At 51.8% G+C, this 113,706-nt stretch carries 113 protein-coding genes and 12 pseudogenes (1 of these 125 cut by a window edge); 47 read left to right on the forward strand and 78 right to left on the reverse strand.

All coding sequences use genetic code 11. The annotated features are described in order from the left end of the window. A protein-coding gene (locus JCM12308_RS15005; RefSeq protein ID WP_054784378.1) for a leucyl aminopeptidase family protein crosses the window boundary here: on the reverse strand, positions 1–262 show its start. The gene continues 1,121 nt to the left of window position 1, outside the view; only the first 262 of its 1,383 coding nucleotides appear in the window; it begins with the start codon at positions 260–262; the stop codon falls past the left edge of the window. A 212-nt stretch (positions 263–474) separates the two neighbouring features. Here JCM12308_RS15005 and JCM12308_RS15010 point away from each other — a divergent pair, with 212 nt between their 5' ends. Next, complete coding sequence (locus tag JCM12308_RS15010) at positions 475–1,257, forward strand: tetratricopeptide repeat protein (RefSeq protein ID WP_008552484.1); 783 nt, start codon at positions 475–477, stop codon at positions 1,255–1,257. 1 nt (position 1,258) lies between these two features. On the opposite strand, the gene JCM12308_RS15015 is transcribed toward JCM12308_RS15010, so the two are convergent. The 13 genes and pseudogenes from JCM12308_RS15015 to JCM12308_RS15075 form a co-directional block, all read right to left on the reverse strand. Continuing rightward, the gene (locus JCM12308_RS15015) at positions 1,259–2,233 is read right to left on the reverse strand and encodes a type II secretion system F family protein (protein ID WP_054784306.1); all 975 of its coding nucleotides are present in this window, start codon (positions 2,231–2,233) and stop codon (positions 1,259–1,261) included. An 11-nt stretch (positions 2,234–2,244) separates the two neighbouring features. Beyond that, positions 2,245–3,264, reverse strand: coding sequence for a type II secretion system F family protein (locus JCM12308_RS15020; RefSeq protein ID WP_167369216.1), 1,020 nt, complete (start codon positions 3,262–3,264; stop codon positions 2,245–2,247). After that, a complete protein-coding gene (locus JCM12308_RS15025; protein ID WP_054784307.1) occupies positions 3,257–4,738 on the reverse strand; it encodes a TadA family conjugal transfer-associated ATPase in 1,482 nt (493 codons plus the stop codon). The genes JCM12308_RS15020 and JCM12308_RS15025 overlap by 8 nt, the downstream gene beginning before the upstream one ends. Positions 4,739–4,838: 100 nt before the next feature. Further along, positions 4,839–6,047, reverse strand: coding sequence for a CpaE/TadZ family protein (locus JCM12308_RS15030; RefSeq protein ID WP_208978608.1), 1,209 nt, complete (start codon positions 6,045–6,047; stop codon positions 4,839–4,841). Between the two features lie 11 nt (positions 6,048–6,058). Next, positions 6,059–6,832, reverse strand: a complete 774-nt coding sequence (locus JCM12308_RS15035) for a CpaD family pilus assembly protein (RefSeq protein ID WP_164845320.1) — start codon at positions 6,830–6,832, stop codon at positions 6,059–6,061. Next, complete coding sequence (locus JCM12308_RS15040) at positions 6,804–8,174, reverse strand: type II and III secretion system protein family protein (RefSeq protein WP_054784308.1); 1,371 nt, start codon at positions 8,172–8,174, stop codon at positions 6,804–6,806. Before JCM12308_RS15040 ends, JCM12308_RS15035 begins: the two co-directional genes overlap by 29 nt. A 91-nt stretch (positions 8,175–8,265) precedes the next feature. Then, positions 8,266–9,045, reverse strand: coding sequence for a Flp pilus assembly protein CpaB (gene cpaB / locus JCM12308_RS15045; protein WP_008552322.1), 780 nt, complete (start codon positions 9,043–9,045; stop codon positions 8,266–8,268). Between the two features lie 230 nt (positions 9,046–9,275). Further along, complete coding sequence (locus JCM12308_RS15050; protein ID WP_008552307.1) at positions 9,276–9,788, reverse strand: A24 family peptidase; 513 nt, start codon at positions 9,786–9,788, stop codon at positions 9,276–9,278. A 108-nt stretch (positions 9,789–9,896) separates the two neighbouring features. Beyond that, positions 9,897–10,112, reverse strand: coding sequence for a Flp family type IVb pilin (locus JCM12308_RS15055; protein ID WP_054784309.1), 216 nt, complete (start codon positions 10,110–10,112; stop codon positions 9,897–9,899). Positions 10,113–10,243: 131 nt separating this feature from the next. Further along, positions 10,244–11,188 (reverse strand): 2-hydroxyacid dehydrogenase, encoded by a 945-nt coding sequence (locus tag JCM12308_RS15060; protein WP_208609122.1) that lies wholly within the window; start codon positions 11,186–11,188, stop codon positions 10,244–10,246. A gap of 92 nt (positions 11,189–11,280) precedes the next feature. Continuing rightward, a complete protein-coding gene (locus JCM12308_RS15065) occupies positions 11,281–12,276 on the reverse strand; it encodes a carbon-nitrogen hydrolase family protein (protein WP_054784311.1) in 996 nt (331 codons plus the stop codon). Between the two features lie 223 nt (positions 12,277–12,499). Beyond that, entirely contained in the window at positions 12,500–13,498 is a 999-nt protein-coding gene (locus tag JCM12308_RS15070) for a carbon-nitrogen hydrolase family protein (protein ID WP_054784312.1), read from the reverse strand. A 10-nt stretch (positions 13,499–13,508) separates the two neighbouring features. Further along, a pseudogene (locus JCM12308_RS15075) lies at positions 13,509–13,963 on the reverse strand (VOC family protein). Positions 13,964–14,103: 140 nt separating this feature from the next. On the opposite strand from JCM12308_RS15075, the gene JCM12308_RS15080 reads away from it, so the two are divergent. Continuing rightward, complete coding sequence (locus JCM12308_RS15080; protein WP_054784313.1) at positions 14,104–15,021, forward strand: LysR substrate-binding domain-containing protein; 918 nt, start codon at positions 14,104–14,106, stop codon at positions 15,019–15,021. A 3-nt stretch (positions 15,022–15,024) separates the two neighbouring features. Here the strand turns inward: JCM12308_RS15080 and JCM12308_RS15085 are convergent, their stop codons facing one another. After that, a complete protein-coding gene (locus JCM12308_RS15085) occupies positions 15,025–16,248 on the reverse strand; it encodes a DNA recombination protein RmuC (RefSeq protein ID WP_208609123.1) in 1,224 nt (407 codons plus the stop codon). 231 nt (positions 16,249–16,479) lie between these two features. Here JCM12308_RS15085 and def point away from each other — a divergent pair, with 231 nt between their 5' ends. From def to truA, 4 genes are all read left to right on the forward strand, one after another. Further along, a complete protein-coding gene (gene def, locus JCM12308_RS15090) occupies positions 16,480–17,007 on the forward strand; it encodes a peptide deformylase (protein WP_008552325.1) in 528 nt (175 codons plus the stop codon). A 182-nt stretch (positions 17,008–17,189) separates the two neighbouring features. After that, positions 17,190–18,128, forward strand: a complete 939-nt coding sequence (gene fmt, locus JCM12308_RS15095; RefSeq protein ID WP_054784382.1) for a methionyl-tRNA formyltransferase — start codon at positions 17,190–17,192, stop codon at positions 18,126–18,128. A 55-nt stretch (positions 18,129–18,183) separates the two neighbouring features. Then, positions 18,184–18,690 carry a GNAT family N-acetyltransferase gene (locus JCM12308_RS15100; protein ID WP_208978609.1) on the forward strand — a complete coding sequence of 169 codons (507 nt, stop codon included), beginning with the start codon at positions 18,184–18,186 and terminating at the stop codon, positions 18,688–18,690. A 181-nt stretch (positions 18,691–18,871) separates the two neighbouring features. Next, complete coding sequence (gene truA, locus JCM12308_RS15105; protein ID WP_054784315.1) at positions 18,872–19,702, forward strand: tRNA pseudouridine(38-40) synthase TruA; 831 nt, start codon at positions 18,872–18,874, stop codon at positions 19,700–19,702. A 59-nt stretch (positions 19,703–19,761) separates the two neighbouring features. Here the strand turns inward: truA and JCM12308_RS30060 are convergent, their stop codons facing one another. The 23 genes and pseudogenes from JCM12308_RS30060 to JCM12308_RS15215 form a co-directional block, all read right to left on the reverse strand. Next, positions 19,762–20,202 carry a DUF2189 domain-containing protein gene (locus tag JCM12308_RS30060; RefSeq protein WP_208978610.1) on the reverse strand — a complete coding sequence of 147 codons (441 nt, stop codon included), beginning with the start codon at positions 20,200–20,202 and terminating at the stop codon, positions 19,762–19,764. Next, positions 20,187–20,582 carry a DUF2189 domain-containing protein gene (locus JCM12308_RS32355; RefSeq protein WP_208978611.1) on the reverse strand — a complete coding sequence of 132 codons (396 nt, stop codon included), beginning with the start codon at positions 20,580–20,582 and terminating at the stop codon, positions 20,187–20,189. The genes JCM12308_RS30060 and JCM12308_RS32355 overlap by 16 nt, the downstream gene beginning before the upstream one ends. 94 nt (positions 20,583–20,676) lie before the next feature. After that, the gene (locus tag JCM12308_RS15115; RefSeq protein ID WP_014283880.1) at positions 20,677–21,285 is read right to left on the reverse strand and encodes a hypothetical protein; all 609 of its coding nucleotides are present in this window, start codon (positions 21,283–21,285) and stop codon (positions 20,677–20,679) included. Between the two features lie 24 nt (positions 21,286–21,309). Beyond that, on the reverse strand, positions 21,310–22,479 hold the full coding sequence (dapE, locus tag JCM12308_RS15120; RefSeq protein ID WP_054784316.1) for a succinyl-diaminopimelate desuccinylase: 1,170 nt from the start codon (positions 22,477–22,479) through the stop codon (positions 21,310–21,312). Positions 22,480–22,581: 102 nt separating this feature from the next. Further along, positions 22,582–23,019 carry a DUF805 domain-containing protein gene (locus JCM12308_RS15125; RefSeq protein ID WP_008552419.1) on the reverse strand — a complete coding sequence of 146 codons (438 nt, stop codon included), beginning with the start codon at positions 23,017–23,019 and terminating at the stop codon, positions 22,582–22,584. A gap of 250 nt (positions 23,020–23,269) precedes the next feature. Further along, positions 23,270–24,317: pseudogene (locus JCM12308_RS15130) on the reverse strand (histone deacetylase family protein). 46 nt (positions 24,318–24,363) lie between these two features. Then, a pseudogene (locus JCM12308_RS15135) lies at positions 24,364–25,406 on the reverse strand (aldose epimerase family protein). 92 nt (positions 25,407–25,498) lie between these two features. Next, the gene (locus JCM12308_RS15140) at positions 25,499–26,008 is read right to left on the reverse strand and encodes a retropepsin-like aspartic protease family protein (protein WP_208609125.1); all 510 of its coding nucleotides are present in this window, start codon (positions 26,006–26,008) and stop codon (positions 25,499–25,501) included. Between the two features lie 164 nt (positions 26,009–26,172). Continuing rightward, positions 26,173–26,835, reverse strand: coding sequence for a phosphoribosylanthranilate isomerase (locus tag JCM12308_RS15145; RefSeq protein WP_054784317.1), 663 nt, complete (start codon positions 26,833–26,835; stop codon positions 26,173–26,175). A 169-nt stretch (positions 26,836–27,004) separates the two neighbouring features. After that, on the reverse strand, positions 27,005–27,634 hold the full coding sequence (upp, locus tag JCM12308_RS15150; RefSeq protein WP_008552496.1) for a uracil phosphoribosyltransferase: 630 nt from the start codon (positions 27,632–27,634) through the stop codon (positions 27,005–27,007). 126 nt (positions 27,635–27,760) lie between these two features. Next, the gene (locus tag JCM12308_RS15155; protein ID WP_128647420.1) at positions 27,761–29,023 is read right to left on the reverse strand and encodes a DUF1688 family protein; all 1,263 of its coding nucleotides are present in this window, start codon (positions 29,021–29,023) and stop codon (positions 27,761–27,763) included. Between the two features lie 213 nt (positions 29,024–29,236). Further along, a complete protein-coding gene (locus JCM12308_RS15160; RefSeq protein WP_008552500.1) occupies positions 29,237–30,238 on the reverse strand; it encodes an adenosine deaminase in 1,002 nt (333 codons plus the stop codon). 3 nt (positions 30,239–30,241) lie between these two features. Next, the gene (locus JCM12308_RS15165; RefSeq protein ID WP_014283873.1) at positions 30,242–31,117 is read right to left on the reverse strand and encodes a phytanoyl-CoA dioxygenase family protein; all 876 of its coding nucleotides are present in this window, start codon (positions 31,115–31,117) and stop codon (positions 30,242–30,244) included. Between the two features lie 148 nt (positions 31,118–31,265). Continuing rightward, a pseudogene (locus JCM12308_RS15170) lies at positions 31,266–32,485 on the reverse strand (phosphopentomutase). Positions 32,486–32,584: 99 nt separating this feature from the next. Continuing rightward, complete coding sequence (gene deoA, locus JCM12308_RS31575) at positions 32,585–33,901, reverse strand: thymidine phosphorylase (RefSeq protein WP_008552418.1); 1,317 nt, start codon at positions 33,899–33,901, stop codon at positions 32,585–32,587. A 156-nt stretch (positions 33,902–34,057) separates the two neighbouring features. Further along, positions 34,058–34,681, reverse strand: a pseudogene (gene deoC / locus JCM12308_RS31580) (deoxyribose-phosphate aldolase); the annotation flags it as partial. Between the two features lie 14 nt (positions 34,682–34,695). Beyond that, positions 34,696–35,502 (reverse strand): purine-nucleoside phosphorylase, encoded by an 807-nt coding sequence (locus JCM12308_RS15180; RefSeq protein WP_014283870.1) that lies wholly within the window; start codon positions 35,500–35,502, stop codon positions 34,696–34,698. Between the two features lie 2 nt (positions 35,503–35,504). Next, positions 35,505–35,909: a cytidine deaminase gene (gene cdd, locus JCM12308_RS15185; protein WP_008552457.1), complete on the reverse strand. Its 405-nt coding sequence runs from the start codon at positions 35,907–35,909 to the stop codon at positions 35,505–35,507. 11 nt (positions 35,910–35,920) lie between these two features. Beyond that, complete coding sequence (locus JCM12308_RS15190) at positions 35,921–36,889, reverse strand: ABC transporter permease (RefSeq protein ID WP_008552286.1); 969 nt, start codon at positions 36,887–36,889, stop codon at positions 35,921–35,923. Positions 36,890–36,899: 10 nt separating this feature from the next. After that, a pseudogene (locus tag JCM12308_RS15195) lies at positions 36,900–38,000 on the reverse strand (ABC transporter permease). A gap of 61 nt (positions 38,001–38,061) precedes the next feature. Continuing rightward, positions 38,062–39,576 carry an ABC transporter ATP-binding protein gene (locus JCM12308_RS15200; protein ID WP_054784319.1) on the reverse strand — a complete coding sequence of 505 codons (1,515 nt, stop codon included), beginning with the start codon at positions 39,574–39,576 and terminating at the stop codon, positions 38,062–38,064. A 329-nt stretch (positions 39,577–39,905) separates the two neighbouring features. Continuing rightward, a complete protein-coding gene (locus tag JCM12308_RS15210) occupies positions 39,906–40,904 on the reverse strand; it encodes a BMP family lipoprotein (protein ID WP_008552342.1) in 999 nt (332 codons plus the stop codon). A 69-nt stretch (positions 40,905–40,973) separates the two neighbouring features. Then, positions 40,974–41,906 (reverse strand): sugar-binding transcriptional regulator, encoded by a 933-nt coding sequence (locus JCM12308_RS15215; protein WP_014283869.1) that lies wholly within the window; start codon positions 41,904–41,906, stop codon positions 40,974–40,976. Between the two features lie 726 nt (positions 41,907–42,632). Here JCM12308_RS15215 and JCM12308_RS15220 point away from each other — a divergent pair. The 4 genes and pseudogenes from JCM12308_RS15220 to hrpB all read left to right on the forward strand — a co-directional run bounded on the left by JCM12308_RS15220 (position 42,633) and on the right by hrpB (position 47,782). Beyond that, entirely contained in the window at positions 42,633–43,457 is an 825-nt protein-coding gene (locus tag JCM12308_RS15220) for a DUF1194 domain-containing protein (RefSeq protein WP_208609126.1), read from the forward strand. A gap of 261 nt (positions 43,458–43,718) precedes the next feature. Continuing rightward, positions 43,719–44,144, forward strand: coding sequence for a methylglyoxal synthase (locus tag JCM12308_RS15225; RefSeq protein ID WP_008552320.1), 426 nt, complete (start codon positions 43,719–43,721; stop codon positions 44,142–44,144). A gap of 17 nt (positions 44,145–44,161) precedes the next feature. After that, positions 44,162–45,205, forward strand: coding sequence for a glucokinase (gene glk, locus JCM12308_RS15230; RefSeq protein WP_054784321.1), 1,044 nt, complete (start codon positions 44,162–44,164; stop codon positions 45,203–45,205). A gap of 126 nt (positions 45,206–45,331) precedes the next feature. Then, positions 45,332–47,782: pseudogene (hrpB, locus tag JCM12308_RS15235) on the forward strand (ATP-dependent helicase HrpB). A 112-nt stretch (positions 47,783–47,894) separates the two neighbouring features. On the opposite strand, the gene bfr reads toward hrpB, so the two are convergent. Both bfr and JCM12308_RS27890 read right to left on the reverse strand, forming a co-directional pair. Further along, entirely contained in the window at positions 47,895–48,380 is a 486-nt protein-coding gene (gene bfr, locus JCM12308_RS15240; protein WP_054784322.1) for a bacterioferritin, read from the reverse strand. A gap of 54 nt (positions 48,381–48,434) precedes the next feature. Continuing rightward, positions 48,435–48,644: a (2Fe-2S)-binding protein gene (locus JCM12308_RS27890; RefSeq protein ID WP_063286750.1), complete on the reverse strand. Its 210-nt coding sequence runs from the start codon at positions 48,642–48,644 to the stop codon at positions 48,435–48,437. A 117-nt stretch (positions 48,645–48,761) separates the two neighbouring features. Here JCM12308_RS27890 and JCM12308_RS15245 point away from each other — a divergent pair, with 117 nt between their 5' ends. Together JCM12308_RS15245 and JCM12308_RS15250 are read left to right on the forward strand one after the other, a co-directional pair. Continuing rightward, positions 48,762–49,523 (forward strand): SDR family NAD(P)-dependent oxidoreductase, encoded by a 762-nt coding sequence (locus JCM12308_RS15245; RefSeq protein ID WP_054784323.1) that lies wholly within the window; start codon positions 48,762–48,764, stop codon positions 49,521–49,523. 165 nt (positions 49,524–49,688) lie between these two features. Further along, positions 49,689–50,414 (forward strand): DUF8692 domain-containing protein, encoded by a 726-nt coding sequence (locus JCM12308_RS15250; protein WP_208609127.1) that lies wholly within the window; start codon positions 49,689–49,691, stop codon positions 50,412–50,414. A 33-nt stretch (positions 50,415–50,447) separates the two neighbouring features. On the opposite strand, the pseudogene JCM12308_RS15255 reads toward JCM12308_RS15250, so the two are convergent. The 5 genes and pseudogenes from JCM12308_RS15255 to JCM12308_RS15275 all read right to left on the reverse strand — a co-directional run bounded on the left by JCM12308_RS15255 (position 50,448) and on the right by JCM12308_RS15275 (position 55,641). Next, a pseudogene (locus JCM12308_RS15255) lies at positions 50,448–51,247 on the reverse strand (FAD binding domain-containing protein). 41 nt (positions 51,248–51,288) lie between these two features. Continuing rightward, positions 51,289–51,786, reverse strand: a complete 498-nt coding sequence (locus JCM12308_RS15260) for a hypothetical protein (protein WP_054784324.1) — start codon at positions 51,784–51,786, stop codon at positions 51,289–51,291. Positions 51,787–51,790: 4 nt separating this feature from the next. Beyond that, positions 51,791–54,153 (reverse strand): annotated as a pseudogene (locus tag JCM12308_RS15265) (xanthine dehydrogenase family protein molybdopterin-binding subunit). A 105-nt stretch (positions 54,154–54,258) separates the two neighbouring features. Next, positions 54,259–54,747 (reverse strand): (2Fe-2S)-binding protein, encoded by a 489-nt coding sequence (locus tag JCM12308_RS15270; protein ID WP_008552435.1) that lies wholly within the window; start codon positions 54,745–54,747, stop codon positions 54,259–54,261. A 186-nt stretch (positions 54,748–54,933) separates the two neighbouring features. Continuing rightward, a complete protein-coding gene (locus tag JCM12308_RS15275) occupies positions 54,934–55,641 on the reverse strand; it encodes an SRPBCC family protein (RefSeq protein ID WP_008552452.1) in 708 nt (235 codons plus the stop codon). 355 nt (positions 55,642–55,996) lie between these two features. On the opposite strand from JCM12308_RS15275, the gene JCM12308_RS15280 reads away from it, so the two are divergent. Genes JCM12308_RS15280 through JCM12308_RS15290 form a run of 3 tightly spaced genes read left to right on the forward strand, consistent with a single transcriptional unit; the run spans position 55,997 to position 58,918 of the window. Then, positions 55,997–57,193, forward strand: a complete 1,197-nt coding sequence (locus tag JCM12308_RS15280; RefSeq protein ID WP_164845321.1) for a class I SAM-dependent rRNA methyltransferase — start codon at positions 55,997–55,999, stop codon at positions 57,191–57,193. Positions 57,194–57,196: 3 nt separating this feature from the next. After that, positions 57,197–58,033, forward strand: coding sequence for a TrmH family RNA methyltransferase (locus tag JCM12308_RS15285; protein WP_054784325.1), 837 nt, complete (start codon positions 57,197–57,199; stop codon positions 58,031–58,033). A gap of 21 nt (positions 58,034–58,054) precedes the next feature. Next, on the forward strand, positions 58,055–58,918 hold the full coding sequence (locus JCM12308_RS15290; protein ID WP_054784326.1) for an SDR family oxidoreductase: 864 nt from the start codon (positions 58,055–58,057) through the stop codon (positions 58,916–58,918). A gap of 51 nt (positions 58,919–58,969) precedes the next feature. Here the strand turns inward: JCM12308_RS15290 and JCM12308_RS15295 are convergent, their stop codons facing one another. Together JCM12308_RS15295 and JCM12308_RS15300 are read right to left on the reverse strand one after the other, a co-directional pair. Beyond that, the gene (locus JCM12308_RS15295) at positions 58,970–59,383 is read right to left on the reverse strand and encodes a GFA family protein (RefSeq protein WP_054784327.1); all 414 of its coding nucleotides are present in this window, start codon (positions 59,381–59,383) and stop codon (positions 58,970–58,972) included. 148 nt (positions 59,384–59,531) lie between these two features. Continuing rightward, on the reverse strand, positions 59,532–59,861 hold the full coding sequence (locus tag JCM12308_RS15300; protein WP_208978613.1) for a GFA family protein: 330 nt from the start codon (positions 59,859–59,861) through the stop codon (positions 59,532–59,534). A 205-nt stretch (positions 59,862–60,066) separates the two neighbouring features. Here JCM12308_RS15300 and JCM12308_RS15305 point away from each other — a divergent pair, with 205 nt between their 5' ends. From JCM12308_RS15305 to JCM12308_RS15320, 4 genes are all read left to right on the forward strand, one after another. Then, positions 60,067–60,699, forward strand: coding sequence for a DUF2799 domain-containing protein (locus JCM12308_RS15305; RefSeq protein WP_054784385.1), 633 nt, complete (start codon positions 60,067–60,069; stop codon positions 60,697–60,699). A gap of 41 nt (positions 60,700–60,740) precedes the next feature. Beyond that, positions 60,741–61,193: a YtoQ family protein gene (locus JCM12308_RS15310; protein WP_054784328.1), complete on the forward strand. Its 453-nt coding sequence runs from the start codon at positions 60,741–60,743 to the stop codon at positions 61,191–61,193. A gap of 240 nt (positions 61,194–61,433) precedes the next feature. Continuing rightward, positions 61,434–62,444 (forward strand): glycosyltransferase family 2 protein, encoded by a 1,011-nt coding sequence (locus JCM12308_RS15315; RefSeq protein WP_208978614.1) that lies wholly within the window; start codon positions 61,434–61,436, stop codon positions 62,442–62,444. Positions 62,445–62,477: 33 nt separating this feature from the next. Further along, positions 62,478–63,245, forward strand: coding sequence for an FkbM family methyltransferase (locus tag JCM12308_RS15320; protein WP_054784329.1), 768 nt, complete (start codon positions 62,478–62,480; stop codon positions 63,243–63,245). Between the two features lie 70 nt (positions 63,246–63,315). Here JCM12308_RS15320 and JCM12308_RS15325 read toward each other — a convergent pair. Next, positions 63,316–64,368, reverse strand: a pseudogene (locus JCM12308_RS15325) (methyl-accepting chemotaxis protein); the annotation flags it as partial. 585 nt (positions 64,369–64,953) lie between these two features. Here JCM12308_RS15325 and JCM12308_RS15330 point away from each other — a divergent pair. Next, entirely contained in the window at positions 64,954–65,367 is a 414-nt protein-coding gene (locus JCM12308_RS15330; protein ID WP_083417156.1) for a GNAT family acetyltransferase, read from the forward strand. A 437-nt stretch (positions 65,368–65,804) separates the two neighbouring features. Then, positions 65,805–67,658, forward strand: coding sequence for a PhoX family protein (locus JCM12308_RS15335; RefSeq protein WP_128647421.1), 1,854 nt, complete (start codon positions 65,805–65,807; stop codon positions 67,656–67,658). Positions 67,659–67,749: 91 nt separating this feature from the next. Here JCM12308_RS15335 and JCM12308_RS15340 read toward each other — a convergent pair whose 3' ends face one another. The 10 genes from JCM12308_RS15340 to JCM12308_RS32785 all read right to left on the reverse strand — a co-directional run bounded on the left by JCM12308_RS15340 (position 67,750) and on the right by JCM12308_RS32785 (position 73,763). Next, positions 67,750–68,298 (reverse strand): YbhB/YbcL family Raf kinase inhibitor-like protein, encoded by a 549-nt coding sequence (locus JCM12308_RS15340; RefSeq protein ID WP_054784330.1) that lies wholly within the window; start codon positions 68,296–68,298, stop codon positions 67,750–67,752. 98 nt (positions 68,299–68,396) lie between these two features. Beyond that, positions 68,397–69,188, reverse strand: coding sequence for a helix-turn-helix transcriptional regulator (locus tag JCM12308_RS15345; RefSeq protein WP_054784331.1), 792 nt, complete (start codon positions 69,186–69,188; stop codon positions 68,397–68,399). A 109-nt stretch (positions 69,189–69,297) separates the two neighbouring features. Next, positions 69,298–69,681: a GFA family protein gene (locus JCM12308_RS15350; RefSeq protein ID WP_054784332.1), complete on the reverse strand. Its 384-nt coding sequence runs from the start codon at positions 69,679–69,681 to the stop codon at positions 69,298–69,300. A 122-nt stretch (positions 69,682–69,803) separates the two neighbouring features. Beyond that, a complete protein-coding gene (gene rplT / locus JCM12308_RS15355) occupies positions 69,804–70,160 on the reverse strand; it encodes a 50S ribosomal protein L20 (protein WP_008553032.1) in 357 nt (118 codons plus the stop codon). 28 nt (positions 70,161–70,188) lie between these two features. Next, entirely contained in the window at positions 70,189–70,386 is a 198-nt protein-coding gene (rpmI, locus tag JCM12308_RS15360; protein WP_008553139.1) for a 50S ribosomal protein L35, read from the reverse strand. A gap of 282 nt (positions 70,387–70,668) precedes the next feature. Then, complete coding sequence (locus JCM12308_RS15365) at positions 70,669–71,178, reverse strand: nucleoside deaminase (protein ID WP_054784333.1); 510 nt, start codon at positions 71,176–71,178, stop codon at positions 70,669–70,671. Between the two features lie 40 nt (positions 71,179–71,218). Next, positions 71,219–71,770 carry a nucleoside deaminase gene (locus JCM12308_RS15370; RefSeq protein WP_083417158.1) on the reverse strand — a complete coding sequence of 184 codons (552 nt, stop codon included), beginning with the start codon at positions 71,768–71,770 and terminating at the stop codon, positions 71,219–71,221. 86 nt (positions 71,771–71,856) lie between these two features. Next, positions 71,857–72,399 carry a translation initiation factor IF-3 gene (gene infC, locus JCM12308_RS15375; RefSeq protein ID WP_083417159.1) on the reverse strand — a complete coding sequence of 181 codons (543 nt, stop codon included), beginning with the start codon at positions 72,397–72,399 and terminating at the stop codon, positions 71,857–71,859. A 190-nt stretch (positions 72,400–72,589) separates the two neighbouring features. Then, positions 72,590–73,168, reverse strand: coding sequence for a glycosyltransferase family 4 protein (locus JCM12308_RS32780; protein ID WP_306303348.1), 579 nt, complete (start codon positions 73,166–73,168; stop codon positions 72,590–72,592). Positions 73,169–73,184: 16 nt separating this feature from the next. Continuing rightward, on the reverse strand, positions 73,185–73,763 hold the full coding sequence (locus JCM12308_RS32785) for a glycosyltransferase (RefSeq protein ID WP_306303349.1): 579 nt from the start codon (positions 73,761–73,763) through the stop codon (positions 73,185–73,187). Between the two features lie 131 nt (positions 73,764–73,894). Between JCM12308_RS32785 and JCM12308_RS15385 the strand changes: the two genes are divergently transcribed. Next, positions 73,895–74,683 carry an alpha/beta hydrolase gene (locus JCM12308_RS15385; protein WP_054784334.1) on the forward strand — a complete coding sequence of 263 codons (789 nt, stop codon included), beginning with the start codon at positions 73,895–73,897 and terminating at the stop codon, positions 74,681–74,683. A 34-nt stretch (positions 74,684–74,717) separates the two neighbouring features. Here JCM12308_RS15385 and JCM12308_RS15390 read toward each other — a convergent pair whose 3' ends face one another. After that, complete coding sequence (locus JCM12308_RS15390; RefSeq protein ID WP_208609128.1) at positions 74,718–75,614, reverse strand: LysR family transcriptional regulator; 897 nt, start codon at positions 75,612–75,614, stop codon at positions 74,718–74,720. A 130-nt stretch (positions 75,615–75,744) separates the two neighbouring features. Between JCM12308_RS15390 and JCM12308_RS15395 the strand changes: the two genes are divergently transcribed. The 3 genes from JCM12308_RS15395 (at position 75,745) to JCM12308_RS15405 (ending at position 77,402) form a co-directional block, all read left to right on the forward strand. Continuing rightward, positions 75,745–76,254 (forward strand): lactoylglutathione lyase family protein, encoded by a 510-nt coding sequence (locus JCM12308_RS15395; protein WP_054784336.1) that lies wholly within the window; start codon positions 75,745–75,747, stop codon positions 76,252–76,254. A gap of 130 nt (positions 76,255–76,384) precedes the next feature. Further along, positions 76,385–77,020, forward strand: coding sequence for a flavodoxin family protein (locus JCM12308_RS15400; RefSeq protein WP_244271913.1), 636 nt, complete (start codon positions 76,385–76,387; stop codon positions 77,018–77,020). A gap of 61 nt (positions 77,021–77,081) precedes the next feature. Beyond that, on the forward strand, positions 77,082–77,402 hold the full coding sequence (locus JCM12308_RS15405) for a DMT family transporter (protein WP_054784337.1): 321 nt from the start codon (positions 77,082–77,084) through the stop codon (positions 77,400–77,402). Positions 77,403–77,465: 63 nt separating this feature from the next. Here JCM12308_RS15405 and JCM12308_RS15410 read toward each other — a convergent pair whose 3' ends face one another. Further along, on the reverse strand, positions 77,466–78,284 hold the full coding sequence (locus JCM12308_RS15410; protein ID WP_054784338.1) for a nucleoside-diphosphate kinase: 819 nt from the start codon (positions 78,282–78,284) through the stop codon (positions 77,466–77,468). 13 nt (positions 78,285–78,297) lie between these two features. After that, positions 78,298–79,020, reverse strand: coding sequence for an SDR family NAD(P)-dependent oxidoreductase (locus tag JCM12308_RS15415; protein ID WP_054784339.1), 723 nt, complete (start codon positions 79,018–79,020; stop codon positions 78,298–78,300). A gap of 220 nt (positions 79,021–79,240) precedes the next feature. Here JCM12308_RS15415 and JCM12308_RS15420 point away from each other — a divergent pair, with 220 nt between their 5' ends. Together JCM12308_RS15420 and JCM12308_RS15425 are read left to right on the forward strand one after the other, a co-directional pair. Beyond that, positions 79,241–80,170 (forward strand): helix-turn-helix domain-containing protein, encoded by a 930-nt coding sequence (locus JCM12308_RS15420; RefSeq protein ID WP_054784340.1) that lies wholly within the window; start codon positions 79,241–79,243, stop codon positions 80,168–80,170. A 418-nt stretch (positions 80,171–80,588) separates the two neighbouring features. Next, a complete protein-coding gene (locus JCM12308_RS15425; protein ID WP_164845323.1) occupies positions 80,589–82,505 on the forward strand; it encodes a hypothetical protein in 1,917 nt (638 codons plus the stop codon). A gap of 26 nt (positions 82,506–82,531) precedes the next feature. On the opposite strand, the gene JCM12308_RS15430 is transcribed toward JCM12308_RS15425, so the two are convergent. Continuing rightward, entirely contained in the window at positions 82,532–83,455 is a 924-nt protein-coding gene (locus JCM12308_RS15430) for a LysR family transcriptional regulator (protein ID WP_054784342.1), read from the reverse strand. Positions 83,456–83,543: 88 nt separating this feature from the next. On the opposite strand from JCM12308_RS15430, the gene JCM12308_RS15435 reads away from it, so the two are divergent. The 5 genes from JCM12308_RS15435 (at position 83,544) to JCM12308_RS15455 (ending at position 88,345) form a co-directional block, all read left to right on the forward strand. Continuing rightward, positions 83,544–84,125: a flavodoxin family protein gene (locus JCM12308_RS15435; protein WP_054784343.1), complete on the forward strand. Its 582-nt coding sequence runs from the start codon at positions 83,544–83,546 to the stop codon at positions 84,123–84,125. A gap of 132 nt (positions 84,126–84,257) precedes the next feature. Then, complete coding sequence (locus JCM12308_RS15440) at positions 84,258–85,301, forward strand: patatin-like phospholipase family protein (protein ID WP_054784344.1); 1,044 nt, start codon at positions 84,258–84,260, stop codon at positions 85,299–85,301. An 88-nt stretch (positions 85,302–85,389) separates the two neighbouring features. Further along, on the forward strand, positions 85,390–86,382 hold the full coding sequence (mepA, locus tag JCM12308_RS15445) for a penicillin-insensitive murein endopeptidase (RefSeq protein WP_054784345.1): 993 nt from the start codon (positions 85,390–85,392) through the stop codon (positions 86,380–86,382). A 194-nt stretch (positions 86,383–86,576) separates the two neighbouring features. Next, positions 86,577–87,287, forward strand: a complete 711-nt coding sequence (locus tag JCM12308_RS15450) for an outer membrane protein (RefSeq protein WP_164845324.1) — start codon at positions 86,577–86,579, stop codon at positions 87,285–87,287. A 335-nt stretch (positions 87,288–87,622) separates the two neighbouring features. Then, positions 87,623–88,345: a hypothetical protein gene (locus JCM12308_RS15455; protein WP_014283832.1), complete on the forward strand. Its 723-nt coding sequence runs from the start codon at positions 87,623–87,625 to the stop codon at positions 88,343–88,345. A 66-nt stretch (positions 88,346–88,411) separates the two neighbouring features. On the opposite strand, the gene JCM12308_RS15460 is transcribed toward JCM12308_RS15455, so the two are convergent. After that, complete coding sequence (locus JCM12308_RS15460; protein ID WP_054784347.1) at positions 88,412–88,939, reverse strand: GNAT family N-acetyltransferase; 528 nt, start codon at positions 88,937–88,939, stop codon at positions 88,412–88,414. A gap of 448 nt (positions 88,940–89,387) precedes the next feature. On the opposite strand from JCM12308_RS15460, the gene JCM12308_RS15465 reads away from it, so the two are divergent. From JCM12308_RS15465 to JCM12308_RS30080, 6 genes and pseudogenes are all read left to right on the forward strand, one after another. Then, positions 89,388–89,738: a hypothetical protein gene (locus JCM12308_RS15465; protein WP_054784348.1), complete on the forward strand. Its 351-nt coding sequence runs from the start codon at positions 89,388–89,390 to the stop codon at positions 89,736–89,738. A gap of 17 nt (positions 89,739–89,755) precedes the next feature. Next, positions 89,756–90,082 carry an outer membrane protein gene (locus JCM12308_RS15470; RefSeq protein ID WP_128647422.1) on the forward strand — a complete coding sequence of 109 codons (327 nt, stop codon included), beginning with the start codon at positions 89,756–89,758 and terminating at the stop codon, positions 90,080–90,082. A gap of 239 nt (positions 90,083–90,321) precedes the next feature. After that, positions 90,322–91,065 (forward strand): hypothetical protein, encoded by a 744-nt coding sequence (locus tag JCM12308_RS15475; protein ID WP_054784350.1) that lies wholly within the window; start codon positions 90,322–90,324, stop codon positions 91,063–91,065. A 129-nt stretch (positions 91,066–91,194) separates the two neighbouring features. Beyond that, a pseudogene (lepA, locus tag JCM12308_RS15480) lies at positions 91,195–92,998 on the forward strand (translation elongation factor 4). Positions 92,999–93,176: 178 nt separating this feature from the next. After that, the gene (locus tag JCM12308_RS15485) at positions 93,177–93,611 is read left to right on the forward strand and encodes a hypothetical protein (RefSeq protein WP_208978626.1); all 435 of its coding nucleotides are present in this window, start codon (positions 93,177–93,179) and stop codon (positions 93,609–93,611) included. Further along, entirely contained in the window at positions 93,569–93,754 is a 186-nt protein-coding gene (locus JCM12308_RS30080) for an alkylphosphonate utilization protein (protein WP_244271914.1), read from the forward strand. Before JCM12308_RS15485 ends, JCM12308_RS30080 begins: the two co-directional genes overlap by 43 nt. 75 nt (positions 93,755–93,829) lie before the next feature. Here JCM12308_RS30080 and JCM12308_RS15490 read toward each other — a convergent pair whose 3' ends face one another. The 7 genes from JCM12308_RS15490 to JCM12308_RS15515 all read right to left on the reverse strand — a co-directional run bounded on the left by JCM12308_RS15490 (position 93,830) and on the right by JCM12308_RS15515 (position 98,744). After that, on the reverse strand, positions 93,830–94,489 hold the full coding sequence (locus JCM12308_RS15490) for an outer membrane protein (RefSeq protein ID WP_054784351.1): 660 nt from the start codon (positions 94,487–94,489) through the stop codon (positions 93,830–93,832). Positions 94,490–94,678: 189 nt separating this feature from the next. Beyond that, positions 94,679–94,963: a hypothetical protein gene (locus JCM12308_RS15495; protein ID WP_054784352.1), complete on the reverse strand. Its 285-nt coding sequence runs from the start codon at positions 94,961–94,963 to the stop codon at positions 94,679–94,681. Between the two features lie 58 nt (positions 94,964–95,021). Beyond that, entirely contained in the window at positions 95,022–95,189 is a 168-nt protein-coding gene (locus JCM12308_RS28340; protein WP_164845325.1) for a hypothetical protein, read from the reverse strand. 93 nt (positions 95,190–95,282) lie between these two features. Then, entirely contained in the window at positions 95,283–95,942 is a 660-nt protein-coding gene (locus tag JCM12308_RS15500; protein ID WP_054784353.1) for a hypothetical protein, read from the reverse strand. 139 nt (positions 95,943–96,081) lie between these two features. Next, positions 96,082–96,519 carry a DUF2165 family protein gene (locus JCM12308_RS15505; RefSeq protein WP_208978616.1) on the reverse strand — a complete coding sequence of 146 codons (438 nt, stop codon included), beginning with the start codon at positions 96,517–96,519 and terminating at the stop codon, positions 96,082–96,084. A 166-nt stretch (positions 96,520–96,685) separates the two neighbouring features. Continuing rightward, positions 96,686–97,576 carry an alpha/beta hydrolase family protein gene (locus tag JCM12308_RS15510; RefSeq protein ID WP_208978617.1) on the reverse strand — a complete coding sequence of 297 codons (891 nt, stop codon included), beginning with the start codon at positions 97,574–97,576 and terminating at the stop codon, positions 96,686–96,688. A gap of 253 nt (positions 97,577–97,829) precedes the next feature. Beyond that, positions 97,830–98,744: a LysR family transcriptional regulator gene (locus JCM12308_RS15515; protein WP_054784355.1), complete on the reverse strand. Its 915-nt coding sequence runs from the start codon at positions 98,742–98,744 to the stop codon at positions 97,830–97,832. A gap of 122 nt (positions 98,745–98,866) precedes the next feature. Here JCM12308_RS15515 and JCM12308_RS15520 point away from each other — a divergent pair, with 122 nt between their 5' ends. Beyond that, complete coding sequence (locus JCM12308_RS15520) at positions 98,867–99,793, forward strand: SDR family NAD(P)-dependent oxidoreductase (protein WP_054784356.1); 927 nt, start codon at positions 98,867–98,869, stop codon at positions 99,791–99,793. A 101-nt stretch (positions 99,794–99,894) separates the two neighbouring features. Further along, on the forward strand, positions 99,895–100,266 hold the full coding sequence (locus JCM12308_RS15525; RefSeq protein ID WP_054784357.1) for a DUF4345 family protein: 372 nt from the start codon (positions 99,895–99,897) through the stop codon (positions 100,264–100,266). A 134-nt stretch (positions 100,267–100,400) separates the two neighbouring features. Here the strand turns inward: JCM12308_RS15525 and JCM12308_RS28345 are convergent, their stop codons facing one another. Then, the gene (locus JCM12308_RS28345) at positions 100,401–100,538 is read right to left on the reverse strand and encodes a hypothetical protein (protein WP_008553042.1); all 138 of its coding nucleotides are present in this window, start codon (positions 100,536–100,538) and stop codon (positions 100,401–100,403) included. Between the two features lie 345 nt (positions 100,539–100,883). Here JCM12308_RS28345 and JCM12308_RS15530 point away from each other — a divergent pair, with 345 nt between their 5' ends. Further along, a complete protein-coding gene (locus tag JCM12308_RS15530) occupies positions 100,884–101,381 on the forward strand; it encodes a DUF2267 domain-containing protein (protein WP_208978618.1) in 498 nt (165 codons plus the stop codon). Here JCM12308_RS15530 and JCM12308_RS30085 read toward each other — a convergent pair. Both JCM12308_RS30085 and JCM12308_RS30090 read right to left on the reverse strand, forming a co-directional pair. Beyond that, a complete protein-coding gene (locus JCM12308_RS30085; protein ID WP_208978619.1) occupies positions 101,326–101,724 on the reverse strand; it encodes a helix-turn-helix domain-containing protein in 399 nt (132 codons plus the stop codon). The two genes, JCM12308_RS15530 and JCM12308_RS30085, sit on opposite strands and share 56 nt — an antisense overlap. A gap of 50 nt (positions 101,725–101,774) precedes the next feature. After that, entirely contained in the window at positions 101,775–102,113 is a 339-nt protein-coding gene (locus JCM12308_RS30090; protein WP_208978620.1) for an AraC family transcriptional regulator, read from the reverse strand. Between the two features lie 307 nt (positions 102,114–102,420). On the opposite strand from JCM12308_RS30090, the gene JCM12308_RS15540 reads away from it, so the two are divergent. The 3 genes from JCM12308_RS15540 to JCM12308_RS15550 all read left to right on the forward strand — a co-directional run bounded on the left by JCM12308_RS15540 (position 102,421) and on the right by JCM12308_RS15550 (position 105,812). Beyond that, entirely contained in the window at positions 102,421–103,035 is a 615-nt protein-coding gene (locus JCM12308_RS15540; protein WP_054784358.1) for an NAD(P)H-dependent oxidoreductase, read from the forward strand. Between the two features lie 324 nt (positions 103,036–103,359). Further along, positions 103,360–105,192, forward strand: a complete 1,833-nt coding sequence (locus JCM12308_RS15545; RefSeq protein WP_054784388.1) for a cation:proton antiporter domain-containing protein — start codon at positions 103,360–103,362, stop codon at positions 105,190–105,192. 209 nt (positions 105,193–105,401) lie between these two features. Next, a complete protein-coding gene (locus JCM12308_RS15550) occupies positions 105,402–105,812 on the forward strand; it encodes a hypothetical protein (protein ID WP_244271915.1) in 411 nt (136 codons plus the stop codon). 27 nt (positions 105,813–105,839) lie between these two features. On the opposite strand, the gene JCM12308_RS15555 is transcribed toward JCM12308_RS15550, so the two are convergent. From JCM12308_RS15555 to JCM12308_RS15560, 3 genes are all read right to left on the reverse strand, one after another. Further along, entirely contained in the window at positions 105,840–106,628 is a 789-nt protein-coding gene (locus JCM12308_RS15555) for a hypothetical protein (RefSeq protein ID WP_054784360.1), read from the reverse strand. A gap of 12 nt (positions 106,629–106,640) precedes the next feature. Next, a complete protein-coding gene (locus JCM12308_RS32360; RefSeq protein ID WP_280138386.1) occupies positions 106,641–106,763 on the reverse strand; it encodes a hypothetical protein in 123 nt (40 codons plus the stop codon). Positions 106,764–107,167: 404 nt separating this feature from the next. Continuing rightward, a complete protein-coding gene (locus JCM12308_RS15560) occupies positions 107,168–108,121 on the reverse strand; it encodes a haloalkane dehalogenase (protein WP_054784361.1) in 954 nt (317 codons plus the stop codon). A gap of 130 nt (positions 108,122–108,251) precedes the next feature. On the opposite strand from JCM12308_RS15560, the pseudogene JCM12308_RS33035 reads away from it, so the two are divergent. The 3 genes and pseudogenes from JCM12308_RS33035 to JCM12308_RS15570 form a co-directional block, all read left to right on the forward strand. Continuing rightward, a pseudogene (locus tag JCM12308_RS33035) lies at positions 108,252–108,707 on the forward strand (LysR family transcriptional regulator); the annotation flags it as partial. Positions 108,708–108,891: 184 nt separating this feature from the next. Beyond that, on the forward strand, positions 108,892–109,131 hold the full coding sequence (locus JCM12308_RS33040; RefSeq protein WP_373282372.1) for a LysR substrate-binding domain-containing protein: 240 nt from the start codon (positions 108,892–108,894) through the stop codon (positions 109,129–109,131). Between the two features lie 272 nt (positions 109,132–109,403). Then, a complete protein-coding gene (locus JCM12308_RS15570; protein WP_054784363.1) occupies positions 109,404–109,847 on the forward strand; it encodes an AprI/Inh family metalloprotease inhibitor in 444 nt (147 codons plus the stop codon). A 384-nt stretch (positions 109,848–110,231) separates the two neighbouring features. Here the strand turns inward: JCM12308_RS15570 and JCM12308_RS15575 are convergent, their stop codons facing one another. Together JCM12308_RS15575 and JCM12308_RS15580 are read right to left on the reverse strand one after the other, a co-directional pair. Further along, a complete protein-coding gene (locus tag JCM12308_RS15575) occupies positions 110,232–111,515 on the reverse strand; it encodes an amino acid permease (RefSeq protein ID WP_054784364.1) in 1,284 nt (427 codons plus the stop codon). A 212-nt stretch (positions 111,516–111,727) separates the two neighbouring features. Then, positions 111,728–113,104, reverse strand: coding sequence for a tyrosine phenol-lyase (locus JCM12308_RS15580; RefSeq protein ID WP_054784365.1), 1,377 nt, complete (start codon positions 113,102–113,104; stop codon positions 111,728–111,730). Between the last annotated feature and the right edge of the window lie 602 nt (positions 113,105–113,706).

Here is a 113,706-nt window from a genome sequence, read left to right on the forward strand (position 1 = left end):
GCAACTTCTTGTTCAGCGTTGCGCCAGTTTCCAAAGCGTCCTTTTGACCGCTGCCATAGCCAAACAGAACGGTTGCAATTTCACCAGCTTCATTCGGCATAACAAGCGTATCACCAAATGCAGCCTCGAACTCCTGCGCTTTTGCCCACGCCTGCGCCACTGGACCTGCAGCTTCGAGGTGCGCTTCCAACTCGCTGGTCGAGAGTGCGACCACTGGAATTGGATTGACTGTTTCTTCTGCAGAAATTAACGGACCGTGCACCGGGAGCTCCATTTTTAAGATGTGAGAAATCTATGATCTGTCCTGAATGGGCAGCGTTGAGGCAACCTAACCACGTTAACGGTTCTGTGCAAGACAGAGAGCAGCTCCCTCCCCTGCCTTACAGGGAGCGCGCACCACGAGAGTTAACCAGAAATTAGGGTTAATATTTCATTTTCAAACAATATTTGAATTGCTTCGTTGCTGAGGGTTCCATGGCCGTATTTGACCGCACACACAAAACCAAGATGTCTACTGGCATTTTCAAAAGTGCGACAGCTGTCTCACTGCTGCTGGCTTGCGGGATTGCACTTTCAGGCTGTGCAACGAACAAACCTCGGGCACAGGCTTCTGTTTCTCAAAGTCAGCAGTTAAAGCCAGGCTCACAAGAAATGCAGAAAGCGCTCGCTTATTGGGGCGGAGCTTATTCCAAGGATCAGAAGAACCCACGCACGATCCTGAACTATGCAGCGGCCCTTAGAATTGATGGCCAAGGTCAGCAAGCAGAAGCAATCTTGCGCCGGGGTGTTATCGCCAATGCTGAGAACAAAACCATTGCCGCCAGCTACGGCAAGGTGCTTGCAGAAAACGGCAAACTACAGGAAGCGCTGAACGTCATCGACAACGCTTTTGACCCTGCACAGCCAAACTGGAAAATGCTCTCTGCCAAAGCTGCCATTCTGGATCAGCTGGGAGAAACTAAGCAGGCGCGCGCCACCTATCAGCAAGCACTCAAGATCTCCCCGAACGAGCCATCTGTGCTGAACAATCTGGGAATGTCTTATCTTCTGGCCGGAGACCTGCGCAATGCCGAAACCGCCCTGCGCTCCGCTTTAGATACAGGCCGCGCCGGCAGTCAGGTCCGCCAAAACCTCGCCCTCACCCTCGGCCTCCAAGGCCGCTTCGATGAAGCCGTCCGCGTCGCACAATCCGACATCGACCCCCGCCAGGCCGCCGAAAACGTGGCGTACCTGAAGACAATGCTTGGGAAGGCGTGAGTTAGAAGGTTTGCATAACCTGAATTGCTGCAGGCGCAATAATCACCACAAACAATGCTGGCATAAAAAACATCATCATGGGCACAGTAAGTCTTGGCGGCAATGCGGCTGCTTTACGCTCAGCTTCCTGCATTCTTGCTTGACGGTTTTCGTCGGACAACACTCGCAAAGCTGAGCCAATTGGCGTGCCGTATTTTTCGGCCTGCATTAGAGCAACTACCACATCCTTAACGCCATCAAGGCCTGTCCGATCTGCCAGATTTTGATATGCTTTTCTTCGTTCATCCAAAAACGACAACTCGGCAGTTGCTAAAATAAGCTCTTCTGCCAATGCAGTTGACTGTGTCCCAACTTCCTCAGCGACCTTCTTAAACGCTGCTTCAATCGACATGCCAGATTCAACACAGATCAGCATTAGATCCATCGCATCGGGCCAAGCTAATCTAATTGAGTCTTGCCGTCTCGCGACTTGGTTCTGAACATAAATGCTCGGTGCATAAAACCCCACCACAGCAGCGAGTAGCGACAATAGAAAGACGCCCCCAACTGAAGCATCAACCTTTAACACAATCTGAAGATAGAAAAATGTGAGCGCAAAAAAGGAAACTGGAAGTACAATCTGCAAAAACAGATAGGTGTATAGCGGAGAAGCTCCCCGATACCCTGCCATTTTAAGTTTGTTAATAACGTTATCATTCGAAAGTATCTTCTTCAGATCGTATTTATCAACGAACTCACGTACACTCTCTTTGGGACTGCTGCGCAGAGCGACACGTTCATTTTCTTTCTGATTAGCCAGCCGATTTCTCTCGCGTGCACGAATTTCCTCGCGTTCTAAAGCAACTGACTTCATTCGAGTCTTCAAATTATCTCGTTCAAACAGAGGCATAAGCAATGCGTAGAAAGTCCCCGAAACGGCTAAAAGCGTCAAGACCACAACAAACACATTGCTATTTTCAAATTCGGATAGCCCCATAGCTGTGCTCCTTAGATCCTAAAATCAATCATTTTCCGCATAACTAAGATACCTATGGTCATCCAAACCAAAGCAAATCCAACCAGAATTAAGCCAATCTCGGTATCAATAAGATAACGAATGTAATCAGGTGCTACCACCGAAAGCATCAAAGTGACGAGAAATGGAAGCGAGCCGATGATTGCTGCTGATGTTTTCGCTTCCTGACTAACAGCCCTGATTTTCCCTTTCATTTCTTTACGTTGGCGTAATGTCTTTGATAGATTGCCAAGGGCTTCCGACAGGCTACCACCTGCCTGCGCTTGAATCGTGACAACGATAGCTAGAAAGTTAGTTTCCTGAAGAGGTACTCTTTTAGGAATGTAATGAATAGCTTCAGACAAAGGCATACCCATATGCATCTTGTCTAGTACGTGTGAGAACTCAGCACCGACGGGGTCTTTGGATTCTGTAGCTGCGATTTGTAAACAATCACCAAGAGGCATGCCTGATTTCACGCCACGAACGATAATATCTACCGCGTTTGGAAACTCATCGAGGAATTTGTCAAAACGCTTCTTGCGCCTCTTGGAAATGTACAAACGAGGCAATCCAAACGTTCCAACAAAAAGCAAAGCAAGCGCGATCCAGATTGGTTGTCCTAAGAACAAGCTGGAAAAAAAGATAATCAGTCCGCATAACACTGAAATAATATAGTACTTGGGTTTCGACCAAGATAAGCCCGCCTGTGCAATCCAGTCCGCAAATATCGGCTTATCAGCATTTTTCTTTTTGGCAGCTTGAGCTGCCTCCATTGCCTTTAGCTGATCTTGGACAGTTTTACGACGAGCAGAAACGTCTATCTTTTGAGAACGGCCTCTGACTTGAGAGCTGCTCTTCTGAACCAGGCCTTCCTTTCGCTTGCCCAATTTATCCTTCGAAAACAGCGGTGCCAGCAAGGTGAAGGTAACGCCGACGACGCTGATCATTATAAGTGCTGTAATCAGATAATCGGCCAGAGGAGACGCAAGGAAGCTATCGAGGTTAGCCATGCAGTCCTCCTGAGATATCTGAGGCGTCGAGGGCGCGGGCCAGGCGTTCTTCTTCGTTGAAGTATCTTGCTCTATCCCAGAAGAGAGGGCGGCCGATGCCGGTTGAGCGGTGCTGACCTACGATCTTGCCGTTCGCATCTTCACCAGTGATATCATAGGTGAAGAGATCCTGTGTGGTGATGACATCACCTTCCATACCAACAACTTCGGTGATGTGTGTGATGCGGCGCGAACCGTCTCTGAGGCGGGCAGCCTGCACGATCACATCAATGGAGCCAACGATAATCTCGCGTACCGTCTTGGATGGGAGCGAGAAGCCACCCAATGCGATCATGGATTCAATACGCTTCAGGCATTCGCGTGGGGAGTTGGAGTGGATTGTGCCCATAGAACCATCGTGACCGGTGTTCATGGCCTGAAGCAAATCGAACACTTCCGGGCCACGTACCTCACCCACGATAATACGTTCAGGACGCATACGCAGACAGTTCTTGACGAGATCACGCATGGTAATCTCCCCCTCACCTTCCAGATTTGGGGGTCTGGTTTCTAGGCGCACCACATGAGGCTGCTGAAGCTGAAGTTCCGCACTATCTTCGCAGGTAATGATGCGTTCAGTGCTGTCGATGTAGCGTGTCAAACAGTTCAGGAGTGTGGTTTTACCAGAGCCCGTACCGCCAGAAATAACAGTGTTACAGCGGACGCGTCCAATAATCTCCAGAATTTCAGCACCTTCTGGCGAGATGGAGCCAAAATTCACCAGCTGGTCCAGCGTAAGCTTGTCTTTCTTAAACTTACGAATTGTGAGGGCTGGCCCATCCAAGGACAGCGGTGGTGCAATCACGTTTACACGAGATCCATCAGGCAAACGGGCGTCACAGATTGGGCTGGACTCATCAACACGGCGCCCAACCTGCGACACGATGCGCTGGCAGATATTCATCAGCTGGCGATTGTCACGGAACTGGATGCCAGTCTGCTCCACCATGCCATCTGTTTCGATGTAAACGGTGTTTGCGCCGTTCACCATGATATCCGCAATATCATCACGAGCTAGCAACGGTTCCAGCGGGCCATATCCCAGAACGTCGTTACAGATATCCTCGAGCAGATCTTCCTGCTCGGCGATGGACATAACGAGGTTCTTAAGAGCGATGATGTCATTGACGACATCGCGGATCTCATCGCGCGCATCGTCCTGTTCCAGACGACTCAACTGTGAGAGATCGATCGCTTCTACCAGTGCATTGAAGATGGAGGCCTTGGTCGCATAATACTCCTGAGTTCGTTTGTTCTCAGGGGCACTTTCCTTCGGCTTTTCAGGCTGCTTCTCAATAACCGGTTGGGTTGGCTTAATCTTGTTCGGCGTTTCCTGAACAACAGGCTTTGTTGCCTGCGCCTGTATCGCTGGGTTTACAGGAGCAGACTTTGGTTTTTTGTTTCCAAATTCACCGTTGCCACGTCTACCAAACATATTCTAACGCCTTTAAATCAGCCCAAGGACTATTTACGGACTTTTTTCATTAGGGATGCGAAGAGTGATTTGCTCTTCTGGTTCATCTCAGCCTTGCCAGTCACTTTCGCTGCAATCTCTTCAAACAGACCAGCACTGCATGCCGACTATCAAACTCAGCAATCATCTGACCATTGTTGGAAGCTGTGCCAAACAGCGCTGGCTCAAATGGCATGGATGCCAAAGAGACAACATCCAGCGCGCTGCTGAACTCATCCGGCTTGATTTCAGGTCGTTTTGGGATGCCGACTTTGTTCAAGACCAGATAAGGCTTTGCATCGTTCGGGCGCAGCTGACCAATGCTGTCAACGAGGTTCTTAGCGTTGCGCAGGTTCGCCAGATCAGGCTCCGCAACAATCAGAACTTCATCGACATGCGCAAGGATATGACGAACCCAACCGTTCCACGTATGAGGCAAATCGAGCACAACCGTTGGCGTACCCTTCTGCATCACTTCAATGACCTGATCGAACTTGTCAGTTTCAAAATCATAAGTCTGATCAAGCGTTGCAGGGGCTGCGAGCAAGCTCAGGCGATCATTGCACTTTGAGAGCAGACGATCGAGCAGTGTGTCATCCAGACGCTCTGGAGAAGCAACAGCTTCCATCACGCCTTGCAGAGGGTCCTGATTGAAGTCCAGACCGGCGGTTCCAAAAGGCAAATCCAGATCTGCAATCGCAACATCATTGTCCAATGTTTTGGCGATGGACCAGGAGAGGTTGTGCGCAACAGAAGAGGCACCACACCCGCCTTTTGCACCGATCACAGCGATCGTACGGCCAAACGGTTCGGCTTCGGTATCTGAATAAAACTGACCAATCGTATTGATGATCTGCGCGATATCGACGGGCCCAACAATGTACTCACCAACACCACGCTGAATAAGCGCGCGATAGAGGTTCACATCATTCACACGGCCGATAACCAGCACATTGGTCCCAGCATCACAAACTTCAGCAAGCTGATCCAGCTCTTCAACCATCTCTTGAGGACTGGAGAGAGATTCAACGATTAATAAGTTAGGTGTCGCAGCACTTTGGAAGGTTTCAACAGCTGCAAGAATGCCTCCCTGATGCACCATCGTATGTGTTTTAGACATTCGACGATCAATGCTTGAGTTCTGAATAGTTTCTGCTGTTCTGGAATCTACGCAGAAAGCTTGAACAGAAATACGAGGGATGCTGACAAACTTAAACTCAGAAGTTGAAAGTTGACCAGCAGCTCCATCGTCAAACGTTGTACCTATATCGGACTGTGCAAAATCGCTCATAGTTTATCTCGTTAATTCTGCGCAACGGATGATACATTTGTTCCAACACCGGCTCCATACTGCCCTGCAGTCAGGTCTCCAGTACGATTGTTAGCCAAAATTTCGTTGGTTCTTGCTGGGTCGTTTGGCCCCAATGGTCTAGGACGTAATAGATCATTGGGATTATCAACCATAGCTGCAAGGTTTGCCTGTGACGCACATCCAAAGTTGTGATAGTCCCGATTCTGACTGTCGCCGCTCATTGCATCGGGCCAATCACCACAGTTACGAACAACACCTTTTATTCTCATAAATGAGAGGCGCACAGGAGCGGACGCAGCCATATCGGAAACAGTATAACTTCTCATAATTATGCGATCGTGGCTCACACCACCGTTCTTAAGAGCTTCTCGAATTTGAGGAGAAACAGTTCGAACTGCCGTTTCATTTGCAGATCCGGATGGAACCAGAACTTCAACAATTCCATTTCCATCAACTTTCGCTTCTTGGCCAAATGCAGCAACAGCAGTTTTCGTTGCTGCATTCAAGTTACGAAGTTCACCAGATACCGGAATATCAAAATTCTCAGGAGCTTCGGTCACAATTATGGGATGTCTTTTTCTATAATCGAAGTCAGCAATAGAATGCTGCTCAACATAAGAAGGCTGAGATTTGCATGCAGCAACCCATAAGCCCAAGCCCAAAACCCAAAGAGTTTTCTTGAAAGCAACGCTACAATTCGTGGTAGCAGACGTTTGTACATTCATCGAACTCGCCTCACTCGTAAATGTAGCCAATTTTGCCATGATAATTCCCTTTGACAGGAGCATCTGTTCCCCTGTAAATCCGGCTCAACTGGTTTAGGAATACTGTTGACTGATCACTTGGAGCTGCAAAATTGTCATCAGGGCGCGCCACTTTTGAACGCGCAATTGGTCTTACAACATAAGGAGTTACAAAGATTACGAGTTCGGTTTGACGATTGATGTAATCTCGGCTCTTAAACATTGTGCCCAGAATTGGAATGTTCTTTAGCCCGGGTATACCATCAATTTCCTGGCCATAGTTATGCTTCAGAAGCCCTGCCATCACGAGCGTTCCGCCAGATGGCAGCTCTAAGGTAGATTCTGCTCTGCGAACCTTAAGTGCAGAGACAGAAATAGCACCTGCAATGTTTACCGCACCTTCCGAACTAAGCTCACTTACTTCAGTTTTAACCCGAAGTTTGATGCGTCCTTCAGACAGAACTACCGGAGTAAAGTCTAGACCAACACCGAATGGCTTAAACTCCAAGCTAACTTTGTTGTCTTCGTAAGCGACAGGAATCGGAAATTCACCCCCTGCTAAGAAGCTGGCATTTTCACCTGAAACGGCCACCAAGGTTGGCTCTGCAAGGGTGCGCATAACTCCATCACGCTCCAACGCTTTTACAGTTGGCGTAATTGTGTTGCCACCAAACGCGTACTTGGCAGTTAATGAGCCAGCATTTACAACAGAAGGGTTGATGTTATAGCCAGGGGATGTATTAAAATTAAGATCCAATGCACCAATAGCAATTGATCCCTGAAGACTGACGCCTAACTGTTTAATAGTTGTCCGATCGACTTCTGCTACTGTCACTTTCAGCTGGACTTGGTCTTTTTCAGCAACAGCAATCGTGTTGACAATTTTCGACTCCTGACCATCTACAAACTTCAATGCAATATCATAAGCCTGCTGTGCTTCTAGCGGAGACACGGCTGTCCCTGACAGAACTATGCTCTTATTAACAATGTCCGCATGAATTGATGAGTTAGGTAGCAAGCGCGCAAGCATTTCAACAAGATCAGATGGATCAGGTTGAACATTCAGATTAAACGATGCCAGCTGTTTACCGCCGTTCCCAAACAGAACAAGAGAAGCTTGTCCGGCTAAGTTCCCAAAGACAAAGACACGATTTCTTGTTCGAACAACTGCATCTGCAATCTTTGGGTTCGATACCAACACATCACGAACTTCTTCGTTTGTGTTCAGGACAATAGATCTTCCCTCCCCCACATTCAGCTGGCGGACTTTGCCGCTGTGTTGGGAGGTGACTTCTACTGTGGCTTCGAAGTTGGTTTGGGCTGTGGCGAGTTGTGGAGCGGCTACTGCCAGTGTCAGCGCCATGAACAGATTTAGGAGAGCTCCGCTGAAACGGGATTTCTGCGGTAAACTTCTCGCCGGACGCATGTGTCGATGAAAAACCATAGTTTACCTACTAATTTCCGTTAACAGACTGGGAGGCAATCCCGTACTTCACAAACTTCACACCACCTTTCACGCGTGGTGGTTGCTTCACACCATCTTTTGAGTCCGCTGCGCTGCGCAGTGACAGCGAGAGCGTTCCCATTTGAGTGGCGCGTGCGATCGTCTCGGCTTCGTGAGGGAAGAGTTCCAGCGTGGCAGTCTGATCCGGTGACATGGCCTTTTCGCTGTTCTCTGACGCTGTCGTGGTGTCGATGGCGAGCACCTTGATGTTCTCGAGAAGCGTTTCACTGATGAAGCCTTCATCGCGTTTCTTGGCCTGCATGCTGATCAGCACGTCAACCTTATCGCCAGGAAGAATGAAACCACCCGCCGTGGAGACCGCGTCCACCGGCACAGCAACTGCGCGTTTTCCTTTTGGGAGGATCGCAGCAAGGAAGCCTTTGTCGGTGTTGATCAGACGTTCTGCGCGGATTGGTTCGCCGCTGAACATTGCAGCTTTGATGATTTGGCCAAGGAACTCTTCGTCCGCCTGAGGACTGGAGCTTCGCAGGATCACGCCGTCAGATACAGATTCTTCCGGCCATTTGGCCCAGCTCAGATCACCCTCAGTGAGAGCGGTACCAACTTTGAGATCCTGTGCGGCGACAAGAATTTCCAGAGAAGGTATTTCCTGTTCCTGCACAACGATAGTTTGTGCCGGCTCCCGGGAACCAGAAGACAGGTTTAGCCAAGCGGCCAATCCACCGGCGCTTAAAGCGATAATTAAAACTAATAATCTGGAGGCCTTCATGTGGCACCCACCCTCTAAGAGATTTGGCTAAGCAGCATTCGTTAACCCTAATTTGAGCAAAAATTGTCAAGACATAGTTAATATTCCGTAACAACACTACATTTGTAATTTTTACTTATGTGCATAGAGTCAATTTGGGAATATCTATGAAGAGCAACAGGTTAGCCCTAGTGAAAACACACTAGTTCCAAACATTAATACTTTGTTTAGATTAATTGCGCGCGATATGCTCACAAAGTTGGAATCTGCGAGAACCAGAGGGTGTTCGGATACACCTGAATTCCTGCTATCGCGATGGCTATTCCATAGGGAACACCGGACTTTTTATCGTGCAACTTCAGCAACCACGCCTGCCCGTGCATGAATTGCGGGAAGTACGGCACCTTGCGCAATGCCAGGATGACCAGCGTCAATGCCCCACCGTAGATGCTGGTGAGCAGGATGAAGTCCAACATGTTCATGGAAAGGCCCAGCCAGAGTGAGATTGCAGCCAGAAACTTGACATCACCGCCGCCCATCACTCCCAGAGCAAACAACCCAAAGCCGATTACCATCACGCCGAAGCCTAATGCGAAGCTCATACCCACTTGTTGGAGAGGCAGTTGCAGCAGGAAGGCCATGGCGACAAATGCCACGACAAGAAGCAAGTTGAGTTTGTTCGGGATTGTCATGGTGAAGAGATCAAAGAAAGCAGCAACTGCAAGCAGCAATGGAAATATGATCAATAGTCCATTTGCAATCATGTCGTGATCTCCCCCACAAATACCGTACTATGGTTTTGCAAGGGCAAATCCAAACAGGAGCTTAACGACTGATATTTTTATCTCCTGAAACCTCATTTATTTACAAATTTAATTGTTTGGTTTCACGAGCTCCCACAGCTGCAGATCACGCTCCGCTTCGCCGATCTGTGCCTTGTTACTGGCTGGAATAAAGGCAGAATTGGTGAGTGTGGGAGCGGACACCATGGCGAGGATGGCCAGAGCGATGAGGCCAGAGATAAGCCCGAACTCAATTGTCGCACTGCCCAGTTCTCGCTGGAACAAACCACGCAGGATGGAGAGCATCAGATCACAACTTTATTGTTATAGTTGTGTGTGATGCTACTCCCTGCAGCTAAACCTTAGATTGATTGAGGCGCTCAACTTGTTTGGGTTTTCGGGCTTTCCCGCTAAGGTTTCATCAAGAAATGACCGGCTTAGTAGCCGACTTCCAGATCCACGAGGTTCTCCAAGGCCTCCCCACTCTCAAAGCCTTTGATTTGCTTTACCACGTACTCTGAAAGCGCCTGCGGATCACTTTCGGCGGCAACATGTGGGGTGATGATGCAGTTTTTCTGTTTCCAGAGCGGGCTCTCTTCCGGCAGAGGTTCAATCGCAAACACATCAAGACTTGCGCCTTTGAGTGCTCCAGACGTCAAAGCTGCGTCAATCGCGACTTCATCCTGCGTCGCACCGCGACCTGCGTTGATGTAGACGGGGCCACCAAGCGCTCCACTTTGCGATAACATGGCAAGTCGGTCTGCATTGATCAGTTTATGTGTTGCTGGCGTAGATGGCAGCAGGTTGACCAGAATATCCGTGCGGTTCAGGAATGCTTTCAGCTGGTCTTCACCGGCAAAGCTTTCAATGCCTTCGACCGTTTTCGACGTGCGGGACCAACCTGCGACGTTGAAACCGAGTGATTTGAGCGCTTTGGCGGAATCCAATCCCAGCTCACCAAGCCCGAGAATGCCGACACGAACATCTATTGCAGCCCATTGCCTGTGGCCGTGCCAAACACCTGCTTCTTGTTGAGCTGCGTACGTCAGGTGTTGGCGATGGTGGAGTAATGTTTGGAAGACGACCCACTCGGTCATGCGGTTGGTCAGGTCCGGATCAACGATGCGCACGAGGGGGAGTTTAGGCAACTCTGGCAGGGATGTGAGATGGTCAACACCTGCTCCCAATGAGAAGATCACCTTCAGGTTTGGCAGAGCAGCAAAAACAGCTGGGTCTGGCTTCCATGCAAGCAAATACTCTGCTTTTTCCGGTTCAGAAACACCACCATTCCAGCCTTCGATCTTTCGGTTGGGCAGGAGTGCTTGTAGCCGGTCGATCCACTCAGCTTCGTTGAAGTTTTTGAGAGATAAGACCAGGTTCATAAGGCACTCCATTTCCAAGTGTGTTTTGTCCGAGGATCAGCGAGTAATCTTCGGCACTGCGCGGTCATATATCAATTGCGCAGTTCGTTTTATTAAGAGTCGACAAAATCAGCAAGCTGCTGACGTTTTCGGTCGACGACCAAGCGGGTTACATCCGGTCGGCTGTAGTGACCGGTTGGGTCAAAGAGCTGGCGCTCGGCACGGACCATGGCGTGATCCAACTCTGCGGTGATCAGGAGCTCCCTGCCCACTTGCGGCTCCACAATCCATGAGCCATCCGGCGCTGCGATGCAGGAACCGCCATCAGCGAGGAACTCACTGCTGCCTTCAAGGATTTCAGTGAGTTCCGGCGTATCCTCCGGAAAATCTGAAGCCCGCATGAGGCCCGAGACAGAGAGTGTGTAGCTTCTGCTTTCCTTTGCCACGAAGCGGGTTGGGTCTTCCGTGTTTCGCAAACCACCCGGCCAGACAGCTACATGCAAATCTTCGCCTTGCGCATACAAGGCAACACGGGAAAGCGGCATCCAGTTTTCTGCGCAGTTGAGACCACCTACTGTGAACCGACCTAGGGGATGCACACGTAAGCCGTTGCCATCACCCGGTGCCCATGCAAGGCGTTCCGCATAGCTTGGCTGCAGCTTGCGATGGACTGATCCGATCTCTCCGTTTTGATCAATGTAGACCAGCGTGCAGTAGAGGCTGTGGCCGCTTCTGTTCGCAGCCCGTTCCATCACACCGAGGTAGACGGATATGCTGTGTTTCTTCGCCATGGCACAGACTGCATTGAGGTGGCCTTCCTCAATGACGACGCCCTGATCCAGAAATCGCGCATACATGGCTTTTTGCTTTGGGTCGTTGAACCGCGCGCCATCTGTTCGCTCGATCCAGAAGGGGTACCCCGGCACAAGTGTTTCGCCAAAGGCCACGAGTTGGCAGCCCTGTTTGCCCGCCAACTCCACCGCATCGAGTACCTTTTGCAAGGTTGCTTCTCGCTTCAGCCAGACCGGTGCGATCTGCGCGAGGGCCACTTTGATTTTGTCTGATGCGGATGGGTTTTGCGATGTATGCGTAACTTCCAAAATTTCCATGGCTTAATACTCAGTATGCAAGGTGAAGATCACAGAGAGGCACGGCAGGGCCGCAAAAACAAATGTCATTTGAATGACGAGGTTTTGCCGTTCCAATTCTTAATCTTACTATGAGGCAGGTTGATCTGTAGCGGGTCGCATCTCTCAACTTCACTGAATTTTTTGAGAGAAAAACTGTGCTACTTCACGTCCTGCCTCACTCTTTATTCCTGAGTACTTAGTTTCATTCAGCGTCGATGAAATCAGCCAGTTGCTGGCGTTTGCGATCGACGACCAAACGAGTCACGTCCGGGCGGCTATAGTGGCCGGTTGGATCGAAGTTCTGGCGCTCACCACGCACGACTGCATGATCCAGCTCAGCGGTGATCAGCACTTCTTTGCCGACCTGAGGTTCAACGACCCAGGAGCCATCCGGTGCGGAGATGCAGGAGCCACCGTTAGCGAGGAAATCATTGCTGTTTTCCAGAATTTCGGCGAGTTCCAGCGTGTCTTGCGGGAAGTCTGATGGACGCATGAGGCCGGATACTGAAATCACATAGCTTCTGCTTTCCTTCGCGACGAAGCGGGTTGTGTCCTCTGTGTTGTGAAGTCCGCCCGGCCAGACAGCAACGTGGAGGTCTTCACCTTGTGCATACAGAGCAGCGCGGGACAGAGGCATCCAGTTTTCGAAGCAGTTGAGGCCACCAACAGTGAAGCGGCCCAGCGGATGCACGCGCAGGCCGTTGCCATCACCCGGAGCCCAAGCAAGACGCTCCTCGTAGGTTGGTTGCAGCTTGCGGTGAGAGGAGCCAATTTCACCGTTCTGATCGATGTAAACCAGTGTGCAGTAAAGGCTGTGGCCGCTTCTGTTGGCAGCACGTTCCATCACACCAAGATAAACAGCGATGCTGTACTTCTTCGCGATTGCGCAGATGCCATCGAGATGGCCATCTTCGATCACAACGCCTTGCTCAAGGTACTCGGCGTAAATTGCCTTTTGCTTGGGGTCGTTGAAGCGGGCACCGTCGGTGCGCTCAATCCAGAACGGGTAACCCGGCACCAGAGCTTCGCCAAAGGTGACGAGCTGGCAGCCTTGTTTGCCTGCGAGCTCTACCGCATCTGCCACTTTTTGCAGTGTTGCTTCGCGCTTCAGCCAGACCGGAGCGATCTGGGCGAGAGCGACTTTGATTTTATCAGATGCAGCAGGGCTTTGTGTTGTATGTGTTGCTTCTAAAATTTCCATGGGGTTCTACTCAGGTTGCGAAAATGTCAGAATCACTGGCGAAAGCTTGAATTCAAGAGCATTGCCCGAGGGATCTTTGATAAAGAAAGTTCCCTGCTCTCCCGGCTGGCCCTGAAACCTGATCTTAGGTTCGAGCAGCCATTCAATGCCTTCATGCGCTTTCAGGCGTTCTGCCAAAGCCAACCATTCATCCATTGGCAAAACAACGCCAAAGTGAGGAACGGGGACAGCATCGCCATCAACTACGCCAGTGACTCCGATTGAGATTTGCGATTTATCGCGAAGGTGGGCGGACATCTGGTGGCCGAACAGGTCAAAATCAACCCATTTGCCTTCCAGCTCACGGCCTTGTTTGCACCCCAGCACGCCCATGTAGAACGCTTTGGTCTGCTCCAGATCATCAATTGGAAATGCCAGATGGAATGGATGTGCCATGATCAGCCTCACCTTACTATCAAACTTCATTACGCATTCAGATGAGAGAACCGAAAGCACTATCTGAAGTACGTTCTATACCTAAAACTCATGTTGGAGTTGTTTTAAACTGCCAAAAATCTCATGGATAGGCCAATGACAGTCACATAGACATGAGTTAAACTCATAATATGAGCCGACATAACCTTTCGATCACCTCACAAATCCTATCTGTGCTGCCTGTTTTTGATGCTGCTGCACGTCACGGCAGCTTTACGCGGGCGGCCAGAGAACTGGGCATTACTCAGGGGGCTGTTTCGCGGCGCATTCAGAGTTTGGAGGAGCAGCTTGGGCTTGTTCTGTTTTCCCGGCAGGGGAAGACACTGTCGCTGACGCAGGATGGATTGCTGCTTAGCCAGAAAGCGAAGAATGCGCTGAAGCTGGTTGAGGATCTGGAGCATGAGCTGAAGGGCTCGGTCTCTGGTCAGCTGCGCATTGGCACTTTGCCGTCTCTGGCCAACTTGTGGCTTATGCAGAGGATCAAAGGTTTCACGAAGACCTACCCTGCAATCAGCATTGATCTTGTCACGATCCCAGCGGATTTTTCTGCTGGGCACAAAGACCCCGTCAACTGGGATCCTTCCAGCGTGGATGTGGCGCTAACTGTTGGGCGGGGCAGCTGGGCTGCGTTGGAGAGCCATCATATCTGCGATGAAGAGATGGTTTTGGTGTGCAGCCAAAACCTTCTGGGTGATGCGCAACCGGAGAGCCTGCAAGATGTTCTCGGGTTGCCGCGGCTCATCCATTCCACGCGTCTTGGCAGTTGGGAGTATTGGGCGGAGGCGCATAAGCTTTCCAGCTATCTGCCGGGAGATACATCCCTCTCCTTTGAGCACTTTTTCATGGTGTTGGAAGCGGCGCGTCAGGGGCTTGGGCTTGCGCTGCTCCCCTCTCTCCTGATTGAGAAAGATCTGGCAGACGGCACTTTGATAGAGCCAGTATCCGCTCGTCATGTGACGGGGAACGCCTATTACATGGTAGGGAGCTCAGCAGCGTGGCGGCGTCCGGCAGTGGCAGCACTGCGGGACCACCTCGCGCAGGTTTCCTAGAGCCTATCTGCGGTCAAACTGAAAGGGCGATGGCAGTTCATCATCAGCCAGATGGGTTGTTTGTGGTGCTTGCGATGCAGAGGAGGTAACCGGCTCACTCGCTTTACCGCCCAGTTGCATCTCGTCGATCTTGCGGGCGCGGTTGCTGATCTTATCGCCAGAGATCATGATCTGATCCAGATCCTTGTTGGTTTGGGCGAAGTGGTTTTGCAGTTTGGAGACGCGCTCTGTCAGCCGACCAACGTCCAGCAGCAGCTTGCCGACTTCTGCTTGAATGAGATGGGCTTGTTCGCGCATGCGTGCATCTCGCAGTACAGACTGGATCACCTGCACGGCCAGAACCAGCAGAGATGGAGAGACAATCACCACTCGCAGACGGTGAGCTTTCTGCGTCAGATCCGGAAAGCCCTCGTGGATTTCGGCGAAGAGGCTTTCAGAGGGCACGAACATGAGCGCAGTGTCCTGCGTTTCGCCCGGCAGCAGATACTTGCCCGCGATATCTTCAAGGTGTTTTGAGATATCCTTTCGGAAGCGGTTAGCAGCTTCTTTCAGCTCTGGCTTGGTCTCTGCATCCTTGATGGCTGCAAACGCCTCTAACGGGAATTTGGCATCAACCACCAGAGGCGGCGCACCTGTTGGCATATGGATCAGGCAGTCGGGGCGAGACCGGTTGGAGAGTGTGCCCTGAAACGTGAAGCTGGTTGGTGGCAGAGCATCGTCAATGATGGCTTCCATACGGCCTTGTCCAAACGCTCCGCGAGACTGCTTATCATTCAGCACCATTTGCAGGTCTGTCACCTGCCCGGCCAGTTCACCCATGGTTTTGTTAGCTTTGTCGAGCAGAGCCATCCGCTCCTGCAGTCCCGTCAGGCTGGCATGGGTTTGGCGGTGAGTTTCCAGAACAGACGCGCCCAGCGTTTTGCCGAGGCCATCCAGACGGTCATTCACCACACGCATCAGGTCTGACTGGCGGGAGCCAAACACCTCTGCCATGGTTTGCATGCGGCCGGTCATCTCACCTTGAGAGCGCACCAGTTCTGCCAAAGCTGCTTCCGTATCCGCAGCCTGTTTTTGCTCCAGCGCCGATGTCACGCGCACCCTGTTCAATTTTGCGCGTAAACCCATGATCCAGATGAGCAGCAGCAAGAACAAAAGACCGCCACCAATGATGGCTGCCTGAATGTATGAGAGGGTGAATGCACCGTATGTGAAGACTGTCTGTTCCATGAAACAAACATAGAACACTTTGCAAGCCCGCGATACCTCTCAGCTTTCTTGGATGCACTGCAACCCACATCCTTCAATTGATGGGGAGCCCTCTTAAAAACCTCTAGCCAAAAGCCTATAGTCAACGACTTGGCAAAGTTCCTATAAGAGGATATGAAGCCAGAACATCAATGTCAGCCGGCCTCATGTTGAGCGGACAGCTTTGCAACGAGAACAACTTCAAAAGTAATTATGACGATTCGCGAGATTAAATTTGTCCCGGAAGCCTGCCTTCGTGAGAAGTGCGCTCCGATTGAAGACATCAACGACGAAATCAGAACACTTGCCGACGACATGCTACAGACCATGTATGACGCGCCGGGTATTGGCCTTGCTGCGAGCCAGATTGGTGTGATGAAGCGCATGTTCGTTCTGGATGTTGCAGAGCGCGAAAGCGAAGAAGACGACAGCGTCGAAAAAGAGCCGATGGTTTTCATCAATCCTGAGATCACCTGGTCTTCTGAAGAGAAGAACACTTATCAGGAAGGCTGTCTTTCCATTCCTGGCATTTATGAGGATGTTGAGCGCCCAGCCGAGGTTCGCGTCTCCTTCCTCAACATCGAAGGTGAGAAGCAGGAAATTGAAGCTGGCGGCCTGCTGGCAACCTGCATACAGCACGAGCTGGACCACCTGAACGGTGTATTGTTCATTGACTACCTGTCTCGCCTGAAGCGTGACCGGATCGTTAAGAAGATGATCAAGCAGCAGAAGCAAGCCTGATCCATCTGGCAATGCATTCAGATTAAGCGGCCTTCAGCGGAGGCCGCTTTTTTATTGCTTTCTTTCTGACGACAGACGGGTCTGTTTCCCACGCATCTTTGCGGGAAAACCGGTTTCCACTTGCCGGAGATAGGCTATAAAGCAGCAACACAAAAATTACAGCAGGCAGGTCAGCTATGTCATTGCGCGTCATCTTCATGGGTACTCCCGATTTTTCCGTCCCAACTCTGATTGAGATCGTTGGGCAAGGTTGGGATGTGGTTGCCTGTTACTCGCAGCCACCACGCAAAGCCGGACGCGGCATGGAGCTGAAGAAGACACCGGTGCACGAAGCTGCTGAAAGCCTCGGCATTCCTGTCTTCACGCCTACCTCTTTGAAAAGCGAAGAAGAACAGGAACGGTTCCGTTCTTTTGAAGCGGATGTGGCTGTTGTGGTGGCCTATGGTCTTCTGCTGCCGAAAGCCATTCTGGAAGGTACCGAGTACGGCTGTCTGAATGGTCACGCATCATTGCTGCCACGCTGGCGCGGTGCTGCGCCGATCAACCGTGCGATTATGGCGGGTGATAAAGCCTCTGGCATTCAGGTGATGCAAATGGAAGAAGGGCTGGATACAGGCCCTGTATGCATGTCCGAAACCGTTGCGATCACTGAGGATATGACCGCTGGTGAACTGCATGATCGCCTTTCTGGCCTTGGCGGAGACCTGATGCTGCGTGCGCTTTCTGCATTGTCTCGTGGTGGTTTGAGTTCTACGCCTCAGTCTGAGGATGGTGTGACCTATGCCAAGAAGATCCAGAAGAGCGAAACCCGTATCGACTGGTCCCTGTCAGCAGAGCAGGTGCACAACCATATTCGCGGTCTTTCTCCTTTCCCAGGTGCGTGGTGTGAGATGGAGCTCGGCGGCAAAAACGCTGAGCGTGTGAAGATCCTGCGCAGCAGCCTTGCTGAAGGATCAGGTGCCGCTGGTGAGGTTCTGGTTGCAGAAGAAAGCACGCTGACCATTGCGTGCGGTTCTGGTGCGATCAAGCTGGTTCAGGTTCAGCGGGCAGGCAAAAAGGCCATGTCTACCGATGAATTTTTACGCGGCTCTAAGCTTAGTGCTGGAGACAAGGTTTCCTGACCCTACTTAATCAGATAGGCTTTTCTTAAGAGACACAAGAACACACGGAGGCGACATGGTTGAAGTCCAACAGTTTGGAGTGGATCAGGTTGATCTCCGTGGGCCTGAAAAGAAAGATGAGCCTGCTATCCTGTCACTGCTGGTTCGGGCATTTGGGCAAAGCAATGAGGGCCGCTTGGTTGAGCGGCTTCGTGGTTGCCGCGCTTTGGTTCTGGAACGCATTGCGACGGATAATGATGGCAATCTTCTAGGACACCTTGCATTCTCACGGGTGACTGGCACTGGTGAAGGTCACCGGCTGAAGATCAGTTGTCTTGCACCGGTTTGTGTTGAACCCGCTGCCAAGAACAAAGGTGTTGGCACCAAGCTTATCCAAGCAGCACTGGATGAGTTGCAGGGGCTGGGTGAAGATCTTGTCCTCGTGCTTGGTGCACCGGACTACTTCAACCGTTTTGGCTTTGACAGTGAGCTGGCAAAGAAGGTCCAAGGGCCGTATGCCGGACCTATCTTCATGCGCTGCCATTTACTCAGGCGGGGCGTGAGGAGCTTCCTGTTGAAGTGACCTATGCCACGCCGTTTCAGGAGTTTGAGTAGGTTCGGTTCCAGCCTTGTCACGAGGTCTGGTCTTGGTCATTCAAATCTGATAGTACAGCGCGAAATTTCCGATGCATCCTGCGGGCGATTGCCTGTGCCACTCTGCACGGGCTATACAGCCTGCCGCTTAACTTTTGCAAAGAATAAGAATGCCGCGCTACAAAATTACCATTGATTATGACGGACGCCCTTTCGTTGGCTGGCAGCGTCAGGACAACGGCCCAACAGTTCAGGGTGTGATTGAGCGCGCGATCAAGTCTTTCACGGGTGAGACAGTGACCATTGGTGGCGCTGGCCGTACTGACTCTGGTGTTCATGCAACGGGTCAGGTGGCACATCTGGATCTTTCCAAAGACTGGCCAGCAGAAACCGTGAAAAATGCGCTGAACTTTCATGCTCAGCCGGACCCTGTCGCTATCTTGGACTGTGAGAAGGCTGGGCTTGGCTTTGATGCGCGTTTTTCTGCCATCCGCCGTCATTACCGCTACAAGATTGCCAACCGCCTTGAGCCTCTGACGCATGACCGTGGTCTAGCCTGGTACGTGAAGCCGGAGCTGGATGCGGAAGCTATGAATGAAGCGGCGCAGGTGCTGCTGGGGCATCATGATTTCACGACGTTCCGCCATACGCGGTGTCAGGCGAAGAGCCCGTGGAAGACCATGGAGCGCATTTGCGTTTATCGCCAAGGCTATCACGTATTTCTGGAATGCAGTTCCCGCTCGTTCCTGCACAATCAGGTTCGTTCTATGGTGGGTAGTCTGCGTCTTGTAGGCGAAGGCCGCTGGACCAAGGATGATCTGAAAACTGCGTTGGAAGCATGCGATCGCAAGGCGTGTGGGCCTGTTGCCGTTCCTGAAGGGCTTTACCTCACTCAGGTGGACTATCGCACTCCAGAAGAGGATGAAGCCTCTTTCCTCGCCTATCAGGATAGCCTGAAGAACGTTGGTGCTGATGAAGCGCCAGCGGATGAAGAAGATTAAGTTCTCCATCTCTGAAGCCTAAAAGGAAACCGGAGGCCGTCCTCCTCCGGTTTGCCGATTTATTTTGCGTCTTCGAAGGTCACCACACGCTTGTAAAGGTGCCATGTGGTGTGGCCTAGCACTGGCAGTGTGACCAGCAGACCGATGAACGCGGGGATCATGGAGACCATCAGGATTGCCGTGATGAGCAGTCCCCATCCAACCATGACCACCGGGCTTCCAGTTACGACCTTTACGCTCGTGATCATCGCGGTGACAAAGTCCAGTTCCGTATCCAACAGGATTGGAAAAGAGACCACGCTGACGGCAAACAGCAGGACCGCAAAGAACGCCCCCACAAGATGGCCTGCCGCAAGGAACAGGAGGCCGTCTGAGGTTTCGAAGATCGTCTGCGCGAACTGCACAAATGTGCCGTAGCCCTGCATCCCCAAGAAGAGCGCCAGCAGCAGGTGGACTTTAAACATCCATAGGAACTGGATGAAAATCACCACAAAGGCCATCCAGCAATCTCACCGCGGCGTTGCTCCCACATCAGGGTGAACAGGCCACTCATACGTGGAGTTTCCCCCGCTTGAAGCCGTCTGGAGGCTTCATAGAGCCCAAGCGCTGCAAATGGCCCAAGCAGCAGGAAGCCGCAGGCCAGCGGGTAGCTGATGTAGCTCATGTCCACCCAGAACGAGAGCAATGTAACCAGTATTCCGCCGATCATAAAGAACGCGCCGAAGGTTAAGCCAATAACCGGCGTTTTCACAAAGTCCAGAATTCCAAGCTTTAGGGAGCTTGTTATATCCTCCAAAGTAACCTGACGAACTATAGGTTTCGCCAGCTTGTTCTGCGGGTTTTGTGCACCCGCAGGTACAGTCAGATGATTGTCTGACATCCGTCCCTCCCAATTTTCCTCCACGTCAAGTGTGCGCGGAAACTCAGGTGAGCGCTACTGAAAATTTAAAGGGGCAGGCGAAAAACTGGTTTGATCAGGCAAACAGCCGGTCAAACGAAGCGCTGATCAGGATGGAAAGCACCAGATCCAGCACAACAAGACCGATGGAAATGGAGAATGTGCATCCACCAACAATACGGGCGATCTGGAATCGGTACCACAGCACCCAGCCGACAATCGGGAATGTCAGCATGATCAGCAGAGCAGACGGGATCAGCCCCGCCAAATAGAACAGATTGAGGAACGTCTGCGGCAGCAGAATGAGCAGTGTGCTCCAGTTTCTGACGATGATGTAAGGACCGTAGTTGCGTCCCAGCCCCAGTGATCCAGCCAGAAGACCGACGACGATCGGAAAGGCAATCCAATCCACGAACAGCGAGATGGTTTTGCCGGTGTAGAACTGAGCACCAGTTGCAACAACTTCCGTCGCATCAGGCCCCATAGCGGCCTGATGCTCAAGCATCAAAGCCTGCTCGGAGATCAGAGACAGGAAGTAAAAGGGCAGCAACAGGAAGATGACCAGAAAGGAGCGCCAGAAGCCGTCTGCAGACAGATCAAACTGCTGCACCGCTTCTGCCTCTCCCTTCATGATCCTCCAGGATGCAATGCAGGACTGGCGAATTTCCTGAATGCCAAGAGCCATCACACCATCCTGTTCCTAATCAACTCAAGCCTGAAAGTAATCTTGCAGGAAGCGAAAGTAGATGTCGGCGAGTTGCTCGATATCTGCCACTGCGACGTGCTCATCGACCTTGTGCATGGTCTGACCAACGAGGCCGAACTCAACTACAGCACAGTAGTTCTTGATGAAGCGTGCATCTGAGGTGCCACCACCGGTAGATAGCTCAGGCGTGCGGCCTGTAACTGTCTTGATGGAGTTGGAGAGGGTCTGGATCAGCGCTTCGTCATGGGTCAGGAAGCTGTCGGTTGCTTCCTTGGCGTATTCAATGCTCCAATCAAGACCTTCTGGCGCTGCATCGCTCAGAAGCTTGGTGACGTGCTCGCTCAGAGATTTGACAGACCACTGATCGTTAAAGCGAATGTTGAACTTCGCCATTACATGCGCTGGAATAACGTTGGTTGCTGTGTTGCCAACGTCGACGGTGGTGATTTCCAGATTGGATGGCTGGAAGCGCTCGTTACCTTTGTCCAGTTCCACCTCAGAAACTGCACTCAGCAGTTTGAGCATACCCGGTACAGGGTTGTCTGCCAGATGCTGATAGGCCACATGGCCCTGTGTGCCGTTGACCTTGATTGTGCCGGTCAGGGAGCCGCGGCGGCCCACTTTGATGGCATCGCCCAGAGCATCCGGGTTGGTTGGCTCGCCCACGATACAGGCATCAAACTCGTGCCCTTGCTCTTTGGCCCACTCCAGCAGTTTCACAGTACCGTTGATTGCTGGGCCTTCTTCGTCACCGGTGATGAGGAAGGAGATCTGGCCCGGAATTCCGTCTGGATGCGCCTTCACATAGTCCAGAGCTGCTGCTGCAAACGCTGCAACGCCGCCTTTCATATCTGCCGTTCCACGTCCGTGCAGCATGCCATCAGCGATGGTGCCGTCGAACGGGCCATGGGTCCATGCGGCTTCGTCGCCTACTGGCACAACATCGGTATGCCCTGCAAACACGAAATGCGGTTTGCCTGTGCCGATGGTGGCAAACAGGTTCTCGACGTCCGGTGTATCTTCATCGGTGAAGGTGACACGGGAAACATCAAAACCAGCGCCTGCAAGCAGGTTTTCGAGCGTGGAAAGAGCACCGCCTTCAGCCGGGGTGACACTTGGACAGCGGATAAGGTCGCGGCAGATCTGTACCGCAGGAGAAAGCGTATCAGTCATGCTCCGAGATTTAGCTGTGCTGTGCCAGATGGTCAATCACGAGTTGCCAGCACTTCGTGAATTTCACTGGCCTATAACACCGCAAAATCTCAACAGAGACGCTTACTTTTTGGGTTTGATCGGGCGGCTGTTGGACGTTGGGCCGTATCTGTTCGGGCCTTCCTCGCTTTTCAGGAAGCCAACAACGATTGGCACAAGCAGATTGAGGAAAGGCAGGAACAAGGTCAGCGCCACAAATCCCGTGATTCCACGATCCTGCAGACGCTTGATCACAAGCATAAACATCATAAAGTTTGTGAGGAGGATCAGCGGAAACAACAGCGGGTTTGTTGCCAACATATCGTTGTAAACCTGCGCCAGTGTGAGATCTACTGCATCACTTTCGTTGTAAGTCAGCGAGCCAGCAGTCACGCTTATAGCAATGTACATCACACAGAAGATCAGCGCGATTGCGAGCCAGTATACGCCTTTGGAGATTCGTCCAAACGGGTTGAAAAACAACCAAAACAGGTTTGTTTTCGGGCTATTTTGCTCTGGCATTATCTGATCACTTAAAGCAGCTGCCTGATGGTTAAGCGGCTGGGCTGCTTTAATCCCTCATGTTCTTGCGTGTTGTTATCCGAAAACCGTTCCCCACCTTACGGGAATACGCTTTAAGAAATTTCAGTTCGCAAGGATGTACGCATAATGTGAGCTGCTTTCAAGAGGGAGGCAGCCGCAAGACACAAGTGGCGGGGAAGATAATCTCCCGCCACGATACAAAATGCATGTTTCAGAGCGTGTTAGCCTGTCAGGAACCGATAGTCACAGTATCGAGATATCCGCTGAGTGCCTTGGTGCAGTTGATGCCCAAATCTCCGACGGCATAACCGCCTTCCATCACGAACAGTGTTGGCTTGCTCAGTCTGGCAATACGGGCGCCTATTCTGGAGAAGTCATCTGTTTTCAGTTTGAACTTGGAGATCGGGTCTTTCTCATAGGGATCCATGCCAAGTGAGACAATGATTACGTCCGGTGCAAACTTCTCAATGCTTCGGCAGGCATCTTCCATGGCTTCAGCCCACTCGACCCAGGAGGTTCCATGGGGAAGTGGGTAGTTGTGATTGTACCCTGCCCCTTCTTTCAGGCCGCGTTCATTGGCATGGCCCAGATAGTAAGGAAACTCCACTTTCGGGTCCGCATGGATAGACAGGAACTGGACGTCGGCCCGGTCATAAAAGATCGCCTGGGTTCCATTGCCGTGGTGATAGTCCACGTCAAAAATCGTGACCTTGCCCACGCCCTGATCGCGCAGATGCTGGGCTGCGATTGCGGCATTGTTCAGGAAGCAGTAGCGCCATAGAGCGGCGGTGAGCGTGGTGCCCCGGAGGGCGGCAGAGCGCGAATGCGGAGTTGTCACCGGAGAGGAGCAGATCCGCCCCGGTCAAAGCAGTTTCCGCACTCTTGCGCGCTGCAGTCCATGTGTGAGCCCCCATGGGGGTGCCAGCATCAAACGAATAGAAGCCGAGCTTACCATCAATCTGATCGGGGACGATATCGTGTCTGAGGCCATGGACTGGCCAGACAAACGGGAAGACTTCCTCTTCAGTGCGCCCTTCTGCCAGCCAGAGCTGCCAGAAATCCAGCAGGAACGTGACATAGTCCGCGTCATGCACTTTGAGGATCGGGTCCAGAGAAAAATCGTTGGGAGCAAGAACCTCTCCGAACTGCGCTTTCTTGATGTGCTCAAGAACGATTTCGGCGCGAGAGGGTATCTCGTTGGCAGGTACCAGTTTCCCATCCGAGATTTCTTTGGTCGGGGCATGCAACAGCTGATCAGGCGAAAAGATAGTCTTCACTGTTATCGTCCTTTACAACGCCTGATGTGCTACTCTCCTCAGCACATCAGATGAAACGGTATTCTGTTATTTGCAGGTAGTGCTCAGTTGGTTGAAGCGTGGAACACGCAAACTCCTCGTGGTTTGGGCTATCAGGCCAGCATTGAGGCTCAAGGCACAGGCCAGCACGTGGACCATAGTTTTTGCCGTTAAAGCCCGGAACAGGTGTATTCAGCGAGCTGCCATCGTAAAACTGAATGCCCGGCTCGGTTGACCAGACTTCCATCTTAATTTGAGTTTCAGGCTCAAACACGACAGCAGATAGCTCTGGCTTTTCCAGACGGAACTGGCGAAGGCAGAAGTTGTTGTCAAAACGACTGTCCTGCTCATCCTGCACCTGACGCATTTCTCGGAAATCATAGGCTGTGCCAGCCACATCGACGATTTCGCCGGTTGGGATCAACTCATCGGAAACTGGCAGATAAGAGCGGGCCGGGATCATGATCTGGTGTTTTGTCACGTCTTCATGATCACCCAGATTGAAATAGCTGTGATGCGCAGGGTTCAGCAGGGTCGGCTTGTCTGTGGAACCGGAAAACTCAATGCGCAGCGTGTTGTCTTTGGTGAGGGTATAGCGGCATGTGATCTGGACAGTGCCCGGATAGCCTTCTTCCCCATCCGGAGATACCAAAGAGAGCAGAACGCTGTCTTCGCTGGCTTCTTCGATGGTCCAGATGCGGTGCGCAAACCCTGTATGGCCGCCGTGGAGATGGTGACGTCCGCTTCATTGACGGAGAGTTGGAACTCGTCATTGCCGATTGAGAAGCAGCCGTTTGCAATGCGGTTGGCGCAGCGGCCTGCGGTGGCGCCCATGTGTGGTGAGTGAAGTTCGTAGTCGCGCAGATTGTCGAAGCCGAGCGTTAGGTCGCGGTCTCCCAGCTGCAGTCTGCGTACTGTGGCTCCGTAAGTGAGGATGCTTGCGGTCAGATCTCCGCCATGCAGTGTCACTTCCTTCACAGTTTCCCGGTTTTCCAGCTCACCGAAATCACGAATAGCCACTGCTTTCCCTTTCAATTGCAGACCTGCCTCCCCCTCAGGTCGCCGTTTCACTACCAACCTCCTATGAAACGAGAATTAGTACAAGCAAGACAAAAGGATACCGCCCTTTGCAGGGCTGCACGCAGCAGGATTTATTTTTTTGCTTATCTTGGTGTAATCACAAGCTCTTTGTTGCCGAGCGTGATTTTGCCAAGCCTGTTCAACGCAGACATCCCTAAAAGCACCTGCGAGAGCGCTTCATCTTTAAGGATAAGACTTTTAACGTTGCGTATATGAATTGAGCCCAAATAGAGATTTGAAATTGAGGCTGTTGCACCAGAGGTGATGCCGTTGGCGGTGCGCACTTCGACAGTGAAGTCTTCATTGCGGACTCGGATGCCAGCTTTACGGGCGATACTGTAAGGAATAGCGAGCAGACTTGCGCCAGTGTCGATCAGGGCCTCGGTCTTATGACCGTTGATCTTGATGGAAGCCATGAAGTGGCCATTGGCAGCTTTTCTGATCCGGGTCGTGCGTTTGGTTGTCTTGGTCGGCTGGGCGTCAGGCTTAGGTTCGTGAACCTCAACAACACCCAGCAAACGCTCTTCCAGCACCTTTGGTACGATCAGTGCGGCGCAAACAACAACAACCATGACCCAGATATATCGTTGCACGTGCTCCCCCGCTCCCTTTGGGCAGCATAGCATCCCGGTCTTTCGCCGTGTTCAGAGATCGCTCAGCGTTTTGCCCATTACTTTTCATAGGTATACAGCCGAGCCGAAGAGAAAGGCAAGAATTCTAATTAAAAACCGAAGAATTCCGGAGATCTACCTAGTCATCAGGTACAGGCAATTGCAGCAGCAAATTCTGTCAGGCGAGTTCGGTTGAGGCGACCATTGACGCGGACCCCGCTGCAGACATCGACACCGTATGGCTTCACAGTTTCAATCGCTTCGATGATGTTTTGCGGCGTGAGACCTCCGGCGAGGAAGACTGGTACATCCAGCTTTTCAACGATATGGCGGCTCAGGTCCCAGTTGTGGGTTCGGCCTGTTCCGCCCAGTTCATTTTCCAAGGGGCGACCAGAATCGAGCAGGACCGCATCAGCAACACGGCCATATTCCTGTGCAATTTCAAAGGAGTATTCGTCTTCTACATGAACAACCTGAACGATGCGCGTGCTTGCAGGGAGATCAAGACGTAGCTCCTGATATTCGCCGGGGTCGATTGGGCTGACGATCTGGACTGTGTTGGTTCCACAGGTCAGCACATGTTCGACGATTTCCCGTGCAGTTGTACGGGATGTGAGGAGCCAGGTGGCAACGGCAGGTGGGATTTGCCGGGCGATGTTGAGAATGAGATCATCCTCGATCACGCCGGGGCCGGAGGGCATGTGCGCGACTAGGCCGACAGCATCGGCACCACAAGCAACGGCTGTGGCTGCTTCGCCGGATGTTGAAATACAGCACACTTTCAGACGGGTACGAGCATTGTTTGGCATTCCATCATCCCCTTCCGCTTATCGCCTTTAAACGGCATGCACCTCATAAGGGACGAATACACAGTTTTGCGGTGCGTATCGTCTCCGGTATTTCTGTCTGTATTTCTTGAGTGTCCCTACAAGAAAAAAGCGCCAGACCTGAGGTCTGACGCTTATAAACCAAGAAAGTTTATTTTGTACCGTACATCCGGTCACCGGCGTCGCCCAGACCCGGTACGATGTAGCCCTTCTCGTTGAGCTTTTCATCGATGGATGCGGTGTAGATCGGCACGTCCGGGTGCGCTTCGTTGAAGCGCGCAACACCTTCAGGAGCTGCCAGCAGACATACGAACACCATGTTCTTCGCGCCGCGCTTTTTCAGGCGCTCAACAGCGGAGATCGCGGAGTTTGCAGTTGCGAGCATTGGGTCAACAACAATCACCAGACGCTCGTCCAGTTCCTGTGGTGCCTTGAAGTAGTATTCAACTGCTTCCAGAGTCTTAGGATCACGGTAGAGACCGATGTGCGCAACACGAGCGGACGGGATCAGTTCCAGCATGCCTTCCAGCAGGCCGTTACCAGCGCGCAGGATGGATGCAAAGCAGAGCTTTTTACCAGCCAGAACAGGTGCTTCCATTTCAGCGACAGGCGTGTCGATGGTCTGGGTGGTCATCTTCAGGTCGCGTGTTACTTCGTAGCACAGCAACAGAGAGATTTCGCGCAGCAAGCGGCGGAAGTCCTGCGTCGGAGTTGTTTTTCTCCGCATGTGGGTCAGCTTATGCTGGACAAGCGGGTGTGCGATTACGGTTGCGCCGGACATCGTGTTCCTCTTTTTCAACTGTCGGGTCTTTTATGTGCACCTGCCGTTTGTCAGCATGTACATGGCAGTGCGTGTCTTATGTTCGGCACCCGATATGGACGGGTGCAATTGACTTCAGGTTATAGATCAAAAAACCGTTCCATCACTGATAATCATCAGGGGTGGAGATCCATCACCTCGTTTTTCAAGGGCAATCTGTCGTCCTGCTGCCCAGGAGCCACCTTCCAACACACATGCCAGAGGAAGCTGGTCCCGAGAGACAGACAAATCTGCCCGAATCCAATCGGCGAGCTTATCGAGGAGAGCGATCGTCAGGGCTCTCCATTCAACAACCAGCTCGCTACTTACTTCGTGCTTGTTCAAGGACTGTTGTGGGTCTTTCAGGCGTAGTACGCCTGTGTCCAGAAACAGTCCGCCGTTGCGATACTCAGCAAGGCCGGTCAAACCATCAATGTTTGCCATCTCAATACCAGCCCACGAGAGAGGTTCAACTAAAGAATAGGCAATCCATTGAGAAAGTTTGTGAAGAGGCACCAGATTGTCAGTTTTATCCTGAGCTGTGACCTTTGAATGGCGCCAGGTGTCGCCCAGGATCACACCATCGATCTGCTCACGGTTGGGCCAGATCGGCCCCAGACCATCCAGAACCACTTCCAGAATGCGTTCAGCATCCAAAGGACCGCTCTGCCCTTCTTCATAGAGGACATCGAACAGCCCGCCCGGACGTGGCTCATCTTCCTTGCCAAACAGATCGTCACGGAGAGAGACGGCCTCCCCTAAGCGGTTCAATAATGACAAGCGACCATCCAGCCCAATGAGCTGGTTTTTGTCTGTGACCTGAAGACCCTCTGCGAGTTCGTCTTTGTCCAGGCGGAACAATGTGACGGCATCTGCCCGAAGTGGGTCCAGCGGCTCATCGGAGAAGAAACCAGCAGAGAACATGGCCAGTGAGCCGATAGCCAGACCTTCAGAATGCTTGAACGTCTCGCCGGTGATGGCTTCGCGGTACTTCCAGTTTTCGCCTGCAGCGGCATCAAGCAGGGCTGAGACAATCGCTAGGTCAAAGGCAGCACGGCCCATGCCTTGCACGTCTGAAAAGCGGCGCGCCCCAGCCAGCATGGCCCAACGGTCGATGCCACCGGTTTCAAAATGGCGCCAACGCGCATGAAACGGGATCTGCCTGTCAGGATAGCTGTTGTCGGTCGCTGCCAGCGTTCTGCGGGCTGCTTCTGCAAGGTGCGAGAGATCAACGGCAAAGTGCTCAAGTTCGCCCTGCAATCCCAGCTCCAAAAGCATGTGTGAGCGTTCACGTACAGCTTTTGCGTTGAGCAAGGACAAAGCCTGCGATGCTTGCATCTCCATCTTCGTCGTTTCCTGTCGTTTTGCCATGTGAGGCCCGAAAGCACTCGTGTTTCTGGTTTGCCGGAGTGGTCTTATGCAATATCAGCCCGAAGCCTAAATTGCCCTCGTGGCCTACACTATAAAGCCCGCACCTTTTTATGGAGGTACGGGCTTTTTTCAAGCTACGCTCTGAGGTTTTGAGCATAAGAAACCCGGCTATGCCAGTTTTCCCGCTTATGCACACTCAACTCAAGCAAAAACTCATGCTTCTTCAGTTAAAGTGTCCAAACGCTTTAGAAGAACCGCACGGGTTTCCTCATCCACGAAGGCTGCTTCCAGCGCGTTCTTCGTGATGGATTTCTGGATGTCGCGGGTCCAACCAAACACACGAGAGGTTTCCACGTATTCGTGGCCCAAGGTCGTGTGGAAGAATGGCGGGTCATCGGAGTTCAAGGTGATGCGGACACCAGCCTGACGCAGCATGTTCACCGGGTGGAAACGCAGGTTGGAGTAAACACCGAGCGCGATGTTGGAATGCGGGCACACCTCAAGGGTGATTTCCTCATCCACCAGACGTTGAACCAGTGCTTCATCTTCAACAGCGCGGACACCGTGACCAACACGGGTGATCTTCAGGTAATCCAGTGCATCGCGAACGCTTTCAGCTCCGCCGAACTCACCCGCATGTGCGGTGAGGCCCAGACCTGCTTCGCGCGCCATTGCGAAGGCTTTTTCGAAGTCCTTCGCAGGGCCGATACGCTCATCGCCTGCCAGACCGAAACCGGTGACCATTGGGTGCGGGTTGTCGATGACGGCTTTGATTGCGCCTTCAACGGACTCAGCACCTTCATGGCGTACGCCGAGAGGTACAAGGCGGCCTTCGATACCGGTGTCTGCTTTTGCGCGCTCAAGGCCAGCGACAAGGCCTTCCAGATAGGACTGGTAGCTCAGGCCAGCTTTAACAGCGTGGTCCGGGGAGATGAACACTTCCGCGTAGATCACGCCTTCTGCAGCCAGCATTTTATAGTAGGTTTCAGCGAGTTCTGCGTAGTCGCCAGGGCGACGGAACAGGGATGCGGCTACATCGTACTGCTGAATGAAGGTGGTAAAATCATGCCAGCTGTAGGCTCCGTTGGTGTCGAACAGATCACCCAGATCTACATCATAGCGTTGAGCCAGCTTTCTTACGAGCGTTGGAGGTGCAGCACCTTCAATATGACAGTGCAGTTCAGCGCGTGGCACCACATTCTGCTTTGGTCTCATTTCTTAAAATCCGTGCATTGGCTTGTCTTTAGCCCGAACAATCCAGTTATCGTCCGACCACTTTGCTGTACCGTCTACCATATGAACTGCATAGGCGTGACGGGATTTGTCAGAGCGGTTCGGAGCTGACTTGTGCGGCACCAGTCCGTGAAGGATGACGAGGGTTCCTTTCGGGGCGACCAACGGTGCAGCGTCTTCCTCAGATTTTTCGAGTGGGGTTTCGTCTAGGGTTTCCATCACGAGGGCTTCGCCGTTGTAATGGAAGCGTTTGCGCAGTGGCCCTTTGTGGCCGCCTGGTACGCCATACAAACCACCATTGGTTTCATCCGCATCTTCCAAAGCGAACCAGAAGCCTGTGCAGGTCAACGGCGCTGTGTGGAGGAAGGTGGAGTCCTGATGGTTGTTTACTTCGCCACCAATGTGCGGCGGCTTGAAGATGTACATGGACTGCGCGAGCAATGGCTCTACCAGCCCAACATCTTTCGCAACACGTTCCATCTTGGGGGAACGTGAGAACTGTTCAAACACCGGGTCATAGTCATGGAGGGCGTGGCCCACCTTGTTCAACGCCTGATGCTTGTCCTTTGTCAGAGCACCATTTTCATCAAATGCCTCAGCCTCAAAGAAGAAACGGATCTTATCGCCGCTTTCGCGGAAGTAAGCGTCCTTCGCATGGGATTGGGCATTGGTTTCGAAAACGGACGCAACCGATGACGGGTCGAATTCATCAATCAGTTGGTTCATGCGTGCTTTGAGCTGATCGCATTCTTCCGGAGATGCAAATCCTTCAAGAACGAGGAAGCCATCTTCTTCAAACGCCTTCTTCATCTCCGGCGTTAAGCTTCCATCTTGCTGTGCAGTAAACTTGCGAGCCTGCATGCTGCATTCCCCTCTAATGTAACACGACGGATGCCTCTCCCTGCATCCTTACCATTTGCAAATCATAGGCAATTCGGAAATATATCGCGGTACACTAAACCGGGCAAACGGAGCTTGCCCGGCTTATTTTCAAATATGCCGGCTGGATCTACAGAAAACTCTTTCCGTTTTCGCCAGCTGAAATACCAAGATGCTTGGCAACAGACTCACCGATATCAGCAAAAGTCGGGCGTTTTCCGATGTCGGAACCCTGCTCGCCTTTCACCAGAGCCAGCACAGGCACGTGCTCGCGGGTGTGGTCTGTGCTTTCCAGGTTGGGTCACAACCATGGTCAGCAGTCAAGACCAGCAGGTCGCCGTCGTTCATCTTTTCGATCATCTCTGGCAGACGCTTATCGAAGTGTTCCAGAGCTGCGGCATAACCCGGCACGTCACGGCGGTGGCCGTAGAGCATGTCGAAGTCAACGAAGTTAGAGAACACAAGGTCTCCGTCTTTCGCCAAGTCCATTGCTTCCAAAGTGCGGTCAAAGAGCTGGTCGTTGCCAGCGCCCTTCAGCAGTTTGGTGATGCCCTGAGCTGCATAGATGTCAGAGATCTTGCCGACTGCAATCACCTGACGACCAGCATCTTCCAGACGGTCCAGAACAGTTGGAGCCGGAGGAAGAACAGAGTAGTCGCGACGGTTTGCAGTACGCTCGAAGCCAGCTTCTTTAGATCCAACAAACGGACGGGCAATCACACGACCGATGTTGTAATCGTCCACCAATGTGCGGCACTTCACGCAGAGGTCCAACAGGCGCTCAAGGCCAAAGCTCTCTTCGTGTGCTGCAATCTGCAGAACGCTGTCCGCAGAGGTGTAGATGATTGGCTTGCCGGTTTTGACGTGCTCTTCACCGAACTCTTCAATAACGACAGTACCGGAACCATGTGTCAGGCACAGAACGCCTGGCAGCTCACCCACTTCGATGATCTTTTCGACCAGCTCAGCAGGGAAAGATGGGTTTTCATCAGGGAAGTAGCCCCAGTCGAAAGTGACTGGTACGCCAGCGATTTCCCAGTGACCGGATGGTGTGTCTTTGCCGTTGGAAACTTCAGCAGCAAAACCCCAATGGGATTCTGGAGTGCCGGAGAAATCCAGACCTTTAACGTCTTTGCCAGTGGATGCACGAGCGGCAGCGCCCAGTCCAAGACGATCCATGTTAGGCAGAGACAGAGGACCGCTGCGCAGACCTTCTTTATCGCCTTTACCTTCTGCACATGCATCGGCAATGTGACCGAGGGTGTCGGAGCCGACATCGCCAAACTTGTCAGCGTCGTCGGCTGCGCCGATACCGAAGCTGTCGAGTACACACATAATTGCGCGTGGCATTCGCGTTTCCTTAAGTCTTTGGAGGACAGCTCTCAGTCAGATAATGTCTGCTCTAATGAGGTGAGAGGCTGTCCTACCAGTTAATTATTGCTGCGCTGATTAAGGCGCAATACGGTCACGGATGGTGTCGAACTCTTTGACGTCCGCTGCAGAACCGAAGGTGTAAGCGTCACGCAGAACTTTCTCTGCACGCTCTACCTGATCTTCGGTGTGTGCATGGATGATAGCGATTGGAGTTTCGCTATCTACGGATGTGCCAACACCAGCGATGTCTGTGAGGCCAACAGCAGGATCGATTTCGTCCGCTGCTGCACGACGACCACCGCCGAGTTCAACAACTGCAAGACCAACTGCACGTGCATCAACACCAGTAACCAGAGACGCTTCCGGCATGTAAACTGGACGCTGGATCGGAGCCTTCGCAAGGTATGCTTCTGGCTTCTCCATGAAGTCGTTAGGACCGCCGAGTTCACCGACCATCTTGCCGAAGAGTTCAGCTGCCTTACCAGAGGTGAAGGCTTCTTCCATCTTCTTCTTACCGTCATCAACGGAGTCAGCAAGACCTGAGTTGGCAAGACCTTCTGCACCAATTGCAACGGTCACATCCCACAGACGATTGTCGACGTGGGTGCCTTTCAGGAAGTCTACAGCGTTCTGAACTTCGATCGCGTTACCAGCTGCAGATGCCAGAGACTCGTTCATATCTGTCAGCAATGCGGTGGTTTTAAGACCAGCGCCGTTTGCAACAAGAACGAGGCTTTCAGCCAGAGCTTTTGCGTCTTCGTAGTTCGCCATGAATGCGCCGGTGCCCCACTTAACGTCGAGAACCAGAGTTTCAAGGCCAGCTGCCAGCTTCTTGGAGAGGATGGATGCGGTGATGAGATCAATGCTCTCAACAGTCGCGGTCACATCACGGATACCGTAGAAGCGCTTGTCAGCAGGTGCGAGGTCACCAGTCTGGCCGATGATCGCACAACCAACTTCACGAACAACCTTGCGGAACAGTTCGTTGGATGGTTTTGCAGAGTAGCCAGGAATGGTTTCCAGCTTGTCCAGAGTACCACCGGTGTGGCCGAGGCCACGACCGGAGATCATTGGAACTGCAGCACCGTTTGCAGCCAGTGCAGGTGCGAGCATCAAAGACACGTTATCGCCAACACCACCAGTGGAGTGCTTGTCAACGATTGGTGCTTCGATGTCGGACCAGTCGAGAACGTCACCGCTGTCACGCATGCCGAGGGTCAGAGCGACGCGCTCGTCAACGCTGAGACCTTTGAAGAACACAGCCATTGCCAGAGCAGCAACCTGTCCTTCAGTTACGCTGTTATCGGTGATGCCCTTTACGAAGAATTGAATTTCTTCTGCAGTCAGGACTTCGCCTTCACGTTTCTTACGAACGATTTCTTGAGGAAGCATATCAGTAGGTCTCTTTAGTGTCGTTATCACGGCCTTCGATGCCAGCGAGCACTGCGTCGAGCAGGCACTTGCGCCGAAACGGAACGTTGCTGAAGATACCCAGTTGCTGCCCATCAGTTCGTCAGCCAGTTTCAGGTATTCAGCTGCTTCTTCTACAGTGCGCACACCACCAGCTGGCTTGAAACCAACTACACGGTGATCTTCCTTGGAAGTTTCACGCAGAACATTGAGCATGATTTCTGCAGCTTCGAGAGTCGCGTTGACTTTCACCTTGCCTGTGGAGGTTTTGATGAAGTCTGCACCCTGCGCAATAGAAATTTCAGAAGCCAGGTGGATCAGACGAGGATCCTTCAGCTCACCGGTTTCAAGGATAACCTTGAGCTGTGCTGGAGCCGGAATTGCGTCACGAACCTGTTTGATCTGATCTTCAGCGAAACCACGACGGCCTTCAGCGAATGCGCGATATGGCATGACGAGGTCAATTTCGTCCGCGCCGTCAGCGAGAGCCTGTTTGGTTTCTTCGATCACTGCTGCTGTGTCTTCACCGCCAGCCGGGAAGTTTACAACGGTTGCGATGCGAACCGGAGAGTTCTTCAGCAGTTCAGCTGCCTGCTTAATAAAGCGAGGCCAGATGCAGATGGCTGCAGTGTGCCCGTAAGGTGTAGAGGAGCGCTCAATAAGTGCTGCTACATCTTCTGCGGTGCAGTCATCGTTCAGGTTGGTTAGATCGATAAGTCCTAGAGCACGCTTTGCTATTTCTTTTGTTGATGCTTCGGTCATTTTGCCAGTTTCCTTCAAGCCATGTTTTTGAGGAAGGCACGCAAAATCTTTTTGATCTTGGCCGCTCCAAGCGGGGCCATTTCCTTGGTTTCATCATGAGAGAGGCCGTGGGCTTGTAGGCCAGCTCCCATATTGGTGATGGTGGAGATTGCTGCGACGCGCATGCCGAGGAAGCGAGACATAATCACTTCCGGTACGGTGGACATGCCAACGGCATCAGCACCGAGCACCTGAGACATGCGAATTTCTGCCGGGGTCTCGAAAGACGGACCGGAGAACCACATGTAGACGCCCTCTTCGAGATCTTCACCAACTTCAGCAGCTGCTTTTTTGAGCTGCTCACGAAGCTCTGGGTCGTATGCGGCGGAAAGGTCGAGGAAACGACTCTCGTCTTCTTCGCCGATGAGCGGGTTCAGACCAGACCAGTTGATGTGGTCGTTGATCAGCATTGGAGAACCCGGTTTGATGTTTTCACGCAGGGAACCCGCAGCATTGGTTGCAACGATTGTTTCACAGCCAAGTGCTTTGAGGGTCTCAAGCGGAGTGCGCATTACGGATGGGTTGCCGCTCTCATAGTAGTGTGCACGACCGGACAGAATAACGACCGGAACACCTTCCAGAGTGCCTGCAACCAGCTCACTTGCGTGCGCGGTAACAGAAGAGACAGGGAAACCGGTGAGGCGGTTGTATGGAACGCGTACTGCGTCTTCCACTTCCTCAGCCAGGGAACCCAGACCAGAACCGAGGATCATCCCAACTTTGTAATCACCTGGGCGAGCAGCGCGTACAATTTCCGCTGATTCCTTACCAAATCCGCTCATAATCAATCCTCAATCTGTTCATTCAATTCAAAGCCAGCAGGCAGCAGTTCTTCCATGGTGAAGGTTTTACGCAGACCTTCTAGATTGGCTACATGGATCTTGATCTGCTTGTTGCTCGCAAATTCCGAAAGTTTTTGACGACAACCACCACATGGTGTGCACAGCGCGGCGTCTGCCAGAACTACAACTTCATCAATTTTGGAGGAGCCACCGCGGATCATGGCCGCGATTGCTCCGCCTTCAGCACAGGTGCCTTCCGGGTAGGCGCCGTTTTCGACGTTACACCCGGAGACCACTTTGCCATCAGAGGTGAGCAATGCAGCGCCCACCTTGAAGTTGGAGTATGGCGCATAGGCGGTTTCTCGCGCCGCCTTTGCTTCTTCGAAAAGCTTGTCAAATGCGCTCATTATTATTGTCCTTATGTACGCTCTTTAACGTAAGGGATACCAGATGCCTTCGGTGGGATTGCGCGACCGATGAAGCCGGCAAGAAGAACCACAGTCAGCACGTACGGCAGAGCCTGGAAGACCTGAACAGGTACTTCGCCAATTCCAGGAATTTCCTGGCCCTGAAGACGGATTGCCAATGCATCAAGGAAGCCGAAGAGGAGACAGGTGAACATGGCGTTCACTGGCTTCCACTTAGCGAAGATAAGAGCTGCCAGAGCAATAAAGCCCTTACCCGCACTCATGTCCTTAATAAAACCAGCGCCCTGCGCAACAGACAGGTAAGCACCGGAGAACCCGCAGAGAATACCACAGATGATTGTCGCACGGTAACGTAGCAGTGTTACTGATAGACCCGCAGTATCAGCAGCGGAAGGGTTCTCGCCTACTGCGCGAAGACGCAGGCCGAAGCGTGTTCTGAACACGATCCACCAGGTCAACGGTACGGCAGCAAAGGATGCATAAACCAGGATGTTGTGACCGGAGATCAGATCTGCATAGATCGGGCCGAGCACAGGGACGTTCGCCAGAGTATCAGCGAATGGCAATGTAATGCTTTCAAAGCGTGTTGCTGGAGACAGCGCCGGAGTCCGACCACCTTGAGAGAACCATGCCTGACCAAGCAATACGGTCAGACCAGCTGCAAGGAAGTTGATCGCCACACCAGACACCACCTGGTTACCGCGCTGGCTGATGGATGCATAACCGTGCACCAGTGCCAGAAGAACGGAAACGATGATGCCCGCAAGAAGGCCGATCCATGGGCTCTGGAAAACATAGGCCGCTGCAGCTGCTGCGAATGCAGCGCCGAGGATCTTACCTTCCAGACCAATGTCGACGATACCGGAACGCTCTGAGAACAGGCCAGCAAGGCACGCAAACAGAAGAGGAGTTGACAGGCGGAATGTACTGTCGAGAACAAGAATGATTGTGTCTAACATGTCCGTCTCCTTAAGCTTCTGCTGTGTTTGAAGAGAAGCGATCGAAGAACGCTACGACTGCTGGGCGGAACATATGCTCAAGTGCACCAGCGAAGAGAATAACCAGGGCCTGAATGACCACGATCATGTCGCGTGAGATTGTTGGGATTTCGAACGCCAGTTCTGCGCCGCCCTGATAGAGCAGACCGAAGAGCATGGACGCAAGGATAATCCCGATTGGATGTCCTCGTCCCATCAGCGCAACCGCGATACCAACGAAGCCAGCACCACCTGCAAAGTCGAGAAGCAGGCGTGTCTGCTCACCCATCACAACGTTGATGCCCATCAGACCAGCAAGAGCGCCGGAAATCAGCATGGTTACAACGGTGATGCGAACCGGAGAGATACCAGCGTAGGACGCTGCATCAGGTTCTTACCAAAGCTGCGGATTTCGTAGCCGAGCTTGGTGTGCCAGATGAGAAGCCAGACAACCACACAAACTGCGAGAGCCAGGAAGAACGCCAGGTTCACAGGAGACTGACCGAAGTCGAAGCTTGTGAAGACGTTTCTGAGCAGCGGAAGCTGACCGCCTGCCTCGAAGTTACGGGAGGAAGGAGACATGGTGCCTGAGGGATCAGGACGTTAGACAGCAAGTACACCATCAGCGCGGATGCGATGAAGTTGAACATGATTGTCGTAATAACGATGTGGGATCCGCGCTTTGCCTGCAGATATGCTGGGATGAATGCCCAGGCTGCGCCGAAGAGCGCGCCGCCTGCGATTGCAAACGGGAATGTGATCCACCATGGAACGAAACGGTCCATGGCAAGACAGACCAGAGCGATACCCAGACCGCCTACGTAGCCTGACCTTCACCACCAATGTTAAACAGACCAGCATGGAAGGCGACTGCCACAGCCAGGCCGGTAAAGATAAAGTTTGTTGCGTAGTACAGGGTGTAGCCGATGCCTTCACCGTAACCCAGAGCGCCCCATACGAGCCATTTAACAGCTTCGAACGGGTCTTCGCCAATTACTACAACCACCAAGCCAGAAACGATGAATGCCGCGATCAGGTTGAGGGCCGGTAGCAGACCGTAATCAACCCAACGAGGAAGTTGCCCCTTACTCATTTCTGTGTTCCCCCAAATGTCAGGTCAAAGCAAATATTATTGTGAAACAGGTTGTTCATGATCATTCTGCTGCCTCTTGATTGACACCAGCCATGAGGAGACCAAGATCCTGCTCTGTTGCTTCGGCCCCACGCTCACCGACCACGTTGCCATCAAACATGACAATGATGCGGTCTGAGAGAGAGCGAATTTCGTCTAGTTCTACGGATACGAGAAGGACTGCTTTGCCTTGGGCACGCATGTCCATGATCCGGTTATGGATGTACTCAATCGCACCGATATCAACACCACGGGTTGGCTGACCAATCAGCAGAACGTCCGGATCGCATTCGATCTCGCGTGCCAGAACGATTTTCTGCTGGTTACCGCCTGAGAATTTCGCGGCTGCCATTTCAGTGGTTGGAGGACGGATGTCGTACTTCTCGATGCGTTCGTTTGCTTCCTTGCGGATCGCGCCCTTATCGAGGAACAGACCTTTTGAGTACTTTGGTTCGCGATGGTAGCCGAGAATGGAGTTCTCGTACTCAGCGAACGCGTTGATCAAGCCCATACGGTGGCGATCTTCCGGCACGTGGCTCATGCCGCGCTGGCGCATCTCTGCTGCATCGTGCGGTTCGGAGAGATCCAGTTTCTCGCCAACCAGTTCCATCTTACCGCTTTCAGCGCGGGTAATACCGGAGAGAGCTGCAAGAAGCTCTGACTGACCGTTACCGGACACGCCTGCGATACCAAGAACTTCACCTGCGCGTACTTCGAAGGATACGTCCTTCACGCGCAGAACACCGCGCTCGTCGCGTACGTTGAGGCCTTCCACTTTGAGGAGAGGCTTGCCAACTTCCACTTCAGGCTTATCAACTTCGAGGAGAACACTGCGGCCTACCATAAGTTCAGCCAGTTCTTCCATGGAAGTTTCTGCAGTTTTGCGTGATGCAACCATTTCACCGCGACGCATCACGGAAACCGTATCGGTTACGTCCATGATTTCGCGCAGTTTGTGGGTGATCAGCAGAACTGTTTTGCCCTGATCGCGCAGAACGCGCAGGATGCGGAAGAGGTGATCAGCTTCAGCAGGTGTGAGCACACCTGTAGGCTCATCAAGGATGAGAATGTCTGCACCACGGTAAAGAGCCTTCAGGATCTCTACACGCTGCTGCAAACCAACTGGCAATTCACCCACGACTGCGTCTGGGTCAATTGTCATGTCATATTCGTCTGCCAAACGCTTAAGTTCGCGACGTGCGTTTGCGACACCGTCTTTCAACAGTGCGCCGCCCTCAGCGCCAAGAATAACGTTTTCTAGAACTGTGAATGGATCGACGAGCATGAAATGCTGGTGCACCATACCGATGCCCTGCGCAATCGCGCTCTTCGAATCAGGAATAGTGGTTGCCTTACCATCGACTTTAATTGTTCCGCTATCGGCGTGATAAAAGCCGTAGAGGATCGACATCAAGGTGGACTTACCCGCTCCGTTCTCACCAATGATCCCGTGAATGGAACCTTTTCCAACGACAAGGTCAATGTCCTTGTTCGCTTGAACAGGCCCAAAACTCTTACTTACGCCAATTAACTCGATGGCAGGTACATTGCTTTCAGCACTGTTGCCCGGCCTTTCTGGTCTATCAAATCAATAACTTGCGCATCGATCTTATTCCCTGCTTTCGAAGTACACCGTTTCAAAAGCTTTGCCCCACCCCCAGGAGAAGCAGCGAACAGATCCCAATGCAGTTTCCTCGTTTCCCCCTCAACCTTCGCTCCCAAAGGCTGAAATCTCTACGTGGACTGCAGGGGCGCAAGTCCCTCATAATTTCCTTCAGAACGTAAAAGCTCCAAAGAAGTGGTCGTCCCGAAGAACAACCGTAAGCGAAAATGCCCACACCAGGTAGTGCGGGCACTTCTATTAAATTAGAACGGGCAGGTAGAATCCACCATGTAATCGTGAACTTCTACTTTGCCAGAAATAATATCCATCTTCGCCTGCTCAACTGCAGACTTCATATCTTCACTGATGAGCGGCTTGTTGTACTCATCGTAAGACCAGGAAACACCATTCTCAGCAAGGCCGAGTACTTCAACACCAGAAGTCCACTTGCCTTCCTGTGCGTCGGTGAGTGTCTTATCGACAGCTACATCTACGCCTTTGATCATGGATGTCAGAACGGAACCTGGGTGCAGGTGGTTCTGGTTGGAGTCTACGCCGATACCCAGCTTGCCTTCGTCAGCTGCTGCCTGAAGAACACCAGTGCCGGTGAGGCCAGCTGCGTGGAACACAACGTCTGCGCCGCGTGCGAACTGAGAGCGTGCAAGCTCACCACCCTTGAGTGGGTCAGTCCATGCTGCGCCGGTGGTTCCAGTCATGTTTTCAATGACTTCAATATCAGGCTTTGCGTATTTCGCACCCTGCTTGTAGCCACATGCAAACTTGCGGATCAGCGGAATGTCCATACCACCAACAAAACCAATGGTGTTGGATTCAGTTGCCATTGCTGCCAGCAGACCAACCAGGAACGAGCCTTCGCCTTCCTTGAAGACGATGGAACGCACGTTTGGCAGGTCTACAACTGCGTCAACGATAGCGAAGTGCGTGTCAGGAAACTCTTTCGCAACTTTCTCCAGCGCTGCTGCCTGAGCGAAACCAATCGTGATGATTGGGTCGAGGCCACGACGAGCGAAGTTACGCAGAGCCTGTTCACGCTGAGATGGATTCTGGATCTCAAAATCGCGGAACTTTACGCCTGTGCGTTCTTCAAACTGCAATGCGCCTTTGTAAGCAGCTTCATTGAAAGACCGGTCATTACGACCGCCGAAGTCGTAAACGACTGCGGGCTTGAAAGTTTCTGCCATTGCTCCTGTCGTCATGACGGCTGCCAGGGCAACTGCACCGAGGATTGTTGTGGTTTTCACGGTTTCTTCCTTATTATAGTCTTTCCTTAGAGCGGAAAGGGCTCTTCCTTAAAAGAACGGGCTTCCAACTTATGCTGTTGTTTCGAGCTCGTTCTCTTTCAGCAGGCCAGCGAGTTCTCTGGCCAATACCTCGTCGATGATCAGATCCTTGATGATACCGGTCGCAAGTGCCGCCAGTGTTGCTTTCGCTTTGCGGTAACCGCCAACGATTGCGACGACATGCGCCTTACGGACTTCATCAAAGTGCAATCCGACTGCTTTTTCGTTTAGAGAACAGGACACTTCATTGCCGTTAATATCGACAAAGCGGCCCATCACGTCAGAACACGCGCCGCTATCCAGCAGTTCTTCGCGTTCTTCTGAGGTAATCAGCTTGCGCTGTACCAGGTGACCTTCCTTCTCTACAGATCCAATGCCAATGATGAACAGCTCAGCAGCCTTCGCTTTGGAGAGCAGTTCCTGCACTGCGCCCTGAGAAACGAAAGTGTCTCTTTCTGCTTTAGTTTCAGCGATATAAGGAACAGGAAGGTAGAAACCTTCACCGCCGGTTTTTGCGCAAAGCTGCTGCACAACGTCATATGGGTTGGCAGAGAGGCGGCGGGTGAGCGAGCCGGATACAGACAGCAGCTCAAGCTCAGGAAGGTGGACACGAGGCATAGCCTCGATGGTGGACTGGAGCGTCCGGCCCATACCTACGCCGATACGCTTAGGCGGGTTTGTTGTAAAAAGTGAATGAAGATATTGGCCTGCAAATGATGAAACTGCGGTGAAAGAGTCGGCTTCGTCACCGCTGCCAAGATCTGGAGCAATAAAGCAATTTTCCAGATTCATTCGCTTACAGAGAAATTGTTCTAATTCAACGCATTCAGAAGGCCGGGCTTCGATATGAAATTTTATCAAGCCTTCTTTTTGAGCATGTGCTATTAGGCGATGAACCTTTGCAGGAGAAACCCCAAGGCGGCCAGCAATCTCCCCCTGAGTGCTTCGGCCAATGAAAGACATCCAAGCGGCTCTAATGGCCAAAGATGTGGTCCATTCGTCTGCTTCATGGTCTAGCCTCTTATATTCCTATATGGTTTTCTGGAGATTCCTCCAGAATCCATTCCCAAATTTCCGTCTGAAATGCCCAGTTTCAGAGCTTCTGAGCACTCCCCCAAATCAGAAAAGAATATTTCTTCACGAGGTGAGAAATATTTCAAACACACATTTGCATTAGGTGAAACGGAAGGTCAAGGAAATAAAGGTCGCGATTTGCAGAATCTTACTGCTAGCTAACTAAACCACTGTTTTTGCCATACTAATAAAATCAAATAGTTTCGATTCAAGTACTTGCGGAAATTACTTAGGTGTCGACTCACTCTGAGAGACCAAATCGCAAAGCGATCATGAAGAAATTAATCAACTTTATGTAACATTTGATCAACTCTGAATATTAGTGAAATAAACAAAATATTTTCAACGCGCTAACTCGGTGATCATTTGTCGCCGCAAAATCTTCAGATTGCGTTTACTGGCAAATCAAACAGTTATTTTCGACAGAGCCAGCTTAATACAACCCTATATATATCAATGCTAGTGAATGGTCTTCCACATTCATGGATGACCTAAGGAATACTATGGATGTAACCTGTTTTCGTTAGCTCAGTGCCGATTACAGCAAAATAAAAAAATTGAGGTGGGGAGGTCGTGACCGGGACACCCTGAACCTTGTAAAAAAGGAGGCTGAAAATGCGGCCCATGTGCACAAAGACCCTCAAAGCGATTGCGGGCGCATTCGCACTTGGTGGTTTCTTGTTCTCAACCCCCATCCTGGCTAATTCTAACACTCATGCATCTTTGAATTTCGACATGTCCAAGGAAGTGGATCTTGAACTGGTTCTGGCCGTGGACATTTCGCAAAGTATGGACCCGGAGGAACAGCGCGTTCAGAGAGAAGGGTATGTTGCGGCACTGACATCTGACGAGGTGCTTGATGCGATCAAATACGGCCCCATCGGTCGCATTGCTGTTGCCTATATGGAGTGGGGAGGCAAGGATGAGCACTTTGTTGTTGCGGACTGGACCGTCATTTCAGACAAGGCATCGGCTGGCAAGTTTGCTGGCAAAATCGCGGAGGCTCCTTTGCGCCGCGTACAGCGTACCTCCATTTCCTCGGCTCTGACGCAAGCGGTCAATCTGGTTACGGCCAATGAGTATAACGGCATGCGTCGTGTCATCGACATTTCTGGCGATGGTCCGAACAATCAGGGTAGTGCAGTGACCGAAGCGCGCGATGCTGCGATCGCGCAAGGTGTTACGGTCAATGGCTTGCCACTGATGCTGAAGGAAGAGAGCATCTCCTGGCAGTCCATGCTGCATCTGGACCATTACTATGAGGACTGTGTCATAGGCGGTCCGGGCGCATTTTCGATTCCCGTGCGCTCCAAGGAAGGCTTCAGTGATGCAATCCGCATGAAGCTTGTGTTGGAGATTGCTGGTCTTGTCGATGACCAACCCAAGTTCATCCGCGCCAAGTCCCGCAGAGATACGGTGATGTGCTCACTGTTTGACTAATGCACTCAGGCTCCGAAAGGTTTCGGAAACCTGTGCATGACCTGCTGCCGTTTGTCGCCGCTCAAATAACAGGCACAAACGGCGCAAGTTGTCTCTTTCAAACCCTGTCAAGACGCGCTAAAGGATAAGTAATCCCAAGAGGCTTAGAGCATGCCGCGTACATTTTCAGGCAAGCTCTGAGCTTTTGTTTGTGCGTGTCCCAGTCCGAATTAACGGATCCACCTACGGGATGCGCTCCAGCGACGTGTTGACGGAGCCAAAATGACTGAGCGTAGAACTCTCGCCCTTATCGCCCACGATGCCAAAAAAGATGAAATGGTCGCGTTTGCCAAACAGCATGAAAGCAAACTGGCGGACTATAAGCTTTTTGCGACGGGTACAACGGGTGGCCGTATTCAGGATGCATGCCCTTCTCTGGATGTAGAACGCATGAAAAGTGGTCCGCTCGGTGGAGACCAGCAGATTGGTGCGATGATTGCCGAGCGTGCGCTGGATGGTCTGTTCTTCTTTGTCGACCCGCTCTCCCCTATGCCGCATGATGTGGACGTGAAGGCACTGATGCGTCTGGCGCTTGTCTATGATATTCCGATGGCTCTGAACCGCAGTACTGCAGACATCATTTTGCGTTCTGCACGTCTTGCGGGGCTCTCTACCTCTTCCCAGACACCAGAAATTTCCAGCCAATAATAAAGTCACACTTATAAATGCTGCACTCTGCTCCGCTTACAAGAAACCTGCCCTATCCGGTCCTTGTCGCTGACATCGGCGGCACGAATGCCCGCTTTGCGCTGATCGAAGGCCCTAATGAACCGACCAAACTGTGCGGTCAGGAAGGGACGAAAGCGCATGCGACTATTCAGGATGCCATTCGTGCCGGTGTGCTGGACCAAGGTTATGCTGCTCCACGCTCTGCTGTTCTGGCTGTCGCGGCTCCTGTTTCCAGCGACCGGATTGCGTTGACCAATGCCAGCTGGGTGATTGAGCCCCCTGCTCTGATTAAAGAGCTTGGGCTGGAGCAGGTTGTTATTCTCAACGACTTTGAAGCACAGGCGCTTGCCCTACCTTCCCTCTCACCAATGGATGTTGATCAGGTGGGCGGCGGTGAAACTATCCAGAATGCGACCAAGTTTGTCGTTGGGCCGGGCACCGGGCTTGGCGCTGGTGCGATGATCCGGTCTTGCGGCAAGTGGATTCCGGTTCCGGGCGAAGGCGGTCATGTGGAACTTGGCCCACTCAGCGAAGAAGAGTATCGCATCTGGCCGTACATCGAGCGCATTGGTGGCCGTGTTGGCGCTGAACAGATTGTTTGTGGCGCTGGACTGGTTCGCCTTGCCAAAGCCGTTCTGCAGGCAGACGGCGTTTACCGCACCTATGAGAAGCCATCTGATGTGCCTTTGGCAGCAGATGACGGGGATGAGGTTGCGCAGAAGGTGCTGCGGCTGTTCTGTGCTGCACTTGGCCGTGTGGCTGGTGACTTTGCCATCACCAATCTGGCGCGCGGTGGTGTGTATCTGGCTGGCGGCATTCCGCCAAAGATCTCGCATTGGCTGCACGGTGGTGAATTCCGGGCTGCTTTTGAAGCCAAGGCACCGCATGAAGGCATCATGAAGTCCATTCCGACTTACATCATCACACACAAAAGCCCAGCCCTTGAAGGCCTTGCGGCTTATACCCGTGCGCCAGATGAGTATCTGGTGGACCTGACGGGCCGCAGCTGGCACCGCAAGGACACCAAGACCGCGGACTAAGTCAGGGCCTAAATTCCAATTTGACTGGAAGCAGCTTTGCATAGATTAAACACTAAAGCAGTTCGCATTTTAGTTGACACAGGTGAACTGCTTTAGCTTTTTTGACGCCTACATTTTGCGGAGCCCATGACGTCTTCCTCTTTGCCAATCGAAGCAATCCTGCCGGATCTACTCACAGCTCTTGAGCAAAACACCAATGCAGTGCTTGTTGCTGAGCCGGGTGCAGGTAAAACAACGCGCGTCCCGCTGGCTTTGCTGGATGCACTGGCGGGAAGATGGCAAGATCATTGTGCTGGAACCACGCCGCCTTGCCGCCCGTGCTGCTGCACGGCGCATGGCCCATACGCTTGGTGAGAGCATTGGCGAGACTGTCGGTTATCGCGTGCGCATGGATAGCAAGGTTTCCACGAAGACCCGCATTGAGGTGGTGACCGAGGGTGTCTTCACCCGCATGATCCTTGATGACCCGGAACTTTCCGGCGTGGCTGCTGTATTGTTCGATGAATACCATGAGCGCTCCATGGATGGTGATCTGGGCCTTGCGCTTGCTTTGGATGTTCAGGAAGCTTTGCGGGATGATCTGCGCATTGTCCCAATGTCTGCAACGCTGGATGCGGCAGAGGTTTCCAAGCTGCTGGATGATGCGCCGATCCTGAAGAGTGAAGGCCGTCAGTATCCGGTTGAGACGCACTACATTGGCCGCGATCCTCGTGGCCGGCTGGAAGATCAGATCGCGCGGGCCGTTCGGTCAGCTCTTGCAGAAGAGACAGGCTCCGTCCTTGTGTTCTTGCCGGGACAAGGCGAGATCAAGCGCACGCAGTCCTTGCTGGAAGGACGTGTTGGCGCGGATGTGGACATAGCTCCGCTTTACGGTGCACTGGATAGTAAAGCGCAGGATCTGGCTGTTCGCCCAGCCAAGACTGGACGCCGGAAAGTGGTACTGACCACGGCGATTGCCCAGACCTCTTTGACCATTGAAGGCGTGCGCATTGTTATCGACTCTGGCCTTTCCCGCGTCCCACGCTATGACCCACAAACGGGGCTGACCCGTCTTGAAACCGTGAAGGTCTCCCGCGCAACTGCTGAGCAGCGCAAGGGCCGTGCGGGCCGCGTTGAGCCGGGTATCTGTTATCGCCTTTGGGAAGAAGCACAGACCAAAGCGCTACCTGCTGCTGAAAAGCCTGAGATTTTGGAGAGTGACCTCTCCGGCTTGGTGCTGGATGTGGCAAACTGGGGTGTTGCTGATCCTGCGCAGCTGAGGTTCATGACACCGCCTCCTGCTGCTGCCTGGTCTGAAGCTAAGGAACTGCTGGAAGAACTGGATGCGCTGAACGTGGACGGTAGCCTGACGAAAGCAGGGCGTGATCTTGCTGGTCTGCCATTGCATCCCCGCCTTGGGCATATGCTGGTTCAAGCCGCACAGGAAGATCAGGCAGAACTGGCGTCTCTGATTGCTGTGATCATCGGTGAGCATGGATTGGGTGGGCGATCAACGGACCTGCGTGATCGTTTGCGCCGGTTGATGCAGGACCAGAGCCAACGGGGTAAGGAAGCCCGAGCACAAGCGAAGCGCTGGGTGAAGCTGGTTGGCGGGCAGTCTTCTCAGCGCGCCAACTTTGAGGATGCAGGCGACATTCTGAGCCTTGCCTATCCGGACCGCATTGCACAGCAGCGTGGTGCTCGGGGCAGTTTCCGTCTTGCCAATGGCCGAGGTGCGCAACTGGAAGAGAGCGAAGCGCTTTATGCGGAGAAGTTTCTCAGCATTGCGGAAATTACCGGCACAGCTGCTCGCGCTCGTATTCTGCTGGCCGCTCCACTTTCTTTCAAAGAACTGGAAGCCCGTTTTGCCTCGCACATTCGCGAGAAAGAGCACGTTCAGTTTATGCCTGATGGTGTCATCAAGGCCGTTCGACAGCGTGTGCTCGGCAAGTTGGTCTTGGAAGAAAAGAAGATCACTGATCCTGATCCGGAAGCCATCACCGATGCGCTGCTGGAGCAGATTGCTCGCAAAGGCGCAGTTCGTCTGCCATGGAGCAAGGATCAGCTGCGCTATCGCGGACGGGTGAACTATCTGCGCAGAACCGCCGGAAAAGAATGGCCAGACCTAAGTGATAAGGCGCTGGATGCTGACTTTGGTTGGCTGCGTCCATTCCTTGCTGGAAAGACTGCTCTTTCACAAGTGGACGCAAGCACGTTGGGTGATGCGCTGTCTACGCTTGTGCCGTGGGAGTTGAGCACAGAACTGGACAATCTGGCACCCTCTCACTTTGTGGTGCCAACAGGATCACGCATTCCGATTGATTATGATGGCGAACAAGGGCCAATGCTTTCCGTTCGGGTACAGGAGCTATTCGGACTTGCTCAGCATCCAAGTATTTGCGGCGGAAAGATCCAGCTGGTGTTGCAGCTGCTCTCCCCTGCCCAGCGGCCAATTCAGATCACCAAGGACCTGCCGGGGTTCTGGCAAGGATCATGGCAGATGTGAAGGCTGATATGAAGGGGCAGTATCCAAAGCATCCTTGGCCGGATAATCCGCTGGATGCAGAAGCGACGCGTCGGGCAAAGCCGCGCAAGTAGAGTAAGCCGCGTATTCTTCTCCGAAAACCGGTTCTCACTTTTCGGGAATACGCCATAAAAAAAGCCGGAGAGCGCGTCTCTCTCCGGCCTTTCAAAATCATGCGCGTAAAGCTTATTCGCCTTCGTTTGCAGGGGTTGCCTGCAGCAGGCCGTAGCGCTCGACGCCGATCTTTTCCAGAAGTTCCAGCTGGGTTTCGAGGAAGTCGATGTGACCTTCTTCGTCTGCCATCAGGTCTTCAAAGAGTTTCATGGTGACGTAGTCGCCTTCGTCGCGACAAACTTCGCGTGCTTCCTTGTACAGAGCACGTGCGGAGTATTCGCCAGCCAGATCGCATTCAAGACATTCCTTGAGGTCCTGACCGATGCGCAGCGGATCAAGTGTCTGCAGATTCGGATGACCTTCGAGGAAGATGATGCGCTCGATCAGCTTGTCAGCATGTTCCATCTCTTCGATGGACTCTTCGCGTTCTTTCTTTGCAAGCTTTGTGAAGCCCCAGTCTTCAAGGAGACGGTAGTGCAGCCAGTATTGATTAACTGCAGTCAGCTCGTGGCGGAGCGCCTTATTGAGATATTCCAGTACTTTAGGTTCACCCTTCATGTCACTCTCTCCTTGACAAATTGAGGTATTGACCTTTTTTAGAATAATTCCAAGTTACTGTCCAGAGTCATCTTTAACTTGTTCAGCCTCAGCATATACAACTTCGATGATGCTTTTAAAGCAACCACCACATTTTGGCCTGTACCCGAGGTGACGAAATACCGCTCCCGGAGTAGGGACACCACCCTCCGGATTCTCACAAAGCTCCCGTGCAGCTTGTTTTATTTGTTTGTCATTAATGACGTTGCAGTGACAAATGATCATTGTTGGTTGCTTTCGGGCTCCCAATTTCGCTTGCAAAGCATTATATAATCTGTAGATCTCTTAAAACTAGAGAATAATACTCCAGTTTCCTGCAGTCCTATCACGAGCAAAGCCCCTATGAACACCAACCAAACGACGAAGGATCTCCGCAAGACAATCGTTTTGACAGGTGCGAGCCGCGGAATCGGCCACGCAACGGTAAAAAAGTTTTCTTCGGCGGGTTATCGGGTCATTAGCTGTTCCAGACAACCCTTTTCTGACAAGTGTCCCTGGCCATCCGGACCGGAAGACCATATTGAGGTCGACCTGGGTGACGCGGAAAATCTGGAAAAAGCAGTTGCCCAGATTAAAGAGCGCCTTCAGGACAACGGTTCCATGTTGCACGCCTTGGTCAACAATGCCGGCATCAGCCCGAAGGATGATGAAGGCCAACGCCTCGATTCTCTGACCACGCCAATGCAAACATGGCGAAATGTGTTTCAGGTAAACTTCTTTGCACCAATTATGCTGGCTCGTGGTTTGTTTGAGGAGTTGAAGGCGGCCAGAGGTTCTGTTGTGAACGTCACCTCCATTGCTGGTAGCCGGGTCCATCCGTTCGCTGGTACCGCATATGCGACCTCCAAGGCAGCTCTTGCTTCCCTGACACGCGAAATGGCTGCTGACTTTGGTCCGCATGGCGTACGCGTCAACGCGATTGCACCAGGTGAGATTGATACCTCCATCCTGTCACCGGGCACCGAGAAGATCGTCGAGACCATTCCGATGCGCCGTCTGGGCAGCACCTCTGAGGTGGCTGATACCATCTACTTCCTGTGTTCGGCTCCATCTTCCTACGTGACAGGCGCTGAAATACATATCAACGGCGGTCAGCACGTTTAAACGCGTTCTTATGTGAAACGCGAAAGGGGCGCTTTGAGCGCCCTTTTTTGTGGCCGGTGGAGGGGATCACTCGTCTCTGATGCTGGCAATTTTTCTTAGCTCTTTTTTATAGATCCTCTGATTTAGTTAGCTGGTTGCATCGGGAAGCGTTGGGGGATCAAGCACATGCCTGCGGTTAATTTGAAACGAGTGCCTGTCGTTCTCTACGGCATGGTGCTCCTCATCATACTGCTTGGCATCGTGCAGCAGGTGTTTGTTGACACAGTTGGCATTGAAACGCCGCTGAAAGACCTGCGTCACATCTCGCTGGACGAGGAACTCAACCTCGGCGCCTGGTTCTCTTCCATGGTGATGCTGTGCATTTCTGGACTGACGGCCCTGATTGGCGTGATTGAGCGGCATTCTGCCAAGCCTCAGAACTGGCTTTACTGGATGGGATTGGCGCTTGGCTTTCTTTACATGTCCGTTGATGAGAACATCGCGATCCATGAAGTCACCATTGATCCTCTGCGAAATGCGTTTGATTTGAGCGGTGCCCTCTACTTTGCGTGGGTCTTACCTGCAGTAGTTCTGGTAGGCGCGCTCGGGTTGATTTATCTGCGTTTTCTCGCCCGACTGCCACGGCGCTTTGCTCTTCTGTTTGTGATTTCAGGCAGTATCTATCTGTCTGGCGCAATCGGTTTTGAGATGCTGGGAGCCGTGTTTGCAGGCAGCGAAGGTTATGATGCGCTTGGCTATAAGATCTTTTATATTCTGGAAGAAAGCTTTGAGCTGATCGGCCTTACGACCTTCCTCTCCGCATTGCTGGCCTATCTGGGTGAGGTGCACGGATACGCGGCCATCACCTTCCAGCGCACTCAGAACGCTGGCTATATGACAATGGAGAAGTGAGGAGAAGGGACAAGGCCCCTCCTCCCAAAACGCTTAACTGGATGCAGCAACAGCACGTTTTGCCATAACCGTCACCAGATTGGCGCGATATGCAGCGGTGCCGTGGATGTCTGAAAGCATGTCATCAGCGGAAGGTGCCATGCCCGCAACCGCATCAGCAGACCAGTTGCTATCCAATGCCTTTTCCATGTCCTGCATGCGGAACACACCGTCCTGTCCAGCACCAGTCACCGCAACACGTGCTCCAGCACTTGTCTTCGCTACAAACACGCCTGCCATGCATAGCGGGAAGCTGGGTTCGGGAACTTGGCGTAAGCGGTGTTGGATGCGGTTGGGAAGACAACCGCAGTCACGATCTCATCTTCATCCAGTGCTGTTTCGAACATGCCGGTGAAGAAGTCTTCCGCAGAAAACTCGCGCTTATTGGTCTCGATGGTTGCGCCGAGAGCCAGCAGAGCCGCTGGATAATCCGCTGCCGGATCGTTGTTGGCGATGGAGCCGCCAATAGTGCCCATGTGACGCACATGAGGATCGCCGATGGTGCATGCCAGATCAGCCAGTCCCGGAAGAGCGGCTTTGACATCTTCGTTGGCAGCCACATCTGCGTGGCACGTGGCAGCACCGATGCGGATAGAACCATCAGCCTGTTTCATGATGCCTGCGATTTCATCGATATGACGTAGGTCGATCAGATCGCTTGGTGCAGCAAGGCGTTGCTTCATGGTTGGGATCAGGGTCTGACCGCCAGAAAGCAGTTTACCGTCATCTGCGTTTTTCAGCATTGCCGCTGCATCCGACACGGTCGAAGCGCGATGATATTTGGTCTCGTACATTTTTAGCCTCCCATCCCCTAATGGGGTCTTTGGCAGAGTTGCTATGAGTTTAAATCGGATAATTCGGCTTTCGGATACGGAATGGCTTCCAGATCTGAGAAGAAAATCTTGCGGTTCTGCTCTCCATGGATCAGTTGGCCAAGACGTGCAGCTTTTCGGAAAAGAGCTGCTGCTTCGCCTTCTTTACCTGAGAGCAGAGTGGCACGTGCCAGAAGCTCAGAGGCGTAGGCATGGTCGAAGTCCGCCATGTCGTCCTGATGAGCTTCGGTCATGTCCTTTGTCTGCTGGGCGTAACGCATTGCTGCTTCACGGTTTCCGAGCAAAACATGGACACGGCCCACGAGCCATAACCCGCGTTGGTGATTGACTTTCGTCCCAATCTGAAGCCAGTGCCAGAGGCTGGCGTGAGCGACATGGAGCATCTCGTCATTTTCCTCCGGCGAGCGGCCTTCTTTTTCAAGAAGAGCCCATGCTCGCTGGTTGAGTTCAATGGCAATGAACTTGTGATCCAATGTCGGTTTTGCGCCAGCCTGTGTCACCGTTTTACTCCGCTGCCTGCTTCATGCCGTTGTCTTGAATGAGCTGCCAGACGCGATTTGGCGAGGCAGGCATATTCATGTCGCGGATGCCAAGAGCGTCCGTTACGGCGTTGATGACAGCAGGTGGTGATCCGATCGCGCCAGCTTCACCACAGCCTTTCATGCCGAGCGGGTTGCCCGGGCATTCGGTGACTGTAGTTTCCAGCTTGAAGGATGGAACATCATCTGCACGTGGCATGGTGTAGTCCATGTAGGATGCCGTGAGCAGCTGACCGTGGTCGTCATACTGAGTGTTCTCCAGCATGGCCTGACCGATGCCCTGCACCAAACCGCCATGGACCTGACCTTCCACGATCATCGGGTTGATGATGGTGCCGAAGTCATCTGCTGCCACGAAGTTCTCGATGGAGACAACGCCGGTATCCGGATCTACTTCCACCTCACAGATGTAACACCCAGCCGGGAATGTGAAGTTGGTTGGATCGTAGAACGCGCCTTCCTTCAGGCCCGGCTCCATGCCTTCCGGCAGGTTGTGGGCTGTGTAAGCAGCGAGAGCCACTTCGGTGAAGGTGAGCTTCTTATCTGTTCCGGCGACTTTGAGTTCACCATCCTCGATCTCGATATCACCTTCGGAAGCTTCCATCAGGTGAGCTGCGATCTTCTTCGCTTTGGCTTCAACTTTGTCGAGGGCCTTGGCAATCGCAGACATGCCGACTGCTCCGGAGCGGGAGCCGTATGTGCCCATGCCCATTTGCACTTTGTCGGTGTCACCATGCACGATGGAAATGCTTTCCGTTGGCAGACCAAGGCGATCTGAAACCAGCTGTGCGAAGGTGGTCTCGTGCCCCTGACCGTGGCTGTGTGAGCCGGTGAGAACCTCAATGGTTCCAACAGCGTTCACGCGAACCTCAGCGGACTCCCAAAGACCAACACCAGCACCAAGAGAACCAACGGCCTGAGACGGTGCGATACCGCATGCCTCAATGTAGCAGGACATGCCCATGCCACGTAGCTTGCCAGCAGCTTCGGACTGGGCCCGACGCTGACCAAAGCCACCATAATCGATGGCCTTCATGGCTGCATCGAGGGAGGCTTCGTAGTCACCGGCATCATAGGCCATGATCACAGGTGTCTGGTGCGGGAACTCGCGGACGAAGTTAACACGGCGGAATTCTGCTGGCGCCATGCCAACTTCTTTCGCAGCGGTTTCCATCATGCGTTCCACCACATACGTGGCTTCCGGACGACCTGCACCGCGGTACGCATCCACCGGAGTGGTGTTGGTGTAGACCGCTTTCACATTCGCGTAGATGTTTGGAATGTTGTACTGGCCCGACAGCAGCGTTGCGTACAGGTAGGTTGGAACGGAAGATGAGAACAACGACATGTATGCGCCGAGATTGGCGACTGTCTTCACACGGAAACCGGTGATCTTATTGTTCGCATCCAGCGCCAGTTCTGCGGTGGTGTGGTGATCACGACCGTGAGCATCTGTGAGGAATGCTTCGGTGCGATCCGAGGTCCATTTCACCGGACGGCCAACACGCTTTGTTGCCCAGAGACAAGCGATCTCTTCCGGATAAATAAAGATCTTGGAGCCAAAACCACCGCCGACATCCGGCGCAATCACACGCAGTTTGTTCTCAGGAGCTACGTTGTAGAATGCTGAGAGTACCAAGCGGGCCACATGCGGGTTCTGAGATGTAGTGTAGAGCGTGTAGTGCTCTTCTGATGGATCGAAATGAGCAAGCGCCGCACGCGGTTCCATTGGGTTTGGAACGAGGCGGTTGTTGTCGATATCCATCTTGGTGATATGGGCAGCGTTTGCGAATGCTTCGTTGGTTGCTGCTTCCTCACCGATTTCCCAATCGTAAATGAGGTTGCCTGCTGCTTCCGGATGGAGCTGAGGCGCTCCTTCTTTCAATGCATCGAGCTATCGACGACAACTGGCAGCTCTTCGTATTCCACGACAACAGCATCAGCTGCATCACGCGCCTGCTGCGGGGTGTCAGCAACCACGACTGCGATGGCCTGCCCAACGTAGCGGACAATTTCGGATTCCAGAGCACGATAAGCGCCCATGTTCATTGGGGAACCGTCTTTGGAATGGATCATCCATCCGCAGATGATGTTGCCAATGCCGTCTGCCACCAGCTGATGGCCGTTCAAGACAGCATCAACACCAGGCATTTTCATCGCTTCATCTGTATTGATGGACGTGATGCGTGCATGGGCGTGTGTTGAACGAACAAAAGCCGCATAGCCCATGCGTGGCATGGTCATGTCATCTGTGTAGCGGCCATTTCCTGTCAAAAATCTTTTGTCTTCCTTGCGCAGCACTCGTGCGCCAATTCCTTCTGCTGTCATTTCCATCCCCTCCCGGAAGGTTAACTTCAGCAACTGTCATAGAGCCCGGGCGTCCAACGCACCTGAAACAGGGCGAAGCCGGACTACAGAGCAGTCAATTCTGGATTATTCTGCGGCTTCGAGGACTTCCGCCATTTCATCAGCTGCGGCTTTGATTGCCTTGACGATGTTGTGGTAGCCGGTGCAACGACAGATGTTGCCTTCCAGCTCATGGCGGATTGTTTTTTCGTCCAGATCGGTACCAAGGCGATTGACCATATCAATTGCGGACATGATCATGCCAGGCGTGCAGAAACCGCACTGAAGGCCGTGGTTTTCCTTGAAGGCTTTCTGCATGATGTGCAGCTGGCCGTTCTGGGAAATGCCTTCAATGGTGGTAACAGCAGAGCCAGATGCCTGCACAGCAAGCATGCTGCACGATTTGACTGCCTTGCCGTCCATATGAACAAGGCAAGCTCCACACTGTGAGGTGTCACAGCCAACGTGTGTTCCGGTTAGTCCCTGATTTTCGCGCAGAAATGTAGACAAAAGGGTGCGGTCTTCGACCTCACCAGAAATCTGCTTTCCATTCACCGTCATAGAGACAGTCGTCATGGTTTTCCTCCCTCAATAAAGCCTGCATTTCGCGTCCGCAGACTATGAAGCCAACAGCCCTGATCAGGATCTCCCGTCCTATCAACGCAGTTGGTTGTAATTTAGGCCAGAGGCCTTGATATTCGGCGGGGCCATTTGTCAACCAAGTACCCTCTCCGCACCCGACCGATTACGACCGCCAAATTCTTAGGTTCCAAGCAACCAATAAAGTCCAAGTAAAACAATAAGGGCGATCAGGCCCCAACCCAGCGGACCACCTAAAAATCCTTTGCCCGCTGCAACTTCAACCTTCTCCTCAACATCCTTAACTGCATCTTCCAATGCGTGCTCTGCATCAGCGATTGCTTCGACTGATCCTTCAATGGCGTGCTCGTTGGCGATTGATTTTGCTTTTTCAATCAAGCCCTGATCCAGTTCAACGGACTCAAGCGCCTCGTCCTTATCCGCTGCAGGTGTCCCGCCAAGTTCTCTGTTCAGGTTAGAGAAAAACTCCTCCGCCATTTTCTTGGCTGTTGAGTCGATCAGTCGGTTTCCTAGCTGAGCAAGTTTGCCGCCAACCTTTGCATTAACCTCATAACTCAGAAGAGTGCCATCCCCACTCTCTGAGAGGGTTACATCTGCTGAGCCCTTCGCAAAACCTGCAACGCCGCCTTTGCCTTCACCAGAGATCTTGTAGGAGTTTGGCGGGTTCAGATCGGAGAGCGTCACTTCTCCTTTGAACTTCGCCTTCACCGGGCCAACCTTGGCTGTGACCGTTGCGGTCATTTCGGTGTCAGAGGTTTTTTCCAGACTATCGCAACCGGGGATACATTTTTTCAGCAACTCAGGATCGTTGAGAGCTTCCCAAACCTTTTCCTGACTCGCAGGTATTTGCTGCTCTCCAGACATTTCCATGGATTGGCCCCCTCGTTCTTTTCAGTGCTTCCTTTAGGTAGCTCCGCGCCTTAAGGTCACTTTTGCATTCCACGTCATGTAGATTGGACTTAAATCGAGTGAAAAGACAAGTACCTCTCGTGTTAAAATTGTCATGGATGCTCAAAACTTCTTTTCAGAAGACAATGACGTTTTATCAGTCCTGAGATATGTTGGAGTTTCCCCGCTGTGGATACTCACTTAACGGTAAAGAGCTTGTTTTGCGCTAAAGCGTTGACCAGAGGGCGTCATCGCCTTAATGCCTTTTCATTAAATAAACGAATTCAGCGTGAGGCTTGGCCTCGCGTTTGTGCGCAGAAAATCAAAGGCAACATCCTTGAGTAAATCACCAAAAGGCGGCGCTCCACGGGCCCGCAATGCGCAATCTAAAAAAGGCGGTTCGCGGAAGGACAATGGTCCGAAGCGCAGCTTTGCCGCTAAACGCGATAATCGAGACGGACGCGACACACGCCCTGCCCGCGACGCTCGTGGTGGCCAGAAAGAGAACACGGCTGCAAACCGTTCAAATCGACGTGAGCAACCACGTTCAGCTCCGGCACCTGTTGCCGTTGAGCCGATCGTGCGTGAGCACAAGCCAACCTCCGCCCGCTTCAAAACGCCTGCCAGCATCTTGCCGGTGATGGTGGAGATGAATGGCTGGGAAGACTACGCGCTGCTGGACATGGGGCATGGCCAGAAGCTGGAACGGTATGGTCGTTACACGGTCATTCGCCCGGAAGCTCAAGCAATGGGTGCACCACGCCTGCCAGAGAGCGATTGGAAGCGCGCAGATGCAATCTTTACCGGCGACGTTGAGGAAGAAGGTCCGGGCCGCTGGAAGTTTGCTAAGCAAGTCGATGAAATCTGGCAGATGAAGTACGGACCGGCCACCTTCAACGGCCAGTTCATGTCTTTCCGCCATGTTGGCGTATTCCCTGAGCAGGCAGCCCACTGGGATTGGGTTGGTCAGCAGATCAAGAAATCAGACCGCCAGCTGAAGATCCTCAACCTGTTTGGATACACCGGACTGGCATCGCTGCTGCCTGCTGCCCTTGGCGCGCATGTCACTCACGTGGACGCTTCCAAAAAAGCGATTGGCTGGGCTCGCGAAAACCAGGAGCTTTCCGGCCTTGAAGACAAGCCAATTCGCTGGATCTGCGATGACGCAATGAAGTTTGTGGAGCGGGAAGTGCGCCGTGGGAATACCTATGACGGCATTATCCTTGATCCGCCGAAGTATGGCCGCGGACCAAACGGTGAAGTCTGGGACTTCTTTGAGAACGTGCCGCATATGCTGGCCTGCGTACGCAAACTGCTGTCACCAAATGCGCAGTTCCTGCTGATGTCGAGCTACGCCATTCGCGCCAGCTTCCTGTCTTCTCATGAATTGATGCGTGAATGCCTTGATGGCCTGCCGGGAACGATTGAATCCGGTGAGCTGGCTATTCGCGAACTTAATGGACCACGATTGCTCTCAACCTCCCTCTTCAGCCGGTGGAGCGCACCTGACAATACTAAGGCTGAGGGAGCATAACTGATGGAATTCAAGCAAAACCAACGCCCAGGTGCTGTTAAACAGATCACTTCACATTCCAACCCGATTGTGAAGGAAATCAAAGGTCTCGTTGCACAGCGGAAGCACCGCCGGCAGAGCGGGCTGTTTGTTGCCGAAGGTCTGAAACTGGCAACAGACGCTCTGGAAGCTGGTTGGGGCGTACGTTATCTGGCGCTTGGGCCGGAAGCTCGTGAAAACAAGATTGCTCTTGAGGCTGCTGCAAAGGCGAAAGCCCGGGGAGCTTTGATCCTTGAGGTCAACACGGCAGTTCTTGGTGCTATCACTCGCCGTGATAACCCTCAGATGGTTGTTGGGGTTTACGAGCAGCAGACACTGAAGCTGAGCGATATCGACCCGAAAAGCGCGACCACATGGATTGCGTTGGACCGTGTGCGCGATCCGGGCAATCTGGGCACCATTATCCGTACAGGCGATGCGGTTGGCGCAACAGGCGTGATCCTGATTGACGACACGACCGACCCATTTGCTGTTGAGACCGTACGTGCGACGATGGGCTCTCTGTTCCACATGCCAATTGTGCGTTGTACTGCGGATGAGTTCGTTGAGTTTCGCAAGAGCTGGCCGGGCCCTGTGGTTGGTACGCACTTGCGCGGCGATAAGGACTATCGTGCTGTAGACTATAAAGAACCTGTCATTTTGATGATGGGCAATGAGCAGGCAGGCCTGAGTGATAAGCTGGCCGACACTTGCTCTGATCTGGTGAAAATTCCGCAGGCGGGGCAAGCCGATTCAATGAATTTGGCTGTAGCAACGGCTGTGATGCTTTATGAAGTGCGCAGGAACTATCTGAAGCTGTAGACGTATGCCGGGGGGCTTGGAATGCGCTTGTTGATTTTGGGAGCTGGATACTCAGCTCGCCATTTTGTGAAAATGTACGGAACCGAGTTTTCCTGGATTGGCGGGACAACCCGCTCCGAGGAGAAAATGGCGGACCTGCAATCCAAAGGGATTCATCCGATCCTTTTTGATGGTGAAACAGCAAGTGATGAGCTGTTAGAGGCGATTTCGTCTGCAACACACATTCTGGTTTCAGCTGCCCCAACCGATGATGGCGATCCTTTGCTGAACGTGGCACGGGATGCTGTAGCAGAATCGAAGCCAACAGCGATCTGCTACCTTTCCACCATCGGCGTTTATGGTGACCATGAGGGCCGATGGGTTACAGAAACAGCTGAGTGTAATCCAACCTCCAAACGCTCCAAGCTGCGCCTTGAAGCGGAGAAGGAATGGCTTGCATTTTCTGAAGAAAGCGGCATCCCGGTCAGCATTCTACGCCTTGCTGGTATCTATGGCCGTGGACAGAACGCTCTATGCAATCTGGACAAGGGCAAAGCGCGCCGGATTATCAAGGAAGGTCAGGTCTTTAACCGCATTCACGTGAGTGATATCGCGGGTGCAGTTCAGCATGCGTTTGAGGACAATGCATCGGGCATCTTCAACGTTTCTGATGATGCGCCTTGCCCGCCTGAAGATGTGGTGGAGTATGCCGCCCGTCTGATGGGCGTTGAACCACCGCCAGCAATTGCTTTTGAAGATGCGGACCTTTCGCCAATGGCAATCTCGTTTTATGGCGAGGTGAAGCGTGCAAGCAACGCGAAGCTCAAAGGCGCACTGGGTTACAAGTTCAAGTTCCCAACCTATCGTGAAGCACTGGACTATATGTGGGAGAACGGATGGAGCTAGAGCCTGTTAGGGACAAGCTCTGATCCAGCCGCTCACCTTGCACCGGTTTTACTAGACTGTTTCGTGTTGAGGCAGGTCTCCTTCTATTTCGTAGTAATCGCCTTTGCTGGCGCAGAAGATGTGACCTGCCATTTTCAGACCTGTCGGCTCTTCCAGCAGCCCAGCGCTGAAGTAAACTTCATGAGCAATCTCGGGGATTTTGTCTCCGTGATAAAACAGGCTGCTGCCACAGTTGCTGCAAAAGGCGCGTCTTGCGTAATCAGATGAGCGGTAATAGGAGATATTCTCTTCGCCGCTCTCAACTTTCAAAGCATCAAACGGAACCGCCAGAGCATGGAACGGGCCACTGTTCCAGCGGCGGCACATGGTGCAATGGCATAGGCCAACCTCTTTTTTGGGTGCTTCTGCTTTGAATGAAACCTCACCACAGAGGCACTTCCCTTTATAGATCTTCAGATCAGACATACCTACTTCCCCATACATTTCGCGTATCCGCCAAGACAATCCGATATGGATACATCTGCCCCTTAATCCTCATGGGCATACTGCGGGCGACCATCCTCAATTTCATAGTAATCAGCCTTAGCAGCACAGAAAATGTGGTTGCCTGCACTCAAGCCAGTTGCTGTTCCAAGGCGCCCACTGCAATCGAGATGCGATCTTTCCATTGTGGGTGGCGGTCTGCATGCCAGAAAAGGTTTGAGCCACATTTTGAGCAGAAGCCTCGGCGTGCAAAATCAGAGGATTCGTAGTACTTGACGGCATCTTCCCCCGCAGTGAACTGCAGGTTCTTCAGAGGCAGGCTGTAGGCATCAAACGGGCCACTCCCCCACTGCCGACATTGCTTGCAATGACAGGTGCTGATTGGTTCGTCTGGTGCCTCACCTTCAAAGGCGACTTCTCCGCATAAACAACGTCCTTTAAACTCCATGGTCTTTGTCATCTGAGTATCCAATACCTACTGAAAAGGGGTTGTCTCTCGAATCGAGAGCTATATGATTCCATAATGAGAACATATCGCGAACATTTGTATTCAGCAAGCGTTCAGGTTAAGTCTCCTATGTGGGTTTTCATAGATTCCAATTTTGTCCATTCAGATGTGCGGGGCACTGCCCAATCGGATGGACCGATTAGAAGGCATGTTGGGGATGCGGGTAGTTTTAGCTGTTGTGGGACTTGGGTTGGCACTGAGCGGGTGTGCCTCTCTTTCTGAAGAAGATTGCAAGATCGGGGATTGGCAGGGCATCGGGGTCGTTGATGGCCGCGCTGGCTACACCTCCGACAAACTGAACGAGCACACCAAAGCTTGCAGCAAGTATGGCGTTACACCTGACGTAAGCGCTTACATGGCAGGCCGTACCATCGGGCTTCAAAGCTACTGCACACCGATCTCCGGCTTTGAGCAGGGACGTGAGGGCAAAAGCTACCGTGGTGTCTGCCCAATTGCGACTGAAGAGAGCTTCAAAGTTGGCTATTCCCTGGGTAATCAGCTTTATGCAGCCAATGAAGCTGCCAGCGACGCCCAGGAATCCGTTTGGGAAATCCAGCGCCGCATTGATCGGCTGGAAGAAGAAGCACGCGGTGAAGACTGCAAGTCCGGCAAAGAAGGAAAAGCGTGTCGCAAAGCGGCAGATGCAGCACGAACAGACTCTTATCTTGCGCGGGCTGATTTGCTGCTTGCACAAAACCGGCTGTTCTCTTTGGAGCGTCAACGTGATCGTGTCCGAAAAGAAGTCACCAACAAGCTGCTTGACCTTGAACCAAGCTACAACCCCTCCTAAAATTTGCAGGCAAATGCAGATTCTTAGGGGAAGGCGAGCCGATGAAAACGTGGCGTGTTTATCTTTCAGGTGAGATCCACACCGATTGGAGAGAGCGAATTGAACATGGTGCGGCAGATGCAGGCCTGCCTGTTCATTTCGATAGTGCCGTAACTGATCACGAAGCCAGTGATGATTGCGGTGTTGAAATTTTAGGCGCTGAAGAAAGCAATTTCTGGCGGGACCACAAGGGGGCGAAGGTCAATGCCATCCGCACCCGTACACTGCTCTCTGAGTCAGATATCGTTGTGGTGCGTTTTGGTGACAAGTACCGCCAATGGAATGCTGCGTTCGACGCAGGCTTTGCTTCAGCTTTGGGCAAAAGCATCATCGTGCTGCACGATCCAGCGCTGACGCACCCACTGAAGGAAGTAGACGCCGCAGCCTTGGCGGTGGCCGAAGATCCAGATCAGGTGGTCGACCTACTGCGCTACGTGATCCGCGGCGAACTGTAAGCCCCTTCCAATTCAAGGGAAGACGCTCCAATAACACAGCCCTACACTCCCCTCTCAACAAGAGGAACGAGTGTGGGGCTTTTGTTTTTTAGCGACCCAATCACTCAACTGGTGGGCAGGTGCTGTGACGAGTGTTCGCGATCTTTTTGATTTTGATGAGTTTCCCAAAATCAGTTTGCCGGAAGACGGCATCATCGTTATCACAAGAGCCCGAAATGAGATGTTGCGATTGCCCTTTTTTTGGAGCACTACCGAAGTATTGGGGCAAGTCATATCTTCGTTGTCGACAACGACTCCACTGACGATACAGCAGCTTTTCTGGAAACGCAGCCGGACGTTACTCGGTTTCACACCAGCAAGCTTTATAAGCAGTTCAAACGAAACTGGCTGCTCGCCATTTTAAATGAGTATTGCACAGACCGCTGGACTATTCTGGCAGATACAGACGAGCAGTTCGTTTATCCAGGATGGCCAGAAACCAAACTGACTGACCTAACAGCTTATTGGGACAGTGTTGGTGCAGAGGGCGTAATAGCTCCGTTGATCGACATGTACTCCGACAAGCCACTGGTTGATGTTGACTACAGACAAGGTGATCCATTTCTTTCTACATGCCCATACTTTGACACGACCTCAAGCTGGGCGATCACACGATCACCAGAAGGACGCACTCCAGGTTTTGAAGTTCGAGGCGGTATCAGAGGACGTCTATTTGGCATTCCACCTAAAAGGCGTGAGCTTTTTCCTCTCAATCATTTACGGAACTTATACCTCGCACCTGCACATATTCACCGGCGGCTACCATTACGAGATTATGTAGAGAGACGCCTTAAGCGTTTTTTGTATAAGCAGTGCCCACAACTCACAAAAGTTCCCCTAATCAGGTGGAACCCGACTTACTCTGAAATGTGGAGCGTTCACCGCATCGATATCAGGACCAGACTAGCTGATGACTGGGGAGCAATGCTGCACTTCAAGTTCTTTCAGGATTTCAAGTTTCGCGTTGAAGAAGAACTAACCAGACAAGCTTACTACGCTAATGGTTTAGAATATAAGGCCTATTACGAGGGCCTTGAAAAGATCCTACATCAGTCACCTGCATATTCAGGATCAATGAAGCTCTCAAGCGTGGAGGATGTCTATACATTCCGTCAAGCCTACTGTTCGCGTGAGCTACAAAAATACTTGAAGCATCTTGCCCAGCAACCTCACGTGACGACTTCTCCTTCTCAAAAAGGTGTCGTTGCCTAAGTCTTTGCTAAATACGATCATTGGAGTCTTGGAATGCGTTTCTTTGAGAACCTTGAACATCAATACAAAATGCGTCGGCAATACAAGAAGTTACGCGGCATCAAGTTGGATGTTTCTCAATCTGAAATCGACCTTTATGTCAAAGAGCAAATCGTTCGCGGCCTTTACGAGCATGAAGAGTTTTATCTTCTGACACGGTTGCTGAAGCCTGAAGACCGTGTGTTAGAGCTGGGGGCGTGCGTTGGCTTCTTGTCAGCAGCAGCTGCCAAGATTTGCGGCTCAAGCAATGTGATGTGTGTTGAGGCTAATCCCGAACTAATCTCGGTTATTGAAACCAATCACTCGCTGAATGGTGTGTCACCCAAATTAGTTAGTGGCATAGCAGCCCTTAAGGACGTTGAGCAGTCTGAGTTTTTTGTAGGAGAACGAGCTTCAGGCTCATCAATACTTGAAAGGGAAGGCAGCCGAAAAATCTTGCAGAAAACAGTCAACGTCAACCGACTGATCGCAGAGTTTGACCCGAGCTTTCTGATGATGGATATCGAAGGTGCAGAAATCGACCTTTTACCAGCACTAGACTTGTCTGATATTCGTATGCTGATTGTTGAATTTCACCCAAAGCTCAATGGTTTTGATGCGATAACAGAGTGCATCAACGTGCTCACAGAAAAAGGCTTCGCATTACGGGTTGATCAATGCCAGAACAAATGCATGGTGCTTCAACGGACCACAGATCCTGACCATGCAATGAGTTCACAACTCAGCCATGTTCTTGAAGCGCAAAGTGTTCTTTCTCAGTAGTTTATTTTGCATTTTCGCGTTGACCTCATGGCTGCCGTTTTCGACAGCCATGTGCTTTTTTCGAACAACCTCACGCATTGAAAGCGATGAGGGTGTTGCCCCAGTGGCGGCCTTTGATCCAGATGGGGGCTGAGACGAGTTTTATCATCATGATCTTTCCGCCGCCCATATCCCGGCGATAGGTTTGCAGGCTGTATTCTTTGGTGTTCTTGCTTGCATTCAGGCCAGCACGGTCATCGAACATTCTGCGATTACGGCAGTTGGCGGCGTTCCAGACCGGGTCGTTGCCCTGAGGCTTGGAATACTCTTTGCTGTGCGTTGGAAGATAAGCGTTTTTGTCTAGTGCAGCGCAGAAGATGATATGTGGATCCAGATCTTTGACTGGCTCCTGAATGTCAGGCAACACTCGGTCGGTCATTTGCGTGAAGGACGCCATGAACTGGACAGGGTTTGAGCCATCAATCGGGGTGTAGTTGAAGTCAAAGAGATCGTTGATTGAGATGCGGCCTGCATCCACTTCGCCTTCAAAAGCGTCCATGGTTTTGGCAGCAGCATCCTTGGCGTATTCGATCATCTGCTGATTGAGATTGTCGCCATGTTCAACGGCAACTTCAGCCAGAAGAGCATCGGCAGTTTGTGACGTTCCGAGCATCTGGCCGGAAACCTGTTCGATGCTCTCAGCATTGGCGGAGACCACACCGACCATTTCATCGCGATTGCGTAGCAGTTCGTCTGTATCTGCGTCATTGTTTGCGCAGGCGATGCGGATGGATTCTGTGTTGGCGGAGATGTTATCGACCATCGCTTCCAGCTCGTGGAAGAGATCGTTGATGGACTGTGTGCCGTTCTCCGCCGTCGCGACGGTATCCAAAGCACCTTTGCCGAGATCCACCAGAGTATCTGCTTCTTTGCCGAGCTGAAGGATTGTTTGGTCAATTTGTTCAGTCGCGACTGTGGTTTGCGTGGCAAGCGCCTTCACTTCGCTGGCAACCACGGCAAAGCCTTTGCCGGCCTCGCCTGCACGAGCCGCCTCAATTGTTGCGTTGAGGGCCAAAAGATTGGTTTGACGGGCGATGGCGTCAATGGAACTGGAAAACTGACGTACATTGCAAACGAGGCCTGGAGGCCTTCCAGTTGGCGATTGATGTTGCTGATGGTTGTCGACAGACTGTTGATGTTGGCGAGTGCGTCCGTCACTACTTCCTGAGACTTGGACATGGTGTCGCGGGCATTGGTCGTTTGCTCTGCTGTCTGCTCAACGGCTGAGCTCACTTCCCGGTTACTCTCAACGACACGTCCAGAAGCTTCCTGAAGGCTTTCCATGGCTGTTTTCAGAGCGCCTGCAGTGTTGTTAACGGCATCCAGCTCTCCCGCAGCTGAAGCCATATCCAACGCCAACGCATCCAGTTCGCCAAACAAGCGTGCACTATCTATTGAACTCTTGGGTTCTGTGATTTCCACTTCAGCAGACTGACCGATTACTTCTCCTTGGTCGTTTGCAGCAGTTTCAGCAAGCAATTGTGTGTTACGCTTAAAAAAAGCCATGTCAAAAACCTCTCAATCGCGCAAAGGTTTTCATAGTTTTACTTATAGTTTATTAACCTTGTTATTAATCCTCTCCTCTATTGCAAGTGATTGGATTACAAAGGATAATCATAAAACATCCTGTGATTAAATTTCTATTTTCTAACTACTATGCGTGGTGCATATGATTTGTCGTGAAATGCGTCTGTCCGATCAGGACGCGGTTATTGCTCTTTGGAAGGCTGCTGGCGTCTTTCGTGAATGGAATGATCCGGTTCGGGATATTGCAAAAGCACTTGAGGGCGAACACTCAACTGTTCTTGTTGGAGAACTGGATGGCATGATTGTCGCCAGCATTATGTGTGGTGAAGACGGGCATCGCGGATGGTTCTATTATGTGAGCACCCATCCTGACCATCAGGGCAAAGGGTTAGGCAAGGCTATTACAGCTGCTGCAGAAAACTGGTTGCGCGAACGAGGCATCTGGAAAGTTAACCTGCTTGTACGTGGAGGTAACAGCCAGGTCGCGAGCTTTTATGAGGCACAAGGTTACAAGAACACCCAGAGCATCTGCCTGCAAAAGGTGATTGAGCCATAGACCACTAAGTTTTTACTCAGAAAATTTAGTGGCTGTGAAAACTGCGGTAATCGACACTGCGGTTTATAGGGTTTGGAAATTTCCTGTAGAGCCGTATAGCGTTGGGCGTCAACTCACTGAATTTTCATAGAACCCCTTAATCAAGCCAAGCATCTTCGTCACATTTCGCAGTATTTTCTCATCTAAAAATAGAATAACTAAACAATATATAGAAATCACAGCTAGTTAGCTAACTGGCACTCATTAGATCTATATTTCACTCCTACAACTCCGATAACATGAATACAATACTCATATTACATCTGCAGTATTTTATAGGATTGATTGTTTCGTAAAGTTGTCATGCAGGCGCCTTAGTGTGCGCTCACCTTCTTCTACGGGATATTTCTAATGGCTAATGATTTGACGAATGAGTCACAGCAGATGAGTGGGATGAGTTGAACTTCCCTCGTGCTGAAGAGAATGAATTTGACCGCGTTGTTGAGCGCGCAATTTCGCGCCGCGGGTTTCTGGGTGGTGTGCTGGCATTTGGCTCCGGCGCAGCGGTGATGGGCACAGGTGTGCTTGGTCTTTCCGCCTCTGAGGCGAAGGCGTCTGTTTCGCGCTTTGCTTTTCAACCAATCCCGACATTTACAGACGCGACTGTTCATGTTCCAGAAGGATATAACTGGAAGATCCTGGCCCGCTGGGGCGATGCTCTGGTAGATGGTGCTGAAAAGTTCGATCATGAGACCGGTGGCTCTGCAGCGGGTGCAGACAAAGTGTTTGGCGAAAACACCGACGGCATGGAGAGCTTCCAGTATCAGGGCAAGCAGCTGCTGGCGATCAACCATGAGTATGCCAACCGCCGGATCAACCTGCCTCAGAATGAAGACGGTGCGCCCAAGAACGCTGATGACGTTCTGAAACTGCAGCACCTTCAAGGTGTTGTGGTTATTGAAGTGGAAGAAGGCGATGGTGGTTGGGCGATCGTGAAGAACAGCCCGTTCAATCGCCGCATCACGCATAACACGCCGATGATGCTTGCCGGACCGGCTGCAGGTCACCCTCTGCTGCAAACTGCGGCTGATCCTTCAGGCACGCAGTCTCTTGGCACCTTCAACAACTGTGGTTCTGGCAAAACGCCATGGGGCACTTATCTGACCTGCGAAGAGAACTTCAACGGTTATTTCGGTGCTACTGATGCAGCTCCGGTTGAGCGCATGGACGGGGTTGATGCGGGTTACAAGCGCTATGGCGTCACGGATACCGGCTACAACTACGACTACCACAAGTTCGATGAGCGCTTTGACATTGCTAAGAACCCAAATGAGCCTCATCGTGCAGGTTGGGTGGTTGAGATTGACCCGACTGATCCAAACTCCACACCTGTCAAACGCACTGCCCTGGGTCGTTTCAAGCACGAAAATGCAGAGGCTGTTTTAGCGCCAGATGGCCGCGTTGTTGTTTACATGGGCGATGATGAGCGCGGTGAGTTCATGTACCGCTTTGTCTCCAACGGTGTTTATGCGCCGGGTCAGCCAACTGATGGTTTGCTGGATGATGGTACGCTGTATGTTGCCAAGTTCAATGATGATCAGACAGGCGAGTGGCTGGCTCTGACACCAGACACGACAGGCATGGATGCAGCCAACATCGCGATCTTCAGTCGTATTGCTGGTTCTGCTGTTGGCGCGACCACCATGGACCGCCCTGAGTGGATTTCAGCCAATCCGAATGCAGTTGAAGCGTATTGTTGCCTGACCAACAATAAGAACCGCGGTGTGAAGCCTAATGCAGGTGGTGATGACACCTCTGTCAACGGCCCGAACCCGCGTGAGACCAACAAGTACGGCCAGATCGTGCGTTGGCGTCCTCACAATGAGGATCATGCCTCAGACACGTTTGATTGGGATCTCTATGTGATGGCTGGCAACCCAACCGTTCATGAAGGGCCTAAGGCTGGTTCTGAGAACGTGAATGCGGGCAACATGTTCAACTCTCCAGATGGCATGGGATTTGACGAGAGCGGGCTTGTATGGATCCAGACGGATGGTAGCGACAGCAATGAAGGTGACTTTGCTGGCATGGGCAACAACCAGATGCTGGTTGGTGATCCTGTGACGGGTGAGATCGCACGCTTCATGACTGGACCTAAGGGAGCCGAAGTGACTGGTCTGACCTGGTCTGCTGATCGCCGCAGCATGTTTGTGGGCATTCAGCACCCAGGCGGTAACTGGCCAGACGGCGGAAAACTTCCTCGCTCTTCCGTTATCGTGATCAAGCGTGACGACAATGGTGTGATTGGCTAAGCTATCTTTCCAGCCTGAACGATATTCCCTTCGGGAGATGCCTCCCGAAGGGTCTCATTTTGTGATTGTCACACTAGCGAAAGCTGAGCTTTTAGTGGCTGAAGACGGCTGTGATCTTGGAAGTCTGAAGTGTGTTTGCACCAATCATATAGCCGACCAGTGCGTTGCTTGGGTTCTCAGGAAGATCCAACGCCGGCACACCAAGTGCATGGATGGTAAAGATGTAGCGGTGCACCTCACCTGCCGGTGGGCAGGCACCACCAAAACCTTTCGCTCCGTAGTCATTGGTGATTTCCATTGAGCCAGCAGGCAAAGTGTTTTTGTTGCTCGCGCCTTCTTCAAATGAGTATGTCGAGGCTGGGATGTTCACCACATTCCAGTGCCACCATCCTGAACCTGTTGGCGCATCCGGATCATAAGCAGTTAGGGCGAAGCTTTTGGTGCCTTCTGGCGCGTTGGACCAGCTAAGCTGCGGTGAGAGGTTACCTCCGGTGCATCCGAACCCGTTGTAAACGAACTGGTTCGTGAGCTGCTGACCTTCAGCAATGGACGTGCTGGCGAGTTTAAAATCTTGCGCTTGAACGGCAGATGCAAATGAAGCTGCAATGGCCAGAGCGGCTATGAGTGGTTTCCGAAACATATTTTCTCCAGTGGCTTGGGGCGTTGAACATGTTCCAGTTATAGGTTGCTTTGAAAAGCCACGCTTTCACGTGTCACTCATAAACTATCGGATTTCGATCAAACCTCTCTCGATCTGATCTCTTTCGGACGAATTCCAAAGCGTTTTTTGAAAGCCTCAGAGAAATGAGAGGGGGTATTAAACCCGCAATCCAGCGCAACGTTCGAGATTGGTTCATGCGTGGATTGCAACAAGGCCAGACCTTTTTCCAAACGAGTATGGAGCAGAACCTTTGCAAAGCCGTGCCCGGACTTGGCAAGCCACCGGCGGAAGGTCGCCTCACTCATCGCAAAATGACTGGCAACGTCGGTCGCACGCCATGCGTAGCTCAAGTCAGTTTCGATGAGGCTGCGCACCTTGCTCAGAGGGTTGTCTGTGTCGGGCTTTGACAAGTGTACGCCGATATGGCGTAGCCAGATGAGCGGCTCCAACAGTCGGTGCTGCCTTAAGGCTTCTGGTAGAGAAGTATTTGCCAATGTCTCTTTCATGAGGGCGAGCACGTCTTCTGGCTTATGCTCTTCTCTACGCACCAGCTGGATACCTGTAGCTGCTGGAGTTACCGGTTGGTCTGCATACACTGCATCTATCAGCGCGTTGGCAATGCTGACACCGTCTGCTTGATAATCGGCATCTACAAGCGGCCTGTTCTCGAGGCTGATGATAGAACCGGGAGGAAAGATGAAGAGGTCGCCCTCTGAACCGACTAACTCACCATTGTGCGGGCAGATTACCTTCTTCGTTCCCTTATGAATGAACGACAGGAAAGTTTGATGGAAGTACATGTCCGTGAACGTGGCTCGGGTGGCCTGCGTGATCAAGTGAATGGACAGGCCTGAGTCGTCAGGCAACATTCTGTCAGCTGTTTCATTTGAGAGTTGGGGCACTTTCACTGGTACTTTCAAACACCGCAGTTATAAGGGTTTTATCGAGCTAGAGCAGAATGGCAAGCATTCCCCCTAATCAGAACCGTTGGATCTGAGGCGCGTTATCGGTGATCTCGTAGTAGTCACCTTTGTCTTTGACGAAGATATGCTTGCCGATGTGCAAGTCGTTTGGCTCATCCAGACAACCGGCCGCGATAGCGATGTAGTCTTCCGCATGGATTTTATAAAACAGGCTCGATCCGCATCCTTTACAGAAACCTCGCTTTGCAAAATCTGAGGAAGCGTACCATTCAAGTCCATCGTCAACTGTGAAGGTGACTGCGCTTTCAGGAGCCACTGTGGAGGCCCAGACGTGGCCGCTTGTGCGCCGACATTGGCTACAGTGACAGACTGTGACGCTGTCTCTTACCGTTTCCACCTGAAACTGAACTTTGCCGCATTCACATTTACCAGTGACCATGTTCCCTCTCCCCTCATTTATCAAGGAACCAAGATAGGGAGGAGGCTTTGGCCGGACAACAAAAAAAGCAGGCTCCTCTCGGAACCTGCCTTTTAAAAAGCTTCTGCTTCCTGCTTTAGCAATTAAGCTACAGCAGCCTGTGCTTTTTCAACCAGAGCCTTGAATGCGTCAGGCTGGTTGATTGCCAGGTCAGAAAGAACCTTACGGTCAACTTCGATGCCAGCTTTGTTCAAGCCATCGATGAAGCGGCCGTAGGTCATGCCGTGTTCACGGGTCGCAGCGTTGATACGCTGGATCCAGAGTGCACGGAAGTTGCGCTTGCGAGCCTTGCGGTCGCGGTAAGCGTACTGTGCCGCTTTCTCGACTGCCTGCTTAGCAACGCGGATGGTGTTCTTACGACGGCCGTAGTAACCTTTGGCTGCCTTAATAACTTTTTTATGACGAGCGTGGGCGGTAACGCCTCTTTTTACACGTGACATGGTTGTCTCCTGGTCTCAGCTTTAAGGCTTAGCCGTAAGGCAGATATTTTTTCACGATACGAGCATCTGCATCACACAGAGTGGTGGTACCACGTGCGTTACGGATGAACTTGTTCGTGCGTTTGATCATGCCGTGGCGCTTGCCAGCCTGAGCACATTTAACTTTGCCAGTCGCGGTCAGTTTGAAGCGCTTTTTGGCTCCAGACTTCGTCTTCAACTTGGGCATTTTGCGTCCTTTCTTGTGATGATCAGCGAACCGATCAAAAATTTGCAATGGATGCATCAGAAGCCGCCACGGCATGCCCTGTATTTCCGTCTTAATTCCTATAAATTATAGGAGGCAGAATACCGCCGGGCGACTTTGAACGCGGCCTTATAAAACTGCCAGCGTGGGAATGCAAGAAGATTCCCGTCAAACTCGGCTCGAATAGCCAGAGTTCAACCAGTTTACACCCCTGCCCTTGCCAGAGTGTGCATGACTATGGTGTTGCGAGGTGTGTTCGGCTCTTCAGATCCTGATGCCAAGCCTTTTAAGTGCACGGCCATAATCCGTAAAGAGCTGCTGGCAGGCCTGACGTTCAACACCTTCAAAAATTGCAATTTCAGGCCGCTGAACCATGCTTGCAGCCAGGTCTTTGGCCCGCAGGCTCATTTCCTGCGGCCAAAAGTTTGTGGCATCTTCATTGGTGTAGGCGCCGAACACCAGAGTATCAAAACCGGCCCAGATGGTGGCGGCCATACACATAGCGCAAGGCTCACACGTGCTGTAGAGAATGCCACCCGGAAAACTGCGGGCTTTGCTGGCCTCACTAGCGAGCCGAATGGCGTTGATCTCGCCATGGCAGGTGGGATCACACTCCTTGATCACGGAATCATAGGCCTGCGCCAGAAGCTCACCTTCTGCAGAGTAGACAGCACAGCCAAATGGCGATGGGTAAGGTGTCTCCAGTGAGGTCGCCGTGAAAGTAATCAGCTCTCTCATGCGCTGATGGTGCAGCTCCAGTTCGCTTTCTGTCATCACGTCCCTCCCCGATCTTTAGTTCCGCGAGGTTTGCTTATTAGATTCGAATACCGAGCTTGATCATAGTGCTGGCACAGTCAGTGAAGAGCTGCCGACAGGCATCGCGTTCAACCCCTTCGATGATCTCAATCTTCGGGCGCATGATGACGTGTTCTGCGATATCGCGCGCGCGCAGGTCCATCTCCTGCGGCCAGAAGTTTATCGCATCCTCATTTGTGAAAGCACCAAAGACCAACGTTTCCACGCCGATGCTGATGGTTGCTGTCATGCACATTGGGCAGGGTTCTGAAGTGGCGTAGAGGATACTGCCGGGAAAGCTGCGGGTTTTGTACTTTTTGCAGGCTTCGCGAATGGCGTTGAGTTCACCGTGGCTGCTGGGGTCGCATTCGCGGACCATTCTGTTGTAGGCCTGTGCAAGCAAGGTTCCGTCTGAGCCATACAGAGCGCCACCGAAGGGCGTGGGATATGGTGTTTCAAAGGAGGTTGCAGTGTATTCCACCAGCGCCTGCATGCGCTTTTGGTGTGTAGCCAGCTCGTTGTCCATGTGCTCCAACCGTGTTTCGTTGCCCCAAATGAAAATACCCGACACGCTGTGCCGGGTAATCTCAAAATTCTCTGGGGCTTCGGTTGAGTAGCTACACAGAAACCAAGCTGGAGCGCTTCAACCTGAGCCTATTAACGAGAAATAGGTGCTAGCACCATCATCATCTGGCGACCTTCCAGCTTAGGATGGGATTCGACCTTAGCGATATCTTGGGTCTCTTCCTTCACCTTAAGCAGAAGCTTCATGCCGAGATCTTGGTGAGCCATTTCACGGCCACGGAAGCGCAAGGTTACCTTAACCTTGTCTCCGCTCTCAAAGAAACGCATCATGTTTCTCATCTTCACTTCATAATCATGAGTGTCGATGTTTGGACGCATCTTGATTTCTTTGATCTCAACGATCTTCTGTTTTTTGCGTGCTTCAGCAGCTTTCTTCTGAGCTTGGTACTTGTAACGACCATAGTCCAGAATCTTACAAACAGGTGGTTGACTGTTCGGAGCAATTTCGACCAGATCCAAACCTTGTTCCACCGCCATTGCGAGGGCTTCTTCGGTTGGAGTTGGGCCGAGGTTCTCACCTTCGGCGTTGATCAGCTGCACTTCGCGAACGCGAATCTCTTTATTGGTGCGCGGCCCTTCCTTAGTGGGTGGCGGTGCGCGAAACGGACGGCGAATGTGAGTATCTCCTCTTTAGACTGCCGAACTTGCGAATATTTGATTGCAGTTCAATGACTCGTTCCAACTGTTTCGTCAAGTCGAGAAACACTTCCCAAGAACATCATTTTCGCTGCGTCGCTAGAATCAGGAAAAATGCCACGTAAGTCAACACTAGTTTTGTAGGTTCTGACGCGACATTTACAACCAGTTAGCTGTCTGTTGGTAACAGCTCCCGGTAAACGTTTAGTGTGGCTGAGCACATGGCCTGTTTGGTGAAGGATCGTTCGACGTGATCATGGGCGCGTTTGGTCAGTTTTGCCCGGTCTTCTTCACTCATATCCAGCGCTTGCGCCATGAGATCACAGAGCTCTTCTGCATTGCCATTCTCGAAATGCCAACCAGTGCGCTCTTCAGCTTTCACGATTGGCGGTACGAGTACGGTTTCCGGCACAGCGCCGATGTTAGAAACGATAATCGGCACACCTGCAGCCTGTGCTTCAACAGCTGCACGACCAAAAGCTTCCGCCTCAATGGAGGCCACGACAGAAGCATCTGCAATTGCGAGTGCTGCCGGTACATCAGAACAATGGCCGACGATGCGTACGTGTTCGATCAACTCGGATTCTGCGATCTGCAATTCCAGAGACTGGCGGTAGGCTTCGCGGCCCTGATCATCACCAGCCAGAACCACCAGAACATCATCATAGCCACCACGCTCAATCAGCTGGCGTGTGGCTTCGATCAGAACCCTCTGGCCTTTCCATTCCGTCAGGCGCGCCAGGTTCATAACAACACGGCGATTATCAGAAACTCCCCAGCGCGCGTAGGTCTGTCACACGCTCATCACTGATGTTGTCCCGATTGAAGGATTCCACATCTGGCCCGCGATAGATAACAGAGGTTTTGCCCTTGGTGCGTGGGTCACGTTTTTCGACCAGATCCGCAGTAAAGCGTGAGTTGGCAATCACTTTGTCTGCGCGAGTCATGGAGGAATTGTAAAACGCCTTGAACTTGTTCGTTTCCTTGTAAATGCCGTGATAGGTGGTGACATAAGGAATGTTCAGGCGGTGTGCTGCCCACAAAGCGGACCATGCAGGAGCTCGGGATCTGGCGTGCACCAGATCAACCCGGTTTTGCTGGCAGATGCGCTCAATCAGATAAGAGTTGCGCCACATGGTCCATGGGTTCTTGGACTTCACTGGCAGTTCAAAGTGCACGGCGCCGGTTGCTTCCAACTCAGGAACCATGCGTCCACCCTGCGAGATCACAAGGCTATTCCAGCCTTCGTTGACGATCGCCTCTGCCACATCCACTGTGGTGCGCTCGGCTCCGCCGGTTTGAAGGTCGGGGACAATTTGCAAAATGGTTGGCACTTTGGACATTTCTCTATGTTTTTTGAGCGGCATCCAACTATGCTCGCCCAAATGACAGGCAGGCAGGCGCGGAAGCACGATAATCAGGTTTCCAAACAGTTGCCGGCCACTATAAGCCGATAAGCGTTTGGAGGTTATGAATGAGTGCTGACTTACCGCAATTCATCAGCGTTGGCAAAGGAGACAGTGCGCGGCAGATTGCAGTGCGACATGATGAACGCGGTGCGCCGGGTGTTCTTTGGCTTTCCGGCTTCAAATCCGACATGCTTGGCACAAAGGCAGAAGTGCTTGCAGAATGGGCTGAAAAGAAGGGCCTGACCTGCACCCGCATGGATTACTCCGGTCACGGCGAATCCGGTGGTGAGTTTGTTGATGGCACCATCTCCCTTTGGCTGGAAGAAGCTGTGGCTGTGTTTAAACAGTTCTGCAAAGGCCCGACTGTTGTCATCGGTTCTTCCATGGGCGGCTGGATGGCTTTGCTGCTGGCTAAGTCACTCCATGAAGCTTCGGAAGAGATGGAAGGCTCCCTCTCTGGCATGGTGCTGATTGCGCCTGCTCCTGATTTTACCGAGGAACTGATGTGGAAGCATGAGTTTACCGATGAGATCAAGCAGGAGATTATGGAGAAAGGCCGCTTCGAGCGCCCTTCCGAGTATGAAGACAGCCCGTACATCATCACGCGTGACCTGATCGAAGACGGCAGAAAGAACCTGCTGCTCGGTGAGCCAATCATCACCAACTGCAAGACCATCATTCTACAGGGCCAGAAAGATGACGCGGTGCCGTGGCAGCATGCCTTGCGTATCGTCGAAGGCATGGCGCATGACGATGTGGTGCTGACTCTGGTGAAAGACGGCGATCATCGCCTGTCGCGTCCTGAAGATCTGGATCGCATGATCGCAGCCGTGGCCGAACTCGCCCAGCGTTGATTTAATCTAGTGGTTAGGCTTCTGATGCAGGAGCCTAGCTGCCACTCATTTGACCGCATAGATCTGCGATCTCCTGGTGAAACCAATCATACCGAGCAGGTAGAGGGCGATGCTTCTTCACCGTCATGTATAGCGGGTCGCTGACGGGTTCTTTCAACTCCAGAGTTTTGATCTTCTGCTGCGCCTCAAAGCTGCACACTGCGGTTTCGGGAAGGACTGTGTACCCCAGCCCTTGCGAGACAGGCACGAGAATCTGGCTGAGTTGGTTGATGTAGCCAGTCACCCGCAGATCACCCTTAGCGGATGCCATCTCCACGAAATTCGGCGTAAGTAAACGCTCTGCGTAATGCTGGCCGTCCGGGTGATCAATGAAACCCAGTTTTTGCAGGCCTTCGAATGCGACTGCTCTTCCTTTGAAATCTGCTGGCACGACAAGGCAGAGGGGCTCGTTGCCGATGTGCTGCAGTTCCAACGCTGAGTGCTGTGCTTGTTGGGTGACTATGCAGAGATCCATCTCGTTGCTTTGTAACAGCTGAAGGCTACGATGGTTTGGAGCGACCTCGACCTTCAGCATTAATCCGGGATATCGGCTCTGGCGTTCGAGTAGCTTTGGGTAGAGATAGAGCGCCATGGAACCGGAGCACGCAATACGGATTTCGCCGGTGTTTGGGTCATCCTGCTGAATAGCTTCCCGAAGTTCTGCCTCCTGCCTTTCGGCTGTGAGCGCGAAGCTCAACAGAAGTTCCCCTTCCCGTGTCAGCTCAAAGCCCTTGCCGATCTTCGTAATCAGCGGCGCTCCGATCTGCTGCTCCAGCTTTTTCAGATGCTGGCTGACACCCGGCTGCGTCATGCCGAGTTGATTGGCTGTCTGTGTGAAGTGACCAGTTTCGGTTAATTTGACGAAGGTTCTGAGCCATTGGGAGTTTAACATGGTCCCAACATACATAACATTAAATTATCATAAAACTAATAAATGATAATTTCTGATTTTCTCACAGACTTGCTACATCCAACGTGTTCAAGGCATTCCGCCTATTGAGATTAGCGTAGCGAGGTCTGTTATGTCCGCCCCTTATCCAAGACGTTTCTCCCACATTGGTCTTTCTGTTCCTGATGTGGAAGCTGCGGTGAAGTTCTATCGTGATGTGATGGGCTGGTACATCATCATGGAGCCAAGCGAGATCGTTGAAGATGACAGCGCAATTGGCGAGATGTGCACCGACGTGTTTGGTAAAGGCTGGAAGAGCTTCAAAATTGCTCACCTATCCACCAGCGATGGCATCGGCGTTGAGCTCTTTGAGTTTGCTCAGAACGAGAGCCCAGAGAACAACTTCGAATACTGGAAGACCGGCATCTTCCATTACTGTGTTCAGGACCCTGATGTGGAAGGTCTCGCAGACAAGATTGAGGCCGCAGGTGGTAAGCGCCGCATGAAAGAGCCACGCTATTACTATCCGGGTGAGAAGCCTTATCGCATGATCTACATGGAAGATCCGTTCGGCAATATTCTGGAGATCTACAGCCATTCCTACGAGCTGCACTATTCCAGCGGTGCCTACCAGAAATCCTAGGTTCTCCAAGGTGTGCTCGAAGAATTTTAATCGAGCACATCTAAATCTGCCCCAGCTTTCTTAGAGTGGCTGAAAGGCGTTTGGCTGCAAATAGACCAGTATTCTGACAGGTCTTGAAGAGTAGCAGCCCATGTCAAAAGACATTCTGGTGGCAATCGCCTTCTTTTCCGCCAACGGACACACCGAGACGCTGGCACATGCGATCGCGCGTGGTGCCCGCGAAAATGGCGTGACCGTTACCTTTGTGCCTGTCAGCGAGTATGAAGATACGGACTGGGGCACTCTGGAAGCCGCCGATGCCATCGTATTCGGCACCCCAACCTACATGGGCGGTGTTGCCGCTCCCTTCAAATTCTTCATGGATGCCTCTGCCACCGTTTGGTACAAACAGGGCTGGATCAACAAGATTGCCGGGGGCTTCAGCGTTTCCGGTTCCATGAGCGGTGACCGGCTCAACGTTTTCCTTCAAATGGCGACCTTTGCTGCTCAGCATGGTATGATCTGGGTGAGCTTGGCATGCCTCCCGGCAACAATTACAGCTTCGGCAGCAATGACGATCTCAACCGCCTCGGCGTGTACTATGGCGCTGCTGCGCAGGCCAACATGGATGAAGGGCCGGAGGTCGCTCCACCGCAGTCGGACCGTGACACAGCTTTCGCTTATGGCGCCCGTATTGCCAAAGCAACGCGTCGCTGGGTGGAAGGTGGTCACAATCAACCTCAGCAAAGCAAAGGTAAGTCTCCCTTGCACTGATGATATGCTATAAGCTTGTGTTTTAAGATTTTTTCCAGTTTGGAAGTAATCATGGTTGTGTTGGAGGCAACTGAATGGCGTGGATCTGGCTCATCATTGCAGGCATGTTTGAAATGGCTTTTGCCATCTGCCTCAAGCTCTCTGGGGGCTTCACCAGACCGCTCTACACCATCGCTTTTGTCATCACGGCTTTCCTGTCGCTTTACTTCCTGACCAGAGCGATGGCCTCTATCCCCATCGGCACGGCCTACGCCGTCTGGACAGGCATCGGCGCCTCCGGCATCGCAATCCTAGGCATCTTTCTCTTCGGCGAACCCGTCACCTTCCTCCGCCTCTTCTTCATCGCCCTCCTCATCGCCGCAATCGTGGGGCTGAAGTTTGTGTCGAATGGGTAGGAGTGGTTAGGCTCGTTCGAAAGCTGCTTCAAATTGCTCGGCCAGCTCTTGCGATGCTCTGACTCAGCCCGGGTCACCTTCACCAAAGCTACCGCCAACGCAGAACAGATCATTCTTAAAAATCGCCGTACGAAGCATCTCCGTTTGCAATAGGGTGAAGCTTGGTTTGTAACAGACAACTCCTTGGATCTTTTGTTGTTCTTTCAATAACTTGATTACTGATGAGGCATTCTGCGGGCGCTTCAACAGTAAAATATTCACTTCTCGCATTCCAGATGAGAGCGACGCTTGCTTCTGTCGGTAGCGTAGTACTTCTGCTTCAGATTGAAGAGTATCTCGTATGGCAACATATCTGCAATTTCTGAGGGAACTAACAGCTTTAAACTGAGGTGAGTTTGCTTCAATCTCATTCATAGCGACCAGATTGAAACTGGTGAGTTCGGGTAGCCTATCAACTTGATCTATATTCAGTTGGTTAAAGCAAACACCCTGATCTGAAAATTGATGGTGATCAGCAACTCTTAATGTTGGAAAGAACAAATCAAACTGAGCCGCAAATTCGTTGCCCGGCTCAGTTGAGTGCAGGATATTTCGAAGTTTATCTGCAGCGTGCTGCTTGCGGATCTTATATTTGTAGTTTCTCCCAAAACTGACAGCTGATCGCCCTTTATAGAGCACGGCAACAACTGGCGAGTTGGTCATGTACGCCAAATGTGTTCCGTTCTTACAGATAAAGCAACGGTTGAACTCATCAGCATCTAGATGCTTTTTGCAAATAGCAACAATCTCAAGTCCACTTTGCACCAGATCAGCTTTGATCCCCTCAACAAACCATACCTGCTTTTCCTGATCTGGTTTGATGACGAGGATGTTGTGTTCCATAGAGATAGCTCAATCAGACAAGTTGAGTTGCTGGGTCGTGTGTAGTGATTGGCATCATGTCATTGTTCAAGCACTCCACAACCTCCACACGTTCTGGGTTTCGAAGAAGCTTTGCATACTTGTATTTGAAGCTGCCACTTGAGAGTTCAACAATCTGGTTTGCCACCCAAATAGGATCAAGCATCGTCTTGGTGTCTTCATATGTATTGTCCCAGAAAGACGTTCGAATGCCTGAAGGAGCCACCACGAGAACCTTGCCCAGACTTTGATCCCTCACTAACGATGCTCCCAACATGCCCAAGCCTGACTTAGTTGCACAATAGGCAGGCTCCAACTCGCGAGGGGTGTATTGAGAGCTGGACGTGATTAGTATTATCTTGAGAGGAAAATCTGATCTTCTCTTGAGGCGCTGGATCAGCAGCATTGGAGCTAGCAGACCGACATTTACCATTGCACCCAGATCGTTGTCTTCAAGCTCATCAATATGACCTCGTTGCAGAAAGCCAGCTGCATAAACAAGTGTATGGACTGGATCAAAACACTCCAAGACCCGATCAATATCCTGTCCCAGCTGAATTGGATCATGCGTCATTGCGAAGTTTTGGAAGGTTACCTCTTCAATATCAGGCTGCTTGCGCCCAGTAACACAAACATTATGCCCTTCATTCGCATAATGCTTTGCCAGCTCAAGGCTAACGCCAGATGTCCCGCCAACAATCAAAATGTTCTTTTTCATAAATGGTGCTTTCTAAAATCAAATCAGTATCCTGAAACATACCTTGCAAATGCAATGCAAAGGAAAGCTCAGTTGCACCCTTAAATACTCAGTGATACTACTACCATCATTAGTTGTATTCTATTGATATTGGCATCTGTTGCAAAAGCGTTCTGATCATATTCGGGTCCACCACCAGCGGGACGTCAGGTGGAGGGATTGGGTTGAGACCTATCATGCGGTGACGGGTGATGTGGCGAACAAGGCCTATTGTCCACCTAAAGAAAATTTCTCTGCTTCTGTCAGTGCACGAATTCTGACAAATGCGAGCCTTGGTTTGATTTCGGGTGGGAACTATTTTGTCGAGCGTACCGAACGACGTACCGCGCAAGACAATATCGATGTCTACTGCCTGCAATTATACCAGCATACAGGTGGTAGCGAGCTTAATTGTTCTGAGGGCAGCTTAACTCTGAAAAGCGGTGATCTGGTTTTTTATGATGCCACGCAGCCGATGTCCGCTCATCATGCAGATTATCAACTCTGCAAGTTGATGCTTCCGCGCGCGAGGCTCAGCAAGTACATCTGCGAGCACCGCAGTCATCCTGTTCAGATCTTTCGGGGTAACGAAGCTCCGCTTCCCATAATTCGCCAGTTGATGTCGAGCCTAGGCACAGAAATCAATACACTCAATGATCAGCACTACTCGAGCATTGTCGATTGCATTGCGGAGTTGGTTGGGCAGATGCTTTCTGATCAACCCAATACGGCTGCTCCTCCTGTATTGTCTCACTCTTCTCAACTTTTGCGACGGTTACAGGTAAAGGATTTGTTGCGGCAGCATTTGTCAAACCCGCACTTAAGCAGTGATGAACTGGCTCACCTGATGGGTGTTTCACGCAGCACGCTGTATCGATTGCTTGAGCCGATGGGAGGTTTCGCCAAATACTTACGTTCCATGCGCCTTGTACGAGCTCGACAAGTTTTGCAAGTTCAGAGCAACGTCGAGATTGGCCGACTAGCAGAGCAATGCGGTTTTTCGCATTTCTCAACCTTCTCCAAAGTGTTCCGAGATGAGTTTGATATGAGCCCGCGTGAGATGTTGGGTGAACTGCACGAAGACACGAAGTCACCGCTTGATGCTTATGTTTATTGGGCAACGGCCCAGTAAACCCAGCCCAACCATGTGTAAATTGTTGATAAACTAAATAATTTCTGGCTCATTTCGAGAGACACGGAAGTGCGCTAATTTTCTTCTCTGTGTCATCTCCACTCAATACAGCAGGAAACTTTTTCTCCTGCGTTTCATTTAGCTGCAGACAAGGTGTTATCGGCCAGAATAGTGAGGCCTTTCGTTTCAAAAATACTTCGTTTTACTCTCTTATGCAGTCGAAACATGTATTTGCTACATGCACTCTTTAGTCCGTCAGGAGGTTATGTAGCGCATTGCTTTTCATGGAATCTGATTGCTTATGTCACCGTCTTTTTGCTTAAAGAAATGCTTTTCCCAACTCTCTTCTATCGCCCTAATCTCCACATCCGCTGCTGTTGCACCGTACTCGGCACATAGCCAACCACTTTGGTTAACATTGGAAGAGCTGACCCCATTGCCATTAATACCAACCCGACCAAACGTTGATCTTATTACAACAGGTGTGAACGCTGATGGCAGCATTATCTCTGGTAGTATTAATGATGGTTACAATGGCAGCGCGATCCTCTGGCCGTCAGCGCAAACCACTCCAATTCTATTGGGTAAGCATCAAGGATCTTTGTATTCTTTTTCTTATGATATCAGTGCTGACGGGCAGGTCGTAGTCGGGAACTCTAGATTCTATAGCCAGAACTCAAACCAAGGGCATTATCGCGCTTTCCGTTGGGAAAACGGCCTCTTCCAAGATCTCGGCTTTCTGCCCGGCGGAACTGAATCATTTGCCACGGCTAGCGACGCTTCTGGAGAGATTATCGTTGGAGCAGCTGAGAACTCTAATGGTTTTACGCATGCATTTCTCTGGCAAAATGGAAAAATGCAGGACCTTGGTACTGTAAAAGGAGCTGACGACTCAGTCGCAAACAGCATCTCAGCAGATGGAACAGTCGTAGTGGGTGCGCTCTTTAGGCAACAAGGTGGAACTACTGCATTCCGTTGGCAAAACGGAAAAATGGAAGCGCTTAGTCCATTAAAAGGAGACGATGATACTGATGCACACGATGTCAGCGCTGATGGACACATCATCGTTGGTAGCTCTGGCCCCAATAATGCTTCTGTCGCTGTCCGATGGGTAGACAAAAAAATTCAAAACCTAGGTACTCTTAACGGAGATTCTAACTCTTATGCACGGGCTACAAGTGCTAGCGGAAACATCATCGTCGGATCCTCAACACATAATGGACGCAGTCGTGCATTTCGCTGGCAGAACGGAAAAATGGAAGACATAGGACAACTCACTGGAGCAATTAATACATTCGCTTCAGACATCAGCGCAGATGGTCGAACGATCGTGGGAAGTTCATATGACGGCTTACAGACGCGAGCTTTCATTTATAGAAACACTATGCAAGATCTTGCCAATGTGCAGGCGTCTGCGGTGGAGGTTGCGGATGAGTTTGCAAATGCCGTTGATTTGAATGGGCGGTTGGCGAGAGAGCTTCGGGAAGAAGAGTGTCACATCTCATCGGGCTACAATGCGTGTCTGGGTGTACGTTCCGGGGTAACCAGCTTGTTTCAGGGTACAAATGCATTTGGTGGAAGCGTAACTGGCGCGGTCCAAATCGATAGTGAATTGAAACTCGGAGCAAGTGTAGGCGCTTACGGAGAAGGAAATGCAGGTTCGACATTAGATCTCAACTACGGTGTCAGCATTGGAGCATTTGCGGAGTATTTGATTGACGCCCTCCCCTTCAGTTCTTCTGAGACACAGTTTCGCGCCCGACTTGATGGGGCTTGGCTTTATAGCGATGCAGACGTCACACGCGGGCAGGGTTACACGGACGTTCAGACTGGAAAGGGTTCTACCAGTTTCAACAGCGGCACCGTAGGAGCAAAGCTTATTGCGGATCATCAGATCTCTGAAACTCTTGTGGTTTCTCCTTACATTGGAGCTTATTGGGAGAGCACTTATCAAGCTGGCTATAACGAACAGATGGAGCTGGATACGATTGCGCACATACATGGTGGTTCCACTAGTGCTGTAGCGGGTGTCTTTGGTGTTTGGTCTCGGTTCTCGGCTTCAGAGCAGCTGGAACTTAGCTTTGGTTTGCAAGGAGAAGTTGACTTCTTTGCGGATGATGTTGAAGTTTCAGCATCAACCAACATCCCCGGTTTGGCGCATTTTTCAGTTGGCTCCGATCGCTCACAAAGCAAAGTTCGGATCACCACAGAAGCAGGTGCTGCCTACAATCTGACCGAGAAAAGCCGCGTTGAGGTAATAGGGAAAGTATTTTCTTCCCGATACCAAGATAAGCTTGGTGGCGATCTTGCCCTTAGGTTCTCCAGCAGTTTTTAGAGCACTATCGTCCATCAACTCTTCAGCTACCGATACTGCCTCGTGGTTTCTTTCATGAGGGTGCGGGTCCATTGGATCATGGGGTCGTGGTGGTAGCGTTCGTGCCAGTAGAGGAAGAATTCCTGGTGGTGGTCTTTCAGGAAGTCCGGCACTGGCGAGGCTATGGTGTTGTGGCCTTCATAGATTTTCTTGTCGAAGATTGAAGGCACAAGGAAGAGCAGGTCTGTTTGGCCGCAGAAGTGCATGGCGGCGAAGAAACTGCTGATTTTTACGGCGACATTTCGTTTGCGGCCCATTGCGGCCAACTTCTCATCAATGATGCTTTGGCCTGCGCCGGTGATCATGACCGAGATATGGTCTTGAGCGAGATAGTCATCCAGTGAGATTGGCTTGCCTGCAAGTGAATGGTCTTTGCTCATCAGGCAGACGTAGCTGAAACGACCCAGTGAAATACGGTGGAGCTGACTTGTGGCTGCATTGGGCTCCTGACCAGAAAGGACGAAGTGGGCTTCTCCAGTTTCCAGCGGCTCAAATTGATTGCGAATATTGCTCTTCAGCTCCAGCTTCATACCCGGAGCTTCCTGCTTCATCCGTTTCAGAAGAGGTGGGCCGTAGAGGTTCACCTCCAGCTCAGGACCAGAAAAGCGAATGGTCTCTTTCGCTGTTGCCGGGTCAAACTCCGGCTTTGCGATCATTTCCTGAATAGTTGCCAGAGCGGATGGGAGCAGTCTTTGGATTTCGGCGGCTCTTTCCGTCAGCTCATAATCTCCGGCAATACGTACCAGCAGGGGATCATTTAGCAACTCACGCAGGCGCTGCAGGGCGCGGCTGACTGCGGGCTGGCTCATATGCAGCTGCGTTGCTGCCAACGAGACGTGCCTCGTTTCCAGAAGCTTCTCCAGAATGACGAGAAGGTTCAGATCCACGCCACGCAAATTCACCTGACGCATACTTACTATACCTTACATGCATTAGACGAATACTTGGTAGCTGAATAAACCGGTCCTGTCGATCTTACAGTGCAGAAAAGGAAATGCGATGAGCAAAGTGATTGTTGTCTATCATAGCGGTTATGGCCACACGCAGGTTTTAGCGGAAGCCGTGCAGCGAGGTGCGTTGGATGCCGGTGCAGATGCGGAGCTGATGTCCGTTGCTAAACTCGAGAACGTGAATTGGGATAAGCTGGCTGCGGCGGACGCCCTTATCTTTGGCTCTCCAACTTACATGGGCAGCGCGAGCGCACCGTTTAAGGCCTTTATGGATGCGTCCTCCAAGGTTTGGATGGAGCGTGGCTGGGTGGACAAAATCGCCGGTGCTTTCACTGTTTCAGCCTCTCGCAGTGGCGATAAACTGGGCACGCTGACACAGCTGAGCGTGTTTGCTGCACAGCATGGCATGATCTGGGTCGGGCTGGATCTGATGCCGGGCAACAACAGCAGTAAAGGCTCAGAAGAAGACCTCAATCGCCTTGGCAGTACGCTGGGTGTGATGGCTCAAGCCAATGCTGATGAAGGGCCCGAAGTGGTTCCGCCACAGGCAGACAAAGATACCGCAAAGGCACTTGGTGGCAGAATTGCGAAGGTGGCCGCTGCACTCACCCGCGAGAGCGAGGCGGCTTAACCCTTAATTCACTGCAATCACAAGTGCTTGGATTTCTGCCATGTAAGGTGCCATCTCTTCACCTCATTTTTGGACAAACTCGATACGTATAAGAGCAAATTAAAACACAAGATCACTGTATCGGGTTTGTCTATGAAAAGAAGAAAACGCATTATTCTATCCATTGATGGTGGTGGAGCGCGCGGTCTCATTCCAATTCGCTTGCTTCGCGGGCTTGAAACCAAATTGTATGAGCGCGGCAAGTCTGCGCCTCTTTGCAAATACTTCGACCTGATCTGTGGTACTTCCAGCGGAGGCCTGATTGCGGCTGGTCTGACAGCTCCAAATCCCGATCGCGACAAACCCGGCCAACCGGCAATGAGCTTGGGGGACTTGCAGGAGTTTTTTGAGGTTGAAGCGCGGGAGCTTTACGTTAACAACCGTCGCCATTGGCTGCCACGGCGCCTTTACGGCGCGTTTGGGCAGTTCAACAAAGGCATTCAGGAACGCCCGATTGAGCAGGCAATCAAACAGCATATCGGTTGGAGTGCGCTTTCCTGCAGTCTAACTGCTATCTTGCTCACCGCTTATGATCTGAAGAACCGTCGTGTTGTTTCCATGAGCAACAACACCACTGGACGGGATGACTATTACTTCTGGCAGGCTGTGCGCGCGACGACCTCCTCCCCTTCCTGGTTTGAACCTGCCCGGGTTGAAAACCTGACAACGGGCGATGAGGAAATCATGATTGATGCGGCAGGCTTCCTGAATGATCCGGTGCTTGCGGCCTATGCTGAAGCGCGGCGCCATGGCTGGAATCCGAAAGACATTATCATCCTCTCCCTTGGCACCGGCAATCCGGTGGAAGAGAAGCATAGCTTCACCCAAGCAGTGAACTGGGGCACCAGCGGCTGGCTATCACCTGAAGAAGGCACGCCGCTGCTTTCCAGCTATATGCACGGCCAAACAGCATCCACCGGGCAATACGCGGACGTGTTATTCAAAGACATGCCGGGCGTGGAATACATTCGTTTGAATGCGGACCTGCCACACTTTGGCAGCGACATTTACAGCGTGCGCCCGGGTGAAGTACTTCAGCTGAACCGCATTGCGGATGATCTGCTTTCTTCCCACGATACCGAGTTGGACAAACTGGCAGACATTATGGAAGAAAGGCAGGACGGCCCCGGCTTTTAGGCTTCACAATCCTTCTGCCCCTGCTACAACTTCCGGAAAGATAAGTTAAAGTGATTCACGTTAAAGGCGTGATCACAGCGGAGGGATCATGTTGGGGTTGAAAGGTTATCAGCGCACGGCAGCCGTAGTCACGGGCAGCATCGTCGCGAGCCTGTTTGCTGCAGGCGCGCAGGCTGTGCCTCTTCCAGACACGAAGCCCCAGATCTCCGTTAAGGATTACAAAGAGGCCTTAGGCAAGCTGCCAGAGTTTCCGGGGGCTGCCAAGTATCACTTCGGGCACAAAAAGACGCCTGCCAAAACGCATCCGCTCTCTTTTGGCAGCTATGCAAGAGGCTGCGTGGCAGGCGCGATTGCCATTCCCTATGATGGTGAGAACTGGCAAGTCATGCGCCTTTCGCGTAATCGCAACTGGGGGCATCCAGTACTCATTGATTTCCTGAAGCGACTGGCTGCAGATGCACCTTCACTGGGATGGAACGGTTTGCTGGTCGGTGATCTTTCTCAGCCCCGTGGCGGGCCGATGCTGACGGGGCATGCCTCTCACCAGATCGGGCTGGATGCGGACATCTGGTTGCGCCAGATGCCGGACTATCGTTTCAGCGCCAAACAGCGTGAGACTGAAAGCGCGATTTCCATGCTAAATGGCAATCTGAGCAAGCCGGGCGCAGATCGCAAGGTGAATCCAAACCGCTGGACTGACGCCCATGCCAAGCTGATCCGCCGTGCAGCACAAGATGACGGTGTTGCCCGTATCTTCGTGAACCCGACCATCAAGAAAGAACTGTGCGACTTTGAAACGGGTGACCGCGACTGGCTGCGTAAGGTTCGCCCTTGGTGGGGCCACCATTACCACTTCCACGTCCGCATGGCCTGCCCTGCTGACAGCAAGCAATGCAAGAACCAAGCAGTCCCACCTGCTGGCGATGGTTGCGGCAAAGAGCTCACCTACTGGCTCTCTGACGAGCCGTGGGTGCCCAAAAAGCCGAAACCAGGCGAAAAGCCAAAGCCACGCAAACCAAAACCACCACTTTCCGTAGCAGACCTACCAAACAGCTGCGCCACTGTGCTGCGGGCGGAGTGAGGTTGGGGTATTGGTGGTTAGATGGGGGAGTTGATGGCCAGCAACACTCGATATCACACTCAAACTTCTGGTGAACTAACTCTTGTTAGTGCGACACTCGAAATAGTGAGCTCCACTCAAACCGCACAAATCAACTAAAAGTTGCAAAAAAGATACGCTCTGCATATTTTACTTAATACGATTAAACCAACTTCTTGTACGTAATTGATTCTCATAATATTCCGCCAGCATATATTTTTTTAGGTAGCAAAATGAAAAAACTAGCACTCCTCGCAGGCGCGATGCTTGCATTTAATGCGTCCTCTGCTGTTGCATCAGACCTTCTCAGCAACACTTACATCGGCATCTCCGGTGGAGCATCTTTTGCGGAAGATGGCGATATCAAAGTTGATGGTCTTGGCACTGCAAAAGACATTCTCGAATACGACACAGGTTTTAACTTTGCAGCAAACCTAGGCTATCGTATTAACGATATTATTCGTGTTCAGGCAGATTTTGGCTACCTCAGAAACAACCTTGATGAGCTTGCAAATGTTGATGCAAAGTCTGATCTGTCAGGTTTTTACAGCACTGCATCCATTTTTGGTGATTATCACTTCAACGATAAAGTAACAGCATTTGCTGGTGTCGGCGCGGGTGTCCTGGCTCCTCGAATCTCTGATGTGAGTATTTCTGGCGTGGCAGGCAAAGCTGACGCTAAAGTAAAGGACAACGCTGTAGCACTCTTCAAAGTTGGTGCTGGTCTCTCATATAGCCTGAATGACAATATCGATGTAATTGCTAGCTATGATTATTTGAGATCTGCAGAGTTTAAAGCAATGCTTGACACCCCAGCATCACCAAATCCTGGCAAAATGCGCCTTTCTACACACATTGCACAAATCGGTTTGCGCTACAATTTCTAAGCCAAACAGCAAGGTTTGAAGCAGTAAAAGGGGAGCAGTTCTGTTCCCCTTTTATTTTGGTAGATTAAATCATTTCAGTGAAACTATTTGATTTTAGCTTTCTTGACCAAAAGCAGAAGCTCAAAGAAGATAAGAGGCACCATAACGACAAGTTAGTTATGTAAACTTATAATAAAATGTATAGTTAACAAGTATTTGACTCCACGCAATAACAAAGCTATCAATCAACCAGCACATGTAAGAGCTTAAACTTGCTACCTACAGATATGATGTCTGCTGGACAGCATATTTGCTGTTCTCAATAGCAATTTTTATATTCTGTAGAGGTTTTTATTATGGAAGTCAGCGGCGTCCGTCTTTCTTTTTCATTCACCAATTTTGCTGGTAATTACGATCCTGCACCAATTATGACTCAAGATGAAGTCGCTGTAAGTCTGCTTGAAGATGTTGTGCGCTTCACGCCGGACAATGAACTACGTCAGGACAATGAATTACGCCAGCAAGGGCAAAATGCAAAGAGCGAAGCTGAGCAAAGTAATGATCCGACCAAAAAAGCGATCAGCAAAATATTTGAGGTACTAATCGGCCTCGATACCGATAAAATGCAAGGTGCAGTGCACTCTTATCTGGCACAACGCAGCCGACAAGCTGCAGCAATCCAAAAATTCTTCGATATCTCAAAAGAATGGACTAATCCAAACAGTTCGGCTGTTTACCAGGAGCTGATGAAGGGTATCTATGCCAGTGCTAAGACTGGAGACCCCATCGCTAAAGAGATGCTGCAAGCGATGAAGGATGGTACACTCAACATCGAAGATATGGCAGACTATGGCTTCGAAACAAAATCCAATTACATCGTTTATTTGAATCCTGATGGAGAATATGTGTTTGGGACATCCTCAATTACACATGTCGGCGAATACTCCAAAGCAAATGAATTGTTTGAAGATCTGACCTTCATGGATGAAGAAGGACGTTCCTTCGATAAAAAGACCGGTCACAATGCATACTATGTTCAAATAGCAAAGAACCTCGCTTTCTACTTTACCTGGCCGTGAGTTCCCAGATCAGCTCGGGGCCTTTAAGTTGTTTTGTGCAAAGGGGAGCGTTGTTGCTCCCTTTTCTTATTCATGAGCGTGTGCTGTTGGTGCTTCATCGCCGTTTAAGATAAGCGTCATCAGGGTAAGATCCAGCCAGCGGCCGAATTTGAAGCCGACTTGTGGGAGTTCTCCGGTGATCCTGAAGCCATAGCGTTCGTGGAGGCGGATTGAGCCTTTGTTTTCACTGTCGATTGCGCCAACAAGGACATGGCGACCATCCTGTTTTGCCAGATCAATCAGCTTTTCCAGCAAAACAGAACCTGCACCTTTGCCACGTAATTGCGGGGTTACGTAGACAGAATGCTCCACTGTCTTGTCGTAACCAGATTTTTCACGAAAAGATCCGTAACTGCCGTAGCCAAGCACGTCTCCGTTTTCGTCTTCAGCTACAATGATCGGAAACCCGCCTGCGATCCGCTTGTCAAACCAAGTCTTCCGATCTTCCAGTGTCTCCAGGGTATCTGTCCAAATCGCAGCCAGTGTTTTGACTGCATCATTGTGAATCTCCAGAAGTGTCGGAAGATCAGATTTGGTTGCATGACGCAGTTTCATGTAAGTCCCTCATCACGCAGCTTCGCTCAGACATTTCTCGATCGAATGAACTGCTATGGATTTGCATTGTCATAAACACGCACCTTTGCGCAAAACTGCGCTTTAATGATGCGGTTGTTTCTTCTTCAGCACTGTCATACTTCATTGCTGATCACAAGGCGAAGAAACCATCAAATACTTGAGTTTATTGCAGGATGTGTTTCCAGTCAGATCAAAAAACACACTCGACCCGGATAAATGAAAATTACTAACCTTTAGATTATTTTACGTAAATTTAACCATAAATATCGATCATTACATCAAATTTCATTGGTTGATTTTAAGGTTACTAAGTGATTACCAACTGACCAAGACCTATTTCTAAGCAAATAGTAAATAACTTCGTCTGCTGCATTTTCATCGACCTTAATTTTCTACTGCTTGCACTTTCACATCTGGAGTATTTGAAGTGAAACAGGTTTTGCGTATTACCACCCTCCTTGCAAGTTTCAGCTTGACCTTTGCTGGAGTTACTTCAGCGCAGGCCCAAGATAGCGGTATGTATATCAGCTTTAAAGGAGCGAAGGCGTTTTCACTTCGCAGCACCTTTGATCCGACGGGAGGTGTACCAACTGATAGCTATGACCTTGATTTTAAGAATGAATGGGCCGCGAGTTCGAGTATTGGCCAGCGTTTAAACGAGTATCTTCGTATTGAAGCAGAACTAGGCTATCTCGTGAATACCGTTGACAAGATGAGTAGTGACACTGTGACAATTTCCGGATCCGTGGTGGCAACGTTCATAGCAGTTACATCATAGCTAGTGTTCTCGCGGATTTGCCTTTAACAGATCAAATAACCGCATTCGTAGGTGGAGGGATAGGCGCAGCTAAACCAGGTATGGATAAGCAAATTCTCTCAGGAGTTAACCAAACCCGCGAGATGGAAATTGAAGACCAATATGTTTTCGCCTGGAAGCTTACAGGTGGCCTTTCCTACGAAATGTATGAAAACACTCACTTGTTTGCCGACTACACATATTTCCAGACTGCAGACTTCGATGTGAAGCAGAAATCCACTGTGAGTGGCATTCCTTTTCAAAACACACTGGAAACTAATCTCAGTACTCACATGATCGGCTTAGGCCTTCGCTATGATTTTTAGCGGGCTGTTTGGGGTAGAGGCTCAATAGTTTTCATGGTTGACAGAGGCGGCAGGTTGCCGCCTTCTTTTATATTGCAAGATTACTGATAATAATTTCAAATAATACAAACCTAAAACAAGTTATATCATTGTAATTCATACCTATATTTTACATGTTCTGTGAATTACACCATTAATTATTTGGTAAGACTTGTCTATTTGCGCGAATCTGCCGTCAGGACTTCAGGAGATAGTGCGCAATGGGAAAGCTTTCCTCTACTGTAATCATGTTAGTTTCTGCGTTATTGGCGACAGGAGCACTCTCTGCCCGTTCGTTTGCTGCGGATTTAGCTGAGGCTGCGCAAGCGGCCGCAAAAGAAGCTGCTGAAAAAGCTGCGATGGGCATGTTTCCACTCAAACCTTATGCGGGGGCGAAGGGCTTTGCCTCCTATGCTCCGGATGGTGATCTTTACACGCCAGGTACCGGGCGTACCAAGTTTTTCGAGTACAACATCGGTTGGAATGCAGCTGCATTTGGTGGGGTGACTGCCGGTGACTTTGTAAAGCTACAGCTGGATACCGGCTATATCAGCAACAGCATCTCTAACCTTTCCGGGGTGGACGGAGGCAGTGGATCGATCGCCGCCGCCTATGTGATGGGCGGCGTTATTCTTTCTGCACCGCTTTCACCACTCACCAAGAAGGTTATTCCGTTTGCCGGAATCAGCATCGGGGCGGCATTTCCTGTGATCGGCACCATAAATGGAACCATCGATGGTCAAGACTTTACGATCAAGGGTAACCAGTCGACTGTCGGCGCTTTGCTGGCGCGTGGTGGGGTGACGATTGCTATCAACTCCAAGCTTGGTGCAACGCTGGAATATGGGTTCTTCCAAACTGCTGATTTTTCTCTCAGCACCACAGACAGCCTTTCCAGCTCAGGCAATGCTTCGACAGACATGACAGCGCATTTGTTTGGGGTTGGGTTTGAGTATCATTTCTAGCCAGACTGCTGCAAAAATCTGAGATTTGGCGGTTTGCTATTCACTTTATTGGCTGGAAAACAGCAAAAAAGCGCGTGGGCGCTTATTATGTGCTTTGCCATAGAGCAAAGCAGTGGTAATTGAGCGCCCATGACGACCAAAACTTTGTCCAATATTCGCAATTTCTCGATTGTCGCGCACATCGACCACGGTAAGTCCACCCTGGCCGATCGCCTCATCCAGTCTACCGGCACTCTCACTGAGCGTGAGATGACGGAGCAGGTTCTCGATTCCATGGATATCGAGAAGGAACGCGGCATTACCATCAAGCTCAAACCGTTCGCCTGATCTACAAGGCGGAGGACGGTGAAGAGTACACGCTGAACCTGATCGACACCCCAGGTCACGTGGACTTTGCCTATGAAGTTTCTCGCTCCCTCGCTGCGGTGGAAGGCTCCCTGTTGGTGGTTGATGCCTCCCAAGGTGTGGAAGCGCAGACGCTTGCGAACGTCTATCAGGCTATCGACAACGACCACGACATCGTGACTGTGCTCAACAAGGTTGATCTGCCTGCTGCAGAGCCAGACCGCATCAAAGAGCAGATCGAAGATGTGATCGGCCTTGATACCTCTGACTCAGTGATGATTTCAGCGAAGACCGGGCTTGGTATTCCTGATGTTTTGGAAGCGATCGTCAAACAACTTCCTGCCCCTGTCGGTAACCCGGATGGCCCGCTGAAAGCCATGCTGGTGGACAGCTGGTACGATACGTATCTGGGTGTGATGGTTCTTATCCGCGTGATCGACGGTGAACTGAAAAAGGGCGACACCATCAAGATGATGGGTACTGGCGCTGTTTATCCGGTTGACCGTGTTGGTGTGATGACACCAGCATTTGTGGCAACGGACCGTCTTGGACCGGGCGAAATTGGCGTTCTGACGGCTTCCATTAAGGAAGTTGCTGATACCCGCGTGGGTGACACCATCACCCATGACAAGAAAGGCTGCACCGAAGCGCTGCCGGGCTTTAAGCCAGCACAGCCAGTTGTGTTCTGTGGCCTATTCCCGGTTGATGCAAACGACTTTGAAGATCTGCGTTCTGCCATGGGCAAGCTGCGCCTCAATGATGCGTCCTTCTCCTACGAGATGGAAACATCGGCTGCGCTTGGTTTTGGTTTCCGTTGTGGCTTCCTTGGTCTGCTGCACCTTGAGATCATTCAGGAGCGTCTCTCCCGTGAGTTCAATCTGGAACTCATCGCGACAGCACCATCTGTTGTTTATGAGATGGAGATGACCGACGGCTCTCAATTTGAGATGCACAACCCGGCTGATATGCCGGATGTTGTGAAGATCAAAGAGATCCGCGAGCCTTGGATCCGCGCTAACATCATGACCCCTGATGAGTATCTGGCCCAATCCTGAAACTGTGTCAGGATCGCCGCGGTATTCAGGTTGATCTGTCCTATGTTGGTTCGCGTGCTATGGTCACCTATGACCTGCCGCTCAACGAAGTGGTCTTCGACTTTTATGACCGCTTGAAGTCCATCTCCAAGGGCTATGCCAGCTTCGACTACACCATCAGCGAATATCGCGAGGGTGATCTGGTGAAGATGTCTATTCTTGTGAACGAGGAGCCCGTGGACGCGCTGTCCGTGCTGGTGCACCGTTCGCAGGCGGAACGTCGTGGTCGCGCTATGTGTGAGGTTCTGAAAGAGCTGATCCCACGCCACATGTTCAAAATCCCAATTCAGGCTGCCATTGGTGGACGTGTGATTGCGCGTGAGACTCTCTCTGCGCTGCGTAAAGACGTAACCGCGAAATGTTATGGCGGTGATGCTTCTCGTAAACGCAAGCTGCTGGATAAGCAGAAGGCGGGTAAGAAGAAAATGCGCCAGTTTGGTAAGGTAGAAATCCCTCAGGAAGCGTTCATTCAAGCGCTGAAGATGGATGACTGAGCACCGATTTGCGTAAGCAAAGCAAACGACTGAATGTCGTTTGCAGGTGCGAAGGCCGTGCGAGTGTAAGCAGCTTTAGCTGTAGCGAGCCGGCAAGCCCTTTCTTACCAATCAAAGAATTCAAAGGCGGCCTCTGGTCGCCTTTTTCGTCAAATCAAAGATCTAAAGGCAGATAGCCATGTCACTTGAGAATGACCTGCGCAGCCGCGCGGATAACAAATGCGAGCTTTGCGGTGCGACAGAGGATCTTGCTGCTGTTGCAGTTGGCCCAGAAAGCGATGACAGCGCGGAGAAATCCATTTTGGTCTGCAGCACTTGCTCCGCACAAATGGGCGGTACTGCGGAGCTAGATGTCAACCATTGGCGCTGCCTGAACGAAAGCGCCTGGAGCACAGAGCCTGCTGTTCAGGTGACTGCATGGCGTCTGTTGAACAAGCTTTCCGGTGAAGCCTGGGCACGTGATCTGCTGGATACTCTGTATCTGGATGAAGAGACGCTGGAATGGGCACAGTCCGGCAGGAGGCTGCAGAGGATGAAGACACTGTCGTCCACAAGGACACGCACGGTGCAGTGCTTTCAGCTGGTGATACGGTCACCCTCATCAAAGACCTGAAGGTTAAAGGGGCAGGCTTTACAGCCAAGCGTGGCACAGCCGTTCGCAACATCACCCTTGTTCCAGATAACGCTGCTCACATTGAAGGCCGCGTCAACGATCAGCGCATTGTTATTCTGACTGAGTTCGTGAAGAAGTCCTGAGGGGCTTTGCCCGTTACTCACTGCAGGTTTTAAAGGGAGCTTTGGAGCTCCCTTTTTTGTTCTCCCAAGCTAAGCTCAGAAGTTATAACGCAAGCCAACCTGAGCCATGTGGCTTTGGAAACTTATTGTAATATCTGGACTTCCAGCGGGTGCATTTTTTGCACTAAACTCAAAGTCAGCTGACTGCATGAAGTTGTATTCACCGACCACTGACAGATTATCCGTCAACTTGTAGGCAGCCCCGGCATTCAGCTTCAAAAACGGCGTTACACTCTCCTGAACTTCGTAGGTCTCCGATAGATACCCCCAATGCGCGTTGTCAATGGTGACTTTGCCCATATCAAATGACGCCAAGCCTGCGCCAATTCCGATAAACGGTGTAAAGCTCTTAGAGAGGCTATAGTCAAAGTAAACGGATGCGGATGCATGGACTGCCGAAAAGCTGCCCTTCTTAACTTTCTCACCGTCCATTTTATCAAAGCCAGAACGTAGATAACCAACATCAGCCTGGACTCTGAAGTACTCATTCAGGCGTTTGCCTGCATTCAGGCTGGCGTTGAAACCAAGCTTTCTCTCAAGGGATGACTTTAGCCCGGGAGCACTCACGTCTTCCTTTGCATTTGGCACCAGACCACCGGCAAACCCAACATAAGTGCCTTGCAGAAAATCGCTTGCTGAGGCTGGCAGTGCCAGCAGTGTCACAACAGAAAAACAGAGGATCGATTTGATTGTCATAATAACCACTCTCAAAATTTGAATAGTGGTTTTGCGTAGCATGCAGCTTAGGCAGCTACAGTTTTTAACGATAGAACTGCGAGGTGAAATTGAGAATTACTGATCAGTTTATCGTTAAACACTCCCCATCTGGGGTAAGTTGGGCTTTAATCAAGCTTAGTTTGGAAGCCTGATATGCTGATTACATGATTATTGCCACTTTTCTTTTGGTGGGCGACCTGATTCTTTATCTTCCATTTCCTGACGCTTCTTTTCCATCTCACGAAGCCATTCTTTGTGCTCCGATACTTGCTGACGTTGATAGTTGCCGTGACGACGGGACAGCTCATTACCATGAACATCTCCCAGATTGCCTGGTTCTTCGCGATGAGGAGAATGGTAGGACAACGGTTTACGAGTTCTACGGCCACGACGAACATCGTAAATCACGGCAGCGACGATACCGATTGGAATGAGCCAAAGCAGGTAGTGCAAGGGAGACCTTTCAGTTGTGTAGGGTCACGATAACGGGGAGCTCTTACTTACTAAGGTTCTACTCGCCGCCGCCATCACCTCCACCACTGTCGCCACTATCTCCATCAAAGAAGCCAGATCCGCCATCTGCACTGGAGCGATCGCGTCTTCCTGAGTGTTTAAAGGCTTTGAAAGCTATGACGATAAAGACCGCAACAATGGCGAAGTAAAAAAGATCATTCAGCAAAATTTCGCACTCATATTTGGAGCACCCAAAGATGCCCGGGAGTTTTCTCTAATCAATTTCACCAGATTACTTCCGAGCAGTGACTGCGAAAAGTTAGTTCTCTTCATCTTTGCGGTGCAGGCGGATTTGGGAGTGGAGGGCTATTTGCTCTGGTGTGAGGCGCAGGAGGATTTGATTGTCAGCCCATTGATGCAGGGCTGCGCCGGTGTTTGAGGTTTCAATGCGATAGTGGCGTCCTCCCTGACGGGCATACCATTCTATGCGATCCTTGTTGAACCATTTGTTGGTTTTCAGCGGGTGCAGCATGGTCAGGTTGCCGGGGTAGTCCGCCAGCAGCAGGTCGATGGCGTTTGTGGCGTTGGTTTCTTCAATGATGCGATGCACTTCGCAGATCTGCGGTTTCTTGATGGTGGCGAAGCGTTTGCCGACGTGGGCGTACTCATTGAAGTGCGCCATGCGCTCATCCTGTGGTAGGTAATCGAACACATGGATGACGCCATCGCAGATGGAAGAGAAGTAGAACGAGCGGTTGGTGTATTGGAGTGTGACCCGTTGCGGTTGGTTGCCGATTTTACGTTGAACGGTGTTGCCACTACCTGTCAGGTACTCGTCTCCCCTCTTCTTCTGAAGGGCAAGGCCGAGGCCAATCAGGTAGTCATTGTCCAGAAAGCGAGCGGGAATGGACCCGTGCGGCTTCCGGTTGGAAGCGGCTGGTTGACCTGAAAATACATTCCTCCCGAAGCTGGTATCCATGTCTGTTCCTCGTCAACACAAGTGCTCTGTGTTTCAAACGTGGAACAATTCCTAGGCAAAAGCAGTCCTTCAATTGCCTCAGCTGGATAGTCTCAGGTTACATCTCATAGGGTGAATCTGAGGGGTATTTTAGCGGTTCCTAACCGGTCTCCTCGTCTCTCTGATTTACGAAGATGAGGCCAAGGAATGCGATGATGCTGATGTTATAGGAAGTCTCAATGGCCCCGCGGCCTATTGGCGATTGCCAGGCCAGAAACCACTCTCCTGCACCAACAACGAAGACCACGAACCACAGCAGGATCGCGACGCAAAAGCCGAAGGAAACAACGGACTTGGAGCGGTTGAACGCGGCAGCTGGCTTATGGATGTTGGTGAGCATGCGCAGGCTCCCGAGGATCAGAAGAAAAGCGATGAAGCCCTCGATTGCCAAAATGATGATCAGGAATGTGGGGGCTGTATCCAATGGGAAGACGGCGCGGAACTTGGGGCTGGTTGGGAAGGTGTCTACCATGGAAATGACGGTTTCAATATATGCCAGATTTGCCGGGGCATCCTGATAGTTATTGAAACAGACCATGCGGCAAACGCGCCGAAAGAAAGGGCAATCAAAACTTTGATTAGACGAAGAAGCATGGCGTTACCCGCTTTTTCGCCAGTAGAGCAGATTGGGGCTAAAGGCCGGTTAGGTGCGGCCTTCAGCTCTGGTGTTTTTCATTTGCTCTCTGTTAACGGGCGGATAGGCCTCAGGAAACCTCCAGAATTTCCGGCCATAGCGCTTCATTCTGCTTGGTGAAGGCTTTCAGGTGGCCAACTTCCTTCAGCTCAAAATCTGCCGGATTAAGGGTCTGGCGGATGATCTGCGCATCTTTGTAGAGCGGCTCCATGCGATCGATGGAGGCTTTGGGTGCCGTTTCATCATCCGTGAAGCCGATGATTTTGATCGGGCCTTTGTAAGGGTTTGGGTTCATTTGCGGGAGAACCCCGCCGATATCGCTGGAATAGAATGTGGGGGACGTACACCACTTGCGCCACTGCCAGTAAACGCCGGCGGGCACATCAGCCCCAAGGCCGAGGGCTTTACCTGGCAAATAGCCTTTCAGGCGCGTTGCGATTGGGCCCAGCAGGTACCAGAACAGGATGACCATGAAGAAGTATGGCAGGTGGTGATCACGCCAGTAGACCTGCCCGCAGGCCACAGTGGTGACCTTGTCGACTTTATCCAGATTGGAATGGAAGGGCAGCATGAAGCCGCCGAGGGAGTGGCCGATAACATGCTTTTGCGGTGTGTCCGCCAGCTTCAGCAGGGCGTCAAACGCGGCCTGCTGATCGCGCAGGCCCCAGTCTGCCATGGTGGCGGAGGAGTTGCGTGGATGAGTTTGCTTGGATGCGCCGAAATCCCGGTAATCGTAGGTCAGGCACAGGTGGCCTTGTTCGGCAACCCAGCGGGCGAACCGGGCATAAAACAGCTGCGGCACGCCGGTGGCGCCGTGGATGATGACAGAGGACTTGGGATCCCCCTTCGGCCAGTAGGCTTTGCCAGTCAGTGTGGCGCCTTCACTTGGAATTTTTACTGTTTCCACGCGCTGCTCACTTTCGGCCATCATGTCTTCCAGTTGCTTCATTGCCTTAAACACTCATCGCTAAAACAGTTCATCTTTAAGTTCAAACACTTGATCTGCTTTAGCTCTTGTTTTTGCGTATCTTTATCCGAATACCATCAGGCACTTTTTGGAGATACTCTGCAGATAGCCGCATAGGATCATATATTAACGTATAGGTAAAGCTGAAAGGTAAAATATATCCCGCGCTTTTAAGAGAAGGTTTCATGAGTTCATTCGCGGGAAATGGAAGACTTCTGAGGGCTTTGTATAGACCTGAGCTCTGCGATCAGCTGCCGGTTTTCGTACCGGCAACCCAGAACTCGTTGCGGCGGGCGGTGATGCGTTCGGCGACGAAGTCTACGAAGAGGCGAACGCGGGCGGTGTTGCGCAGGTCGCGGTGGAGGAGCAGCCAGATGCTGCGGTAAGGCATTGGCTTCTGGAACGGGGCTCGGATCAGTGTCGGATGTCTGTCGCCCAGATTGCAGGCCAGATAAGCCATACCCAGACCTGCCGCAGCCAGTGAGATGAGTGGCACCAGTTCTGAGACTCTGTGCTTGAGCTTTGCTTTGGGGTAGCAGCCGTTCAGGATCCACGGTGCGGTGGTTTCCCCTTCGGCCTCATGCCAGCCGATGAAGTTCAGCCCCTCACCACTATTGTCCTTGATCCGCTCAGCGTACTCTCGTGTGCAGTAGGCGGCCTGAGACATCTGAACCAGCTTGCGGCCCACCACATCCTGCGTGACTTCGTCAGCAATCCGGAAGCCAACGTCAGCTTCGCGCCGTGTCAAGTCCGCCACGTTGTTGGTGAAGTTTAGGTTGAGGTCGATGTCCGGGTACTTCTCGGCAAACAGCACCAGATCATCCATGATGGACGTCATGGCCAGACCGTGGGGCATGGTCACATGGATGGTGCCTTGCGGCTTGGCATCGCGCCCGACGATGATGCGGGAGGCGGTGGCCATCTCATCTTCCACACGCTCGGCATAAGGCAACAGAGCTTCGCCTAGTTCCGTCAACACCAGTCCGGTTTTGGAGCGATCGAACAGGCGGCTGCCAACACGCTCTTCCAGCACCTCCAGCCTGCGGGCAAGTGTTGTGTGGTTGACACGGATAAGAGTTGCGCCTCCACGGATGGTGCCACTGCGGGCCACAGCAAGAAAATACTTCAGATCATCCCAATTCAATGAATAGTTTTCCTGCATGGTTCCGAGCGATTCCTGCGGTTCAAATTTGGAACATAGCGTCCAGTTTTACCCATCTACACTTCAAAATTCAACCAGACTAGATTTTCTGCATGAACAAATGAACAGCAGGAAACGCAGCGATGTCTCCGATCAAATCCGTTTTAATTACCGGTGCGAATGCAGGGTTGGGCCGTGAGGCGGCTCGGCAGCTCGCAAAGGTCAGCACTATCGAAAAAATCTACCTCGCCTGCCGCAATGAGGCCAAAGCACAGGCTGCTAAAGCAGCGCTTGAAGCTGAGGCAAAGCGCGAGATCTTTGAGATCATCCTCATGGATGTGATGGACCCCGCCTCCGTGCGTCACGCTATCAGCCAGATGACTGCACCAGTCGATGCGCTGGTTCTGAATGCTGGCGGTGTGGGAGGTCGGTCTCCCAATGACATGACCGCATATGGTGTGACCAACATTTACGCCGTGAACATGTTGGGGCATGTGGTGCTGGTGGATGAGATGCTGGAGCGTCAGCTGATCACGTCTACCGTGCTTTATGCAGGCTCAGAAGCTGCACGCGGTATTCCGAAGATGGGTGTTACCCGCCCAGCGCTGAAAGACGCGTCCGTGGACGAGTTCTGCGCCATGGCAGACGGGCGTACGTTTACTGAAAAGAGCGACCCGATGGATGCCTATGCAAGCGTGAAACTCATGGGTGCGCTCTGGATGTCATCCATGGCACGGCAGCACCCGCATGTTCGCTTTGTGACCATGAGCCCGGGCGGCACCACGGGCACTAACGGGTTTGACGATATGCCTTTCCTGAAAAGGCTGTTCTTCAAGCATGTAGGCGGTTTTTTGATGCCACTGCTGGGCATGATGCATGGCGTTGAAGATGGCGCGAAGCGTTACGTGGACGGCATTCTGGACCCAAAATTCAAGAGCGGTGTTTTTTACGCCAGTGCTGGCGAAGGCGCTGTTGGCAAGCTCGTCGATCAAAGCACTCTTTTTGCTGATCTTGGCAACCACAGTTTTCAGGACAACGCCAATCAGGCTGTCCACCAACTGGTCTCATGACCTGAAGCAGCTTGCCTGCTTTCCTTCTTACTACGCGTATCTGCGAGACCCCGTTTCCATTCCCCGGAGATACGCCCAATCCTTTTAAATGGAGAGATACAATGGAACTTGCATATCAAATTATGGTTGGCGCCCCAACACTTATGCTGCTTGGCCTGGGCACCGTTTCAATGTTTGCCCCTTCCCGCATGACCAAGAACTTTGCGCTTGAGCCGATTGGTGTGGCGGGGCTGAGCACCATTCGCTCCGTCATTGGCGGGCTGTTTCTGGCCAGCGTGGCGCTGCTGATCACTGGCTTTGTGACGGCACAGCCTCAGGCTTACGTTGCTGTTGCGATTTTGCTGGGTGTTGTGGCTGTGGGCCGTGTGGTTGGCTTGATGGCTGATGGTTTTGTGAAAGAGGTCATTCCACCTCTGATCGTGGAACTGGTGCTGATCGCTGCCCTGCTTGGCGCGTTCTTCCGCCCGTTCTAAGTGCAGACATGAAAAAGGCGGCAGAGCTAGAGTCCCCCTATACCCTAGCTCTAGCCGCCTGTCATTGCGGGTTGTTGCAGGCCCCCTTCCGTCCTTAGAAACCTACAACCCACACATCCGGCTGGATGTCACTGTCATTCTTTGCTGATGTCCGCATCCATTCCAGCGATTACGCTATCAGCCGGTTTGTTACGTGAAGCAAACTCAGAAACCACAACCATCCCAAGGATTGCTAAGAATACACAAATGAATAATGCCAAGCCGAAAGTCATAGTCCCTCCACCTCAATGACAATCAAAGCGTAGATAGCAAATTGACCTATGTCAATACGAATTTATAATTTGACTAATGTGAAATTTACTCATGGTCACAACGGATATTCTTTTTGCATTTCATTCTGCGATGCACAAATTAGTATAATTATTTCTTTTATTATTCTTATCTCTATTTCTTCTAGTGTTTCACCTGCCTTTACTCAGCACCATAGTACATATACGTAGAATACCTAAGTTAAATCGATTTAGATTGCATTCGGAAATCGAAAGCTTTTGCAGCGCGAAAACGTGGGTTAAGCTCATGCATCAGCTGACCGCCCATATTTTTTCGGAGGTACTTTCATGCCCATGCCTCAGGAATATCAACTCGCATCACAACAATACGAAGCCTTCCTTCTGGACGCCATGGAATCGATGGATCTGGTGACACGCAACCGCACCTACACCTGCGTACAGGCCACTTTACTGGCCTTTAGGAACCGCTTGACAGCAGAGCAAGTGCTGGCCTTTGCCGATACCTTGCCTGTCGTGCTGCGTGCGATCTTCACGTCTGGCTGGAGCCGTGATGACTTTAACCCGGAGTTTGGCACCATGGAGGATTGGGTGGCGGATGCCAAGGCGCTGCGCAGGCTTCACAACTTCTCCGATGACGAGACTCCGGCAGGCGTCGCTAAGGTCCTGCACCGCCATGTCGACCTGCCTCATTTTGAGCAGGTGCTGCAACAGATCGGCCTGATGCCATGCGGTTTTGGGGATTTGAGAGCACTGCTGAGGCAGAAACCTCCTAACGAGCAATGCTTTCCCGAGCTTTTGCCGTTGTCGTTCCAAAATGCACTTTGAAGTCTCGGCTGAACTGCGAAAGGCTTTCATACCCAACCAGCGTTGCAGCCTCGTTGGCGCGCTTGCCTTCATACAGGATCAGGCTGCGGGCGTGGTTCAGGCGTAACTTCTTCAGGTACTGAACCGGCGTTTCGCCTGTTGTGCTGCGAAAGGCACGATAGAAGGCTGAGGAGCTCATTCCAATTTCTTTGGCGAGCTGATCCACGGAGTACTTGCCTGCCAGATTACCGCTCAGTTTTTGGAGAACACGGGCAATGCGCGCGCTTGGATTGCCCTGATTGCTCAGCATTCTCAGGACGCTGCCGTGGCGATCATTGAGAGCACGATAATGCAGCTCACGCACCAACCCTGCTCCCAGCACAGAGGTATCAACCGGTGAGAGCAAACAGGCCGTCAGCGCCCGACAACGTCCTGCATATGATCGCTCATGGCCACCGGCTCCGCACCCAGTTTCGTGGTGGTATTGGAGACAACAGGGTCATCGACTTTATTGATAAGCTCAAGAAGGAGTGAAGTATCCAGATCCACGATCAGGCCTGTGAGGGGATTTTCCGGGCTTGCCTCTGTTGAACATTCAAAGGCCAACGGCAGACCAACGACCAGATAGTTGTTTTCATCATACTGGAAGCTCAGATCACCCAGATAGAGAGACTTCCTGCCTTGCCCGATGATGATGATACTGCTGCCGTAAACCAATGGCTCCCGTGGCAATGGCACCGTGCTGTGAAACACGCGCACTCCGGGCAAAGAGGTTTCAGCAATCGCGTTATCATCCCCATATGAAAATGATCTATGAGGTCATTCATAGGTTGGCGCAGGGTGGTCATTCGGTACGTCCAATTCTCGTTGTTGCCAGTATAGTGCAACAAACTTGTCGGCAGAGACAGCCATCCTCGGCGAGAAGGCAGAATCCAGCAACAAATTGGCTAGATACGGCATTCCCCAAAATCGTTGAAGCCACAATATTTGGCCCAACGCGGTCGCCAGTCCTCCCAGGCACATCCGGCGTCTCGCACAGGACACGACCTAGGAGATACCAATGAACATCCTCATCTTGAACTGCCACCAATACTACGCCTTTTCCGAGGGCAAGTTGAGCCAGACGCTGGTTGAGCTCATGACGGTGCAGCTTGAAGCTATGGGCCATGCCGTGCGCACTGTGGCGACCTCCGGTGAGTTTGCCGTTGAGACCGAAGTGGCGAACCATCAATGGGCTGATACGGTCATTTTACAAATCCCGGTGAACTGGATGGGTATTCCGTGGAGTGCCAAGCGCTACATGGATGAGGTTTACACTGCAGGTACAGCAGGCGCGTTTTGCAACAATGATGGCCGCACCAGTGAAGCGCCTAAAAAGAACTACGGCAACGGCGGCACGTTGACGGGTAAGACCTATATGCTCTCCCTTACGTTCAACGCTCCAAGTGAGGCATTTAACGACCCTTCAGAGTATCTGTTTCAGGGCAAGTCTGTAGACGATCTGTTTTTCCCTCAACACATGAACTTCCGCTTCTTTGGCATGACAGGTTTGCCGACATTTGCTTGCTATGACGTGCTTAAAAACCCAGAGAATGAGCAGGATTTTGAGCGGTTGAGCACTCATCTGAATGAGATATTTGAGAGAAGCTCTGTCACAGATAAAGAACTTGTTTAGTCCGCGAAGGAGGTAATCTCCCTCCCTACGACGAGCTCACTCGTCGTTGTATGCCGTCGTCAGCCTCCACGCTGATGGCGGCTTTTTTGCTTACCGGGCCTACGCGACACAATGAGAGCGTCATCGCGACGGGCGTTTCAGTGGAGACCTTGTTTATTTGGCTCATGCCTATAAAAACTTAAGCATGATCCAGTGGTCGAAGTGTGCTGAACTTCAGCGCAAAGTTTGAGCTATCGGCTCTTTGTTGATCCGGATGGAGGGACGGCTCCAACCGGGTTTGCGCCTTCGACCACACACCTGCCACGGCTACAGAGGGTATTGACCGTGACCGACTTTCTTATTCTTGCCTTTGTCTTTCTGGTTGCGGGCGTCATCTCTGTGCCGATTGCTTCGCGTTTCGGCCTTGGGTCTGTGCTGGGTTATCTGATTGCCGGTGTCGCCATAAGCCCGATCCTGTCAGGCCTGAATGTGGATGTGGTTGGGGTTCAGCACTTTGCCGAGTTTGGCGTGGTGATGATGCTGTTTCTGGTTGGGCTGGAATTGGAGCCCAAGATGCTCTGGTCCATGCGTCAGCGGTTGCTTGGGCTTGGCGGTTTGCAGGTTGGCCTAACCACTGTGCTGGTTATGGGCGCGGCCATGTTACTGGGCCTCTCCTGGAATGTTGCCTTGGCGGCTGGTGTACTGCTTTCGCTGTCCTCAACCGCCATCGTGCTGCAAACATTGAGCGAGAAAGGCTTGTTGCGGTCAGACGGTGGGCAAGCCAGCTTTTCCGTGCTGCTGTTTCAGGACATTGCCGTCATTCCAATCCTTGCACTTCTGCCATTGCTCGCTCTGCCGGAGCTTGCTGGTGTTGCGGGAGACATCGCTAGCCATGGTGCGCATTCAGGCGCTGAAGAAGGTGGCAGTTTAAGTCTGGTGGAGGATTTGCAAGGCTGGCAGGCGGCGCTGGTTACGATTGCTGCGATTGCCGTTGTTATTGCAGGCGGTTTTTATCTCACCCGACCCATCTTTCGTTATGTTGCCATGGCGAACCTGCGGGAAGTTTTTGTAGCGACGGCTCTGCTGTTCGTGATCGGCATCGCCTTGCTGATGACATTGGTCGGGCTCTCTCCGGCACTGGGTACGTTTCTGGCCGGTGTTGTGCTTGCAAACAGTGAGTATCGGCATGAGCTGGAGAGCGATATCGACCCGTTCCGCGGTTTGTTGCTTGGGCTGTTTTTCATCACGGTGGGTGCGGCCATCAACTTTGAGCTGCTGCTGGCTAATCTGGGTGTCACGCTGCTGCTCACGATCGGCCTCATCGCAATCAAGCTCTTCGTGCTTTTGGTGCTGGCGCATCTGTTTCGGCTTAAGGGCAGTGCCAAGTGGTTGTTTGGCCTCAGCATGGCGCAAGCAGGTGAGTTTGGCTTTGTGCTGATTTCCTTCACAGTGGCCAATCATGTTCTGCCGCAGGCGATTGCTGATCAGCTGTTGCTGGTGGTTGCCATGTCGATGGTTCTGACGCCAGCGCTGTTCATCGTGTATTCGCAGGTGATCCAGCCGCGGTTGGCCTCCAAAGATGAGTTACCTGTCGATGAGATTGCCGAGAAGAGGCCGATCATTATTGCCGGACATGGTCGGTTTGGCGGTGTCATCAATAACATGATGCGGACAGCTGGCTATAAGACAACGGTTCTGGATTACTCCTCCGCTCAGCTGGAGATGCTGCGAACCTATGGCCTTCGTGTGTTCTTTGGCGATGCAACGCGGCCTGACTTGCTGCTTGCGGCGGGGATTGCCGAGGCCCGTTTGTTTATCGTTGCAATTGACCAGCGGGAGGCTGCCACGGAGTTGGTGCGCCACGTGCGCAAGCATCATCCGAAGGTGCGCATTGTGGCGCGGGCAGTCAACCGGCATCACGTCTACGAGCTTTACGCAGCCGGCGCCCATCACATCATCCGCGATACCTTTGACAGCGCCGTCCGGGCGGGCCGGTCTGCCTGGGAAGAGCTGGGCATTCCCAAGGACAAGGCCGAGGAGATGGCGCAGGACTTCGTGAAAGAGGACAAGCAAGTTCTCAGAGAGTTGGCGGAGCATTATGACCCGACCGTGCCAGCCCACGAAAACACCGAGTACATCAACCGCGCCCGCGAGCTGATTTCTAAGCGTGATCAGTAGGTGGAAGTCTCAGGAAGGCCAGCGACGACAAGAGAGCAACATCGGAAAACCTGTGCCTTCTATCGCAGGTTCGTTGACTGGGTGGAGCGGCTGAGGCAGGGAGATGGGGTTTTGCCAGCCTTCTCAAAGGTTTGGGATCTATTGTGGCTGAGTGTTCTTTAATTGAGTGATGTGAGCTGGACGGTTTGAGTATGTTTTTGAAGCACTGCGTGTTGGTCGTTTGTTTGTTGCTGGCTGCTTGCAACGGTGAAGACCAGACGACTGCAGTATCTGATGCCAGTGCGACCAGTGTTGCTGAGAATGTTGTCAGTGCCTCTCAACCACGCTCTGTTGTTATCGAAAACATACAGGTTGTCTGGCAAAAAGCCTCAGCATTGGAAGAGCAGCTTGGGTCTGAGTGGAGTCTGATGTCAGTCACATTCACTGAAGTTGATCCGAAGAGCCATGCGCCCATTGCCTCCCCGCGCCTGTCGATGAAAGAAAGACTGTCGCTGGCAGAAGCGGCGATAAGGCAAGCACCGGGGTGTTATTATCACGGCTATGACCCTGCCACCAACGCAGTTGAGGGCTTCATGTGGGAGGAGCTCGACAACATCATCGTGGTGTTGGGTGAATGCTGATCGAGCTCACTCCGATGTGCCTGCTGCTTATTTGAAGACGCAGCGGTTGATGGCCGGTTCTTTGCCATCCAGTTTTTTCGAGAGGATCTTGGCCACGCCCAGTGGTGCGCCAACCATCAGTTCCGTTCCCGTGGAATTGACGGATTTGACCGAGCAGAGTTTGTCGTGGAACGAGCTATCGCAGCAGGTGCCATCGCTATTGCTGTCACCGGGGGCGCATAACCACGGGCCAGCAATCTGAAAGCCAGCCTTGGGGCTAGGCACTGCCGGGCAAGAGCAGATGATCTCATCGTCCTTTACCGGTCCGATCCCCGGAAAATCCTTGCCTTGCGTGCTGTTGAAGCAGAAGCCGCCATCACATTGCGCTGAGTAGCCAGCGGGGGCATCCTCACTATTGGGGCAGGTGTACATTGCCATAGGTTCGCCCAGCTTTTCGCTTTCAGGATCATAGTCAGTTTCCATCTGGCGCGGGGTGGCGTAGGTGCTCACGGTGAAGCCGTTGTCGATGCCAGCCTTCAACAGATCGCAGACGTCCTTCTTCTCGCCATTCTCTTCATAGTGAAACGGCAGAGAAATGCTCTGTTCATTCAGAGCATCGCACTTGCAGTAGGCCACGGTGTCGACCGTCCAACATTTGGCGGTGGCGCATAGTGCGAAGGCATTGGGGGCATCCTGCGATACCGGGCACTCCTTGAACAGGCTTGGGTCGGTGCTCGCGTCCGCACTGGTCTCAGTCTGGGCTAAGCTGCTGGTGAGCATGGAGAACGTGATTAAGAGCCCCAGAGTAGCTAATCTGGAAAGGGGTTTCAGCGGCATGTGTACTCTCCTTTATGGATAGAACCACTGCCGCCTCACAGGCTCATACTCAGAGGTTCCCAGATGCAGGCGAAGTTGCAGTGCTGTCATGTCGCTGAGTGGCAGAATGCGTGCTTCGTCAGGTGTGATCGTCAATCAATCCGACGCCCCTCACCCACCTTCACGATGCCGCTTATTGCTCTTGGGTCATTCCGGGCATCACTAGCTGGCACATCTGCATTCAGGATAGTCGGAGGGATCAGACACAGACGTGACACTGAAGGTACACTGAGAAGCGGGTGAGACAGTTGTATGATGGAAACATGAATCCCAACATAAAGACGACCCGCGATTTCTGCTTGAAATATAGGGGGTTATATTTGTTGAGGAAGGGGTGGTGGGCTTACCCCCTGCTCCCGCTCACCTGAAGAGCACTGTTTAAAGCAGAACTCTTCAGGTTGGTTTTGTTGGTGGGAACTGGAAGTCAAGCTTCCTGCGATCAAGTTAGCCCGTGCACAGAAATGAAGTGAGATTGCTTAAAGAGGGCTAGCGCGCGGCGGCTACAACTTCTGTATCCAGTCAGAAATGGCCCGGCCAATCTCCTCAGGGTAATCTTCCTGCACGAAGTGCCCACCTGGCCCCAGATACACACTTTCCAAGTTCGTGAGTGACTTTTGCAGTGTCTTGGCCTGTTCCATAGAAATAATCGCTCCCGGAGATACATGCAGCATCAGCTTTGGCAGGTCACTTTCTAAAAGCCAGGCGTTGTTTGCTTCGGCAACTTGCGAAACATAGGCTGGGCTTCCGGCAATCGGGATCTCCCGGATCCAATCCAGAAGAATTTTTCGAGACTGTGTGTTCGGGTAATATCTATTGTACTCAGCCATAACCGCTTCAGAAATGGCTCCATTTGGGCTTCCATGTCGCATAAACTGATCCAGCAGCATGTTCTGCTCCATGATCATGTCCTCGCCAACACCCGGCGTTCTTACAGCGCGCATGAAGTCAGCAAAGCCGCCCATTGCCTCATAACTGGGATAAGGAATAAACGGCGGCGTCATGGCTTCCATAAAGACGACGCCGGATATCTTCTCCGGACGTGTGCGGGCATACTCAAAACCGAGACCAGATCCCCAGTCATGCACGACGAGGACGGCATTCTCCAGCTCAAGATTGTCCAGAAAACGAAACAGGTATTGCGAAGATTCTTTGTAGGTTTCTTCCATGCTTGGTTTGCCGCTGTCTCCCATGCCCATCAAATCTGGTGCAATGGCACGATTGGTTTTGGCAACGTGAGGGATAATATTGCGCCACACGAATGAAGAGGATGGGTTGCCATGCAAAAACACGACGGGCCGTCCCTCTCCTTGCTCCACGTAAGCGAGCGGCTCTCCCAATACGTTCATGTGTTTTTTGCTGGGGCCGGCACCATCACTCGCCAGTAGCGTGGTTGGGGTCAGCAAAGCCATTGTAAAAGCAGCGGCTGCGGATTTGATAAATGTGCGACGTTCCATATCTAAGCTCCTTTTGTCATCTGAAGAAAAACTATGTTCTTTTTCTGAAACGAAAAATCACCTATTTTGAAACTAAGTGTTTCACCAGTGATACAGGGAGCTAGGTGCAGTGGCGTTGGTGGATTGGGAAATGTTGCCATACTTTCTGGCGGTTGCGCGTGCAGGTAGTTTGCGGGCGGGGGCAGACTTACTCAATGCAAATCATGTTACGGTCGATCGGAGCATCAAATCTCTGGAGGCGAGTTATGGAGTTCAACTCTTTACGCGCACCAGTCGTGGCTTTGAAGTGACGGATGCAGGCGAAGAGTTGCTGCCGGTCGCAGAAGAAATTGAAAAACTCATCACGACTGCTCGCCACCGGGTGGAGGGGCTAGACAAAACAGAGGCTGGAACCATCAGGTTCTCACTTCCACCCGTTTTAGCGCACGATGTCATTGCACCGATCATTGCCAAGTTCTCGAGTACCTACCCTGAAATCAACGTGGAACTACGCCTGACAGATACGCAGGAAAGCATAAGCCGGTCTGAAACAGACATTTCACTGCGGGTCGCCTATGAGATTGATGAGGATACCATTGCCCGCAAGCTCTACCCGATGGCGATTGGAACCTTTGCAAGCAAGGAGTACCTCAAAGCCAATATGCCAGATGCTGGCACAGGTGGGTCTGGGCTGAACTGGATTGGGTGGACTGGACCGGGCAGCTCACCTGTGGGTAAGCCAATCTCCCTTCCCCTATGCCTCGCTCCGTCACTCCTCTGGAGACGGTCTCATGCTGCTCAGCATGGTCCGCCAAGGCTGTGGCATGTCAAACATGCCGGTCTATTTTGCCAATGTGTATCCAGAGCTCGAGCAAGTGCCGGGAACCGAGCCTCAACTTGCCTATTACCTATGGATTTTGCTGCATTCTGACTTGAGACGAACTGTCAGAGTCCGGCGGTTTGTCGACTTTCTGGCAGAAGAACTGAAAGCCCTTCAACCACTGATGCAAGGCAGTCTGTACAGGCCCTGAGTTTTGTAGTTGGTGTGGTGTCTGAGTTTCGTTGGGGGTGAGAAAAGTTCCCGAGGCAAAGCACATTAGTATTCGATCCATCGGCTAGATGCATCAGGTGCATTTCAGCAATTTAATCAACTTATGATTGCAATATACATTTATTGATCTAAAATCCTCACGTTTGATATTTATTGAGGGTTTTCACTTGCTTAGGCGTACTTACACATTTCGTTGCTTTTTCTGGATTATTGATTGCACTGGCAGGATGCCAAACATCATCGAAGAACTCTGTGAAAGAGGAACCGAAGCTCGAACTGTGCTCGGCTGATAACACCACAAAAGAACTTAGTTATTCTTCTCAAGCCAACGTGTACATCTCCACCGATTCAGTTAAAGCCCTCGCATCAGTGGTAAAGTTCATCGCCAATGAAGCCTCTGCTCCAAGCACAAAAGACCTCTTGGGTGGTTGGACACTTATTGATTTGAATGCCAAAAAATCATGCCCATTGGAGATGACATCCGATCCGCAGGATAAAACCAAGCATGCGATCAATACCAAGTCAGGCTGTGCATTGAGCAAAAGCAAAGCCGCCTCATGGAATCTGGATGGAAAAGAGCTTGTTCTCAAATCGCAGTCGGGAGGAGAAACCGCGAGGCTTGTTAAAGTCAACAAGACCTGCTGGGCAAGCTCAGGATCAGCTCCTCAAAAAACACAGTACGTTTTGAAGCGTTAAAGAGATCCCAGCTCCACCTGTATGGAGCAAGGACGTTTAGCAAGACACACTTCCTCTGGATTGCTTTTACAACCAGCAATCACCCCAAACCTGCCTCCCAGCGGGTTTGGGGTGTTTTGTTTTGGGCCGGAACGGCAGAAAACTTGCCGCAGCCGGGAAGAGCTGCGGCAAGTCTGCAGCTGGCAGCAAAGGGCCAGCTGAATGATTGCGGGAGCTTTGGCAGAAACCCGCAATCAAAATTTGCCCCGACTAAAAGTCGTGTTTCTTGCGATCTTTTCAGAGCGCCTAAAGCAGTTCGGTTCCCATTAGATCGATTGAACTGCTCTAGTTTTTTGCTTCTGCGTGTCTTTATCTGAAAAGCATTTCGGCTTCTCAGCCAGACGCTTAGCCGAAGATCGGCAGGTTACCGGTCAGCTCGAACGCCGTGATGATGAACACCAGGATACCGAAGCCGAAGACCATTGCCTGACGGGCGTTACCGCCTGGGACCTGGTACATGTTCGGGTTCCGCTCACGGCAGATGCGCACCATGACGATTGGAGCCAGCAGCGAGAAGATCACCAGAACCACGCCCGCATAACCGATTGCAGCGATGAACCCATGCGGGAACAGGATTGCAAGGATGATGGTTGGGACGAAGGCGATGCCGACTGTCTTTGCTTTACCGGCAACGGTCGCTGTGTCGAACTTGAACAAGTCAGAGATGTAGTCATACAGGCTGAGGGACACACCTAAGAAGGATGTTGCAACAGCCATGTTGCCGAAGATCTGCAGGATGACAGAGATGTTGGCACTGATGCCAGACTCGCTCAGAGCACCGATGATGTTACCGAATGTTACCGCCTTCTGCATGATTGCAGGGAAGTCATCACGGGAGATGTTTCCAAATACTGCGAACATCCAGAGGAAGTAGAAGAAGCCTGCAAGGAAGATTGCGATCAGCAGCGCCTTGCTGGTGCGCTTCGCATCCAGACCCAGATAGTTGGTTACAGTTGGTACGGTGATCTGAAGACCGAAACTCGCGACCAGGAAGGAGATGGTGTAGAACGCATATGGCATGCGATCACCAAGAGAGATCTCCGGGAACAGGTTGGCTGTTGAGGAGTTGCCGATCAGTGAGCTCAGGCTGATCATGAAGGTGATGATCATACCGCCGATGAGAACGGTGTTCACGCGGTCAACCGCTTTGGTCCCCATCATCACAATCGACAGAAGCACGACTGCGAAGATCAAACTCGCGACCCCGGATGACATGTTCACGTCACCGAAGATGGACAGCGAGTAAGTGATGATTGAGCTGCCGCCTGAGATGTAGGCGTAGGTCAGAACATAGCACAGGAAGGCAACGGAGAGGCCGTTTACGATGCGGCCAAAGTTGCCAATGGTGCCCTTTGCAAGGCTGTCGTAGTTGGAGCCTTCAGGGAAGTGCAGCGTGACTTCCATGATGTACAACGATGCGGTGTGCATGATGTAACCAACGACGATCATCAGAACCAGACAGACGGTGAACCATACACCACTGTTGGCTACTGGCAGCGAGAACATGCCCGCGCCGACGGCGGTGCCAGCAGCGATCACACTGGCGCCCAGGATCGTGCCCTGACTTTTTTTGGTAGTTTGCGGTTCAACTGTCTCTGCAGTCGGAACCTGCTCAGAAGCGATGGTCATAGTGAGCCTCCCAACTCCGGCGTTTTGCCGTGACCAAGAGAGAAACCATCTGCCGAATTGAATATGCCCCGCGGCAGAGCTTTCCCGAAAAGCGCACATAGGCTTACGATGGGTAAATCTTGTGCTTTGATAACAACAGAGGAGAGCACTCAGGCTCTCCTCCAATGCAGTTTACTCTATGACTATTTCTAGTCACTTCAATAGCTTATCGCTTAAACTTCTGCGAAACGGCCAGTGAAGAAGCGCAGTACCTTAGGCTCGAATGTGAATTCCAGACCTTTGATGCTTTCGCGGTTTTTGTAGAGCTCGATGATTGCGTCTGCGACGTAGTCCATGTGAGCGTAGGTGTATACGCGGCGTGGGATTGTCAGACGAACGGTTTCGAGTTTTGGACGGTGGTGATCACCGGTCTCGATGTTACGGCCTGCAGAAACGATACCGCGTTCCATGGTGCGCACGCCGGAGGTGCGGTAGATCGCAGCTGCCAGTGCCTGTGCAGGGAACTTGTCCTGTTCCAGATGCGGCAGGAATGCGCGTGCATCGAGGAAGATTGCGTGACCGCCGTAAGGCTTAACCATTGGCACGCCAGCTGCGTCCAGACGCTCACCCAGATAACGGATCTGGTTTACGCGGTGTGAGATGTAGTCGAACTCACAGGACTCTTTGATGCCGATTGCCATTGCTTCCATGTCGCGGCCTGCGAGACCACCGTAGGAAGGCATACCTTCGAACTGAACAACCATGCCTTTTGCTTCAGCAAACAGTTCGTCGTCGTTCACACACAGGAAGCCACCGTTGTTTGTCAGGCAGTCTTTTTTGCCGGACATGGTGCAGCCGTCGCCGTAGGAGAACATTTCGAAGAGGATTTCCTTGATGGATTTGTCTTCGAAGCCAGCTTCACGCTCTTTGATGAAGTATGCGTTTTCTACACAACGGGTTGCATCGTACATCACTTTGATGCCGTGCTTGTGGCAGAGTTCGGATACTTCTTTGATGTTCGCCATGGAAACTGGCTGACCACCTGCGAGGTTCACGGTTACTGCAAGACAGATGTAAGGGATCTTGTCGCCACCGACTTCGTCGATCAGTTTCTGCAGTTTTTCGATGGAAACGTTACCTTTGAACGGTACATCTGCCAGATCCGGATCGTGAGCTTCGTCGCAGATAACGTCTACGAACTTCGCACCGTTACGCTCCTGGTGGAAACGTGTGGTGGTGAAGTACATGTTGCCTGGTACGTAGTCGCCTTCTTTAATGGTCAGAGAAGACAGGATGTTTTCTGCACCGCGGCCCTGGTGAGTTGGGATCAGGTGTTTGAAGCCGAAGTATTCTTTTACAACTTTTTCGAGGTTGTAGAAGTTTTCGGAGCCAGCGTACGCTTCGTCGCCAACCATCAGGCCTGCCCACTGCTTGTCGGACATTGCGGAGGTGCCGGAGTCGGTCAGCAAGTCGATGTAGCAGTCTTTAGACTTGATGAGGAAGGTGTTGAAGCCAGCTTCCTGAATTGCATTTTCACGACGCTCATCGTCGATGAAGTACATTGGTTCAACAGATTTAATCTTGAACGGCTCTGGCATAAACTTAGTCATAAGAACGTCCTCTTACTTACTTCTTTACCAATTGGGCGGAAAGAACGGATCTTTCCGAATTCTCAGGGAGTGAAGAAAACAGTGATTTCCTGAAGTTTATTTACTTACGAATAGAAATCTTTTTCTCTCCACCAATCTTCATCAACTATTAGATATCCAAATATTCGATCATCACAATAAGTAACAATATCCATATGTGAATAAATAATCGTTTTTATATACAGATCACAGCGACATATACCTTTATGCAATACACAAGGCGCTGATAGTTACATGCGCATTACTTGACTATGCAGAGTATTAATCTGCATAATCTTGGTTGTGCTGTGATCTGCATATTGTCTCCGCAGCAAGTCTCAGGCATGCGGGTGCCGTTCTTCTGCTCCAATGCGCTCAACACTTGGAAGACAGGATTAAGACAAACGCCATTATTCTGAAGCAAACAGGGCACACCTGCAGCGCAAACCGGAGGTGCCGACTGTATTGCTTATATCAAGACACAGTTCTTCGGCCACTTAGGGGGTGTGGTTTCAGAGTGAGTGCCTGATATTTACTTGTTTTGGAGAGTGCTGCATGTTTGGCTGGCTTCTGCTCTCTGCATC

This window comes from Pseudovibrio denitrificans JCM 12308, from assembly GCF_001310815.1.
GTDB lineage: Bacteria > Pseudomonadota > Alphaproteobacteria > Rhizobiales > Stappiaceae > Pseudovibrio > Pseudovibrio denitrificans.

Excerpts from the sequence above, each read along its gene's own strand:
- JCM12308_RS15065 (WP_054784311.1), bottom strand. The coding sequence starts at position 12,276 with ATGGAAATTTTGGAAGTTACGCATACATCGCAAAACCCATCCGCATCA.
- mepA (WP_054784345.1), top strand. The coding sequence starts at position 85,390 with ATGTTGGGGTTGAAAGGTTATCAGCGCACGGCAGCCGTAGTCACGGGC.
- JCM12308_RS15190 (WP_008552286.1), bottom strand. The coding sequence starts at position 36,889 with ATGTTAGACACAATCATTCTTGTTCTCGACAGTACATTCCGCCTGTCA.
- JCM12308_RS15060 (WP_208609122.1), bottom strand. The coding sequence starts at position 11,188 with ATGAACCTGGTCTTATCTCTCAAAAACTTCAACGAAGCTGAGTGGATC.
- JCM12308_RS15440 (WP_054784344.1), top strand. The coding sequence starts at position 84,258 with ATGAAAAGAAGAAAACGCATTATTCTATCCATTGATGGTGGTGGAGCG.
- JCM12308_RS15115 (WP_014283880.1), bottom strand. The coding sequence starts at position 21,285 with ATGGCTCTTGGCATTCAGGAAATTCGCCAGTCCTGCATTGCATCCTGG.
- JCM12308_RS15525 (WP_054784357.1), top strand. The coding sequence starts at position 99,895 with ATGGAACTTGCATATCAAATTATGGTTGGCGCCCCAACACTTATGCTG.
- JCM12308_RS15220 (WP_208609126.1), top strand. The coding sequence starts at position 42,633 with ATGCGGCCCATGTGCACAAAGACCCTCAAAGCGATTGCGGGCGCATTC.
- JCM12308_RS15020 (WP_167369216.1), bottom strand. The coding sequence starts at position 3,264 with ATGGCTAACCTCGATAGCTTCCTTGCGTCTCCTCTGGCCGATTATCTG.
- JCM12308_RS15275 (WP_008552452.1), bottom strand. The coding sequence starts at position 55,641 with ATGGAAATGTCTGGAGAGCAGCAAATACCTGCGAGTCAGGAAAAGGTT.
- JCM12308_RS15040 (WP_054784308.1), bottom strand. The coding sequence starts at position 8,174 with ATGGCGCTGACACTGGCAGTAGCCGCTCCACAACTCGCCACAGCCCAA.
- JCM12308_RS15405 (WP_054784337.1), top strand. The coding sequence starts at position 77,082 with ATGGCGTGGATCTGGCTCATCATTGCAGGCATGTTTGAAATGGCTTTT.
- JCM12308_RS15395 (WP_054784336.1), top strand. The coding sequence starts at position 75,745 with ATGTCCGCCCCTTATCCAAGACGTTTCTCCCACATTGGTCTTTCTGTT.
- JCM12308_RS15145 (WP_054784317.1), bottom strand. The coding sequence starts at position 26,835 with ATGCCAAACAATGCTCGTACCCGTCTGAAAGTGTGCTGTATTTCAACA.
- JCM12308_RS15560 (WP_054784361.1), bottom strand. The coding sequence starts at position 108,121 with ATGGAACGTCGCACATTTATCAAATCCGCAGCCGCTGCTTTTACAATG.
- JCM12308_RS15050 (WP_008552307.1), bottom strand. The coding sequence starts at position 9,788 with ATGATTGCAAATGGACTATTGATCATATTTCCATTGCTGCTTGCAGTT.
- JCM12308_RS15310 (WP_054784328.1), top strand. The coding sequence starts at position 60,741 with ATGAAAACGTGGCGTGTTTATCTTTCAGGTGAGATCCACACCGATTGG.
- JCM12308_RS15285 (WP_054784325.1), top strand. The coding sequence starts at position 57,197 with ATGGAATTCAAGCAAAACCAACGCCCAGGTGCTGTTAAACAGATCACT.
- JCM12308_RS28345 (WP_008553042.1), bottom strand. The coding sequence starts at position 100,538 with ATGACTTTCGGCTTGGCATTATTCATTTGTGTATTCTTAGCAATCCTT.
- deoA (WP_008552418.1), bottom strand. The coding sequence starts at position 33,901 with ATGCTTCCTCAAGAAATCGTTCGTAAGAAACGTGAAGGCGAAGTCCTG.
- JCM12308_RS15460 (WP_054784347.1), bottom strand. The coding sequence starts at position 88,939 with ATGAAACTGCGTCATGCAACCAAATCTGATCTTCCGACACTTCTGGAG.
- cdd (WP_008552457.1), bottom strand. The coding sequence starts at position 35,909 with ATGAGCGCATTTGACAAGCTTTTCGAAGAAGCAAAGGCGGCGCGAGAA.
- JCM12308_RS33040 (WP_373282372.1), top strand. The coding sequence starts at position 108,892 with ATGCTGCTCAGCATGGTCCGCCAAGGCTGTGGCATGTCAAACATGCCG.
- JCM12308_RS15025 (WP_054784307.1), bottom strand. The coding sequence starts at position 4,738 with ATGTTTGGTAGACGTGGCAACGGTGAATTTGGAAACAAAAAACCAAAG.
- JCM12308_RS15055 (WP_054784309.1), bottom strand. The coding sequence starts at position 10,112 with ATGCTCTCCATCCTGCGTGGTTTGTTCCAGCGAGAACTGGGCAGTGCG.
- JCM12308_RS15575 (WP_054784364.1), bottom strand. The coding sequence starts at position 111,515 with ATGACCATCGCTTCTGAGCAGGTTCCGACTGCAGAGACAGTTGAACCG.
- JCM12308_RS15385 (WP_054784334.1), top strand. The coding sequence starts at position 73,895 with ATGAGTGCTGACTTACCGCAATTCATCAGCGTTGGCAAAGGAGACAGT.
- JCM12308_RS15490 (WP_054784351.1), bottom strand. The coding sequence starts at position 94,489 with ATGACAATCAAATCGATCCTCTGTTTTTCTGTTGTGACACTGCTGGCA.
- JCM12308_RS32785 (WP_306303349.1), bottom strand. The coding sequence starts at position 73,763 with ATGTCCAAAGTGCCAACCATTTTGCAAATTGTCCCCGACCTTCAAACC.
- JCM12308_RS30060 (WP_208978610.1), bottom strand. The coding sequence starts at position 20,202 with ATGGCCTTTGTGGTGATTTTCATCCAGTTCCTATGGATGTTTAAAGTC.
- JCM12308_RS27890 (WP_063286750.1), bottom strand. The coding sequence starts at position 48,644 with ATGATCATTTGTCACTGCAACGTCATTAATGACAAACAAATAAAACAA.
- JCM12308_RS15155 (WP_128647420.1), bottom strand. The coding sequence starts at position 29,023 with ATGGCAAAACGACAGGAAACGACGAAGATGGAGATGCAAGCATCGCAG.
- JCM12308_RS32355 (WP_208978611.1), bottom strand. The coding sequence starts at position 20,582 with ATGTCAGACAATCATCTGACTGTACCTGCGGGTGCACAAAACCCGCAG.
- JCM12308_RS15165 (WP_014283873.1), bottom strand. The coding sequence starts at position 31,117 with ATGCAGGCTCGCAAGTTTACTGCACAGCAAGATGGAAGCTTAACGCCG.
- JCM12308_RS15215 (WP_014283869.1), bottom strand. The coding sequence starts at position 41,906 with ATGTCTTTCATTGGCCGAAGCACTCAGGGGGAGATTGCTGGCCGCCTT.
- JCM12308_RS15225 (WP_008552320.1), top strand. The coding sequence starts at position 43,719 with ATGACTGAGCGTAGAACTCTCGCCCTTATCGCCCACGATGCCAAAAAA.
- JCM12308_RS15270 (WP_008552435.1), bottom strand. The coding sequence starts at position 54,747 with ATGACGACTGTCTCTATGACGGTGAATGGAAAGCAGATTTCTGGTGAG.
- JCM12308_RS15505 (WP_208978616.1), bottom strand. The coding sequence starts at position 96,519 with ATGGTCTGTTTCAATAACTATCAGGATGCCCCGGCAAATCTGGCATAT.
- JCM12308_RS15100 (WP_208978609.1), top strand. The coding sequence starts at position 18,184 with ATGGTTGAAGTCCAACAGTTTGGAGTGGATCAGGTTGATCTCCGTGGG.
- JCM12308_RS32780 (WP_306303348.1), bottom strand. The coding sequence starts at position 73,168 with ATGAACCTGGCGCGCCTGACGGAATGGAAAGGCCAGAGGGTTCTGATC.
- dapE (WP_054784316.1), bottom strand. The coding sequence starts at position 22,479 with ATGACTGATACGCTTTCTCCTGCGGTACAGATCTGCCGCGACCTTATC.
- JCM12308_RS15555 (WP_054784360.1), bottom strand. The coding sequence starts at position 106,628 with ATGCCGCTGAAACCCCTTTCCAGATTAGCTACTCTGGGGCTCTTAATC.
- JCM12308_RS15290 (WP_054784326.1), top strand. The coding sequence starts at position 58,055 with ATGCGCTTGTTGATTTTGGGAGCTGGATACTCAGCTCGCCATTTTGTG.
- JCM12308_RS15015 (WP_054784306.1), bottom strand. The coding sequence starts at position 2,233 with ATGGGGCTATCCGAATTTGAAAATAGCAATGTGTTTGTTGTGGTCTTG.
- JCM12308_RS15180 (WP_014283870.1), bottom strand. The coding sequence starts at position 35,502 with ATGAGCGGATTTGGTAAGGAATCAGCGGAAATTGTACGCGCTGCTCGC.
- JCM12308_RS15530 (WP_208978618.1), top strand. The coding sequence starts at position 100,884 with ATGCCCATGCCTCAGGAATATCAACTCGCATCACAACAATACGAAGCC.
- JCM12308_RS15245 (WP_054784323.1), top strand. The coding sequence starts at position 48,762 with ATGAACACCAACCAAACGACGAAGGATCTCCGCAAGACAATCGTTTTG.
- JCM12308_RS15400 (WP_244271913.1), top strand. The coding sequence starts at position 76,385 with ATGTCAAAAGACATTCTGGTGGCAATCGCCTTCTTTTCCGCCAACGGA.
- rplT (WP_008553032.1), bottom strand. The coding sequence starts at position 70,160 with ATGTCACGTGTAAAAAGAGGCGTTACCGCCCACGCTCGTCATAAAAAA.
- JCM12308_RS15320 (WP_054784329.1), top strand. The coding sequence starts at position 62,478 with ATGCGTTTCTTTGAGAACCTTGAACATCAATACAAAATGCGTCGGCAA.
- JCM12308_RS15030 (WP_208978608.1), bottom strand. The coding sequence starts at position 6,047 with ATGAGCGATTTTGCACAGTCCGATATAGGTACAACGTTTGACGATGGA.
- JCM12308_RS15485 (WP_208978626.1), top strand. The coding sequence starts at position 93,177 with ATGTCACTTGAGAATGACCTGCGCAGCCGCGCGGATAACAAATGCGAG.
- def (WP_008552325.1), top strand. The coding sequence starts at position 16,480 with ATGACGATTCGCGAGATTAAATTTGTCCCGGAAGCCTGCCTTCGTGAG.
- JCM12308_RS15330 (WP_083417156.1), top strand. The coding sequence starts at position 64,954 with ATGATTTGTCGTGAAATGCGTCTGTCCGATCAGGACGCGGTTATTGCT.
- bfr (WP_054784322.1), bottom strand. The coding sequence starts at position 48,380 with ATGAAGGGTGAACCTAAAGTACTGGAATATCTCAATAAGGCGCTCCGC.
- JCM12308_RS15515 (WP_054784355.1), bottom strand. The coding sequence starts at position 98,744 with ATGCAGGAAAACTATTCATTGAATTGGGATGATCTGAAGTATTTTCTT.
- JCM12308_RS15350 (WP_054784332.1), bottom strand. The coding sequence starts at position 69,681 with ATGGTCACTGGTAAATGTGAATGCGGCAAAGTTCAGTTTCAGGTGGAA.
- JCM12308_RS15365 (WP_054784333.1), bottom strand. The coding sequence starts at position 71,178 with ATGACAGAAAGCGAACTGGAGCTGCACCATCAGCGCATGAGAGAGCTG.
- JCM12308_RS15520 (WP_054784356.1), top strand. The coding sequence starts at position 98,867 with ATGTCTCCGATCAAATCCGTTTTAATTACCGGTGCGAATGCAGGGTTG.
- JCM12308_RS15085 (WP_208609123.1), bottom strand. The coding sequence starts at position 16,248 with ATGGAACAGACAGTCTTCACATACGGTGCATTCACCCTCTCATACATT.
- JCM12308_RS15295 (WP_054784327.1), bottom strand. The coding sequence starts at position 59,383 with ATGTCTGATCTGAAGATCTATAAAGGGAAGTGCCTCTGTGGTGAGGTT.
- JCM12308_RS15415 (WP_054784339.1), bottom strand. The coding sequence starts at position 79,020 with ATGAAAAAGAACATTTTGATTGTTGGCGGGACATCTGGCGTTAGCCTT.
- JCM12308_RS15070 (WP_054784312.1), bottom strand. The coding sequence starts at position 13,498 with ATGGAAATTTTAGAAGCAACACATACAACACAAAGCCCTGCTGCATCT.
- rpmI (WP_008553139.1), bottom strand. The coding sequence starts at position 70,386 with ATGCCCAAGTTGAAGACGAAGTCTGGAGCCAAAAAGCGCTTCAAACTG.
- cpaB (WP_008552322.1), bottom strand. The coding sequence starts at position 9,045 with ATGAAGGCCTCCAGATTATTAGTTTTAATTATCGCTTTAAGCGCCGGT.
- JCM12308_RS15160 (WP_008552500.1), bottom strand. The coding sequence starts at position 30,238 with ATGAGACCAAAGCAGAATGTGGTGCCACGCGCTGAACTGCACTGTCAT.
- JCM12308_RS15010 (WP_008552484.1), top strand. The coding sequence starts at position 475 with ATGGCCGTATTTGACCGCACACACAAAACCAAGATGTCTACTGGCATT.
- JCM12308_RS15080 (WP_054784313.1), top strand. The coding sequence starts at position 14,104 with ATGAGCCGACATAACCTTTCGATCACCTCACAAATCCTATCTGTGCTG.
- JCM12308_RS15580 (WP_054784365.1), bottom strand. The coding sequence starts at position 113,104 with ATGACTAAGTTTATGCCAGAGCCGTTCAAGATTAAATCTGTTGAACCA.
- glk (WP_054784321.1), top strand. The coding sequence starts at position 44,162 with ATGCTGCACTCTGCTCCGCTTACAAGAAACCTGCCCTATCCGGTCCTT.
- JCM12308_RS15435 (WP_054784343.1), top strand. The coding sequence starts at position 83,544 with ATGAGCAAAGTGATTGTTGTCTATCATAGCGGTTATGGCCACACGCAG.
- JCM12308_RS15035 (WP_164845320.1), bottom strand. The coding sequence starts at position 6,832 with ATGGCAAAATTGGCTACATTTACGAGTGAGGCGAGTTCGATGAATGTA.
- JCM12308_RS15305 (WP_054784385.1), top strand. The coding sequence starts at position 60,067 with ATGCGGGTAGTTTTAGCTGTTGTGGGACTTGGGTTGGCACTGAGCGGG.
- JCM12308_RS15390 (WP_208609128.1), bottom strand. The coding sequence starts at position 75,614 with ATGTTAAACTCCCAATGGCTCAGAACCTTCGTCAAATTAACCGAAACT.
- JCM12308_RS15410 (WP_054784338.1), bottom strand. The coding sequence starts at position 78,284 with ATGGAACACAACATCCTCGTCATCAAACCAGATCAGGAAAAGCAGGTA.
- JCM12308_RS15300 (WP_208978613.1), bottom strand. The coding sequence starts at position 59,861 with ATGACAAAGACCATGGAGTTTAAAGGACGTTGTTTATGCGGAGAAGTC.
- JCM12308_RS15345 (WP_054784331.1), bottom strand. The coding sequence starts at position 69,188 with ATGTTGCCTGACGACTCAGGCCTGTCCATTCACTTGATCACGCAGGCC.
- JCM12308_RS15500 (WP_054784353.1), bottom strand. The coding sequence starts at position 95,942 with ATGGATACCAGCTTCGGGAGGAATGTATTTTCAGGTCAACCAGCCGCT.
- JCM12308_RS15125 (WP_008552419.1), bottom strand. The coding sequence starts at position 23,019 with ATGCCAGAGCAAAATAGCCCGAAAACAAACCTGTTTTGGTTGTTTTTC.
- truA (WP_054784315.1), top strand. The coding sequence starts at position 18,872 with ATGCCGCGCTACAAAATTACCATTGATTATGACGGACGCCCTTTCGTT.
- JCM12308_RS15475 (WP_054784350.1), top strand. The coding sequence starts at position 90,322 with ATGGGAAAGCTTTCCTCTACTGTAATCATGTTAGTTTCTGCGTTATTG.
- upp (WP_008552496.1), bottom strand. The coding sequence starts at position 27,634 with ATGTCCGGCGCAACCGTAATCGCACACCCGCTTGTCCAGCATAAGCTG.
- JCM12308_RS15250 (WP_208609127.1), top strand. The coding sequence starts at position 49,689 with ATGCCTGCGGTTAATTTGAAACGAGTGCCTGTCGTTCTCTACGGCATG.
- JCM12308_RS15430 (WP_054784342.1), bottom strand. The coding sequence starts at position 83,455 with ATGCGTCAGGTGAATTTGCGTGGCGTGGATCTGAACCTTCTCGTCATT.
- JCM12308_RS15455 (WP_014283832.1), top strand. The coding sequence starts at position 87,623 with ATGGAAGTCAGCGGCGTCCGTCTTTCTTTTTCATTCACCAATTTTGCT.
- JCM12308_RS15340 (WP_054784330.1), bottom strand. The coding sequence starts at position 68,298 with ATGTTTCGGAAACCACTCATAGCCGCTCTGGCCATTGCAGCTTCATTT.
- JCM12308_RS15540 (WP_054784358.1), top strand. The coding sequence starts at position 102,421 with ATGAACATCCTCATCTTGAACTGCCACCAATACTACGCCTTTTCCGAG.